Origin of the sequence: Blautia schinkii (assembly GCF_013304825.1) — a bacterium.
Taxonomy (GTDB): Bacteria; Bacillota; Clostridia; order Lachnospirales; family Lachnospiraceae; genus Blautia_A; species Blautia_A schinkii_B.
The window spans coordinates 1-104,584 of sequence record NZ_JAAWUO010000017.1 but is presented as its reverse complement, the minus strand read 5'-3'; the positions used below and the strand labels follow the sequence as shown (position 1 = coordinate 104,584).

At 45.0% G+C, this 104,584-nt stretch carries 83 protein-coding genes, 2 tRNA genes and 1 pseudogene; 16 read left to right on the top strand and 70 right to left on the bottom strand.

The window, feature by feature from the left end; all coding sequences use genetic code 11:
* The first annotated feature begins 65 nt into the window (after nucleotides 1-65).
* The 3 genes from HFM85_RS13240 (at nucleotide 66) to proC (ending at nucleotide 1,516) form a co-directional block, all read left to right on the top strand.
* The gene (locus HFM85_RS13240) at nucleotides 66-518 is read left to right on the top strand and encodes a CYTH domain-containing protein (RefSeq protein ID WP_173738607.1); all 453 of its coding nucleotides are present in this window, start codon (nucleotides 66-68) and stop codon (nucleotides 516-518) included.
* Nucleotides 519-575: 57 nt separating this feature from the next.
* Nucleotides 576-646: transfer RNA gene (locus tag HFM85_RS13235), tRNA-Gly, on the top strand.
* Nucleotides 647-721: 75 nt separating this feature from the next.
* Nucleotides 722-1,516, top strand: coding sequence for a pyrroline-5-carboxylate reductase (proC, locus tag HFM85_RS13230; RefSeq protein ID WP_173738606.1), 795 nt, complete (start codon nucleotides 722-724; stop codon nucleotides 1,514-1,516).
* 189 nt (nucleotides 1,517-1,705) lie between these two features.
* Here the strand turns inward: proC and HFM85_RS13225 are convergent, their stop codons facing one another.
* From HFM85_RS13225 to HFM85_RS13195, 7 genes are all read right to left on the bottom strand, one after another.
* The gene (locus tag HFM85_RS13225; RefSeq protein ID WP_173738605.1) at nucleotides 1,706-2,728 is read right to left on the bottom strand and encodes a threonine aldolase family protein; all 1,023 of its coding nucleotides are present in this window, start codon (nucleotides 2,726-2,728) and stop codon (nucleotides 1,706-1,708) included.
* A gap of 29 nt (nucleotides 2,729-2,757) precedes the next feature.
* Nucleotides 2,758-3,786 carry a LacI family DNA-binding transcriptional regulator gene (locus HFM85_RS13220; protein ID WP_173738604.1) on the bottom strand — a complete coding sequence of 343 codons (1,029 nt, stop codon included), beginning with the start codon at nucleotides 3,784-3,786 and terminating at the stop codon, nucleotides 2,758-2,760.
* Between the two features lie 100 nt (nucleotides 3,787-3,886).
* Nucleotides 3,887-5,413 (bottom strand): DUF5605 domain-containing protein, encoded by a 1,527-nt coding sequence (locus HFM85_RS13215; RefSeq protein ID WP_173738603.1) that lies wholly within the window; start codon nucleotides 5,411-5,413, stop codon nucleotides 3,887-3,889.
* Between the two features lie 71 nt (nucleotides 5,414-5,484).
* Nucleotides 5,485-6,324, bottom strand: a complete 840-nt coding sequence (locus HFM85_RS13210; RefSeq protein ID WP_119238694.1) for a carbohydrate ABC transporter permease — start codon at nucleotides 6,322-6,324, stop codon at nucleotides 5,485-5,487.
* Between the two features lie 12 nt (nucleotides 6,325-6,336).
* Nucleotides 6,337-7,209 (bottom strand): carbohydrate ABC transporter permease, encoded by an 873-nt coding sequence (locus HFM85_RS13205; RefSeq protein ID WP_119238693.1) that lies wholly within the window; start codon nucleotides 7,207-7,209, stop codon nucleotides 6,337-6,339.
* A gap of 73 nt (nucleotides 7,210-7,282) precedes the next feature.
* Nucleotides 7,283-8,521, bottom strand: a complete 1,239-nt coding sequence (locus tag HFM85_RS13200) for an ABC transporter substrate-binding protein (protein WP_173738602.1) — start codon at nucleotides 8,519-8,521, stop codon at nucleotides 7,283-7,285.
* A gap of 418 nt (nucleotides 8,522-8,939) precedes the next feature.
* The gene (locus HFM85_RS13195; RefSeq protein WP_173738601.1) at nucleotides 8,940-9,965 is read right to left on the bottom strand and encodes an ABC transporter substrate-binding protein; all 1,026 of its coding nucleotides are present in this window, start codon (nucleotides 9,963-9,965) and stop codon (nucleotides 8,940-8,942) included.
* A gap of 196 nt (nucleotides 9,966-10,161) precedes the next feature.
* Here HFM85_RS13195 and HFM85_RS13190 point away from each other — a divergent pair, with 196 nt between their 5' ends.
* Together HFM85_RS13190 and HFM85_RS13185 are read left to right on the top strand one after the other, a co-directional pair.
* Entirely contained in the window at nucleotides 10,162-11,520 is a 1,359-nt protein-coding gene (locus HFM85_RS13190) for a M20 family metallopeptidase (protein ID WP_173738600.1), read from the top strand.
* 20 nt (nucleotides 11,521-11,540) lie between these two features.
* Complete coding sequence (locus tag HFM85_RS13185) at nucleotides 11,541-11,954, top strand: C-GCAxxG-C-C family protein (protein ID WP_173738599.1); 414 nt, start codon at nucleotides 11,541-11,543, stop codon at nucleotides 11,952-11,954.
* A 73-nt stretch (nucleotides 11,955-12,027) separates the two neighbouring features.
* On the opposite strand, the gene HFM85_RS16445 is transcribed toward HFM85_RS13185, so the two are convergent.
* Both HFM85_RS16445 and HFM85_RS13180 read right to left on the bottom strand, forming a co-directional pair.
* Nucleotides 12,028-12,159, bottom strand: a complete 132-nt coding sequence (locus tag HFM85_RS16445; protein ID WP_274602648.1) for a hypothetical protein — start codon at nucleotides 12,157-12,159, stop codon at nucleotides 12,028-12,030.
* 115 nt (nucleotides 12,160-12,274) lie between these two features.
* The gene (locus HFM85_RS13180) at nucleotides 12,275-13,120 is read right to left on the bottom strand and encodes an AraC family transcriptional regulator (RefSeq protein WP_173738598.1); all 846 of its coding nucleotides are present in this window, start codon (nucleotides 13,118-13,120) and stop codon (nucleotides 12,275-12,277) included.
* 179 nt (nucleotides 13,121-13,299) lie between these two features.
* Between HFM85_RS13180 and HFM85_RS13175 the strand changes: the two genes are divergently transcribed.
* Complete coding sequence (locus HFM85_RS13175) at nucleotides 13,300-14,493, top strand: MFS transporter (protein ID WP_173738597.1); 1,194 nt, start codon at nucleotides 13,300-13,302, stop codon at nucleotides 14,491-14,493.
* Nucleotides 14,494-14,633: 140 nt separating this feature from the next.
* On the opposite strand, the gene HFM85_RS13170 is transcribed toward HFM85_RS13175, so the two are convergent.
* Complete coding sequence (locus HFM85_RS13170; RefSeq protein ID WP_173738596.1) at nucleotides 14,634-16,751, bottom strand: glycoside hydrolase family 36 protein; 2,118 nt, start codon at nucleotides 16,749-16,751, stop codon at nucleotides 14,634-14,636.
* A gap of 254 nt (nucleotides 16,752-17,005) precedes the next feature.
* Here HFM85_RS13170 and HFM85_RS13165 point away from each other — a divergent pair, with 254 nt between their 5' ends.
* A complete protein-coding gene (locus tag HFM85_RS13165; RefSeq protein ID WP_173738595.1) occupies nucleotides 17,006-17,953 on the top strand; it encodes an AraC family transcriptional regulator in 948 nt (315 codons plus the stop codon).
* Nucleotides 17,954-18,090: 137 nt separating this feature from the next.
* Here HFM85_RS13165 and HFM85_RS13160 read toward each other — a convergent pair whose 3' ends face one another.
* The 3 genes from HFM85_RS13160 to HFM85_RS13150 all read right to left on the bottom strand — a co-directional run bounded on the left by HFM85_RS13160 (nucleotide 18,091) and on the right by HFM85_RS13150 (nucleotide 21,184).
* Nucleotides 18,091-20,166, bottom strand: a complete 2,076-nt coding sequence (locus HFM85_RS13160) for a heavy metal translocating P-type ATPase (RefSeq protein WP_330594906.1) — start codon at nucleotides 20,164-20,166, stop codon at nucleotides 18,091-18,093.
* A gap of 14 nt (nucleotides 20,167-20,180) precedes the next feature.
* Complete coding sequence (locus HFM85_RS13155; protein ID WP_173738594.1) at nucleotides 20,181-20,522, bottom strand: DUF6110 family protein; 342 nt, start codon at nucleotides 20,520-20,522, stop codon at nucleotides 20,181-20,183.
* A 263-nt stretch (nucleotides 20,523-20,785) separates the two neighbouring features.
* Nucleotides 20,786-21,184, bottom strand: coding sequence for a transcriptional repressor (locus HFM85_RS13150; RefSeq protein ID WP_173738614.1), 399 nt, complete (start codon nucleotides 21,182-21,184; stop codon nucleotides 20,786-20,788).
* Nucleotides 21,185-21,580: 396 nt separating this feature from the next.
* Here HFM85_RS13150 and HFM85_RS13145 point away from each other — a divergent pair, with 396 nt between their 5' ends.
* Both HFM85_RS13145 and HFM85_RS13140 read left to right on the top strand, forming a co-directional pair.
* Nucleotides 21,581-22,696: an ABC transporter ATP-binding protein gene (locus HFM85_RS13145; protein ID WP_173738593.1), complete on the top strand. Its 1,116-nt coding sequence runs from the start codon at nucleotides 21,581-21,583 to the stop codon at nucleotides 22,694-22,696.
* 101 nt (nucleotides 22,697-22,797) lie between these two features.
* Nucleotides 22,798-23,883: a PucR family transcriptional regulator gene (locus tag HFM85_RS13140; protein ID WP_173738592.1), complete on the top strand. Its 1,086-nt coding sequence runs from the start codon at nucleotides 22,798-22,800 to the stop codon at nucleotides 23,881-23,883.
* Between the two features lie 10 nt (nucleotides 23,884-23,893).
* On the opposite strand, the gene HFM85_RS13135 is transcribed toward HFM85_RS13140, so the two are convergent.
* The 3 genes from HFM85_RS13135 to modA are packed head-to-tail and all read right to left on the bottom strand — an operon-like array spanning nucleotide 23,894 to nucleotide 26,600.
* Entirely contained in the window at nucleotides 23,894-24,943 is a 1,050-nt protein-coding gene (locus HFM85_RS13135; RefSeq protein WP_173738591.1) for a sulfate/molybdate ABC transporter ATP-binding protein, read from the bottom strand.
* Nucleotides 24,943-25,638 (bottom strand): molybdate ABC transporter permease subunit, encoded by a 696-nt coding sequence (gene modB / locus HFM85_RS13130; protein WP_173738590.1) that lies wholly within the window; start codon nucleotides 25,636-25,638, stop codon nucleotides 24,943-24,945. The genes HFM85_RS13135 and modB overlap by 1 nt, the downstream gene beginning before the upstream one ends.
* A 26-nt stretch (nucleotides 25,639-25,664) precedes the next feature.
* A complete protein-coding gene (gene modA / locus HFM85_RS13125) occupies nucleotides 25,665-26,600 on the bottom strand; it encodes a molybdate ABC transporter substrate-binding protein (RefSeq protein WP_173738589.1) in 936 nt (311 codons plus the stop codon).
* Nucleotides 26,601-26,784: 184 nt separating this feature from the next.
* On the opposite strand from modA, the gene HFM85_RS13120 reads away from it, so the two are divergent.
* The gene (locus HFM85_RS13120; RefSeq protein WP_118062004.1) at nucleotides 26,785-26,997 is read left to right on the top strand and encodes a TOBE domain-containing protein; all 213 of its coding nucleotides are present in this window, start codon (nucleotides 26,785-26,787) and stop codon (nucleotides 26,995-26,997) included.
* On the top strand, nucleotides 26,990-27,907 hold the full coding sequence (locus tag HFM85_RS13115) for a helix-turn-helix transcriptional regulator (RefSeq protein WP_173738588.1): 918 nt from the start codon (nucleotides 26,990-26,992) through the stop codon (nucleotides 27,905-27,907). Before HFM85_RS13120 ends, HFM85_RS13115 begins: the two co-directional genes overlap by 8 nt.
* A gap of 197 nt (nucleotides 27,908-28,104) precedes the next feature.
* Here HFM85_RS13115 and HFM85_RS13110 read toward each other — a convergent pair whose 3' ends face one another.
* The 5 genes from HFM85_RS13110 to HFM85_RS13090 all read right to left on the bottom strand — a co-directional run bounded on the left by HFM85_RS13110 (nucleotide 28,105) and on the right by HFM85_RS13090 (nucleotide 36,126).
* The gene (locus HFM85_RS13110) at nucleotides 28,105-29,691 is read right to left on the bottom strand and encodes a serine hydrolase (protein ID WP_173738587.1); all 1,587 of its coding nucleotides are present in this window, start codon (nucleotides 29,689-29,691) and stop codon (nucleotides 28,105-28,107) included.
* 77 nt (nucleotides 29,692-29,768) lie between these two features.
* A complete protein-coding gene (locus HFM85_RS13105) occupies nucleotides 29,769-30,668 on the bottom strand; it encodes an SPOR domain-containing protein (protein ID WP_173738586.1) in 900 nt (299 codons plus the stop codon).
* Nucleotides 30,669-30,692: 24 nt separating this feature from the next.
* Nucleotides 30,693-31,595, bottom strand: a complete 903-nt coding sequence (locus HFM85_RS13100) for an undecaprenyl-diphosphate phosphatase (RefSeq protein ID WP_173738585.1) — start codon at nucleotides 31,593-31,595, stop codon at nucleotides 30,693-30,695.
* Nucleotides 31,596-31,834: 239 nt separating this feature from the next.
* Nucleotides 31,835-35,050, bottom strand: coding sequence for a carbamoyl-phosphate synthase large subunit (gene carB, locus HFM85_RS13095; RefSeq protein WP_173738584.1), 3,216 nt, complete (start codon nucleotides 35,048-35,050; stop codon nucleotides 31,835-31,837).
* Nucleotides 35,050-36,126 carry a carbamoyl phosphate synthase small subunit gene (locus HFM85_RS13090; RefSeq protein WP_119239138.1) on the bottom strand — a complete coding sequence of 359 codons (1,077 nt, stop codon included), beginning with the start codon at nucleotides 36,124-36,126 and terminating at the stop codon, nucleotides 35,050-35,052. Before HFM85_RS13090 ends, carB begins: the two co-directional genes overlap by 1 nt.
* A 237-nt stretch (nucleotides 36,127-36,363) precedes the next feature.
* On the opposite strand from HFM85_RS13090, the gene HFM85_RS13085 reads away from it, so the two are divergent.
* Nucleotides 36,364-36,447 (top strand) — tRNA-Leu (locus HFM85_RS13085).
* Between the two features lie 156 nt (nucleotides 36,448-36,603).
* On the opposite strand, the gene HFM85_RS13080 is transcribed toward HFM85_RS13085, so the two are convergent.
* The 8 genes from HFM85_RS13080 to HFM85_RS13045 all read right to left on the bottom strand — a co-directional run bounded on the left by HFM85_RS13080 (nucleotide 36,604) and on the right by HFM85_RS13045 (nucleotide 47,442).
* Nucleotides 36,604-37,236 carry a zinc ribbon domain-containing protein gene (locus tag HFM85_RS13080; protein WP_173738583.1) on the bottom strand — a complete coding sequence of 211 codons (633 nt, stop codon included), beginning with the start codon at nucleotides 37,234-37,236 and terminating at the stop codon, nucleotides 36,604-36,606.
* Between the two features lie 50 nt (nucleotides 37,237-37,286).
* Nucleotides 37,287-38,678, bottom strand: coding sequence for an ATP-dependent Clp protease ATP-binding subunit ClpX (gene clpX / locus HFM85_RS13075; RefSeq protein ID WP_173738582.1), 1,392 nt, complete (start codon nucleotides 38,676-38,678; stop codon nucleotides 37,287-37,289).
* A 246-nt stretch (nucleotides 38,679-38,924) separates the two neighbouring features.
* Complete coding sequence (locus tag HFM85_RS13070; protein ID WP_243873891.1) at nucleotides 38,925-40,610, bottom strand: S1C family serine protease; 1,686 nt, start codon at nucleotides 40,608-40,610, stop codon at nucleotides 38,925-38,927.
* 124 nt (nucleotides 40,611-40,734) lie between these two features.
* Nucleotides 40,735-41,664 (bottom strand): glycosyltransferase family 2 protein, encoded by a 930-nt coding sequence (locus tag HFM85_RS13065; protein WP_173738581.1) that lies wholly within the window; start codon nucleotides 41,662-41,664, stop codon nucleotides 40,735-40,737.
* 71 nt (nucleotides 41,665-41,735) lie between these two features.
* A complete protein-coding gene (locus HFM85_RS13060) occupies nucleotides 41,736-43,091 on the bottom strand; it encodes an LCP family protein (RefSeq protein ID WP_173738580.1) in 1,356 nt (451 codons plus the stop codon).
* Between the two features lie 18 nt (nucleotides 43,092-43,109).
* Nucleotides 43,110-44,513, bottom strand: a complete 1,404-nt coding sequence (locus tag HFM85_RS13055) for an undecaprenyl-phosphate glucose phosphotransferase (RefSeq protein WP_173738579.1) — start codon at nucleotides 44,511-44,513, stop codon at nucleotides 43,110-43,112.
* A gap of 108 nt (nucleotides 44,514-44,621) precedes the next feature.
* Nucleotides 44,622-45,578 (bottom strand): glycosyltransferase family 2 protein, encoded by a 957-nt coding sequence (locus tag HFM85_RS13050; protein ID WP_173738578.1) that lies wholly within the window; start codon nucleotides 45,576-45,578, stop codon nucleotides 44,622-44,624.
* Nucleotides 45,579-45,582: 4 nt separating this feature from the next.
* Nucleotides 45,583-47,442: a glycosyltransferase family 2 protein gene (locus tag HFM85_RS13045; RefSeq protein ID WP_173738577.1), complete on the bottom strand. Its 1,860-nt coding sequence runs from the start codon at nucleotides 47,440-47,442 to the stop codon at nucleotides 45,583-45,585.
* A gap of 160 nt (nucleotides 47,443-47,602) precedes the next feature.
* Here HFM85_RS13045 and HFM85_RS13040 point away from each other — a divergent pair, with 160 nt between their 5' ends.
* The gene (locus tag HFM85_RS13040; protein ID WP_173738576.1) at nucleotides 47,603-48,856 is read left to right on the top strand and encodes a D-alanyl-D-alanine carboxypeptidase family protein; all 1,254 of its coding nucleotides are present in this window, start codon (nucleotides 47,603-47,605) and stop codon (nucleotides 48,854-48,856) included.
* Between the two features lie 111 nt (nucleotides 48,857-48,967).
* Here the strand turns inward: HFM85_RS13040 and HFM85_RS13035 are convergent, their stop codons facing one another.
* The 32 genes and pseudogenes from HFM85_RS13035 to gpr all read right to left on the bottom strand — a co-directional run bounded on the left by HFM85_RS13035 (nucleotide 48,968) and on the right by gpr (nucleotide 92,358).
* Nucleotides 48,968-51,448, bottom strand: coding sequence for a YfhO family protein (locus HFM85_RS13035; RefSeq protein ID WP_173738575.1), 2,481 nt, complete (start codon nucleotides 51,446-51,448; stop codon nucleotides 48,968-48,970).
* A 13-nt stretch (nucleotides 51,449-51,461) separates the two neighbouring features.
* Nucleotides 51,462-53,906: a glycosyltransferase family 2 protein gene (locus HFM85_RS13030; protein ID WP_173738574.1), complete on the bottom strand. Its 2,445-nt coding sequence runs from the start codon at nucleotides 53,904-53,906 to the stop codon at nucleotides 51,462-51,464.
* Nucleotides 53,899-56,412, bottom strand: a complete 2,514-nt coding sequence (locus HFM85_RS13025; protein WP_173738573.1) for a glycosyltransferase family 2 protein — start codon at nucleotides 56,410-56,412, stop codon at nucleotides 53,899-53,901. The genes HFM85_RS13030 and HFM85_RS13025 overlap by 8 nt, the downstream gene beginning before the upstream one ends.
* Nucleotides 56,413-56,445: 33 nt before the next feature.
* Nucleotides 56,446-58,638, bottom strand: a complete 2,193-nt coding sequence (locus HFM85_RS13020; protein ID WP_173738572.1) for a methyltransferase — start codon at nucleotides 58,636-58,638, stop codon at nucleotides 56,446-56,448.
* 2 nt (nucleotides 58,639-58,640) lie between these two features.
* The gene (locus HFM85_RS13015; RefSeq protein WP_330594904.1) at nucleotides 58,641-59,906 is read right to left on the bottom strand and encodes an ABC transporter ATP-binding protein; all 1,266 of its coding nucleotides are present in this window, start codon (nucleotides 59,904-59,906) and stop codon (nucleotides 58,641-58,643) included.
* A 23-nt stretch (nucleotides 59,907-59,929) separates the two neighbouring features.
* Entirely contained in the window at nucleotides 59,930-60,742 is an 813-nt protein-coding gene (locus HFM85_RS13010) for an ABC transporter permease (RefSeq protein ID WP_119239148.1), read from the bottom strand.
* 17 nt (nucleotides 60,743-60,759) lie between these two features.
* Entirely contained in the window at nucleotides 60,760-61,314 is a 555-nt protein-coding gene (gene rfbC, locus HFM85_RS13005) for a dTDP-4-dehydrorhamnose 3,5-epimerase (RefSeq protein WP_173738571.1), read from the bottom strand.
* 36 nt (nucleotides 61,315-61,350) lie between these two features.
* The gene (locus HFM85_RS13000; protein WP_173738570.1) at nucleotides 61,351-62,718 is read right to left on the bottom strand and encodes a D-alanyl-D-alanine carboxypeptidase family protein; all 1,368 of its coding nucleotides are present in this window, start codon (nucleotides 62,716-62,718) and stop codon (nucleotides 61,351-61,353) included.
* Between the two features lie 61 nt (nucleotides 62,719-62,779).
* Nucleotides 62,780-63,910 (bottom strand): dTDP-4-amino-4,6-dideoxygalactose transaminase, encoded by a 1,131-nt coding sequence (gene rffA / locus HFM85_RS12995; protein ID WP_173738569.1) that lies wholly within the window; start codon nucleotides 63,908-63,910, stop codon nucleotides 62,780-62,782.
* Nucleotides 63,903-64,853 carry a glycosyltransferase family 2 protein gene (locus tag HFM85_RS12990; protein WP_173738568.1) on the bottom strand — a complete coding sequence of 317 codons (951 nt, stop codon included), beginning with the start codon at nucleotides 64,851-64,853 and terminating at the stop codon, nucleotides 63,903-63,905. Before HFM85_RS12990 ends, rffA begins: the two co-directional genes overlap by 8 nt.
* 62 nt (nucleotides 64,854-64,915) lie before the next feature.
* Nucleotides 64,916-65,260, bottom strand: a complete 345-nt coding sequence (locus tag HFM85_RS12985) for a DMT family transporter (RefSeq protein ID WP_173738567.1) — start codon at nucleotides 65,258-65,260, stop codon at nucleotides 64,916-64,918.
* Nucleotides 65,257-65,553 (bottom strand): DMT family transporter, encoded by a 297-nt coding sequence (locus tag HFM85_RS12980; RefSeq protein ID WP_243251465.1) that lies wholly within the window; start codon nucleotides 65,551-65,553, stop codon nucleotides 65,257-65,259. Before HFM85_RS12980 ends, HFM85_RS12985 begins: the two co-directional genes overlap by 4 nt.
* 105 nt (nucleotides 65,554-65,658) lie before the next feature.
* Nucleotides 65,659-66,846: an ATP-grasp domain-containing protein gene (locus HFM85_RS12975; RefSeq protein ID WP_173738565.1), complete on the bottom strand. Its 1,188-nt coding sequence runs from the start codon at nucleotides 66,844-66,846 to the stop codon at nucleotides 65,659-65,661.
* Entirely contained in the window at nucleotides 66,843-68,951 is a 2,109-nt protein-coding gene (locus tag HFM85_RS12970) for a pyridoxal-phosphate dependent enzyme (RefSeq protein ID WP_173738564.1), read from the bottom strand. Before HFM85_RS12970 ends, HFM85_RS12975 begins: the two co-directional genes overlap by 4 nt.
* Nucleotides 68,948-70,501 (bottom strand): GH25 family lysozyme, encoded by a 1,554-nt coding sequence (locus tag HFM85_RS12965; RefSeq protein WP_173738563.1) that lies wholly within the window; start codon nucleotides 70,499-70,501, stop codon nucleotides 68,948-68,950. The genes HFM85_RS12970 and HFM85_RS12965 overlap by 4 nt, the downstream gene beginning before the upstream one ends.
* A gap of 173 nt (nucleotides 70,502-70,674) precedes the next feature.
* Nucleotides 70,675-73,401 (bottom strand): L,D-transpeptidase family protein, encoded by a 2,727-nt coding sequence (locus HFM85_RS16565; protein WP_173738562.1) that lies wholly within the window; start codon nucleotides 73,399-73,401, stop codon nucleotides 70,675-70,677.
* 53 nt (nucleotides 73,402-73,454) lie between these two features.
* A complete protein-coding gene (locus HFM85_RS12955) occupies nucleotides 73,455-73,718 on the bottom strand; it encodes an HPr family phosphocarrier protein (RefSeq protein WP_173738561.1) in 264 nt (87 codons plus the stop codon).
* A gap of 35 nt (nucleotides 73,719-73,753) precedes the next feature.
* Nucleotides 73,754-75,058 (bottom strand): CdaR family protein, encoded by a 1,305-nt coding sequence (locus tag HFM85_RS12950; protein WP_173738560.1) that lies wholly within the window; start codon nucleotides 75,056-75,058, stop codon nucleotides 73,754-73,756.
* Nucleotides 75,039-75,923, bottom strand: a complete 885-nt coding sequence (gene cdaA, locus HFM85_RS12945) for a diadenylate cyclase CdaA (protein ID WP_173738559.1) — start codon at nucleotides 75,921-75,923, stop codon at nucleotides 75,039-75,041. The genes HFM85_RS12950 and cdaA overlap by 20 nt, the downstream gene beginning before the upstream one ends.
* A gap of 50 nt (nucleotides 75,924-75,973) precedes the next feature.
* Nucleotides 75,974-77,092, bottom strand: a complete 1,119-nt coding sequence (locus HFM85_RS12940) for a hypothetical protein (RefSeq protein WP_173738558.1) — start codon at nucleotides 77,090-77,092, stop codon at nucleotides 75,974-75,976.
* The gene (locus HFM85_RS12935; RefSeq protein WP_173738557.1) at nucleotides 77,089-77,523 is read right to left on the bottom strand and encodes a hypothetical protein; all 435 of its coding nucleotides are present in this window, start codon (nucleotides 77,521-77,523) and stop codon (nucleotides 77,089-77,091) included. Before HFM85_RS12935 ends, HFM85_RS12940 begins: the two co-directional genes overlap by 4 nt.
* 124 nt (nucleotides 77,524-77,647) lie before the next feature.
* On the bottom strand, nucleotides 77,648-78,355 hold the full coding sequence (locus HFM85_RS12930) for a ComF family protein (protein ID WP_243251467.1): 708 nt from the start codon (nucleotides 78,353-78,355) through the stop codon (nucleotides 77,648-77,650).
* On the bottom strand, nucleotides 78,352-80,625 hold the full coding sequence (recD2, locus tag HFM85_RS12925) for an SF1B family DNA helicase RecD2 (RefSeq protein ID WP_173738556.1): 2,274 nt from the start codon (nucleotides 80,623-80,625) through the stop codon (nucleotides 78,352-78,354). Before recD2 ends, HFM85_RS12930 begins: the two co-directional genes overlap by 4 nt.
* Nucleotides 80,626-80,800: 175 nt before the next feature.
* Nucleotides 80,801-81,784: a rod shape-determining protein gene (gene mreB, locus HFM85_RS12920; protein ID WP_173738555.1), complete on the bottom strand. Its 984-nt coding sequence runs from the start codon at nucleotides 81,782-81,784 to the stop codon at nucleotides 80,801-80,803.
* Between the two features lie 160 nt (nucleotides 81,785-81,944).
* A complete protein-coding gene (gene uvrA / locus HFM85_RS12915; protein ID WP_173738554.1) occupies nucleotides 81,945-84,794 on the bottom strand; it encodes an excinuclease ABC subunit UvrA in 2,850 nt (949 codons plus the stop codon).
* Between the two features lie 193 nt (nucleotides 84,795-84,987).
* Complete coding sequence (locus HFM85_RS12910; RefSeq protein ID WP_173738553.1) at nucleotides 84,988-86,151, bottom strand: RNA-guided endonuclease InsQ/TnpB family protein; 1,164 nt, start codon at nucleotides 86,149-86,151, stop codon at nucleotides 84,988-84,990.
* Nucleotides 86,152-86,208: 57 nt separating this feature from the next.
* Nucleotides 86,209-86,409 (bottom strand): annotated as a pseudogene (locus HFM85_RS12905) (MerR family transcriptional regulator); the annotation flags it as partial.
* A 270-nt stretch (nucleotides 86,410-86,679) separates the two neighbouring features.
* On the bottom strand, nucleotides 86,680-87,819 hold the full coding sequence (gene hemW, locus HFM85_RS12900; protein WP_456298182.1) for a radical SAM family heme chaperone HemW: 1,140 nt from the start codon (nucleotides 87,817-87,819) through the stop codon (nucleotides 86,680-86,682).
* Nucleotides 87,806-88,273 carry a hypothetical protein gene (locus HFM85_RS12895; protein WP_173738552.1) on the bottom strand — a complete coding sequence of 156 codons (468 nt, stop codon included), beginning with the start codon at nucleotides 88,271-88,273 and terminating at the stop codon, nucleotides 87,806-87,808. The genes hemW and HFM85_RS12895 overlap by 14 nt, the downstream gene beginning before the upstream one ends.
* Before the next feature lie 11 nt (nucleotides 88,274-88,284).
* Nucleotides 88,285-90,093 (bottom strand): translation elongation factor 4, encoded by a 1,809-nt coding sequence (gene lepA / locus HFM85_RS12890; protein WP_173738551.1) that lies wholly within the window; start codon nucleotides 90,091-90,093, stop codon nucleotides 88,285-88,287.
* Nucleotides 90,094-90,187: 94 nt separating this feature from the next.
* Complete coding sequence (locus HFM85_RS12885) at nucleotides 90,188-91,405, bottom strand: stage II sporulation protein P (RefSeq protein WP_330594902.1); 1,218 nt, start codon at nucleotides 91,403-91,405, stop codon at nucleotides 90,188-90,190.
* A gap of 23 nt (nucleotides 91,406-91,428) precedes the next feature.
* A complete protein-coding gene (gene gpr, locus HFM85_RS12880; protein ID WP_173738550.1) occupies nucleotides 91,429-92,358 on the bottom strand; it encodes a GPR endopeptidase in 930 nt (309 codons plus the stop codon).
* A gap of 289 nt (nucleotides 92,359-92,647) precedes the next feature.
* Here gpr and rpsT point away from each other — a divergent pair, with 289 nt between their 5' ends.
* Both rpsT and HFM85_RS12870 read left to right on the top strand, forming a co-directional pair.
* Entirely contained in the window at nucleotides 92,648-92,911 is a 264-nt protein-coding gene (gene rpsT / locus HFM85_RS12875) for a 30S ribosomal protein S20 (RefSeq protein WP_021976748.1), read from the top strand.
* 113 nt (nucleotides 92,912-93,024) lie between these two features.
* Entirely contained in the window at nucleotides 93,025-93,597 is a 573-nt protein-coding gene (locus HFM85_RS12870) for a M48 family metallopeptidase (protein WP_173738549.1), read from the top strand.
* Nucleotides 93,598-93,600: 3 nt separating this feature from the next.
* Here HFM85_RS12870 and holA read toward each other — a convergent pair whose 3' ends face one another.
* A complete protein-coding gene (gene holA, locus HFM85_RS12865; protein WP_173738548.1) occupies nucleotides 93,601-94,596 on the bottom strand; it encodes a DNA polymerase III subunit delta in 996 nt (331 codons plus the stop codon).
* A gap of 171 nt (nucleotides 94,597-94,767) precedes the next feature.
* Between holA and HFM85_RS12860 the strand changes: the two genes are divergently transcribed.
* Complete coding sequence (locus HFM85_RS12860) at nucleotides 94,768-95,175, top strand: DUF6465 family protein (RefSeq protein ID WP_021651876.1); 408 nt, start codon at nucleotides 94,768-94,770, stop codon at nucleotides 95,173-95,175.
* 125 nt (nucleotides 95,176-95,300) lie between these two features.
* Here the strand turns inward: HFM85_RS12860 and glpK are convergent, their stop codons facing one another.
* The 8 genes from glpK to HFM85_RS12820 form a co-directional block, all read right to left on the bottom strand.
* Nucleotides 95,301-96,800 carry a glycerol kinase GlpK gene (glpK, locus tag HFM85_RS12855; protein ID WP_173738547.1) on the bottom strand — a complete coding sequence of 500 codons (1,500 nt, stop codon included), beginning with the start codon at nucleotides 96,798-96,800 and terminating at the stop codon, nucleotides 95,301-95,303.
* A gap of 51 nt (nucleotides 96,801-96,851) precedes the next feature.
* Nucleotides 96,852-97,427, bottom strand: a complete 576-nt coding sequence (locus HFM85_RS12850) for a glycerol-3-phosphate responsive antiterminator (protein WP_015527444.1) — start codon at nucleotides 97,425-97,427, stop codon at nucleotides 96,852-96,854.
* Nucleotides 97,428-97,640: 213 nt separating this feature from the next.
* A complete protein-coding gene (locus HFM85_RS12845) occupies nucleotides 97,641-98,759 on the bottom strand; it encodes an Ldh family oxidoreductase (protein WP_114002062.1) in 1,119 nt (372 codons plus the stop codon).
* Between the two features lie 223 nt (nucleotides 98,760-98,982).
* A complete protein-coding gene (locus tag HFM85_RS12840; protein WP_119239169.1) occupies nucleotides 98,983-99,714 on the bottom strand; it encodes a glycerophosphodiester phosphodiesterase in 732 nt (243 codons plus the stop codon).
* A 298-nt stretch (nucleotides 99,715-100,012) separates the two neighbouring features.
* Nucleotides 100,013-100,384, bottom strand: coding sequence for a DUF1667 domain-containing protein (locus tag HFM85_RS12835; RefSeq protein ID WP_173738546.1), 372 nt, complete (start codon nucleotides 100,382-100,384; stop codon nucleotides 100,013-100,015).
* Between the two features lie 5 nt (nucleotides 100,385-100,389).
* Nucleotides 100,390-101,676, bottom strand: a complete 1,287-nt coding sequence (locus tag HFM85_RS12830; RefSeq protein ID WP_173738608.1) for an NAD(P)/FAD-dependent oxidoreductase — start codon at nucleotides 101,674-101,676, stop codon at nucleotides 100,390-100,392.
* Nucleotides 101,677-101,683: 7 nt separating this feature from the next.
* Nucleotides 101,684-103,141, bottom strand: a complete 1,458-nt coding sequence (locus tag HFM85_RS12825) for an NAD(P)/FAD-dependent oxidoreductase (protein ID WP_173738545.1) — start codon at nucleotides 103,139-103,141, stop codon at nucleotides 101,684-101,686.
* A gap of 458 nt (nucleotides 103,142-103,599) precedes the next feature.
* Nucleotides 103,600-104,316, bottom strand: a complete 717-nt coding sequence (locus tag HFM85_RS12820; RefSeq protein ID WP_173738544.1) for an MgtC/SapB family protein — start codon at nucleotides 104,314-104,316, stop codon at nucleotides 103,600-103,602.
* Between the last annotated feature and the right edge of the window lie 268 nt (nucleotides 104,317-104,584).

Here is a 104,584-nt window from a genome sequence, read left to right as displayed (position 1 = left end):
TGAAGTAGGAATGAAACATAGAAGTTTATAACTTTTTATAAGTTTTCAGTAACGGTATCTGTTTTATGGAAATCGAACGTAAATTTCTGATCCCGAAAGAAAATCTGCCAGCCGGCCTGGCTTCCTATCCCTGCCACAGGATCGAACAGAGTTATCTCTGTACTTCACCTGTAGTCCGCATCCGCAGACAGGATGATGAATATTTTCTTACTTATAAATCAAAAGGCCTGATGAGCCGCGAAGAATATAATCTTCCTCTGACTGCCGATGCCTACGAACATCTCAAACCTAAAGCCGATGGTATCCTTATTACAAAAGACCGCTATGTAATTCCTGAAAAAGACGGGCTTTTTATTGAGCTGGATGTGTTCCACGGGGAATATGAGGGAGTTCTTCTTGCTGAGGTCGAATTTCCTACGGAAGAAGCAGCTAATGCTTATATTGCACCGGAGTGGTTTGGGGAGGATGTGACTTATTCTACGAAATACCATAACAGCACTATGAGCCAGGGGTGGTAATATCCCGCAAATCAGCTCTTGTATTTCTTATTTCCAGTGCTATAATTGGGATTGCAGGCAGATATAGTTCATCGGTAGAACATCAGCTTCCCAAGCTGAGGAGGCGGGTTCGACTCCCGTTATCTGCTTTCATTGCCAAGAGAGGCACGCTTTCGGGAGCGTGTCTTTTTTTATAAAACATAATTCTAAGGAGGATTTTTATTATGAAGATCGGTTTTATCGGATGTGGAAATATGGGTTCTGCAATGATCGGCGGTATTCTCCGCCAAGGGATTTTTTCAAAAGATGAGATCATTGTTTCCAACCTTACAGAAGAAGGCAGAGAACGCAGCGAAAAAAATCTCGGTGTTGTCACCACTCCGGATAACAACGAAGTGGTCAGATCTGCAAAAACTATTGTACTTGCAGTAAAACCCCAGTTCTACGAGGAAGTCTTAGATGAAGTCCACAACAGCCTCACAGCAGATCACACTATCATTGGAATTGCCCCGGGCAAGACCCTTGCATGGCTGGAAGAAAAAGCCGGACTTCCTCTGAAAGTTGTCCGTTTCATGCCAAATACTCCCGCACAGGTTGGTGAAGGCATGACTGCTGTATGCGCCAACGAGCGCGTTTCCAAAGAAGGACTCGATGAAATTCTCAAGATCACAGACAGCTTCGGATGCACAGAAGTGATCCCTGAACGTCTTATGGATGCTGCAGGCGCTGTAGGCGGCTGTGCACCGGCTTATGTATTTATGTTCATCGAAGCTATGGCAGATGCCGCCGTAAGTCAGGGAATGCCCCGTAAACAGGCTTACAAATTTGCTTCCCAGACAGTACTTGGCAGTGCAAAGATGGTTCTTGAGACAGGCAGACATCCTGGCGATCTGAAGGACATGGTCTGCTCCCCTGCCGGAACTACCATCGAAGGTGTACGCACACTGGAGAAAAACGGTTTCCGCAGTGCTGTATTTGAAGCTCTGACTGCTGCCGCTGAGAAGGGCAAAAAATTATAATTCCTCACAGACCAAAAAATAAAAACCCCGCAGGAATTTACAAAACAGATGATATAAATTATCTCTTCATCAGGCATACTGCCAAGGATATTATATCTGTACCTGATTTTGCAGATCCTGCAGGGAATTATTTTATACCAAATTTCCTGCAATTATTTCTACTTTATGATCTTCTCAGGATGATACGCACTACAGCAATTCGATCAGCGCATCAATATCTTCCATCTTCGTTCCCCAGCTTGTAGCAAAACGGATCACTGTATGATCCTCATCATATTTCTCCCAGAAATCAAACCGGACTTTTTTTGCAAGTTCTTCTTTTTTATTATTTTCCAGGATTATGAACTGCTGGTTTGTCGGAGAATCAATATAAAGCTGGTATCCTTTTTCCTGAAGAGCTTTTTTCAGCTTCATAGCAGTGTCAATGGCGTTTCGGCTGATCTTTGTATACAGATCATCTGTAAATAAAGTATCAAACTGGATTCCCAGAAGGCGCCCCTTGGCCAGAAGAGCTCCCTGCTGCTTCACCATAGTCATGAAATGTTTCGGAGCTTTTTTCGTAAAAACAACTGCCTCACCGCAGAGTGCTCCTACCTTGGTTCCACCGATGTAGAATACATCTGTATATCTGGCGATATCCTCAAGTGTTACATCTGTTTCCGGGCTTACCAGGCCATATCCAAGTCTTGCTCCGTCCAGGAACAGCGGAAGCTCATAATGTCTGCACACATTGAAGATTTCTTCCAGTTCTTTCTTTGTATAAAGCGTTCCGTATTCTGTAGGATGGGAAATATATACCATTCCCGGAAATACCATATGGTCATGACTTTCATCCCCGTAAAAAGTTTCGATATATTCGGTTATGCTCTCTGCTTTGATCTTTCCGTTCTCTGCAGGAAGTGCCAGAACCTTATGTCCGGTATACTCGATAGCACCGGCTTCATGGCAGTTTACATGACCAGTCTCAGCTGCCAGTACACCCTCGTATCTGTTCAGCACGGAACCGATAACTGTCGCATTGGTCTGAGTTCCTCCTACCAGAAAAAACACCTCTGCATCCGGACAGCCACATGCCTTGCGGACCTTTTCTTTTGCAGAATCACAGTATTTATCTGTGCCATAGCCGGAAAGCTTCTCCATGTTTGTCTCCACAAGTTTTTCAAGGATCGCCGGATGCGCTCCCTCGCAGTAATCGTTTACAAAAAATAACATTTTATTTTCTCCTCATCTGTATTTCCATTTTATTTGACCGTCTGCCCCGGAATGATCTTGCAGGTGGAAAACGATTTGAATTTACAGGAAATCGCCCCCTTCATCTCCTGTTCCAGGAAAAGCATGGCCACATGCGCACGTTCCAGATGCTCCATCCGAAGTGTGGTAAGAAGGATATCTCCCGTAAGATAATCCGGGATCTCATCTACTCCCAGAAGAGAAATGTCTTCCGGAACCGAAATCTTCTTCTGCCGTAACGCCCGCATCACGCCAATGGAAATCTGATAATTTTCCATGATAAAGGCATCCGGCAGTTCATGAGTCTCCAGATATTTCAGTGTTGCCTCACATACCTCACTGGTAGTTTCTCCCAGCGGGTAAATAGATTCTTTCTCCAGTGGCAGGCCATTCTTCCGAAGTCCTGCACGGAATCCTGCACGCCTCTGCTGGAAATTAAAGATATTCTGGGTATTGGCCATGTATTTGATATTCCGGCATCCTCTGGAAACCAGATAATCTACGCAATCCCTGATTCCCTCCACTCCACCGAAGGTAACACAATGATATTCATTTCCAAGATCATTGTCATAGATCACCATGGGCTTTCGGATTGCCCGGAACGGTGGAAACTGATCCGGCTGCATCTCCGTTGCATACAGGATCACGCCTGCCACATTTTCCTCATTAGCCTCACGCACTACACGCTCCACGTCTTCTTTTTTTGCGGAAGAAGCATAAGTCACGCTGATGATACAGCCCATTCTTCTGGCTTCCTGTTCAAATATTGTCAGGCTGTCCGGGCATACATCCAATTCAAAATCCTTGAGGAATCTGAGAGCATTATCAATAAAAAGTACCTTGATGATATTTTTATTCTCTAATTCCTGCTTATCTTTTTCTTCTTTTTGTCGTTCTGCTTCTCCTGAAACTTCTTCAATATAATCAAAAATCCTTCGTCGGGTTTTCTCACTGACTCCTGGTTTATTGTTTAAAACCAGGGATACCGTTGCTTTGGAAAGATTAAGATTTCTCGCTATATCTGCTGCCTTTATCTTCATTCTGATCCCTCTTGATTTAAACTTCTCCTTGATTCTAAACACTTTTGGTTTTCCTGTCAACATAAAGCAGGGAGCCGCCTTTCCGGCAGCTCCCCATAAATCACTTAACCTCGCGCACGCGCACAGCCATATACTCTCTTCCCGGCAGGTCGATCCGGAACTTGCCTTTAAAGATTCCTTTCTTCTCGATCGTCATGTTCCAGGTATCAATTACTTCTACCTCAAATTCTGTCTCATCATCAATATGATACTCGCGGAATGACGGACGCATGAAGCTGTAATAGAAAATATAATATTTAATATCCTGAAGACTGTTATCTACTGCTGCGCCAACCTCATCCCACTGATTTTCCAGTGGACGAAGACCTGGCGCCGGAGTTTCTTCCATAATTTTCTGGAGAAATTTAAATCTCTCAGGGCTTTCTCCGTGAAGCTTGCCGCCATGAGACCACCAGAGAATTCCCTCATCATTCATATAGGTTTCTCCGTGTCCCGGATATGCACCTCTGCAGAATGCTTCCCAGAAACGTCTTGTCATTTCCTTTCCGCTGATATTTCCCCAGCCGTGCTGGATATTTCCTTCATATGCGATCTCATCCAGAACTACCGGTTTCTTGTATCGGATACGCCACTCATTTACCATCTCAGAGGATTTGTAAAGATCCTGTCTCTGGATGCTGCAGTGAGTGATCCATGGTCTTGTGTAATCATAGAAGCTCTTGCAGTTATGGATGGAGCGAAGATGATTGTATACATCCTTTTCCTGGATGATGGATGCGTAACGCTCCCAGTCCTCAGTTGTCTTTTTCGGGAAAAGATCGTACTCATTCGCAAGAGACCACCATACGTTTCTGTATGCACTCACTCTGGCAATGAGATATTTCCAGTAAAGATCATCACACTCTGCACTCATCTCACTGAAGCCCCATCTGTCATATGGATGCATCACAATGATGTCAGCCTCAATACCCAGCTCCATCAGCTTCTTTACGCAGTCATCGATATGCTGGAAATGTTTCACATTAAATCTCTTGTAATCGAAGTTATTACCCTCTGCACAGCCAACATATTCCAGAAAATTCTCAGATGTCAGTACAGAACTGTCCATCGGAGTTCCTTCATATGGATAGCTGATCGGCTCATTCAGGTTGTAGTCATAATGTTTCGGGAATACGCAGAAACGGATCTTATTAAATGCACTGTCTGCCAGTGTCTCCAGTGTCTGTTTCTGAAGCTCCTCGCTCTGAAGCTCCCATACATAACATGTTGTTCCGATAGAATAATATGGTTTTCCATCTTCATATGCCATGTGATAAGTGTAGGATACGCGAACAGGTCCATGGTTGTCTTCTTGTGCAGGTGTTACATGGAATGCACCTGTGTACACCTCATCGGAAAAGCTTCCTTTGATCTCAAATGTATAATCTCCTTCAAAGGATGGCATGAAACGTACACGGTAAATTCCGTCTCCATCATAGAAACCATCTACGGTTTTTGTCTCTTCTTTGCCTTTAAAGGTTCCCTGAATTGCATAATCGGTAAACGGATTTCCCTCATGTCTGCCTGACATTTCTGCTTCAAAGGTTCCCCATTTTTCTACGGATTCTGTATATTTGCAAGTACTCATAAGTCGTCCTCTTTCTTTCTGTAGTCATCCAGGCGGCTGTTCACGATCCGCTGTGCTGCCTGCATCTGATATCATGATTTAACTGCTCCGGCCATACCTTCTACGAAATATCTCTGGAAGATCAGGTATACAACCATAACCGGTATAACAGAAACAAGTACACCTGCACACAGATAACCATAATCTGTTCCGTGCTCACCTACGAATGTCATAATACCAACTGGTACTGTCTTCATGGCATTGTCGTTGATGATAACGCTTGCCAGAAGATACTCATTCCATGTGGAAAGGAAATCTGTGATAAACAGTGTTGCGATCGCCGGTTTTGCGATCGGCAGGATGATCTTGTAAAAAAGCTGCCATTTATTACATCCGTCAATACATGCAGCCTCATCAATATCTTTCGGAATTCCCAGCATGAAACCTCTCATGATCAGGATACAGTAGGAAATACCAAATCCGATATATACATAGAATAATCCGAAGTATGTGTTCAGAAGATTCAGTTTGCTGTAGATAATATTAATCGGCACAAGTGCTGTCTGCATCGGAAGCATCATACCAATAAGGAAGAATACAAAAAGCCCCACACGATGTTTGATGTTCAGTCGTGTTAATGCAAAGGAAGCCATAGCTCCTACGAAGATACCAAGCGGCACTTTCAGGCAGGAAATAATCAGGTCATTTTTCATATAGTTGAAAAGATTTCCTTTTGTGATGGCATTTGTAAAGTTGTCCCATGCAATCTCAGCAGGAAGCTGGAACAGACTTAAACCGCTCATGAAATCTTTTTTATGTTTCAGTGCTGTTACAACAAGTGTGAAAATTGGCACGATCCAGATCAGCGCAAGAATGATCAGAAGCACATACAGCAGCACTTTTTTTGTGATTTTTTTACTTTTTCCGTCCATTGTCTGCACCTCCTACTTTTCTTTTGCTGTAAAGGAAATATACGGAATGATTACTACAAGCATCATAACTACCATGATACATGCAACCGCAGTTCCCATACCTACATTGTTATACTGGAATGTCTGTGAATACATATATGTAGCAAGAACTTGGGTGGAGTTGTTCGGGCCGCCGCCTGTAAGACCCTGTACAATATCGTAAACCTTCATAGCTGCTACGATCAGAGTTGCAAGAACCATAACGAATGTTTCTTTCATAAGCGGTACCGTAACACTGAAGAATTTACGGATCGGGCCTGCACCGTCAATTGTTGCTGCCTCAAGGACATCCGGTGATACTGACTGAAGTCCTGCCAGGAAAAGGATCATAGGCTGGCCGATTCCCTGCCACAGTGCTGCTGCAAAAATTGCATACAGGCTAACCTTCGGATCGGAGATCCATGTCTGTTTAAAATTAATTCCAAGTACTTTGAAAAACTGATTGATAAAGCCGATATTCGGGTTGTAGATCCATCTCCAGATGATCGCTACTGCGATCGGTGCGATAACACATGGAAAATAGAAGAATGCACGGAACACAGTACGTCCGCGGAACTGTTTATTAAGGATTACTGCAAATCCAAGAGAAACCGTCATCATAAGTACGATCGTCAGCACGATCCAGATCAGGTTATTCTTCAACGCGATCATAAATGTCGCATCATTTGTAAACAAATTGATATAGTTTGCCAGACCTACAAATTCCTTCTCCGCAACACCGTTCCATTTAAACAGACTGATAAACAGTGAATAAAATACAGGTATTACAATAACGGAAAGGTAGATCACTGCTGCCGGTATCAGAAACGCATATGCACCAAAATCAATTTTGCTTTTTTTCTTCATTCCGGATTACCTCCATTTTTCGTAAAAGAGCGGCCAAAGCCCGCGCTCTGGCCGCTCCGTTATGCTTTTATGATTATTTAGCCTGATATTCCTCGATTGCTTTCTGGATATTAGCAGCTGCATCTTCCGGTGTCATCTCGCCGTTTGCAACTGCATCCTGTGCATTAAAGAGAACATCTGCAACCTCTGTCGGGAATGCCTGGTCAGTGATCGTGAATGTACCGTTCTCATTAGATGTTTCAAGCATACCGTTTACGTTGACCTGCTCAGCCGGAGCTTCAGCGCCCTGTACAGGAAGCGGTACGTTATAGTACTCACCATACTCTGCAACATTCTCATCGCTCTGATAGTAATCCATGAACTTCACGCATGCATCAAGTTCTTCATCAGAAAGATTAGCATTGAACTGTGTCATCTCTGCGAAAGCAGACATACGGTTGTCATCACCTGACGGGAATGCAAATACACCATAATTGTTAGGATCAAGATCATTCTGGATGAACTGTCCGTCATACCACTGTCCCTGGAGATCCATTGCACACTCTCCTGTACCCATTGCCATGATGGTATCGTTCGGGTCAAGTGTAAGGAAACCATCCGGGAAGTATCCTGCGTCAACCCACTCTTTATATTTCTCAAAAGCCTGTACTACTGCATCACAGTTCCAGCTCTCCTCAAATGTGTTCAGCTTGTCATGAAGCTCAGCACCTGCATAGTGCTCAACAAGAAGCTCAAACCATCTCATTACATGCCATCCGTTAAGTCCGGCTGTATCCATTGGTGTAACTCCGTTATCTTTCAGAGTCTTAAGAGCTGCTTCGAAATCCTCGAATGTAGCAGGAACTTCGATTCCGTTATCCTCAAAGATCTGTTTATTATAGTAAACACCAAGTGCATTGTAGCTTGTCGGATATCCGGAAAGCTTGTTTTCAAATGTACAGAGATTTAAAGAAGCTTCTGTAAATTTGTCGTTCCATCCGTTATCTTTCGCATACTGCGTAAGATCATATGTCTTTCCATTCTCCTCATAGAAGCTTCCAAGACTGCCGCCCCAGTTAAACCACATACTTGGAAGTGTATCGGAAGAAGCTGCTACTTTGCAGGCATCCTTGATTCCATCTGTGTCATAGAAAGAAGCTGTTACTTTAATATCCGGGTTTGCTTCGTTGAATGCCTCTACGATCGGCTCAACTGCGTTCTGTCTTGTGTTCAGTGTCCAGAAAGAAACCTCTGTTGCTGCACTTACGGAAGAAGCCATTCCGAATACCATTGTTCCTGCAAGTACTGCTGCCATTACCTTTTTAAAATTCATCTCATTTCCTCCTTTAAACTTTTCGTAAATTTTGTTTAGTTCATTTCGTTTTTTGTTAAACTAAAGATAGCATATTGTTTAGTGTTTTTCAACTGTTTTTTACTATTTCTGCATTTATTATAATTTTTTATCCATTTTTTTGTGCATTTCGACATATTTTTATGCTTATCCGTTTAATGTAGCATATACTTTCTAGTCTTATATGTAAAAAACCGATTATGTATTGTTTAGTTTATAGATTTCATCTGTTTATTCTCTGCCATTTTCAGACTGTGTTTTTTTACATTTTCTGCTATTTTGTGACTTATATTTGCATCATCTTCCTTTTTTTCTGCTTTATATGCTAAAAATCCCTGTGGATATTTTATAGATCCACAGGGATTTCTTCTCTTTCTTTTAAACTTTTTAAACTTTTTTATTATTTATCTTTTGATGCCTTTTCTGCACTGGATGTCTGGACCAGATCTTCATAGTTCACCCGCTGAGACAGTTCTCCTGCATCTTCCAGGATATCCTGAAGAAGCTCAAAACTGTGTTTCTCAAAAATAAGATTTTCTTTCCAGGTATCCTGGTCGTAATAGCGTTTTACAATAGTAGTGATAGTTTCAATATCTGTTTCCTTGAACTGCGGTGCGATCACTTCTGCGATTTCCTCCGGCGTATGGCTCTGCACATAGTCCATCCCCTTCTGAAGTGCATCGGTAAATTTCTGGATGATCTCAGGATTTTCTTTCATGTAGCTTGCTTTTGCACTGTAGGATGTGTAAGGCACATATCCGGATGCTTCTCCAAGAGATGCCACCACATACCCCCCGCCTTCTTTTTCCAGGATCGTGGCTGACGGTTCGAACTCTACAGTATATGCAGCTGAATCATCACCGGTAAAAGCTGCCGCTGTGGAACCGAAATCGATACTCTGGTCAATAGTCAGATCCTTTTGCGGATCAATGCCGTTTTTCTTCAGAATATATTCAAATACCATTTCCGGCATGCCACCCTTACGACCGCCAAGAACCTTCTTCCCTTTCAGATCCTCCCATTTGAAATCAGGCATCTCTTCTCTCGCCACAAGGAAATTCCCTGCACGCTGGGTTAACTGTGCGAAATTCACGACAGGATCAGTTGCACCCTCCTGATAAGCATAGACAGATGCTTCTGCGCCCATAAATCCGATATCTGCCTCACCGGAGATTACAGCAGTCATCGTTTTATCTGCTCCAAATCCCGTCACCAGTGTCAGATCCAGACCTTCCTCAGCAAAATATCCCTCCTCGATCGCAACATACTGAGGTGCGTAGAAAATCGAATGCGCCACTTCATTTAAAGTGACTTTGCTCAATTTCTCCTCTTCCTTATCTTTCTTTGCTGCAAAGACTGTCATCGGCAACGCCGTCACTGCCAGCACAACTGCAGCTGCCAGTGCGATCCATTTTTTATTTTTCATACAGATACTCCTTTTTTGACTTCTGATTTTAGCATATGCCCAAAGGACCTGAAGGGTTCTGCCGAATGGATTGGTACGTCTTCAACAGGTAAAAATCTACTCTACCGTTCATTACGATCTGTGCTATAATAGAGCTCATAACATCAGCGTTCCCTCCTGTCACTTTCCGGAACGCTGTAAACAGGAGGAAATCAATATGGATATTAAAAAGGAAATCCACGCATTATCAGAAGAAATGCTCACAAATCTTGGCAGACTGGTTGCCATTGACTCCCAGCTCGGTACACCTTCCGAGGGAAAGCCATTCGGTGAGGGCCCTGCAAAAGCCCTGGAAGAAGGACTTAAGATTGCCGAAGAGCTTGGCTTTAAAACCGTAAACCTGGATAACTACTGTGGTTATGCCGAAATGGGTGAGGGCGATGAGATCGTCGGCATCGCCGGTCATCTGGATATCGTTCCTGTAGGTGGAGACTGGACCTACGATCCGTTCAGCCTTACCCGTGAAGGCGATCATGTATACGGCCGTGGAACCACTGATGACAAAGGCCCTATCCTGGAGGCGCTTTATGCCATGAAGCTTCTCCGCGACCACGGCGTGAAGCTGAACAAAAGAGTCCGCCTGATCATGGGCTGCAACGAGGAAACAGGTTCCAGATGTATGGCACACTACAATCAGGTAGCAGAAGAGCTTTCCTGCGGTTTCACACCGGATGCCAGCTTCCCGTGTATCCACGGTGAAAAAGGCCGTGCATTTATGATGGCCTATTCTAAAAATACCCGCATCATCTCTGCAAACGGCGGCTTTGTTGCAAATGCAATGTGCGACACCTGCACAACTGTGATTCCTGCAGATGCCGGCCTGAAAGAAAAACTGGAAGCAGCACTGTCCCAGAGTAAACTTCAGGAATACAAAGTAACAGAAGAAAACGGTGAGCTTACCATTTATGCCAAAGGTGTTCCTGCCCATGCCAGCACACCGGCACTTGGTGTCAATGCTGCAGGCGTAACTTTCGAATGCCTTGCAAAAGCCGGATTCGAGGATGATTTTGTAGAATTCTATAATTCTCATCTTGGAACTTCCTGCGACGGTTCTGGTATTGGCCTGAAATTTGCAGATGAATACGGCGACCTGACATTCTGCAACGGAATCGTCAAAACAGAAAACGGAGTGATCTCCTGCACCATCGACATCCGTGTTCCTGTAACACTTGGTGAGGCAGAACTCCGCAAAATGTGTGAGGGTAAACTGGAAGACAAAAACGGCCGCATTGAGATCGTTGAAGTTGGCGCACCGTTATTCTTCCCAAAAGAATCTCCTCTCGTAAACGCACTGTATAAAGCCTACACAGATGTAACAGGTGACACTGAACATAAACCGGTAGTCATCGGAGGCGGCACTTACGCAAAATCCCTCAAAAACATCATAGCCTTCGGACCTGAAAAAGAGGGAATTGACTACCGCATCCACGGAGCCGATGAATTTATCCTGGTCTCCGGTATGGAAGAAGCGGTACTGATCTATATGGAAGCGATCAAAAACCTACTTGCGATCTGAAATCAGGAGGATAAGAAATCATGAGTACAAAAGCTGAATACGCTACAAAATTACACGAGAATGGCTGTAATTGTGCACAGGCAGTTGCCTGTTCTTTCTGCCGGGAATTTGGCATTGATGAAAACGAGATGTTCCGTATTGCCGAGGGCTTCGGACTTGGAATGGGTGTTATGGAAATGTGCGGTGCTCTTTCCGGAATGGCTATGATCATCGGACTTTCCAACAGCCGCGGAAACACTGAAGAAGGTTCCAAAACCAAAGGTGACACTTACAAAAAGCTTCGCACCTATATCGGGAAATTCAAAGAAAAAAACGGCTCCTGTATCTGCCGTGAATTAAAAGGTGTGGAGACAGGCAAGGTTCTCTGCAGCTGCCCACAGTGTATCACAGATGCGGTTGCTCTTACAGAAGAATATCTTGCGGAAAACAAATAATCTCATAAAAGAAAACAGCAGAATTGTATGTTTCCAGTAATCCCGGGACATACAGCTCTGCTGTTTTCTTTTCTTATTCGATTTTCACTGTCAGATCCTTCAGCCATCTGTATTTCTTATAATTCAGGTACACAGCCGGGATCTTTACAAATTCATCCAAGCTGATGAGCTTTCTGGTAAATGCCGGGGCTCTTTTATTTTCCATTTATTTTTGCCCACGCCTCTTCATCAAACTTACGGTCCTTAAAGTAATATGGCTTGTCCGCATCTGTGATCTCTCAGATAAAACTTTTGTTCTGCCTCTTCTAACTCATCCCCGATCACACCGTCTTCCTGAATTTCGCCGGTGACACTCCAAACTGCTCCCGGAACAGATGATAAAAGTGGCTCACATTGGAAAATCCGCAGCACTCACAGATATCCAGGATCTCCCGGTCTGTCTGTGCCAGAAGATAAACTGCATATTTCAGACGCTCCTGGTTGATATACTGGGTAGGCGTTTTCCCACAGATTTGTTTCAGCAGCCTGCAGAGATGGCTTGGAGAGCAGGGAGCCAACTCGCACATTTTTTCGTAGCCTTCCTGGAGATTTTCAATCTTTGACATATTTAAGAGAAGCTCTGACAACCAGGAAGGCATCTGATTCCAGGGATCCTTTTCATCATAAGTGAAGAAATAATCCTCCAGAAGAAGTGCAATGACACACTGCGCATGATATCTTGCGTGCCGAGGATGGCTACTGTTTACCAACTTTCCCGCAGTATCCATTGCATCCAGAACCTTGCGGAAATTTTCCCCTTCCAGATGTACATAGGCAGGCATCTCACCATTTATCAGTTTATCCATCTTTTCCTCCTGCTCCAGAAACAGGGAAACATTCCGGAGCACCTGGGTAGAAAAGCCCAGATTCCGGACGCAGAAATTCTCCGAATGATAAAAGTTATAGCTGTGCATATCATTGGGGCGTATAAAAAACAGATCCCCCTTCCTTACTGTCTGCACAGAATCATTGATCATATGATAGGCCGTACCCTCTGAAATGATGAAAAGTTCATAATGATTATGAGTATGTATTGGCACATGCTTGTAAATATCCGAAATCGTATAGGAAAGTCCGGACTCTCTGTTCAGCGGATACTGTTCTTTTCCAAATACCGGTATTTCCATCTTCTCTTCTCCTCCCCACTTTCTGATATCAATATACTACAAAAATCTGACAGCTGTAAACAAGAAACATCGTGTAAATTGTGATATTCTTTTACCGCATTGAAGAAGATTTTTCATTGAAGATGATTTCTCTGATGCAGAAACTTACTCTTTATTTTTTTCAGGGAGGACTTATTATCATGTCATCATCCAAAACTCGATTTTTTAATCCGGCTGTTGTAGGTCTGATCATGCTCAGCTTTTTCCTTGGTACCAGTGAATATACGGTGATCGGTATCCTTCCGGAAATTGCGGACGGATTCGGGATTTCACTGACTCAGGCCGGAAACATTGTATCTCTGTTTGCCTTTGCCTATGGCCTGGGCACTCCGTTTCTGGCTGCCTATGTGGGAAAATACAACCGTTTTCGTATTACCATGCTGGGAATCTCACTGTTTGCGCTCTGCAATCTGATCTGTGCCATTGCTGTCAATTACATGGTATTTCTGGTGTTCCGTATTCTTACGGCTGTGGTTTCCGGCACTGTGGTCTCCATCTCCATGACTTATGCGGAAGATGTTGCTTCCATTCCGGAGCATATCCCTGGTGTGATCGCAGGTGTTTTTTCAGGCTTCAGTGTCGCTTCTGTTGTGGGTGTGCCTATCGCTTCCACCATCACTCAAGTTTTTGGCTGGCGTGCGGCTTTTATCACGATCTTCGTGGCAACCCTGGCTCTGCTGGCACTTCTGTTTGTGAAGCTGCCGCGACAGAACCGGCTGAAGGCCGGAAGTATTCTGGAACAGTTTAAGCTTTTTCTGGACAAAAGGATCTCCATTGGCTGTGCCATCGTTTTCCTGGCAGGTGCCTCCACCTACTGCTTCTATACCTATCTGACACCGATCTTTCAGCAGGAGCTTCATATTCCGGATTCCATGCTGAGTGTTGCGCTTCTGATCTTTGGTATTGCAGCGATCACCAGCAATGTAAGCTCCGGTCAGGTGGCAAACAAAACCGGCATCCGCCTGCTGCCTCTGATCTACGTCATCCAGACTGTATGCCTGCTGCTTCTGCCCATTGCCACCCATAATCTGGTAAGCGGAGGACTGGTACTTTTTATCCTCGGTGTTATGATGTATCTTCTGAACTCACCACTGCAGATGCATTTTCTGAAGATTGCCACCAGAGAGCATCCTGCCTGTGTAAACCTGGCATCTTCTCTGATCTCGGTTTTCTTTAACTTTGGTATTGCAGCCGGTTCTGCCATGGGTGGAGTGATCGTAAAATATGCCGGACTTCGTTTTGTAGGGATCGGAGGTGCAGTTCCAGGCATCGGAGCAATCATCTGTGCTGTGATCCTGCTTCAGATCATGAAGCCTGGTGCGGATATCCGGTAAGTAAAAATACAGCCAGAAAATTGTCCGGATCTTATATCCGATATTCCTGGCTGTATTTTATTTTCTCAATATTCTTCTGTTACTGATGTGGTTTTATTTTCATAGTCTTTCAATCCCATAATCAGAACTTTTCTGCATTCCTATTTCATCTCGATCCTAAACAGTCTGGCTGCTTTTTCCAGAGGCATCTTCACTACAAGATTTCCGTTTTCGATCTTATATTCGCACATCTCTTCCTTCGGATAGATCACAGATACTCTGCGGATCTGATCTGCATTTTCCAGCGGGATCACTGCTTCTGTTGTTCCTGGTGTCCATACAGAAAGATAGGTATTCTTCTCTGCTTTCACTCCGTAAGCAAGAACTTCAGATTTCAGAGTTCCAAAACCAAGTGGGAAAAACGGCACGCCGTCACAGACTTCCTCTCGGATCTCCTTATACAGGGAGATTCCCTCCTTCATACGGTTCATGGAATTTTCTCCCAGCTTCCATACCATACCGCTGATATATGGGCGGAGAAGCATACCATTTACTACATTGTAGATCACATGCTCTTCTTCATCCTCATACGGATATACCCACATACCTCCCTGCTCCGGAGTTACCGCACTGGCCACGTTGGCAGCGATATTGGCATTGTAGAGGTAATCCGTCTGATCACTGGTAGACTGCAGGCTTAAGATCTTCAGCATACCATAATCCATACGCTGTCCTCCGGAACCGCAATTCTCCACAACAAGCTCCGGATGATCCCGGAAGATCTCCTCATACCACCGGTGAAGGCATTCATAATGCTCACGGATGGCATCTGCACAGCTGTCACTGTTCAGGTCACTTCCGTATCCCATGGTTACGTTATAGTCCACTTTAAAGTACTCTACGCCGTAATCATTGATCAGCCTGTCTACTACATCACGGCAGTATTTCCGTACCTCCGGATTGCGGAAATCCAGCATATAGCGTTTATTGTCAATGTGGCGTTTTCCATGGCGGCAGACAAACCAGTCATCAGGAAGCTTGTTTGCCAGCTCGCATGCAACTCCCATAACCTCGATTTCCAGCCAGAGTCCCATTTTCAGGCCTTTACTATGTGCATGATCGCAGACTTCTTTCAGACCATTCGGGAATCTTCCGGATGCTTCTTTCCATTCCCCGACACGGTCCCACCAGAATCCGTCATCATACCATCCCGCATCCAGACAGTAATATTCACATCCGAGCTCTGCTGCCTTGTCAATAATGGAAAGCTCCCGCTCAGTTGTAGGGTCTCCCATCAGGCAGTTCATGTAATCATTAAATACCACGTTCAGCTTCTCATCGTCCGTATTAGGTCTGCGTACTTTTCTCCGATATCTGGTCAGTGCCGCTGCTGCCGGATTCAGGCCACCTTTTACAACAGCTGCCCCTGCCGGAACGGTTGTGAAGCTTTCTCCCGGTTTCAGATTCTTATACCAGCCGTGCTCCTGCTCTGTGGCACCGCTTAAGGCAAGATACAGATTTCCGCCCTGTGCAGAGCCATATTCGGCCAGCCACTGTCCGGAGCTTTCAATCTGGAAAATATACGTCTCCCCCGTTTCTCTGTCCTCGGCAATTCCCATGGGAAGATACTCACAGGTAGACCAGGTGCCCTTTCCACTGTAGCAATAACGGTTCAGTCCATATCCCTGATGATTGAAGCCATCTACGACCATGCCGTTTAAATTCAGTGTTTCTGCATCATATTTCTGCCACTGTGCCTCACAGCACCAGCTGTTAAACGGCACATAGATATCTGTTTTTTTATAATAAGGCTTCTTGCCGCCTCTGGAAATTCCCTGATATATAAAAGAAGAAACATAGGTCAGCCCCTGATCCTCGCTTCCCTCGTTGATGATCTCTGTCCAGGTCTGTACTGCCGGCACTCCGTCAAACAGGCGCATATGATATACTGCCTTCAGCTTTTCCGGGGAAACCATTACGATCTCCAGCTCTTTTCCGCCGTCCTGCGCCTTCAGCTCATGGTTCTCATAAACAAAATCCACAGAGGACTTATTGATGTTATTTTTGTAGGCATGCATGTTCAGGCTGCCTGTACCGCTTCTGTGTATCTCAACAGCCGGATAACAGATATCCTCCTTCGGCTCCATAACTGCTTTTTTTACTTCCTGTGATGAAAAATCTGCCAGCTCTACCACACCGTTTTCTCGGATACGGAACCGGATATCCAGGCCATTCTCATGTAATTCGATTATTTTCATGTTTTCATTTTTATAGCTCATAGAAAATACCCTCCGTTTTTCTGATTCTGATCACAGTATAGCATCTGTTTTTTTATAAGGTGACAGGTATCATCCCCTAAATGTAAAAATGCAATATATTGTCGTATTTATTTTTGCGTGATATACTGTTTACAGACAGCAAAGGGTACATTCAGGCGGGCAGGTTTTTTAACCGGATATCTGCATCTGTCTGACTCGAAATTTACAGCTGAAATATTTACATTCCGCTTCGCAGCATACTCAGGAGGTTTTTCATGTCAGATATTTTTCAAGACTCTTCCCGATATTTCCATGTTTCTGCTTTTTACGCTCTCTCCCTGCCTTATTATCACATGAAGCATCACACCCATTCCAGTTATGAAATTATGTATATCACCTCAGGCTCCTGCCGGGTTTTCTGCCTGGATGGCACACAGGACACGGAATTCCCACTGAAATCCGGACAGTTTATCTTTATCCGGCCGGATGTACCTCACAGGCTGGAGATCCCGGATGGTTTTCCATGCTCGATTCTGAATCTGGAATTTTCCCTTACTCCCGAAAAAAGCCCGGTTGCTCTGGAGCTTCTCCTGAAAAAGGATCCCGGATTTTCCCGGTTCTGGAATTTTACGGAGTCCTCCCAGGGCTTCTGCTCCGGCACGGATTCCCGAAGCTTAGGATACAGTCTGAAGGATCTGCTCACCTTTCTGCAGCACAGCTCCAATCAGATGAATGAGGAAGAATTTCTCTTCTTTCTTCTTTTCAGCCGCATGCTTACAGAGCTTGCATTCTGCGCCCGCTCCAGTCGGAGTGCCCAGGGAATCGTCTATCTGAAAAAAGCTCTCCGCTACATTGATGAGCATTATCTGGAAGACATTGATATTCCTGCCATCTCCGCATATGCAGGGATCAACAAATCCTACCTGCAGGCGCTCTTTACAGAAAAAAACGGCTGCACCATCAATACTTATATTAACCGCAAGCGTATGGAACAGGCAGCCTTTCTTCTGTGCAACAGTACTCTGCACATTACGGATATTGCCTTTTCTTCCGGCTACAACAGCCGGCAGCATTTTGCACATACCTTCGAAAAATTTTATCATATGAGCCCTTCCCGGTACCGAAGTCTCCATACACGACCGCTTCAGTCAGATACAAAAAAGAAGCGGTACCATATGGCCGATGGACTGAAGCTGGAAAGCGAACCCTTTCCTCAGGAATAAAACTTACCATCTTCAATACACCTTCCGGCTGATATCTGCGATCCACGTCTGATCAGCCGGAAAAAAAGAGACCAGGCACGAAGCTCTTATCTCTTCGATAACCTGGCCGGCTTTTTATATTATTTTGAAAAACTCTTCTATGGAAGCAGATTCTGCATACTCTTCAGACTGATCGCCAGTGTGGAGGTATTGTGCAGAAGTGCGGATGTAGTCGGCTGCAGAATTCCCGCAACACCGCAGGCGATCAGACCTGCGTTAAAAGTAACGATGAAACGGTAGTTACGTCTGATGCGTTTCATCAAAGCATTGCTGATTTCCTTGAGTACTACAAGCTCCTGAAGATCATCTGCGCCTACTGTAATATCTGCGATCTCACGTGCGATTTCTGCTCCGTCACTGATGGCAATACCAACATTGGCCGCGGAAAGTGCCGGTGAATCGTTGATTCCGTCACCTACCATAATAACCTTTCTTCCGGCTGCCTTCTCTTTCTCAATGAAGTTAGCCTTGTCTTCCGGAAGTACCTCGGAATAATATTCATCCACGCCTACACGTCTGGCAATGGCTGCTGCTGTACGCTCGCTGTCACCTGTCATCATAACGATCTTGGAGATTCCTGCTGCGCGCAATGCATCAACAGAAGCCTTCGCTTCCTCACGGAGCGGATCCTCGATGCAGATCACGGCTGCAAGGCGTCCATCGATTGCAAGATAAAGGTGGGAATACTCCTCCGGAATATTATCGAATTTCGCCTGTCCATCCTCCGGAATTACACACTTCTCATCTTCAAATACGAAGTGGTAACTTCCGATCACAGCTTTATGATCTTCAATTGTTGTGGAAATGCCGTGTGCTACGATATATTCAACCTTGGAGTGCATCTCCTCGTGGGCCAGCTGTTTCTTCCTGGCTGCGCTGACAACGGCCTTAGCCATGGAGTGGGGGAAATGTTCCTCCATACATGCTGCGATACGAAGCATCTCATCCGGATTGTTCTCCTCAAATGATACCACATCCACAACTGTCGGTTTCGCCTTGGTCAGTGTTCCTGTTTTATCAAATACAATAGTATCTGCCTCAGCAATAGCCTCCAGATATTTACCGCCCTTAACTGTTACCTTATGTGTACCAGCCTCACGGATCGCGGACAGTACGGAGATCGGCATTGCAAGCTTCAGAGCACACGAAAAATCTACCATGAGGATTGCAAGTGCCTTGGTAGCATTTCTGGTGAGGAGATATGTAAGTGCTGTTCCGCCAAGTGTATACGGTACCAGCTTGTCTGCCAGATGCTCTGCTTTGCCTTCAAGGGAAGATTTCAGCTTCTCTGATTCCTCGATCATGGTAACGATCTTATCGTAACGGCTGGAACCGCCTACTGTCTTCACACGGATCGTGATCTCGCCTTCCTCAACAACAGTGCCTGCATAAGCTACGCTGTCCGGCTTCTTGCATACAGGTACAGACTCTCCTGTAAGAGATGCCTGGTTAACCATAGCCTCTCCATCTGTAACAGTTCCGTCAAACGGGATAACGGTACCCATTCTTACTACTACTTCATCTCCCGGCTGGATCTCTCCGGACTCTACCAGGATCTCCTGCTCATCCTTCTTAAGCCATACCTTGCCCACGTTCAGGGACATGGTTCTGGCAAGATCGCCAACGGATTTCTTATGTGTCCATTCCTCCAGAAGCTCTCCGATTCCAAGCAGGAACATAATAGAGCCTGCTGTACCAAAGTCCTGACGGAATACAGATACGCCGATAGCAGTTGCATCCAGAACCGGCACCTCGATCTTGCGGTGAAGAAGTGTATCAATGCCCTTCCAGATATATTTCAGGGAAGTAGCTGTTGTATAGATCGCATTCAGCGGATATGGCAGAAAAAGCTTTCTTCCATAATGACAGATCACCTTGGATATCAGTTTCTCCTGATATTCTGAATTCAGGGCTCTTCCTGAGCTCTGCAGTACCTGTGACGGAACTTCCACATCCTGATAATGGAACGCCCGGATACCGGAAATGATCTCCGCTCTGCTCCCCTGATAGCATACTACTGCATCACAGGTTCTCTCATATACCTTGGCAGTAACCACTCCGTTAAGGTTCTCAAGGTAATATGCCAGTGTATCTGCCTGCTCATAGCTCATTCTCTTCTGATCAAGATGGATACGAATCCTGCCTCTTGTCTCATGTCTGATAAAAAATTTCACGGAAAATCGCCTCTTTACTCAGCTTTCTCTTCTGCTGCTTCTTCTGTTGCCTCTTCTTCTGTCTCTTTGAAAGCATCCTCACCTGCAGGCTCTTCTGCTGTCTCAACATCTTCTACAGCCTCTTCCGCTACTGCTCTCTCCTCATTGATTTCCTTAGCCTCAGCATAAATATCTTCAGCGTTCTCCTGAAGGTTTGTAGCTGTTTTCATGATGCAGTCTTTAGCTCTTAAAACGGCTGCTGTACATCCTGTGTAAAGCTTCTTCGCATCCTTGCTTGTAAGGATCTTGATTCCTGCTGTTCCGAAAAGAACACCTGCTGCAAAAAGTCCTGATTTTTTAAATTTGAAGTCTGCCATAATAATCTCCTCCTGATATGATTATTTCTTTACTGTTTTCCGGGAGCTCTTCTTAAATCTGCCCCGATATTTTTATCATTATATGGCACTTTTAAAAAAAAGTCCAGTGTTTTTTTGTGTGAATTTAAAACAATTCGATAAATTTTCAGTTATTTTCTTCTAACAGTTGTTTTTTACTAACAGTTGTTTCGAACTAATTTTTAGTCTTTCCAAACTGTTCTTACCTATTATATAGTTATACTATGTTTCCGGTGACAGTATTTCTATCCGATCTTATGTACCGGAAGCAGGGCAAGTGTTCTGATATTCTGCCCTGTGATATCTCCGCAAGCTTTCAGTCCGGCCAGGATCACCTCGTTAAGCTTCTGCCCGGACAAATGGCAGATCGTATCATCATCCAGCTCCACTGTGCAGGCTCCTTTTGTGCTGCAGGCCACACGGTACATGTTCTTTCTGCTGATAGCCCCTATGGACTCTAACGTATTGATCATACGGTATACAGTTGCCACGCCGATCTTCTGATCCAGGGCAAAGGCTCTGTAGTAGATTTCCTTACAGCAGGAGCACTCCCCCTCCAGGATAATGTCCAGAAGGATCATCCTCTGTCTGGTAATACGCAGCCCCCGTTCCTTCAGCTTCTCTATAATAAGATCCTTCTGCATCTGTGTGTGTCGGTAACATCCTGTTCTCTTCTCATCTTTCTCAGCTTCTGTATTCTGCAATCTGAACCCTCCTTTATTATTGAGAGAACTTTTCTTTTCCCTATTAAGTTAGTATACCTCAACTTCAGTTAGCTGTAAATAACTCTTTTGGATTTTTTTTCAAATATTGAGGATTTCGCCGTAATACGGTATACTATTTGGTGAACATGTCCATACGAAACCGTCGTTTTGACAAAATGACGAAAAATCCCCTCTCGTTTTTTCGTCAGAATGACAAGAAACTGCCGGAAACTTTGTACGATTCAGCTCTAGCTCTTTTTCTCCATTTTCGATATACTGTTAACCAGCAAAGGAAATTACGTAAAAACAATATATTAATTTTGGAGGGAAACAACAATGGCAAGTTTATCATTATCTCACATTAATAAAACTTATCCGAACGGCTTCCAGGCTGTTAAAGATTTCAACCTGGAGATCGAAGATAAAGAATTCATCATTTTCGTAGGACCGTCCGGATGTGGTAAATCTACAACACTTCGTATGATCGCAGGTCTTGAGGAGATCAGCGGTGGTACACTGAAGATCGGTGACAAGGTTATGAATGATGTAGAGCCTAAAGACCGTGATATCGCAATGGTATTCCAGAACTACGCTCTGTATCCTCATATGACAGTATATGATAACATGGCATTCGGACTTAAGCTTCGTAAAGTTCCGAAGGATCAGATCGATAAAGCTGTTCGTGAAGCAGCAAGAATCCTTGACCTTGACAAGCTTCTTGATCGTAAACCGAAGGCTCTTTCCGGTGGTCAGAGACAGCGAGTTGCTATGGGACGTGCTATCGTACGTAATCCTAAGGTATTCCTTATGGATGAGCCTCTTTCCAACCTGGATGCTAAACTTCGTGTACAGATGCGTATCGAGATCTCCAAGATCCATCAGAGACTGGGTGCTACAATCATCTATGTAACACATGACCAGACAGAGGCTATGACACTTGGTACCAGAATCGTTGTTATGAAAGACGGTATCGTTCAGCAGGTTGATACACCACAGAACCTGTATCAGAAACCGGGCAACCTTTTCGTTGCAGGATTCATGGGATCTCCGCAGATGAACTTCCTTGACTGCGTTATCTCCGAAAAAGGCGGCAACACAGTTGCTACAATCGGTAACGAGCATGAAGTTATCGTTCCTGCTGCCAAGGCTAAAGTTCTTAAAGACAAAGGCTACATCGGAAAGAAAGTTGTTCTTGGTATCCGTCCTGAGGATATCCATGATTCTCAGATGTTCCTTGAGACATCTCCAAGCAAACCAATGAACTCCGTAGTTAAAGTTTACGAGCTTCTTGGTGCCGAAGTATTCCTGTACTTTGATGTTGACGGAACTCAGATCACAGCACGAGTTGATCCTCGTACAACAGCTAAGACCGGCGATCCGATCAGATTCGCATTCGATATGGAGAAAGCTCACTTCTTCGACAAAGAGACAGAGCTCACAATCACAAACTAATTCTCACAGAATTAGAAAAACTGAATTTAACCCCGGGGGATATGATTTCCCGGGGTTTCTTTTTTGCTAAAAAGTTTTACTTGAGAAAGGATCCTGATTTTATGAAAATACAGCAAACGCTTCAAAAATCTCTGGAAGACTGGAACCGGATCAGTGGCCTGGATTTCTGTATCCTGGATGAGAACAACCAGATTTACATTACCACCTGTGATAAGAAACTTCCTTCTGTAGAAAAACTGACTCAGTTCCGGGAAGACGCAGCCCTCTGCGTCTCCAACCGCTCCTGCAGTCTCTATAAACTTGATAATGGCTCCGGCGATATGCTGCTGATCGTATGGGGTTCCGGCGATTCTGCTTCTACTATTGGAGAGCTTGCAGTCTGCCAGATTGAGAGCCTTCTCTCTGCCTACGCTGAAAAAACAGACAAGAATTCTTTTATGCAGAATCTTCTTCTTGACCGGTATTCCCAAGTGGAGGCTTTCAATAAAGCTGCCAAGCTGCATATTTCCCCTTCTGTCCGGCGTGCAGTATTCCTGGTTGAGACCAAGCAGCATAAGGATGAAAGTGCACTGGCCACTATCCGAAACATTTTTTCCGCCCGCACCCGGGATTTTATCACAGCCCTGGATGACTCCGGCATTATCGTTGTCCGCGAGCTGCAGAACACTGAGAGCTACGAGGAACTGGACGGCATTGCCTGCATGCTGGTGGATATGCTGAACACAGAGGCTATGACCTCCGCCTGGGTTTCCTACAGCAATGTTGCAGATGATATCATGGAACTTTCTGATGCTTACAAGGAAGCTCGTACAGCCCTGGAAGTAGGAAAGATCTTTTATGCAGAAAAAAACGTCTTCGGATACAATCAGCTTGGTATCGGCCGCCTGATCTATCAGCTACCCACACAGGTCTGCGAGATGTTTGTAAACGAGATTTTCGGAGATGAATCCCTGGAGTCCATTGATGACGAAACTTTGAATATTATCCGAACCTTCTTTGAGAATAACCTGAACCTCTCTGAGACTTCCAGACAGCTATATGTACACAGAAATACACTGGTGTACCGTTTTGAAAAGCTTCAGAAACGTTTTGGACTGGATGTCCGTACTTTTGAGGATGCCCTGGCCTTTAAGCTGGCTATGATGGTGTCGGATTATATTACATATTCCAGAAATCACGGCAAATAATGACTGTTCCTTACTTCAGCAGCATCAGATGCTCCGGCGGAAGATACAGATATTCCGGAAGATCCTGATCCGGATCTTCGGTAAAGCTGTTCTTAGGACGCATCCACCACAAGCCTTCGGAAGCTTTCTCTTCTTTATTGGCTATCATGTACTGATGCTCAAATGTTGTCTCCATGTACTCGCTCACCTGTACCGGCATGCAGTTCTCACCAGGTTCTGATGCCGGACGGAGCCAGTGACCACGGATTCCCACATGGGTAATGTCCTCTCCCACCTTCTCTGCTGTATGAAGCTTCAGTTTCCAGTCCTCTGCAAAAATCTCATACTCTCCAAGCTTCTTTATGGAGGAATAATTCTTGCAGCCTGTCAGTCTGGCCGCCTCCATCAGTCCCGGCTGTTCAAAAATGCTCTTTGTCTCGCCTGTCACAAGAATACGGCCCTTGTCCACAATGGAAAGTTCTTTGCAGAATTTGTACGCCTCATCTCTGCTGTGGGTTACAAGGATCATATCGCCCTTGTAATCCTGGAGAAAATCCTGCATTTCTCTCTGGAGCACATCTTTCAGATATCCGTCCAGCGCGGAAAAAGGCTCATCCAGGAGAATAGCTTCCGGTTCACCGATCATCATTCTGGCCAGTGCCACTCTCTGCTGCTGTCCACCGGAAAGCTGGGAAGGATACCGCTTTTCAAGGCCTTCCAGGTGATACCGCCGGATCAGGTCTGCCACTTCCTCCCGGATGGAAGCTTTTCCACCGCGATAACCGCAGCGGATATTCTGTTCCACAGTCATTGTGGGAAAAAGTGCATAATTCTGAAAGAGATAGCCGATTCGCCTCTTCTGCGGCTTCAAATCAATACCTGCCTCAGAATCAAAGACCGTTTTTCCGTTAATGACGATCTTTCCCTTATCCGGTGTCTCAATTCCCGCAATACAGCGAAGAGTCATGCTTTTGCCACTGCCGGATGCGCCAAGTAGCCCGATGGCTGCCGAGCTGCCCTCAAATTTTACTTTCAGGGAAAAATCCCGGAAATTTTTTTCGATATTTATGCTGACTGCCATCAGATCCACCTTCTTGTCTTCATTCCTCTTCCGGATACGATATTGATCAATGCCACGATCGCAAAAGATATCAGCACGATCACAACTACCCAAAAGCCTGCTGTTCCATAGTTCCCAGCTGCTGTTTCTGTCGCAATTGCAACGGAAACTGTTCTCGTTTTTCCCAGAATGTTTCCCGCAAGCATGGAGGTTGCTCCGTACTCACCAATAGCACGTGCAAAGGCCAGCACCGTTCCTGATGCGATTCCAGGTCCTGCTGCAGGCATTACCACCCGCCAGAAAATCTTATTATCACTCATTCCAAGAGTCTGTCCTGCATAGATCAGATTTATGTCCACCTGCTCAAAAGCTGCTCTTGCATTTCTGTACATTAACGGAAATGCGATCACAGCTGCCGCTACCACACAACCTTTCCAGGTCTGCACGATCTTGATATCAAAATTCTCAAGGAGAAAGCTTCCAAGAGGTCTCTTGAGACTGAAGATCAGAAGCAGGAAGAAGCCTGCTACAGTCGGCGGCAGTACAAGAGGAAGTGTTAGGATCCCATCCAGTACTGCTTTCGCACCCGGACGGAGCTTCATGATCTTTCTGGCGCAGAATACTCCCAGAAAAAAAGCGATCACTGTGGCAACCAGCCCTGTTTTTAAGGAGATCCAGAGTGGACTCCAGTTTATTTCTTTTAAAAACTCTGCCATATTTTATCCCAGTCCTGCGCGGATCATTATTTAGATGTGCTGTCTGCAGAATCTGCACTGTCCTTATCTGCTTCTGTGCTGTCTGTATCCTGAGAAGCAGACTCGTCAGCATCTTTATCTGTGTCATCAGCCTCATACGCAGTAAATCCATAGTCTTCAAATACCTTGATCGCTGCATCAGACTCTACATAGTCAAGGAATGCCTCTGCTGCCTTGGTGTCATCCTCAGAAGCCTCTTTATCCTCGATCAGTCCTACCGGATAAAGTACCGGTGTCTGAAGGCTGTCTGCCGGTGCCTCTGCAAGAATCTCTACCTTATCAGCAACTGATGCCGCATCTGTGGCATATACAACACCTATTTCATTACTTCCCTCACTGACTGCTGCCAGAACATCTGTTACATTCTTGCACTCGTTGATCTCCATCTCATTGACCTTGTCCATGATCCCAAGGTTTGTAAAAATCTCACGGGAGTACTGTCCAACCGGAACATCCTCTCCTGCAAGTGCCATATTCTCTGCATCTGTCACATTCTCAAAACCTGTTACCTTAGTCTCACCGTCTGTCGGTTTAATCAGAACAACTTTATTCTCAAGAAGGTCTGCGACGGTATCCTCTTTTGTCAGCTTCTCTTCGGTAAGAGCATCCATCTGCTTGTCTGCTGCTGAGAAGAAAAGATCACAACGTGCTCCTTCCTCGATCTGAGTCTGCAGTGTACCTGAGCTGTCTGCGCTGTAGTAAATGGTTACGTTCGGGTAAAGTTCATTGAAATCCTTCTGGATCTCTTCCATGGAGTTGCTGAGGCTGGCTGCGATAAATGCGTAAACCTCACCTTTCAGTTCCTTGTCACCTTTCAGTTCCTTGTCACCCTGCACTTCTGTGTCTGCTGCGAACACAGTTCCGGTCATAAGACCAGTGGTTAAAACTCCTGCTGTAATGGCTGCTAAGATTTTTTTCTTCATCTTTTTCTTCCTCTTTTGTTTTGTTTCGTTCGGTTTCATTCTGTTTTGAATGATTTCGTCTAATTTTACCGAAATAAAAATTTCTTGTCAAGCCATAAGGCATTGCTGTTTTCCACCGCCCATGCTATCATGAAAAAAAGCTTTACCCTCAACGATCAAAATAAAGAACAAGGAGAAGATATTTATGAAACTCAGTGCACGTAATCAGTTAAAAGGAAAAGTTATCAACATCAACAAGGGAGCTGTAAACTCCATCGTCTCTATTGATATCGGAGGTGGAAACATCATCACTGCAACCATCTCCTGCGCAGCTGTGGAGGAACTGGGACTGAAAGTTGGCTCTGATGCCTATGCTGTGATCAAGGCCACAAGCGTTATGGTGGGAATCGATGAATAAATTTTATACAGCACAGGAAGTCGCAGATAAATTAAAGATCAAAAAAACTACTGTCTACGAGCTGATCAAACGTGGAGAACTTTCCTCTTCAAAAATCGGCAAACAGCTGCGTGTCAGTGAAGAACAACTGAAAGCGTATCTGGACAGTACAGTGCAGTCCAGTATTTCACAGATCCATGACTATCAGCCGGAAAGTTCTCTTCTGAAAAGAGATTACCTGCTCCATTCCAGCGGACTGATCATCAGCGGGCAGTCTTCTCCTGCGCTGGATCTGCTTTTAAACCAGCTGCCTGCACAGCCCGGAAGCCTTCCGGTACTTCAGTCTCATCTGAACACCTACAACGGACTTTACTCCCTCTATTTTGAAAAGGTCCACATTGCCTGTGCAGCGGCTTCTTTTGAAGATATCCAGAGCCTTGTTCCCGGAATTCCGCTTACTGTTCTTCATTTCTACAGCTACGAGATCGGTTTTTATATAAAAAAAGGAAACCCCCGGAATATTCAGGGATTTCCTGATCTGCAGCGCGCAGATATTATTTTTGCCAACCGTGAAAAGGGCAGCAGCCGCAGAGTTTATCTGGACCGCCAGCTAAATAAGCTTGGGATTTCTCCGGAAAACATATCCGGATACCGCAATGAGCTGGTTTCTGACAGCTCCACTGCTGCCGCTGTTGCAGGCGGACAGGCAGATATCGCTCTGGGCGAAGCTTATACTGCCAGAACCTTTACAGATTTGGAATTTCTTCCTCTTGGAACAGAAACCATGTATCTTGTGATGGCATCTTCCAGCTTCAGCAGTCCTGGTTTCCAGGCTGTAGTCAACGCCTTATCCTCCGAATCTTTCCGACAGGCTCTATCTCTACAGACAGGATATGATACCTCACATACAGGAGAAGCTGCACATTTCTGAATGTGCAGCTTCTCCTGTATGTAAGTCTTTGTGTCAATCGGATATTCGCAATCCGCTTTCGCTACTTGCTCATAACCGAATAACTGCTCCGCAGTTTATCAGGAGGGGCTTGTACCCCTCCTGATACAAGTTAGTCCCACCCACTGCTTATTGCTCCTCGCAATTGAAGCAGGGGACTTACTTGATTCGGTTAAATATCAGTTCAGATAGTTGTATACCATGGAAGATATCCTCCGGATTCCATACTGAAGATGGCCTTCGGATGCTCCGCTTGAAAATACACACAGCACATAAGTCGTCTTTTTTCCATAAATAATGGCAATATCGTGCTGTACGGAGCTTGTCTCACCGGTCTTGTTGGCACATACTATACCTGCTGGAAGGCCGGCCGGGATCTTATATCTGACCTGCTGGTTCTTGAGCAGATTCAGCATTTCTTTAGAATACTGTTTTGATACACAGGTTCCACGATAGATATTTTCCAGAAGTTTTCCGCAGTCTTTGGCAGACGCCTGGTTTCTCTTTCCGTCACTTGTGATATAGGAACTTGACGGATGAAGAGTACAATGACATCCTGTATTTGTGTATCCATTCTTTTTCAGATACTTATTGACTGTCGCAGCACCTTTTACAAAACTGCCGCCACCTTGCCTTCTTACCAACTCGTTATAACATTCATTATCACTGACTGTGATCATATTCCACAGCAAACTGTTTATATTAGATGTCTTCTTTAGCTTTCCGCTCTTGATCTGATCGTAGGTTGAGGCCATTACAAAAGCCTTGATGGTACTGGCCGGATACATAGCCTGGTCATTAAGATTGATCACATTTCCTGTCTTTAAATCTTTTACATAGACTGACCAGTTTCCGCCGTAACCAGATGTGTAATTCTTAAGCTGAGCTTTAAATTCACTGAGCGCATATTCTGATTTTGTGCTTTTCTTTCCCTGATAGTCTACATATTTTCCATCGGGTGTTTTCATGTTTTTGGCTATGGTTCCGTTGGATTTCAGATAATATCCGTCTTTCCAGCAGCTGACTTCCATTTTTCCGGTTTTATCCACATAATATTTCCGACTTCTGTAAGTAATCCACCCGGCTTTTTGCGTCAGCCGGCCATTTCCACCGCCAAAATAATAATTACCGTTGTATTTCTTTCCGTTTACAGTGATGTTCATCTTATGGAAATGTGTGTAAAAACATATTCTTCCATAACCGCTGAAATAATAGTAGCCGCTTTTTAACGTGCGGCCGTCAAGCTTTCTGGCTTTTACATAGCGGATTCCTGCTGCCCGGCAGTTGAGTTTTCCCCGTTCTCCTGCATAGTAAACGCCTCCGAAAATTTTTCCATCCAGCTTCTGCTCTGCGATCTTTACAAAGCCCTTCTCTCCCGGCGAAAAACGTCCGTTTGAGTCAGAAACATAATATCCGTCAAATGTCACTCCCTGTACCGTAGTTTTCCTGAAATGATAAACTGCACGTTTCCGTATCAGCCTGCCGTTCTGATCGAATATGTAAATACCGGCATGCAGAAAATCTGTGGGGTTGACTGCAAGATACTGTAATCCTGTAAGTTTTTTCTTCTTTGAATCTCTCAGATACCAGTTCTCACCGGACTTGCAGAGATAACTTCCGCTTTTATCCCGGAATTCGATTTTTTTCTGTGTGGACGCTGCTTTAGTCTCCACCATATTTCCCGCTGAAACAATACAAAAAATTGCCGCAAACATAAACATATATGCAATAGCAGCAATTCTGATCTTCCTTTTTTCTTTCCCCATTTTATTTACTGCCTGCCGGAATCCCGGCAGGCTTTCCTCCTGTGTGCAGATCTCCGTATCAGATGATCCTGTTATTCTTATTCTTCTGACCAGTCTCCGTTATCGTCCCAGATAATGTCTCCGTCACCGCCATCACCGCTGTCATCGATCACATCATCGCCGCTTCCGCTGTTGCTGTCATCTACATAATTGCCGTCATCACTGCTGTCGCTTCCGCTGTTATCATAATTTCCGTCATCGCTGCTGTCACTGCTGTCGTCGCTATTGTCTTCACTATTATCATAGTTTCCGTCATCACTGTTGTCGTCATAACTTCCACCATCACTGTTATCATAGTCTGTATTGTCAGATGTGCTGTCTGTATCTGTGGATGTGTCTGTTACGCTTGAAGTATCTGTACTGTCTGTGGTATCTGTGCTGTCTGTCTCACTGTTATCTGTCTGGATATTTCCCAGTGTGCTCTTCTCTGATTTATCGCTGAGACTTGTGTATGTAAGATATGCTTCTCCGCTGTCGATCAGGAATTTCGCCTTCTCCATGTCTCCAAGCTCTACAGTATAGATCTCGTAAGCATTTCCATCTCCATCTACGATCTTCATATCATAGACTGCATTTGTTGCAGAATCCGGTGTATAATACATCTGTACCTGCTCTGCATCCTTGATGGTTGATTCTGCAGGAACGAGATTTTTTCCCCATTCCTCTCCACCGGCTGCACGGAGATAGATCTCACGGATCTCACCTTTCGTGCTGTTGGTAATATATACAAATTTCGCTGTGCTTGTCTTCACGCCGATCAGCTTCGGTGCCGGTGTTGAAGTCGGCAGCGGACTTGTTGTAGCCGGTGCTGCAGTAGGAACTGCTGTCGGAACCGGTGTCGGTGTTACCTCGGTGTCTGTTGATGCGGACTTGCCGCATCCGGCTGCTGTCAGTGCTGCAGCAGCGGTCAGTGCGATCATGATCTTTTTACATTTCATAATAATTACCTCCTGAATATTACTTTATGCAAGCAGTGTTTTTCCAATAAAGTATCCAAGTACCAGGATACCGAGAATGATCCTGTACCATCCGAATACCTTGAAATCATGTTTCTTAATATACCCCATCAGGAATTTAATTGCAAGGATGGATACCACAAAAGATACCACAACTCCTACAATAAGAATTACAAACTCCGTGGATGTGAATGCAAAACCGAATTTCACAAGCTTCAGAAGACTGGCTCCGAACATAACAGGAATTGCCAGGAAAAATGTGAACTCAGCTGCCACAGTACGTGATGTTCCTGCAAGAATACCTCCGATGATAGTAGATCCGGAACGGGAAGTTCCCGGGATCACGGAAAGTACCTGGAAGCATCCGATGATTAACGCTGTCTTAAAGGAAAGATCATCAAGTCTTGTGCAGGTTGGTCTGCGGCGTTTATTGTAATTCTCAATAACAATAAAGAGCACACCATAAACGATCAATGCAATGGCAACTACAACGTAGTTATAAAATTTCTTCTCAATAATATCATTAAATGGCAATGCAATGATAATAGTCGGCAGACATGCCACTAAAATCTTAAACCACAGGATCCATTTTTCCTTGTCGCAGTATTTCTCAACAAAGGTAAGTACTACTCTGGATACTGCCGGCTGTTTGCGAAGCGCTATTCTGGTCCGCTTGGGAATCGGCCTTATGTAAAAAGGCCACAGCTTGCTCCAGTACAAGACAACAACAGCCAGGATAGCACCCAGCTGAATAACAACCAGGAAAAATTCCATAAATGCCTCTGACACATTCAGCTTGATAAATTCATCTACCAGGATCATGTGTCCGGTACTGCTGATGGGAAGCCACTCTGTGATTCCCTCCACAATACCAAGAATTATAACCTTCAGCAACTCTATAAAGCTCATACAAACTCCTTTCTCTGCAGCACGTTTCTTTCTTACGTGATGAAATGAAGCTTCTCATTTCTCTCTGCTACATGCAATGAACGTATTCTTTTCATAATTTACGTTCATAATAAGATAAGGACCGAGCCGATGTATAAACGGCGGCCCCGTCCTTATCAGTATATTACATATTTGGTGATTCGTAAACTTTCGAATCTTTTATTTCGCAAAATTTACACAGTTTTTATATTTTGCATTAATTACCGATTATCGATGGTCGCAATATCTACCAGAGTCAAATGATTCAGGTCTGTATTCTCAAGACTGGTAACAAGTGCCTCTGCAGTATCAAGACTTGTCAGTACATTGACACCTGTCTCAATCGCATTTCGACGGATCACGAAACCATCCTTCTGATGCTCAACACCCTGCGGCGGTGTATCGATAACAACATCGATCTTGTGACCAAGGATCAGATCCATAAGGTTCGGAGACGGCTGCTCCAGTTTGTTAGTACGTGTTACCTTGATTCCGTTCTCAGTCAGTACGTTTGCAGTACCTCTTGTTGCAAAGATACGGTATCCCTGAGCTTCAAAACGTTTTGCGATCGGAATGATGTCTTTCTTATCCTCATCTTTTACAGTGATGATCATCTGTTTGTGCTTAGGAAGACGGATTCCGGCTCCGATGAAGGCTTTGTAAAGAGCCTCATTGAAGGTCTTTGCAATACCAAGGCACTCACCTGTGGATTTCATCTCTGGTCCGAGGCTGATATCTGCACCCCTGATCTTCTCGAAGGAGAATACCGGCATCTTGATCGCAAAATACTCTGCTTCTTTCTGAAGTCCCGGTGTATAGCCCAGCTCTTTGATCTTGCGGCCAAGGATGACTCTTGTTGCAAGAGGAACAATCGGGATTCCGGTTACCTTGCTGATGTACGGTACTGTACGGCTGGAACGCGGGTTAACCTCGATAACATATACATCCTCACCTACAACGATGAACTGGATATTGATCATACCGATAACATGAAGTGCCTGTGCAAGACGGCGTGTGTACTCGGCGATTGTTTCTTTTGCCTTCTGGCTGATAGTCTGTGCCGGATATACGGAAATACTGTCTCCGGAATGGATACCTGCGCGCTCAATGTGCTCCATGATTCCAGGGATCAGGATGTCCTCACCATCGCATACTGCATCGACCTCAATCTCTTTACCCATCAGGTACTTGTCAACAAGAATCGGATGCTCCTGTGCGATCTGGTTGATGATTCCGATATACTCCTCCACATCCTCATCGCTGACAGCAATACGCATTCCCTGACCTCCAAGTACATAGGACGGGCGGACAAGTACCGGATATCCCAGCTCATTGGCAGCTTTTTTAGCCTCTTCTGCTGTGAATACGGTGTGTCCCTTCGGTCTCGGGATCTGGCATTTCTCAAGAATGGCATCAAAGAGTTCTCTGTCCTCTGCAGCATCTACGTTCTCAGCAGATGTTCCAAGGATCTTAACACCCATCTTGATCAGTGCCTCTGTAAGCTTGATGGCTGTCTGTCCGCCGAACTGAACAACCGCTCCGTCCGGCTTCTCGATATTTACAACATTCTCAACATCTTCCGGTGTCAGTGGCTCGAAATACAGCTTATCTGCAATATCAAAGTCTGTACTTACTGTCTCCGGGTTGTTGTTGATGATGATAGTCTCATATCCTTCTTTTGCAAATGCCCATGTACAGTGTACAGAGCAGAAGTCGAACTCGATACCCTGACCAATACGGATCGGACCGGAACCAAGTACCAGGATTTTTTTCTTATCTTTTGTCTCAACAGCTTCATTCTCTGTCTGCTCATCACCGTATACAGAATAGTAATATGGTGTCTCTGCTGCAAACTCTGCTGCACAGGTATCTACCATCTTGTATGCTGCACGGATACCGTACTCTTTACGCAGGTCTTTGATCTCAGCTTCTGTCTTTCCTGTCAGATCTGCGATAATGTAATCCGGGAACTCCAGACGTTTTGCCTCCAGAAGAAGATCTTTGTCCAGCTTCTGAGTCTTCAGAGCCTGCTCCATCTCAACAAGGATAGCCAGCTTGTCGATGAACCAGATGTCTATCTTTGTGATATCATGAAGCTTCTCCTGGGAAATATTTCGTCTCAGGGCTTCCGCGATCTTCCAGATACGACGGTCATCTACAATATTCAGCTCGTCCAGCAGCTCCTCATCAGAAAGCTGTGAGAAATCATAGGACATCAGGCTGTCAACGTGCTGCTCCAGGGAACGGATGGCTTTCATTAAGGCACCCTCAAAATTATGGCAGATGCTCATAACCTCTCCTGTAGCTTTCATCTGTGTTGTCAGTGTACGTTTCGCTGTGATGAATTTATCAAATGGCAGACGCGGAATCTTAACAACACAGTAATCCAGCATCGGCTCAAAGCTTGCGTATGTTTTGCCAGTGATGGCGTTCGGAATCTCATCCAGTGTGTATCCAAGTGCGATCTTGGCTGCAACCTTAGCGATCGGATAACCGGTAGCCTTACTTGCAAGTGCAGAAGAACGGCTTACACGAGGGTTAACCTCGATTACACAGTACTCAAAGCTCTCCGGATGAAGAGCGTACTGTACGTTACATCCACCTGTGATGCCAAGCTCTGTGATGATATTAAGAGCAGATGTACGAAGCATCTGATACTCTTTATCTCCAAGTGTCTGGGAAGGAGCAACTACGATGGAGTCACCGGTATGGACACCAACAGGGTCAATGTTCTCCATATTGCAGACTGTGATGCAGTTTCCTGCACTGTCTCGCATTACCTCATACTCGATTTCTTTCCATCCGGCGATACATCTTTCTACAAGAACCTCACCTACACGGGAAAGACGGAGACCATTCTCAAGGATCTCACGAAGCTCCAGCTCATTGTGTGCGATACCGCCGCCACTTCCGCCAAGTGTGTATGCAGGACGGAGAACAACCGGATATCCGATAGTCTGGGTAAACTCAACACCGTCTTCTACAGTTGTAACGACCTTGGATGCTGCAACCGGCTCGCCGATCTTTTCCATGGTGTCCTTGAATTCCTGACGGTCCTCAGCTTTACGGATCGTTGCTGCTGTAGTACCGATAAGGCGTACATTATGCTCTTTCAGGAAGCCCTTCTCCTCAAGCTCCATGGCAAGGTTCAGTCCTGCCTGGCCGCCCAGTGTAGGAAGTACGCTGTCCGGTTTCTCTTTAATGATGAGCTGCTCTACGACCTCAACAGTCAGAGGCTCAATGTAAACTCTGTCTGCAATGTCTTTATCTGTCATGATGGTAGCAGGATTGGAGTTTAAAAGTACAACCTCCATGCCCTCTTCCTTAAGGGAGCGGCATGCCTGGGTTCCTGCATAGTCAAACTCTGCTGCCTGGCCGATTATGATCGGACCTGAGCCGATTACAAGTACTTTTTTTATGTCCTTATTCCTTGGCATTATTTCTCTCCTCCCATCATCTTCATGAATCTGTCAAACAGGTAACTGGAATCCTGTGGTCCCGGGCATGCTTCCGGATGGAACTGTACAGTAAAGATGTTCTTTCCATTGTATGCCATACCTTCGTTTGTTCCGTCGTTGACGTTTACAAATGCAGGATGTGCGATATTTTTCTCCTCAAGGCCTTCTGCGTCTACAACGTAGCCATGGTTCTGAGAAGAAATATAAACTCTTCCTGTCTCCAGGTCTTTAACCGGGTGGTTGCCGCCTCTGTGACCGTATTTCATCTTATGGGTGTCTCCGCCTGTTGCAAGAGCCATCAGCTGATGTCCAAGGCAGATGGCAAAGATCGGTACATCAGAGTCGTAGAGTTTTTTGATCTCTTTAATAATAGAAGTACATTCCTTCGGATCTCCAGGGCCGTTGCTGAGCATGATGCCGTCCGGATTGTCACCGAGGATCTCTTCTGCGGATGTCAGAGCCGGGTAAACAGTAACCTGGCATCCTCTCTCATTCAGTGAGCGTGCAATGTTTTTCTTGGCGCCCAGATCAAGAAGGGCAACCTTCGGTCCGTTCCCCTTAAGCACTTCCTTCTCGTGGCAGGAAACCTTCTCTACCACTTTTCCTGTTGTATATGCTTTCAATCTGGGGATGATTGTATCCAGGTCATAGTTCTCATCAACTGTGATCATTCCGTTCATGGTTCCCTTCTCACGAAGGATCTTAGTCAGTGCTCTGGTATCAATTCCTGCGATTCCCGGAATGTCGTTTTTGCTCAGAAAATGCTGAATAGTGTCTACGCTTCTGAAGTTGCTGGGAACTCGTGATAATTCGCGTACAATAAATCCGTCAATCCACGGCTTCCTTGATTCCTGGTCATCATAACAGATTCCGTAGTTTCCGATCAGCGGATATGTCATACACACCGCCTGTCCTGCGTAAGAAGGATCTGTCATTACTTCCAGATAACCGGTCATGGAAGTGTTAAAGACAATTTCACTGATGACTTCCCTTGCAGAACCAATGCTGGTTCCTGTAAATACATGGCCATCTTCCAATATCAGAAATGCTTTCATACAATCTCCCTTTCTTTGTTCTCTTATTTTATCCTAAATCTTCAAGATTGTATCACAGGAAGCGGCATTTTTCAACACCATACGCCAAAAAAATGTTTAAAACTAACTCAAAATATTTTTTTTGAATTTTTTCAATTTTTTTGAATTTTTCTATTGACATTATCCAATTCCTGAGTTATTATAAGTGAGCAGTCGACGAGCGGAGCAAACAAAGTGAAGCAAGCCGGTTGAAAAAATGCAGGAATGGCGGAATTGGCAGACGCGCAGGCTTCAGGTGCCTGTGGTCGCAAGATCGTGTGGGTTCAAGTCCCATTTCCTGCATTCTTTTTTATTTTATCCAAAATCAAAAAAACAGAAGTGACTGGCCAATCAGCACTTCTGTTTTTTTATTTATATTTCAGATCATAATCTTTTTCTTCCATATAAGACAGGGCTCTCCATTAAACGGAAAGCCCTGTCTTATATATCTTCTGCTTTTTATTCTTTTTTCAGCTCAGATGCTTCTGCTTCTACTGTTTCAGAAATTTTCTCCTCTGCTTCTATTATTTCTGCTTCAGCCACATCTTCTGCAGCGGCTTCTTCCACTGTCTCTTCGTCTGTTTCTTTATCCACAGCATCTTCTGTTCCATCTGCCGGCGCACAGTTCTCAGTGTCATCTGTCACCTCTGCCTCAGCTGCATTCTCAAGCTCCTCATCTGCGACTTCAATCACTTCTGAATTCTTCTCCTCGATCTCCGGCTCCGGGGTCGGACATGCCGCACCACAGTACGGGCAGAAGCTTGCCTCACGCATCACGGCCTTATGGCAAGCCAGACAGAATTTTTCTCCCTTACTGGCCGCAATAGCATCTCTGTAGTGATCGGCTTCCAGTATATGCTGGCTGATTTCCTCACAAATAGCACCTACTTCTCCGTCAACAGCTTCACCACGCTCATAACGTGCATAGATCATTCTTCCGATATCCATCATCAGCTTCTCTGTCATACGCTCCTGTGCAGAAAGCTTGTTGCGAATCTTCTGGATCTCATAAAGATTCTCAGCCTTTGTGCTGAATCCTTTCGCCTTACGTGTCAGTGTATTTCCCAAATCATCCCAGAAACTTTTTGCCATAATTGCCACGCTCCTTTTCTATATGCTTTATAACAGAAACAAAAATTCTCTTATCCTTCCAGTGCCGGAACTTCCTGGCCTCTCATCAGGATCTTAGGACCGCCGTTCCCCTGGATATATCCTTCTGTGATCACAACCTCACCGATATTGACATCCTTCGGGATCTCATACATGATATCCAGCATATACTCCTCAAGGATAGCCCGGAGTGCTCTGGCTCCTGTATGACGCTCCATTGCCTTACGTGCAATGGCATGCAGTGCACCATCCTCGAATTCCAGTTTCACCTCGTCAAGTGCCAGAAGTTTCTGATACTGTTTCAGGATCGCATTCTTAGGCTCTTTGAGAATTTTTACAAGCATATCCTCAGTAAGTCCGTTCAGTGTAAAGATAATCGGAAGTCGGCCGATAAACTCCGGGATCATTCCGAAAGCGCGGAGATCATCTACTGTTACCTTCTCCAGCACATGAGGATCATTATCGTATTTATCCTTCAGATCAGCATAAAATCCGATAGATGCCTGCTTGTTCAGTCTCTCCTTGATGATATTCTCAAGATCCGGGAACGCTCCTCCGCAGATAAACAGAATATTTCTTGTATTGACTGTCACCATAGGTACCATAGCATTCTTGCTGGTTGCACCTACCGGAACCTCAACTTCGCTTCCCTCCAGAAGTTTCAGAAGTCCCTGCTGAACAGCCTCTCCACTTACATCTCTCTGGTTGGTGTTCTTCTTCTTGGCGATCTTGTCGATCTCATCGATGAAGATGATCCCATGCTCTGCTTTCTCCACATCATTGTCTGCTGCAGCAAGAAGCTTGGAAACAACACTCTCAATATCATCACCGATATATCCTGCCTCTGTCAGGGATGTAGCATCTGCAATAGCAAGCGGTACCTGGAGAAGTTTCGCAAGCATCTTCACCAGATATGTCTTACCGCAGCCAGTCGGTCCGATCATAAGCATATTGGATTTCTCGATCTCAATATCGTCCATGGTATCTGTTGCTACTCTCTTATAATGATTATATACAGCTACAGACATTACCTTCTTGGCATATTCCTGACCGATCACATATTCATCCAGTGTGGCCTTGATCTTGTGCGGTGCCGGAATGTCCTTAAGATCGATCACCGGCTTCGGCGTCTCCGATTTCTTCTTGATCTTCTTCGCCTGATTTCCCGGATTCTGAAGGCTGCTCAGGTCGATCATGCTTACATTCGGCATGTTAAAAAGATCTGAGTAATTCATATTTCCATTGCTCATCTGAGTATTCATGGTATCAAAACTCTTCTGCATGCAGTCTGCACAGATATGTATATTATTGGGAAGATCGATCATCTTCCCTGCCTGGCTCTCCGGCCTGCGGCATAAAAAGCAGAATTTCTCGTATTTCTGCTCCTGGTCATTGTCTTTGTTGTTATCAAACTGATCTGCCATAATGTTTCCCTTTCTGGTTTTGTAGCGCGGGATACAGAGCATGACGGTACTTCATATTCCGCTCTTCTATATGCTCCAGCCCAAGTATCATACTGCACATTATAACACATAATTTCTATATATAAAAGCATTCATGATTTGGGTTCAGATTAAGTTTTTATAAAAAAATGGAGAGCCACATAATCACTCTGCAGCTCCCCATCTCTGATATTTCCCTTTATATTATTTTTAACTGATCCGCAAGCCTTAATTATCAGAAGCCGGCTTGCTTCCAAGAGTAACTTCTACAGTCTGCTCTTTGTATTCTCCGCTGTCTGCTCTTGCGATCACCACTTCGATAGTCTCGCCAGACTCATAATACTGCAGCTTGGAAACAAGATCATCCTTGCCACTTACTTTCTGACCGTCCAGTTTCACGATAATGTCACCTTTTTTGATTCCGGCCTTGTCTGCTGCGCCACCTTCTGTTACTTCTGTAAGGAAAGCTCCTGCAGGCATATTGTACATCTGGATCGCTTCTGTAGTAAGATCCGCAGCCTTGATTCCCATGTAGCCGACTTTTGAGGAATCTTCCACCTTATCACGTGTCTCACGGTTCATCAGTTCCTCCAGGATCGGCTCTGCCTTGGAGATCGGGATCGCATATCCCATTCCCTCTACCTGGCTGTCTGCATACTTGGCAGCGTTGATTCCGATCACTTCACCCTTCATGTTCAGAAGCGCACCACCGCTGTTGCCGGGATTAATGGCAGCATCTGTCTGGATCAGCCCGCTTGCTTCGCTGTCCTCTGTGCTGATATCTCTGTTCAGGGCACTTACCCAGCCTGAAGTAACAGATTGACCATAGCCAAGTGCATTACCAATGGCAACAACCTGCTCACCAACTACAAGATCATCAGAGCTTCCAAGCTGCGCGATCTTAATCTCCTTCATTGTTTCTTCCGGGATATCGGATTTCTCAACTGCGATCACCGCAAGGTCATTCTCTTCATCTGTCCCTTTGATTTTGGCAGAAACTGCATTCTCCACATCTGCATCACCTTCGGAGCCTGTGTTTCCTGAAAAACTGCTGTCACTGCTGCTGGCCATAGCCTGTGTCTCTTCTTCCGCACCAACTACATCGCTTCCCGCAAAACATACTGTAAGTGTAGTCGCACCGGATACGACATGATTGTTGGTAGCAATCAGAAGCTCATCATCATTTTCACCTACAATGATTCCGGAACCACTTCCAGCACTCTGATACTGACGTGTTCCATATCCGAAAAAGCTCGGGATTTCCTGAACACTGACAGATGTGATAGCTACGATCGATGACATAGTCGCCTGTGCAACTCCTGCTACTGTTCCGCTCTCTGCCACAATGTTCTTTACAGCAGAATCAGAAGAACTGCTGTCTGTACTGTCCTCTGTTTCTGTAAGTGTCTGGGTCTTTTCAACCTGCGTACTGCTGCTGTTACTATTAACGCCAAGCTTATCTGCTGCCATATTTACACCCTGGAAAACAACACCTGCCACCAGTCCGAAAATCACTGCAAGGGAAACTGCTGTGGCTGCTTTTCTGCCGAAGCCGCCATTTCCATTTCCATTGGATGTCCTGGTTTTCCGTGGTTTCTTCGGTGGAATGCTTCCTCCTGCATAGTTGCCCGCCTGGGGCTGATGTACCTGATAATGTGCATATTTCGGTGTATCCATTCCATTCTCATTGTTTACGGCTGTGTCAGAACTGTCTGTACTTTTTCTCTGATTTTCCTGTATCCTCCGTCCTGCCGAATATGGATGTGCCAGCGGTTTGTTATCTATATTATCAGTGCCAGTTTCTGCTGCACTGCCGGTATCTGCATTTCCATTGGTATCCAGAGCATTCTCTTCTGTCAGAACAGTTCGGCCCGTATCCTGTGGATCCTGTCCCCATTTGTTTTCTTCACTCATGATTCTGGTGCTCCTTTCTTGTTTTTTCGTCTCGTATCTTCTTTATGAATCCCAGTTTAACAGGGAATTGTGTTCAAACTGTGATATATCCTTAAAAAAACAGTGATCCTCCACATCTCTGCCATTACCGGTGTTTTTTCCAGTAATATGGACTCATGGTACAGGACAGAATCAGCTTCTCCGGAAGCTTCTGATATCTTTTTCCCAGAAAATATCCTGCGTATTTGGAAGCACTCTGAAAAAACAGGCCCGGGATCAGCCAGATGTGGCCTGTACGTACAAGATAAGCCATGCTTTTTTTTACCAGACGGATTCCTTCTCCCTCAGATGGAACACCTTCAAAAACCTCCGGATGCTCTGCCTGGGAAACGCCCAGATCAAAATTCCTGTGGAACTGCTGCGCGCAGGAATAGTTGTGGGAATGATATACTTTTGCATCTGCTGCATAGACAACCGCATAGCCTTTTTTTACCATCCACCCCGCATAGATCATATCTTCGTTAAAAATAGCTCTCTCCGGGAAGCCACCCAATTCGTCATAGATCCTGTGGTCATAAGCTGCACATACATTAGAACAGAAATAAGTTTTGATTCCCCTGGTCTGTACGTCTTTTTCTGTTTTTATGCAGGACTGAGCCGGATAATTAAAGGAACGGGTATATTTTTCCAGGAAGCGGCAGTCCTCTTTTGGAAGCTGTCTTGCATAAGCAGCACCTGCATTCTCATGATCCACAATGGCTGATACCAGATTCCCGATCAGTTCACGGTCAGCCGGAAGTGCATCCTGAGTCATAAACACAAGGATTTCTGCATCTGAAAGCTCTGCTGCCTTTCTCCTGGTTGCTCCATGATCGAATTCCTCTTTCATAAGATGATGAACCTCTACCAGCGGATAATCGATCTCCCACTGTTTTTTCCAGAACTTTTTCTCCGTATTCATAACAATGATCCTGTTAATAGGATATTTCTGTGCACTGAGACGTTCCAGAAGCTTTTCGAATTCTTCTCCCGGACGGTAAGCCGGAATAATCACATCGATTTTAACTGTACTCATATTTTTCTCCTATCCAGAAAGGACCACCCGATGCTGGATGGTCCTCTCTGCTTATTGATTATTTATTTAGTTTATTCGCCGTCTGTGAGGCTCTCCTCATCAACGGCATAATCATTTTCTCCGGAATAGTCCTCATCTGCGCCATTGTTGGAATAATCCGTGTCATATCCATCATCAGAATCATCGGCACTGTAATCTGTACCACCGCTGTAGTCTGTACCGCCGGAATAATCGATATCATTACTATAATCCGTATCAGTACCGGATGAATAATCCACAGAAGTATCTCCCTGCCAGGAATAGGAATCATCTGTAGTATCATTTGGAATATCTGTTACCGCAGGTGCAGTATCCTGTACCGCATCACCACCGCCGGCAATATTTATGATCTGTGCACTCTTATTCAGAACATCCTGTGTTGGTGAATAATTAGTATTTCCATACAGGAACTGATGCACTTTCAACACATTAGATTCCAGAGTGGCCGGTACGATAACACTTCCCTTAACTGTTGCAAATTTATAGTCTAACGGGAATCCGGTAGTCTCATCAATGCTGTAGCCGATCACTGTCGGGATCATCTTCAGGATCTCAGTCTTGGAAACAGAAGTTGTGACCATCGGGAATACCTGATCCATAATATCAAAGATAGTTGAAAGACCTGCTTTCTTTGCCTTGTCCACGATCATCTGGATCACTCTTCTCTGTCTCTCAGTACGTCCCATATCCAGACTTGCAGTATAACGTATACGGCAGTAGGAGGTAGCCTGTACGCCATTCAGGTGATAAGTGCCCACAGTCGCTTCCTCATCTTCCGGTTTCGGATCCGGAAGTTCCACAGGTGTATAGCTCTTGCCTGTCTCCTCGGAAGTTTCCACACAGTAATTGTTCATGTGGACGATCTCCGCATAGGAAAGTGGGATATCCAGCCCTCCAAGACAGTCTACCACAGTTACAAGTGCATCGAAATCAATGGCTACATAATCTGTGATATTCAGGTCAAGGTTGGTATTCAGCATGGAAACTGCCTGTGTAGGTCCGCCCAGTGCATATGCAGCGTTGGCCTTGGAGTAGGTATCATCTTTTACATTGAGAAGAGTATCTCGGTAAACGGACACCAGCTTGACAGCCTTCGTGTCATTATTGATGCTTGCAATGATGATGGTATCACTGTTCTCTGTGTTCAGCTTCTCATTCTTGCTTCTGTGATCCAGACCGAACAGTGCATATGTGGTATATCCTGTCATCTGCGGTGCCTGATCATTGGTTACGATATCCTGCTCTGCAAGATCTGTCTCCTTAATATCGATCTTATCCAGCTTGGCTGAGATCTGTCCATATACGTACAATCCTCCGATAAACAGAAGCAGTACGATTATTTCCAGGACGAACAGAACTTTTTTGCTCTTTTTCCGAGGTTTTGACATCTTTTTCTTTTCCCCTTTTTAGTATGCATTCTTGTTGATAAAGCCCTTGAATATGGTAAGAAACATGATCTTTATATCAAATCCTACTGACCAGTTCTCAATGTAATAAAGATCACATTCTATCCTCTTTCTTATAGAAGTATCTCCGCGGTAACCATTGACCTGTGCCCATCCGGTAAGTCCCGGACGAACCTGATGCTTGACCATATATCGCGGTATTTCCTCCCGAAACTTCTCTACAAAAAACGGTCTCTCCGGTCTCGGTCCTACAAGGCTCATCTCGCCTTTCAGGATATTAAAAAGCTGCGGAAGCTCATCAAGACTGGTATGCCGCATCAGCTTGCCGATTCCTGTAACTCTTGGATCGTTCTTGACAGTCCATGCTTTCTTCTCTTCAGATTCCTTCTGGATCTCCATAGAACGGAACTTGTACATCCTGAAAGTCTGATTATGAAGCCCTACACGTTCCTGTTTGTAGATCAGCGGTCCCGGTGAGGTCAGCTTGATCAGAATGCACAGGATCAGCATAACCGGAGACGAAACGATAATAGCCACGATCGCGCCTACAATATCCATCGCCCTCTTGATCATTGCATTAAACGTGTTGCTTAAGGGCACATACCGGATATTGATCACCGGAAGCCCGAGAATGTCTTCTGTATATGGTTTGGTCGGAATAATATTATTATAATCCGGAATAAATTTCGTATGCACTCCTGACTTTTCGCATAAGCTAACGATCTCTTCCAGACGATAATACTCACTTAATCCCAGGGTAATAGCTATCTCATCCAGCCGACTGGACGGGAGGATAATCATAAGGTTGGCAATCCTTCCGATCACCTTGATTCCCTTGTAGGTCGTACCTGCCGGTACATTATCATCCAGTATTCCCCTGATCACGTATCCCCATTGCGGATTCTGCAGGATCCTGTCTACATATTCCTCAGCAGCACGGCTGTATCCAACCAGCAGCACCTGTTTCTGGTTCATTCCTTTCTTTCGCATGTCTCTCAGAATATAAAAAATAAACATACGCACGCCCCACTCAAGGACAATGTTGATAAAGCAGAAAGAAACCAGTGTAAGACGGGAATAATCCAGCTCTTTAAAATTATAAAGCGCAAACATGATAATAAGGAGCCCTAACGCATTCGCCTTCACAATTCCGGCGAGCACGAGACGACGCCCCTGCATCCGCATCGGTGTATAAAGGTCAAAAGCCTGATACAGAAGCAGATAGCCCGGAATAATGAATATCAGCATAAACATATATTCCTGAACAGTTTTGGACTGTACCGCGGAATGCTCAAAAATTCCCTGGAAACGAATCAGCCATGCCAGTGCATAGGAGGCCGCGACCACAAATACATCGATCAGCATATGGAGACGACTGAAATTTTTCTGGTTATCTTTAATCAATTTCCGCCACCTCATTTAAGTTCATTGCCTTTATCTTATAATAGATGAAACCCAAAAGCAACAAAATCTTCCCTGTGAAATATAAAAATTCTGTAAAAATATGGTGTTTTAACCGGCAAAACGCCTAAAAATGTTGATCCAGAGTTCAAACTGGAGCCCGATATAGCGAGGCAGATTCCTCATGGAAAACCTTACTTTTTTGTTTTTCCGGCTGATCTGAAAGCCGTTCTTGATGCCTGCCAGGTACTCACGGCCGAATCCCTTTGAAGTAAAAAACAGGATTTTTGCCCCGAATCCCACAATGAAAAACGGCAGATTCAGTATGATCTGAAGGAACGGCATGTTCTTGTATATCAGGTAAATATTATTTCTGGAGGAATAGCGTATCTTGAACTGGTTATATCTGGAACCGCTTGTTCCGCTTCCTACATGATAAACTTTTGCTTTTGGTGCATACCAGTTCTCATATCCGTGGATACGTGCCCGGTATCCGATATCCAGATCTTCCAGATATGCAAAATGCTCCTCATCAAAATCGCCGATCCTGTCAATATACTTCTTTCTGTATATTGCAGCACCTGCACAGGTGGAAAAAATCTTCTGTTCTTTATCATAATTGCTGATATCCTTACCTTTTCCTCTGGCATAGGCCCAGCCAAGTGCGCAGTAATAATTGCCTGCATCATCCATCTTATCTCTGTCATGAAGCTGGATCATTTTTGCCTGGCAGGAAAAAGCCTTCCTGTGTCTTCGAAGAGCCGCCACCATCTCCTCAATGAAATCGGTTTCCGCCTCTGTATCGTTGTTCAGAAGCAGTACATAAGGAGATCTCGCTGCATGGATCCCTTCATTAACTGCCCTGCTGAAACCATAGTTCTCCGGAAGCTGGATCATATGCACCCAGGGATATTCCGCTGCCACAAAAGCACAGCTTCCGTCTGTAGATCCGTTATCTACCAGTATTACTTCAAAATTACTGATCGTCTGTCTTTCCAGGCTGGAAAGAACACCGTCCAGATATGCCATACCATTAAAATTAGGTATAACTACCGAAACTTCCTGCATTGATTCATCCCTTCTTCTTTCCCATTCCCGGAAGTGGTTTCAGGGAATAATTCCATTTTGTAAGGGAAAGATTTTTGTTGTAGTAAGGATCTCCATTCCTGAGGATATCCAGCCAGTGACAGCGCATATACTCGATCTCCGTCTGAAAACGACGGACTTTCTCATCGCTGTCTTCCGTACCTCTTGATTTCGACTCGTAATGGTACAGTTTCACATATGGATCGTAAACGATCAGATGGCCGTGGCTTCTCACTTTCAGACAGAGATCCACGTCATTAAATGCAACTGCAAGTTCCTCGGTAAAACCACCTGCCTCCAGGAAAACGGATTTCTTCATCATCATGCATGCAGCTGTCACACAGCTCATATCCTGCAGGATCGATGCCTTATGAAGATATCCTGTTCTCTCTGCCGGCATGTTTACAAACATATTTCCGGCAATCCCGCCCATACCAACAACACAGCCTGCATGCTGGATGGTATTGTCCGGGTAAATCAGCTTCGCACCAACTGCTCCCACTTCCTTACGCTGGCATACGCCGAGCATTTCTGTAAGCCAGTCCGGATCAATGATCTTCACGTCATTATTCAAAAAAAGAAGATAATCACCTTTTGCATTACGGACACCGAAGTTATTGATAGCTGAATAGTTAAATTCTTTTTTCCAGCGGATCAGATGAACCTTTGGATCTCTGGAAAGCTGTCTGTAGTAATTGAAGATCTCATCGGAGCTGCTGTTGTTCTCCACGATGATGATCTCGTAATTCTTATAGGAAGTTTTTGAAAAGATGGATTCCACACATTCCTTAAGTGTTTCTTTCTCCTCACGGTTCGGGATGATAATGGACACCAGTGGTTCGCCCTGCACCGGATATTTCACGCGGTAAAATCCAAAATCCGGAGTGTGCTCCACAGTTCCCTTCGTCCCTGTTCTGTCAAGATTACCCTCAATGGCTCGTCTTCCTGCTTCGAATGCATACATCTTACTTGCCGGGTTATCTGCTGTGGAAGATTTATGGGTACGCCAGTGATACAGGATTTCCGGCACATGGATCACTTCTCTTGCCTGTTCCACACAGCGGAAGATAAAATCATAATCCTGGGCTCCGTCAAATTCCCTGCGGAATCCACCGGCCTTCTCAACTACATTTCGTCTTACCACCAGAAAATGACAGATATAATTGTTGGATCTAAGAAGATCCAGGTTGAAATCCGGTTTCAGATGAGGCTGGAAATGTTCGGTAAGATCTGTTGTCACCTTATCCTCATCTGTGTACACAATGTCTGCTTCCGGATGTTTCTCCAGGGCTGATACGATCTCATAGAGTGCATTTGGTGCAAGCAGGTCATCGTGATCCAGAAGTCCCACGAAATCCCCCTTCGCCATAGCAAAAGCTGCGTTGGTATTCTCAGCAATGCCAAGATTCTCCTTCAGATCCTGATACCTGATGCGGCTGTCCATCTCTGCATAGGATCTCAGCACAGTTTCCATATCTTTATCTTCCGGGCTTCCGTTGGCCAGACACAGTTCCCAGTTCTCATAGGTCTGTGCAAGAAGTGAATCCAACATCTGTCTTAAAAAGCGCTCCGGTGTCAGATACGCCGGCACTACAATGCTGATAAGCGGGCCGTCCTTAAATTTATGTCTGCGCTGTTTTTCCAGGGCTTCCTCTGTTGGCTGATATGCTTCATACCACGGTCCGTATGGAACTTCCTCGGGTTCGAATCTCTCATGAAGACGGATCCAGAACTCTTTCAGGCCGTAATGCTTCAGATATCTCAGCCCTTTCTGTACTGTATAGGGTGAAAGCTTTTTTACAAGTCTGTCCCATTGAATTTTTCCTGTGGAATCATCTTTACTCATATATTTTCTCCGTATTACTCAATTTGATAGATGTATTTTAACATTGTAGCATTTTTTTTGCAAGAAAGAGAGAAAATGTGTTATACTTGCTTAGAATATGATTGCTGGTCACAGAGTGAACAGCAACCTTTATCATACCTAAACAGGAGTACCATACATTATGAAAAAATCAAGATTAACCGCAGCTCTTCTGGCATTTGGAATTTCTGCTTCCATGATATTCCAGACACCTGTATATGCTGCCGAAGATACAGCAGTCACTGCTGCCGCAGCATCCACGATCACAACCAATTCCATAAGCGGGTGGCCTCAGGGCCCGGATATCACATCCGCAGCCGCTGTAGTTATGGAAGATACCACCAATACCATCCTCTACGCAAAAGATATGGATCAGTCACTTTCTCCTGCAGGTGCAGTGAAAATTATGACCTGTCTTCTGGCTCTTGAAAACAGTCAGCTTACTGACCAGGTGACAATGACAGAAACTGGTGTTTCCGGTGTTACAGACGGAGGTGCACATATCTCCTCACAGCTTGGAGAAGTTTTTACCATGGAGCAGTGCCTGTATGCTATTATGCTGGCCTCTGCCAATGATATCGCACTTCAGATCGCAGAACAGATCGGAGGATCTGTAGAAGCATTTGTGGAGAAGATGAACTCCCGTGCACAGGAACTGGGCTGTACCAACACGGTATTTACCAATCCGACCGGTCTTCCGGATGATAACCAGCATACTACTGCTCATGATCTTGCACTGATCATGCAGGCAGCTATTAATACTGACGGTTTCCGTGATATCGCAAGTGCGACCTCTTATACAATACCTGCTACCAATGTTTCCGGAGGAGCCCGCAACCTTACCAGCAGTTTTTCCCTGACCAACCAGACTGCATCTGCTTATTACAGCGGATGTATCGGCGGCCGTGAGAGTACAACAACAGCTTCCGGAAGCGTTCTTGTCACAGCAGCAGAGCGAAACAGCACAACTCTTATCTGTGTTGTTATGAACGGAGCCACCGGACAGACTGCCAACGAAGCCACCACGCTTATGGATTATGGTTTTGGCAACTTCCAGCTTCTGGATCTGGGCCAGGAAGATTTTCATATTCTTTCCGGCGGACAGGTGATGATTCCTTCCGGTGCAACATCTGATGATCTCACCACAGAAGATACAGAATCAGACGGACAGATCAGCCGTACCTATTCTTTTGGCGGCACACAGGTTGGAACTGCAGTCATCGAAAACACTGTTGAAGATTCCGCAACGGCAGATAGCCAGGAGAACGATACGAATATGGAAGCAGCCAGAGTTTCTCAGAACGCTTCCCCGGTTCCTTATTTTATCATCGGCGGAGTCGGCGTTCTTCTCCTTGTACTTCTTCTCCTGAAAATGATCAAGGTTATTAAATCCTGATTGAATTGGCGGCCACTCTACAAAATATAAAAAGGGGATGCGAAAAACTCAATCGAGTTTTTTACATCCCCCTTTTTATATTTTAAAAATCTTCAGCCCTTCTTCTGCATCCTATCTGACAGCAGTTTTTCTCTTTCTCCCGTATCCTGTAAAAGCCACAAGCCCAAGATACACAATCCAGCACACGCCGCCTGCTATCATTCCGGATCTCAGTCCCGGAACCTGGTAGGTAAGCTCGATCTGATGCTCCCCTTCTGCAACTTTAAATGCAAGGAATCCGATATCACCTTTAAGGATTTCAGTCTCCTCACCGTCAACAGTTACAGTCCAGCCCTTTTCGTAAGGAATCATGCACATTACATATCCATCGGCCTTTGCATCCACGGTTCCTGTCACGTGAGAATCTTTTTCCGGCGCATTCAGTGTTACCTCTGAATTCTCCTGCGCTTCTGATACAGCATCAAGCTCACTGATATCCCCTATCTCTTTTCCACCTTCCACAGCTATGGCATTCTCAAGAAGAGTCTCCCTGTTTTTCTCTCTTACATCCTTCTGGCAAAGCTTCTTCAGGCTTTCTTCTGAGATCGTATTCTCATAAAATCTGGCAACACTGCCTTCCTCTTTATTACGGTAGAGACAAATTTTCCCAAACCGGCTGATCAGCTCATATTTACTGCTGTCCAGTTCCGGATTCTTTGACATAAGGTAACGAACTCCCATAAAAGCTCCGAACACATTGTCATCTGCCATCTGCCAGAATGTGTAACGGTTCCTGTCCAGATAACAGAATTCCGGATAACAGGTCTTTACAAATTCTTTTATATTTCCGTTCATAACAGAGTTATAGGTACTGATTCCTCTGTAATTCTGCGCAAGGGAGTCCATGGAAATCGTTCCTGCCGAATAATCCTTCTCAACTCTGTAGAATTCCGGATCTGTCTCTTTTAAATAAGCCAGCGTATCCTGCACATCCTGACTGTAAAGCTCTCTGTAATAAGCCTGAGGCCTGGCAAACATGGCCCCAGCTGCCGTTTCCTCATCCTCAGCCTGCTGCCGCTCATTAAATGCCACAGTCTGGGCATCCATCTGTTCTTCCGGTGTATCTGTTTTTTTCAGGCAGATCCTGTCTGTGTAGGTGATCCCGCCTTCTGAGATCACATTTATTCCCAGCATCAGGATCAGACATCCGGTTATCGCTCTGCGTACAGACTGTTTCCGGCAGAATCCCAGAGTCAGAACGCAGAGTACCATCACACTTCCGGTCACTGCAAGAAGCACTGCATTTATCCTGTATTCCCTGAAAATACTGTCCTCATATCCCGCCATGTACGCACGGATCATCAACACCTCCGTGATCACAAGTCCGACAATACTGATCTTTCCCTCAGCTTTAAGATAATCCCACATCCACGCAAATACCATAAGAAAAACTGCGATCAGAATGTATGTATAGCGGTTGGTGGCCGGTGTTGTAAACGCATTGAACACGATTCCTCCACCTGGAAAGATCAGGCAGGCCAGAATCAGGACTGCCGCTGTATAAACTGCAGCTTTTACCCGTCTCTTCGCATCACTTCTCCAGAACAGGAGCAGAAACTGAATAAGAAAGATCACCGCAAGCGTAGAACAGAACAGCACCGGTGCCTCATAATAATTCTTATATCCTGTATACCTGGAATTTCCCATAGTCTGCAGGTTCTGCAAATTCGTTGAAAACGGCCGGATTAGAAGTGACTCATAATAGGATATTTTTTTATACGGATAAAAACATTTCTTCAGAAATTCCCAAAGCCCGCCTCTGGCCGGTGCAACTCTGGACGAATTCATAATATTCGCAGCCATTGGAAGAAATACTCCAAGACTCATTCCGATTCCCAGAACCATCTGGGCACAGCCGCTGAAAAACCTGCGTAATCCTGTCTTAAAATCTTCTGCAGCCATCACAAGCCGGAAGATCAGGTAGAAGCCGGCACCGATCAGCGTCATATAGGAAAGATAGACACTGTATATCCCGCTTAAGAACACTGTCACCGGAAAAAGTGCACATCCTTTTTCCCTGCGGATAAATTTCTCCTCAAAAAGAAGGATCAAGGGCAGATAGACCACCACCATACCGAACTGGTAATGCTGCCCCCACACAAGGAGATATCCGTTCAGTCCATAGACAAAAGAGGCCAAAAATCTGGACTGTCTGCTGTACTTAAACTCTGAGAGGAACCAGTAGAAAATCCAGCCTGCAGCCATGATCTTCAATATCTGCAGAACAACCAGATAATACAGCATATGTGCAGGTCCTAAAACTACTCCTATCAGACAGATCAGGATCAGAGACAGATCCGCCTGCAGCATGGTAAAAAGATTCGTTCCGATTCCATTGGTAAAATCCCAGAATGAAAAATTCCCGTCACGGAGATGGTTCACGATATCAGCATAGTACATTGTGTACTGCTGCCAGGTATCCCCTCCAACATCGTCAAAAACCAGCACTGAATCACCAAACAGATACTGACGGAAAATAAACAGGCAACTGAAAAACAAAGCTGCCAGAAGCAGCAGCCTTGTCTTTGATTCTTTTGTTATATATTTTTTCATGAGCCCTGTCCTCCTAGATCCGCTTCAGAGAAAAGTCCTGGCTTTTCAGTGTCAGATTCGGGTTGTAATAGGGATCACCGTTTTTCAGGATATCCGGCCATTTTTTCTCAAAGATGGAGATCTCACGGTTGAAACGTGCCACCTTCTCCGGTGTATCCTCCAGACCTCTTGATTTGGATTCATAGTGATAAAGCTCTGCATACGGATTGTACACGATCAGGTATCCTGCTTTTCTCAGCTTCATGCAGAAATCAATATCATTAAATGCAACTGCAAGATCCTCAGAAAGTCCACCCACCTTCTCAAAGGCACTGCGCTTCACCATCATGCAGGCTGCTGTGACAGCACTGTAATCCTGGGCACAGATAATACGGTGGCAGTATCCTGTCGTTCCTCTTGGCTGCATCACAAAGCAATGCCCTGCAATTCCGCCAAAGCCGATCACAACACCTGCATGCTGGATCGTGTCATCCTCATAATACAGTCTGGCTCCTACTGCACCTACATCGCTGCGCATGCAGTACCCAAGAAGCTCTTCCAGACAGTCCGGATTGATAATCTCCGTATCGTTATTGAGGAGCAGGAGATACTCTCCTTTTGCAAAAGAAGCTCCATAGTTGTTGATGGCAGAATAGTTGAATACTCCATCCCAGTAAACTACATGGGCTCTTTCATTTTCCTTCTCGAGCTTCTTATAATATTCAAAGGTGGCAGGATCTGTACTGTTATTTTCCACAATTACATACTCGTAATTTTTGTAAGCAGATTTCCGGTCAATGGAATCCATACAGCGTTTCAGATCATCAATGTGATCTTTGTTGGGAATGATAATGGAAATCAGCGGATCATAGTCCCGCACAAATTTCGTTCTGTAAAGGCCAAGGAACTCTCCGTCCAGAACCTCTGCATTCACGCCGATTCTGTTGTAATGCTCCTGCACAGCTCTTCGTCCTGCGTCAAAAGCATAGGTCTTGCTCTCCGGATTCTCAGCTGTGGAATCCTCGTGGCATCTCCAGTGGTACAAAATCTTGGGCACATGATAGATTTCTTCATCCTTCACAGCTTCCACACAGCGAAAAACAAAATCATAATCCTGGGCTCCGTCGAACTCTTTGCGCAGCATTCCAACTTTATCAACTACCTTGCGGGATACCACAAAAAGATGGCAGATATAGTTTACTGTGCAAAGAAGATCCGGATTGTAATCCGGTTTAAAATGCGGCTGGAAGAATTTGTGTCCGTCCATGGACATTTTATCTTCGTCAGAATAGATCACCAGTGTCTCCGGCTTCTCGTTGAGAGCCTTCACACATTCAAACAGTGCATGAGGTGTCAGCTCATCGTCATGGTCTGCAAATGCAATAAAATCCCCGGTCGCTGCTTCTATGGCACTATTTGTATTCTCGGAGATCTGCAGTGCACAGTCGTGGGAGATCACTTTGATCCGTTTATCTTTGGCAGAAATTTCTTTCAGGATTCCTGCGATCGGAGAATTATCCCCGCTTCCGTCAGAAAGACACAGCTCCCAGTTGGTATATGTCTGCTGCTGAATGGACTCCACCAGCCTGCGCAGATATTTCTCCGGTGTTTTGTACAGCGGTACAACAATGGATATCTTCGGGCTGTAGCTGAATTTTGTTCTTCTCTGCTTCTCCAGTTCTGCCTTGCCCGGAAGATGGCGGGTGATCCACTTCTGATATGGGATCTCTCTTGTGGAAACTGTGCGGATCTTGGATACCACTTTTCCGGCAAGAGCTGCACCTCCCTGGGATTTCCAGTAACGGATTCCTTTTTTTACATACTTATCAGCTTTTTTTGCAAGAATATCGAGTTTTCGAAGTGGAACAACTTTTACTGTTTTTCTGTCTCCTGCGTAGAATACCACATAGAGACATTTACCGGAAACACCTGTCACCTCCGTGAAAAATCCTGTTTTCTCCGGATGCTCGATCTCATCGTAAAGCTGATCTACATCCACACGGTCTGTTCTCTGGATGTCTGCTGCCAGCTGTTCTTTATTCTCGTCATAAATGCGGATGGTCACAGGACTTTTTGCGATAGCCCAGCCTCTTAAGCGCACCATTCCCTGCTGTACTTTTTCTTCCTCAAAATACACCTGTGGCTTGTCCCGCTTTTTTTCAAGCTCTGCAGCTGTGATGGAAAACCACACGGTTCGCTTCCCTTCAGATGCTGCATAGATCACCAGCTTACGGTACTCATCCAGCTGATCCGGCATCTCTATCGTCATGGTGATCTGCTCACCGCGCATAAGATCCGGATCTTTAAAACGCTCCATGGCACTTACGATCTCAAGCTTCTCCACTTTCACCGGGAGCTTCTGACTGTCCAGGCAGACTTCCACTTTCGCTTCTTTCGGCCAGCTTCCCTGTACAATATATTTATTTCTGTCCAGCAGATGAAATCTTTCTCTTGTTACTTCAAATATTTCCTCAGGCATGATACTCCCCATTTCTTTCTTCTTTTCGCAGAGAACAGTCCCCTTCTTTCAGGGACAGATTCGGACTGTAATACGGATCGCCTTTCAGCAGGTCTCTTCCCCATTTGCGCTTAAAGCATTTCACTTCTTTTCCGAAACGCAGCTGTTTCTCCGGTGTATCCTCCAGTCCTCTTGACTTGGATTCATAATGATAAAGCTCTGCATAAGGAGTAAATACGATCTTTTCTCCCATACTACGAACCTGCATGCACAGATCGATATCGTTAAATGCCACACGAAGCTCCTCGTCAAAACCGCCTACATCGCAAAATACAGATGCTTTCATCATCATGCAGGCCGCTGTTACAGCACTGATCTCCTGCACGGAAACCAAGCGTCCCATATATCCGATCTCATCCCGGTTAGCCTTGCACATGATATGTCCGGCAATTCCGCCAAGTCCCAGCACAACACCTGCATGCTGGATGGTATCATCCGGATAGTACAGCTTTGCACCAACCATTCCCACGCCCTTCTGCTGGCAGATTTGAAGCATCTCCTCCATCCAGGACGGGGTGATGATCTCCACATCATTGTTCAGGAACAGAAGGTACTCACCTCTGGATTCCCTTACAGCAAAATTGTTGATGGCAGAATAGTTAAATTCTTTTTTCCAGGTTAGTACTCTCACATTGTCGTATCTTCTCTGCAGTTCCTCATAATATACGAAGGTATCTTTCTGCTCGCTGTTATTCTCAACCACAAGGATCTCATAATTCTTCCAGGTAGACTTCTCCTCAATGGAAGTTATGCAGAGATCCAGATCATCGATATGATCCTTGTTGGGAATGATAATGGAGATCATAGGCTCACCGTCAATGGCTACATGGCTTCTGTACCAGCCCGGACGGTCTGTCATCTCCACCTCTGCCTTAATTCCCAGTCTCCTGTAATGATCCTCCACTGCACGCTTCCCTGCCTCAAAAGCATACCGCTTGCTCTCCGGGTTAGCTGCCGTGGAATTCATATGGCTTCTCCAGTGGTACAGAACTCGCGGGATATGAACGATCCGTTCTGCCTGCTCACAGCACCGTAAGATCAGGTCAAAATCCTGTGCTCCATCATACTCCGGCCGGAACGTACCGGTCTGTTCCAGAAGACTTCTCTTAAATGTAAAAATATGACAGATATAATTATTCTCGCGAAGACGGAACAAATTATAGTCCGGCTTGAAATTCGGCTCAAAATAATGTTTGCCATCCATGCTGACTTTATCTTCGTCTGTGTAGATCACATCTGCCTTCTGTTCTGTAATGGCCTTCGCAATGTGGAACAGCGCGTCCGGTGTAAGAACATCATCATGATCACAGAGCAGGATATACTCTCCTGCTGCCAGCTTCATGGCTGCATTGGTATTCTCTGAGATTCCCTTGTTCTCTTTCAGCTTTTTATAAGTAATGCGGTTTTCTTTTCTGTATTTTTTATTGAGAAAAGCTCGTGTTTCCGAACCCTCACTGCCGTCTGCAAGACACAGCTGCCAGTTTGTGTAAGTCTGGGCTCTCACAGAATCGATCAGCTCTTTCAGATATTCCTTGGGCGTGTTATAAAGAGGAATCACAATACTGATCAGAGGTTTTTCTTTAAATACAGTCTTCTTCTGTCTCAGAAGCTCTTTTCTGCCGGCTGCATGAGATTTCAGCCATTCCTCATAATCTACGGAAACACTGTCCGGCTGATGGGTTGCCACATAACGCAGGAATTCTTTCAGGCCTTTTTCTTTAATATAGGCTCTGTTTGCATCCTTATTCTCTATGGAAAACAGGTTCATCCTCTGGTAAAAAACGGATTTTTCTTTTTTCAGTTTCCAGACATCCACCAGATATTTCTTCTGCGTCTTCGGTCCTTTAAAGCAGACCAGGAGCTCCTTGTTTCCGGTTTCTTCCAGGTCCACCTGAATGGAAAAACCGATCTCACGGCTTCCGGAAGCTGTAATTCCACGCTCTTCTTCCACATCCGGACGTCTTCCCCGGTTTATGGTGCATTTCACCGGTTTCCCTGCGCGGTCTTCCACAAAAATCTCATCGGATCCCTGCTGATCCAGTACCCATCCTTCTACAAGAAGTGTATTTTTTCCCAGGATCTGCTCTTTATCAATACGATATTCCATCATGCAGTCCATGCAGAAAGCTTTCAGTTCTTTCCCTGTGGAGGAAAAGATCACTTCTTTCTCACTTCCATCAGAAAGAAATACTTCCAGCCTTGTATATTTCTCTGCCAGAGTCAGGATCTCCGGAATCTTCAGGGTGAATCCTGCATCCCAGACTTCTCCAAGTTCGGACAGACTTCTGGCAACATCAGCTCTGTCAAACCTTACCGGCTGCGAAATGGAAATCTCCTCTCCATCTCCCTGCAGGAAAAAAGTAAGCGCGGGATTTCCCTGCTCTGTAGCCCATCCGGTCAGGATCAGCGTATGAGCATTCCTGTCATTGTATTTTTTTTCATCAACATTCCAAAGTATTTTTGCCATAGTCATATCCCTCTTGTGAACAGCAGCACTCTGTCATATTTTTTTGAATTTACGGTATGCACGCCATAAACGGCTGTGTTTCATAACCTCAAGCATTTTTTCATTTCCATCAATCTCAGCGCAGATCTGACGGAGCTTCCGCTCTTTGTTCTGATATTTCTGCCAGAATTTCTGCCCTGCTTTTTTCTCATCTGTAAATTCCAGATCGATCTCTATAAATTCTGCATTTTCCGGAATTTCCTCAATGATGATCTGAGGATCCTCACCTCCGAAATAGTAAGTATCTCCACCCAGGCTGCATCCTTCTGTAAAAAACTTCACAGGTGTTCCGTCTGACCAGCTCATCCTGCGGATATGCAGGCCGCTTCTCAGTTCACCCGGATCAAGTCTCAGCTTTCTGGTGTGAGCAGGAAGCATTACTTTGGCATAGACCTTTTTGTTCTTTATCGGATATTTTCCGGAATCTGCTTCATTGAAGTCTCTGCCTGCATCCCAAAATACCTGCAAACTCTGAGAAGCTTCCAGTTTCTTCACCTCATAAAACTGCACAGCATCCGCCTTGCCCGGTGAAATCCTTTCATAGAGGTTCAGCATGGCATTGTGGCTGCCAAGCATGTATTTCTGGAAATTCTTCTCCATCTCAGCATAAGCTTGGCATTCTTTCTCTGTGAGGCAGGCTTTTTCATAGAAGCCTCGGCTCTTCAGATTTTCACGTTTTCCATCACTTTCCAGATAATAGTGGATCATGCGGTACACAAGGAAATTGGACGGTACCGGGAAAAAGAATGTCCACTCGTAATCGATGACAGTAGCTTTTTCGCCTTCGAGTATTACATTTGCAGGAACAAAATCAATGTTGGAAAGTGGTGCAGCTTTCAGGTTCTCCGGCAGCTCTGCATCGCCGAATACTTTCACGAATCCCTCTGTTTTCTGAAAATCTTCCTTCTCATGAATCTGTTTCACTTTATTTATATAGGAAAAAAGCAGTTCTTCTGCCTGGTCGTTTTTTCCTTCTTCCAGAAGAGTATCCAGCCTTTCTTCCAGAGTCATGCCTGTAAGATATTCAAATTCTGCGGCTTCAGGCTGTGCCTTGCAGCGATTTACCCGGATTCCTGCAGCTGCATAAAGTCTGCCAAGCTCTTCGCAGATTTTCTCCAGACCATTTACATGGCTTTCTGCCTCTTTTGTTTCCGGAACTTTCTTTACGACACGGCTGCCGTTTCCTGTGTGATCGATCTCTGTGCGGATGTCAAATTTCCTGTCCCTCTCATTGGAAAACTTGGCATAGATGGTTTCCATCTCAGGCTGTTCCTTACCGATCATAAGCAGGAAAGAATTGGCAAATTCCTGATACAGATCATTATCAAGAAGTGTATCATATACCGGTGATTCCTGGAAAAGCTGCAGCCGGAAGCGGTCAAAATTATATTCTGTCCGGTTCAGCTCGCCTTTTTTCGGAAGATATTTCTCAGAATATACAGTCATCGGGAACTTGTAATCCGGAAACGGATAGTACCAGGATGCCTTCAGGTTCCCGGCCTGTTTCAGGATCTGACGAAATTCTTTTCTTGTAAAAGTCTTGACACCATTTGTCCTTGGATAGCCTTCCAGCCCCTCGAAGAGAGTTCCGAAATGATCCTCTGTGCATCCGGCCCAGTATTTCAGGCCCAGACGGTTCTCAATAGCAAGAATGATCCTTCCGTCCGGTTTCAGATGTCTGGAAATGATCTTCAGAAAATCCACATATGGATCTTCGCTCTGAATATAAGCCTCCCCGTACTCGAACACTCCGATCAGGGTAATATAATCGTATTTCTCTGTGAGATTTTTCTCGATCTCCTGGAAATTTCCCACCAGGATCTTAAGATTCTCCTGGTTTCTGTGGCGGTAGGCATTGATACGGCTGCGCTTCATGGAAAGATCAATACTTGTCACCTCTCCTGCATTACGGCACAGCGCACCTGTGACAGCACCGCATCCTGCACCCACTTCCAGAACTTTCTCGTCTCCCTTAAAAGGAACCCAGCTTAAGATATTCTCCCTGATATGGGAAAAATGATACAGGATCGGCCAGCTCTCCTTTTCTGCGATCACACGGTTAAATTCTTCCGGTGCGTAATCTCTGGCAATGGATAACATCTCATCCTCAATAGCACCGTCACTATATAAGTCTTTACCCGGATAATACGTGGTATCCAGGAATACCTTTCCGATTTTTTCTCCCATACTTAATCCTCACACTGTATTTCTACTTTGGAATTCATATCATAAAAGCCCACTGTATTCTTCGCGGAAACTACTGTGATGTTGCAGGCATCATAGAGTCTGTGGAACACAGTAAAATCACCGTCTTTATAGCCGGTACATCCGAAAGAAAGCAGATACTCCCCGCCCTGGAGGTTCATCTCCTGGGTAAAAGTAGCTGTACACACATCACCTTTTCCTGATTTCTCTACCTGTACTTTCTCAAACATGGTGTTGGTTCCTGTGATCTCCGTCCCTTTTATATTCTTAAAGGTATAAGCCATAATGGGCTCCTGGATATCCTCGTTGAAACGGACTTTCATGCAGATCCGGAAACTGCTGCCTTTCTCAATGGTATTGGAGCGGACTCCCTTATCATCCACCACCTCGAAATCAATGATCTCAGCCATACGGTTTCCGTACTCCAGCATGTTCGGGTTGGCCTGAAAATTGCCTTCGCCCTTCTCCTCTTTTGAAGGAGTTCCTGATTCTTCCTGCTGCTTTACAGGATCCTGCCCTACCAGAAGCTGCTTGTAAAGATCTACCATCTGCTTCGGAGAGCCTTCATCCATCTTCACACCTTTATTCAGAAGAATAACCCTGTCGCAGTATTTTGACACACTACTCAGGTCATGACTTACGAACAGTATGGTCTTTCCCTGTTTCTTGAACTCTTCGAATTTATGATAGCATTTTGCCTGAAAAAATACATCACCTACTGACAGTGCCTCGTCAACAACAAGGATCTCCGGGTCAATATTGATAGCAACAGCAAAAGCCAGACGCACGAACATACCGCTGGAATATGTTTTTACAGGCTGGTGTATAAAATCTCCAATATCTGCAAAATCCAGGATATCATCAAGTCTGGCATCAATCTCTTCCTTAGAAAATCCGATCATGGTTCCGTTAAGATATACATTTTCAAGACCGGAATATTCCATATTAAATCCTGCGCCCAGCTCCAGAAGTGCGGAGATACGGCCATTAACCTTTACCTCTCCTTCTGTCGGAGTCAGCACGCCGGTAATGATCTTTAAGATGGTGGATTTACCGGAACCATTGGTTCCGATAATTCCCACACACTCGCCTTCCTGAATGTCGAAATTCACATCATGAAGTGCGTAATGCTCACGATAGAGCTTCTTCTTAGTAAGCCCAAGTGCCTCTTTCAAGCGGTCAGAGGGCTTGTCATAAAGCTTATACATCTTGGTGAGATGGCTCACCTGTATTACATTTTTATTATCCACGTTCTTTCTTTCCTCCACATTCTCTACAGTACATCTGCAAAATGAATGCGCAGACGTTTAAATACCCAGCTGCCAAACAGGAAGCACAGGATCGTAAATACCCAGAAATAGACCGTCCATCCTGCATGCTCAAAGAACCAGGACTTCATAAGGAAGGTATCTCTGTATCCTGAGACCACATAATATAACGGATTCAGCTTCAGGATTTTCTGAAGTGTCTCATGTCCCTGAAGTGAAGTCTCGGCGATCCACATGATCGGTGTAAGCCAGATTCCAACCTGAAGTGCAATGTTGATGATCTGAGTCAGATCACGGAAAAAGATCACGATCGCACTGGTTGCATAGCTTAATCCCAGAACAAGGATAAACACGCAGATGCTGTAGTAGATCAGCTGAAAATAATACACATCCGGGAATTTTCCATATGCCGCATACAGGATAATGGTAAACAGCACAAAGAAACAATGTACAAACAATGCGGAAATAATCTTGACAACAGGCAGCACACTGATATTGAATACTACCTTTTTGACCAGATAATTATATTCCAGCATAGAGTTGGTTCCTCCGATCAGGGCATCCTGAAAAAAGAACCATGGCACAATACCTGCTACCAGATACAGAACAAACGGTACTCCAAGATCTCCTGTACCGGAACGAAATCCCACAGAGAATACAAACCAGTATACCAGGATCGTGATCACAGGCTGGATAAAAGCCCACACGATTCCCAGGTAGGAGCCTGCATATCTTGTCTTGAAATCATTTTTTGCCAGCTTGAATATCAGTCTTCTGTTTTTATAAATGTCCGTTGGTAAAGAAAAAATCGTTTTCAAATCTCATGCTCTCCTAATTATTTACGGTACTCTTTAAAGCTTCCCCATTTTGTATCCTTGTCAGAGAAGCTTAATTCCATTCCCTCCGGGATCGGCCACTCAACTCCGATATCAGGGTCATTCCAGATAAGTCCGCCCTCATCATTTGGATGATAGAAGTCAGAGCATTTGTAAACGAACTCCGCATGCTCGGAAAGTACAAGGAAACCATGCGCAAATCCCTTCGGGATAAAGAACTGCTTCTTGTTCTCAGCGGAAAGTACAACACCGAACCACTGTCCGTATGTTTTGGAACCTTCACGAAGGTCAACAGCTACGTCAAATACTTCACCGTTTACAACACGTACAAGTTTGTCCTGCGGGAAGTTGATCTGGAAATGAAGTCCGCGGAGAACTCCTTTGTGGGAACTGGACTGGTTATCCTGAACAAACTCCACGTCAATTCCAGCTTCTCTGAAATCGTTGTAATTGTAGGTCTCCATAAAATATCCTCTGGCATCACCAAATACTGTTGGCTCTACAACTTTCAGTCCTTCAATATCTCCGCACTGTGTAACTTTGATTTTTCCCATTTTTTTATTCTCCTTTTTCTAATTTATTTAACTTTCCTATCTTCTGTGTTTTCTTTCTTTTCTTCCAAGAGCAGCAAGAAGTGCGATCAGTATGAGAACCATTACCGCCATAGCCATAAGAAGGATCTTGCGGAGAGCCGGTATTCCTTTTGTTTCGCCTTCTTCCCCTGCAGTTGTGCTCCGGGTGTCCTGAGTGTTTTTGCTGTTCCTGCTCACTTCACCGGATGAAGTGCCGGAATCACCGGTATTGTCAGTCCCGGCAGACTCGTCTGAAGTATTACCGGTTGTTCCAGAAGCTGCTGTCTGTCCTGCGGTTTCCGAAACAGCTGCTTCCGGTGTTGGCGTAGCTGCCGGCTCATCCACAGTGGAATTTCCCACCTGATGATCCCCCACATAATAGACAGTATCGACTTTTCCATTATTATTCTCAGATTTCGTTGTCAGTGTATTCACATCCATTCCATTCGGAAGGATCACACTTCCGCCATCTACTGCAGTTTTCGTAAAATTCCGGAATCCGTAATCAAATAATGCCTTGGAATCCAGACAGCAGGTGGAAAGCTCAACTCCGTGCATGACCACAGCAATATACGTTGTGCCATTCTGTTCCACAGCTGTTACCAGAGTATGGGCAGCAAGATTGGTAAAGCCTGTTTTTCCACCGATACAGCCCTGATAATAGATATCACTCTCTGGAGCAAACATCGGATGATGTGTGTGAAAAACACGCTTATCACTGGTCATGTTGGTAGGCTTGATGGTATAATCCGCGTCGCCGATCACGCTTCGGAAAGCTTCATTCTTCAGTCCCTCCCGGAAGATCAATGCCATATCTTTAGCAGAAGAATAATGGTTTTCGTCCGGAAGTCCGCTGGAATTGGTAAAATGTGTATTCGTGCATCCGATCTGGGCTGCACGCTGGTTCATCATATCAATAAAATTCTGCTCAGTTCCACCTACGTGCTCTGCGATCTGGGCAGCTGCATCATTGGCGGACTGGATGATCAGGGCATGCAGACAATCCTGCATGGTCATGACCTCGCCTATTTTTGAATTGATGTTGCTGGAATCTGCAGTTACATTACGCACACCTGTCTCTGTAAATGTCACCTGCTCATCCATAGAGGAATTTTCCACAGCAACAAGAAGTGTCATGATCTTGGTGATACTGGCAGGATAACGCTGCTGATCCCCGCCTTTGTCAAAAAGCACAGCTCCTGTATCTGCATCCATAAGGATTCCCGTATCACTTGCAATATCTGCTGCCTGGGGCCATCCCTGGATCTTATTGGTATCCACCTCATATTTGGTATTAAGGTCAACTGCCGCCATTACCTGCACCGGCAGCATCAGGGACATATACAAAGCAGTCAGAAGCGTAAACAGTTTTTTAACTTTTCTCATAATTTCTTCCCTTCTCTTTTATGCCATCAACCGGATATTCATGATTCAGTAAAATATTCGATCAAAATCCATCGAAGGAAGCAATCGCATCCACAACTCTCTTTGCATCCTCCATATCCAGATTGTAGTACATTGGAAGACGCATCAGCCGCTCGCTTTCTTTTGTGGTATAAACATCCTCACCGGAAAATCTTCCGAACTTCTGTCCGGCCGGTGCGGAATGAAGAGGTACATAATGAAATACGCAGCTGATATCTTTCTGACGGAGATATTTGATAAGTCTTGTCCTTACATCCATATCATGCACTTTTATATAGTACATATGCGCATTATGGGTACATTCTTCCGGAACATAAGGCTGCTGGATCTTCCCCTCATCAGCAAGGAACTTCAGGTTCCGGTTATAAAAATTATAAATCTCCATTCTCTTGTCGCTGATCTTCTGGTGCTCCTCCAGCTGCGCATAAAGATATGCAGCATTCAGCTCACTCGGAAGATAAGAAGAGCCGTAATCCATCCAGCGGTATTTATCTACCTGCCCGCGGAAAAACTTGCTGCGGTCTGTGCCTTTTTCTCTGAGGATTTCCGCTTTCTCCTGGTAAATATCCTCATTGAAAAGAACTGCGCCGCCCTCTCCCATTGTATAATTCTTCGTCTCATGGAAGCTGTAGCAGCCAAAATCTCCTATGGTTCCAAGTGCCTTGCCTTTATAATAAGCATCAACGCCCTGGGCCGCATCCTCCACAACCTTTAGGTTATGGCGTCTCGCAATATCCATAATAGTATCCATCTCACAGGCAACCCCTGCATAATGAACCGGAACGATCACCCTGGTCCTCTCTGTGACAGCCTGCTCGATCAGTTTTTCATTGATATTCATGGTATCCGGACGGATATCCACAAACACGATCTTCGCTCCCCGGAGCACAAAAGCATCTGCAGTGGATACAAATGTGTAGGACGGCATGATCACCTCATCTCCCGGCTGGATCTCCGTGAGATATGCAGCCATCTCAAGTGCATGGGTGCAGGAAGTGGTCAGCATCACATGCCCCGCATGGAAACGCTCTTCCATCCATCGGGAGCACTTTTTGGTATATTCGCCGTCACCGCAGAGCATTCCTCTGTGTATGGCATCTTCAATATACGAAAGCTCCTTCCCCACAAATGCGGGTCTGTTAAAATCAATCATCTGCTACCTCATTATCTTTTGCTTGAATGTTTCTTGTTTCCCGCACAACATACTGCGGTGTCTTATTGATATTCAGGATCAGTTTTCCGATATATTCGCCAATGATTCCCAGCATCAGGAAGCAGATGCCAAAAAGCACCAGCATGGCACACATCAGGGAAGACCATCCGATGGCGATTGTCGGATCCAGCAGCTTTCGGATCAGCACAACAATAGCTCCGATAAAACCGGCTGCTGAAAAGATCGTTCCAAAAAAAGTCGCTGCTCTCAGTGGGATCACCGTAAAATTCAGGCAGGACATAAAGAGCTTCAGCCCTCTCCTGAAATTATAATTGGAAGTTCCCACCTCTCTCGCAAAATGTTCCACCTCAATATTTGCAATATTATGCGTAGTACGGAAAAACAGTACCTGCAGGAAAATATTGTAGCCATCATATTTCACAACTTCATCCCGCACATATTTGCGGCAGCACCAGAAGCTGCTCATCTGGATATCCTTCGGGCGATCCAGAAGATGCCACAGAAGATATCTGCTGATGGCTCCTGTGATATTCTTCATCATGGAAAATTTTCGCTGTTTAAATACACCGAATACGATATCATATCCTTCTTCGATCTTCGCAAGGAACTGCGGGATCTGTGACGGATGATTCTGCATATCATCATCCATTCCCACGATCAGCTCACCCTCTGCCTGGGACATTGCCGCCATGATCGCATTGTGCTGTCCGAAATTTTTGGCAAGGTTGATTCCCTTTACATTTGGGTGTTTATCGGAAAGTGCTTCGATAGCCTTCCAGGTTCCATCCCTGGAATAATCGTTTACAAGCACAAATTCGCATTCGTATTTATCAAGTTTCTCAAATTCCTCTATGGCAAGCTCTACAACCTCACCAATGGTATGTTCGGAATTGTAACATGGTATAACAATTGATACCAGCATTCTCTTTCTCCTCACAACAGACTGTCAGCCGCTTCTGTCTGACAGCCCGTATAGTTCTTTTTCTACAGTGAAAACACAATGATCCCCGCAAGGATCAGTGCGATTCCTACCAATTTTCTTTTGCTCAGTCTTTCCTTCAGAAAAATATACCCCATCACAGCCACAAAAATGTATCCTGTAGATTCCAGGATCGGCTGCATGGAAAGGGGAACTTTTTTCAGTGCCAGCATGGTCAGGATCACGGAACAGAAAAACATCCCGTAAGAAAAAATGACCAGCGGGTTTAAGTATTCCCTGAGATGATTCTCATAGGTTCTGTCTGCTGCTTTCTTCAGAAGTATCTGAGATACCGAAGAAATAAACACAGAAACAAGAAGCAGACATATGGCTCCAGTCAGTTTACTCATACGCGCTTCCCTCCGTTTTCTTCTCTGTCACCGCTTGTTACAAAATAAATCCCTGCAAAAATAATACAGGCTCCCAAAAGCATATTCCAGGTAATCTTCTCATCAAAGATAAGTTGCCCCCAGATAATCCCCCAGATCAGTGTTACCGGCTTATTGGCATAAGCTACTGTCAGAGGCATCCTCTTCAGGATCTGCTGCCAGATGATCGCATATCCAAACATGATCACAAACACCAGCCCAAACCAGAAGATAAACTGCAGGGAAAAAATATTGTCTGTGTATCTGGATGCCATTTTTGAACAGACACCACTCAGTGAACTGCACAAAAGACTTATGTGCAACAGCAGAAAAAGACCTTTTTTTATATTTCCATGGTTACTCATGTTATTCTCTCACAATCATGATATAAATTCAATGTTTATTTTCGACAAAACATCTGCCAGATTTCGCCGGCAGTCGTCCAGATTTCTGCCTTTCAGTATTACCTGACCGATCCTGTCCCGTCCATTTTCGTACTTACGGATTTCCTCTCCTGGCTCCACATTAAAGGAAAGATCCACGATATTCTCTGTCCGCACGTTGTCATTATGAATCTGTTTCAGGATTCCGGATCTGTCCGAAGTCAGGATGTGGGACAAATTGGCTGTGCATGGAGATGTTTTTTCAAAAAGGCTCTCCGGGTTCATATCCAGTGCCAGTCTCACCATGGCTTCATAATAATCGGTATCATAATACAGGCTTACAGCCTCCGGAAGACAATTTCCTCCGGCTCGTCCGGTGATCTCAATGACATAGATTTTCCCGTCCTTCTCCATCATATCGCAGTTTACCGGACAGTTATCCATTCCAAGAGCCTGAACAGCAAGTTCCAGCTGATGCTCCACTTCGCGGCCAAGAGTGTCCATTTTCTCATATGGAACAGAATGGCCTATAGGAGTCGGAACATAGCTCTGATAATTTTCAATATTATTCGGAAGGCAGAAAAGAAATTTCCCATTGGAGATCATGGCCTCACAGCCAAGCATCTGTCCCTGAATGAACTCTTCCACCAGACAATAGTCTCTTCTTGTAGCTGCCATGGTATCCGGATAGTGAGCATAAGCTTCCTCACGGGTCTCGCATCGGAAAAGCCCTCTGCTTCCCATCTGATCCACAGCTTTCAGGATCACCGGAAATTCCAGCTGGTCAAGTGCAGCTTCCAGTTCTTCTCTGTTATTGATACAGATATGCTTCGCACAGCGGACACCGCCTTTTACAAAAGATTCCTTCATATAATATTTGTCACTGCATAAGAAACCTGCCTGTGCTGACAGACCTTTCAGCCCCATATATTCACACACATATCCGATGGAACGGATTCCTGCATCCAGACAGCAGGTTGTGATTCCGTCAATGTTGTGTTCGCGGGCAGACTTCAGAACTGCCTCCGGATCAGAAATGTCTGTATAAGAACATTCATCTGCAATGTCAAAGCATGGCCATTCTCCGGGCGTGCTCACTGCTACGGTAGCTATCCCCAGCTTCTTCGCCATTTTATAAAGGGGAAGCTGTGAATAGCTTGCCCCCAGTATCATCAGTTTTTTCATGCTCGTTCATCCTCCAGAAAATCAAAAAACAGCGGCAATCCACCTGTGTGCAGGAAGAGGATATTTTTTCCCCGGATATTTTTCTCACGGATGTATTCCATCATACCGTGAAACGCCTTTCCTGTATAGGTCATGTCCAGATACACGCCATCTGTCTCGTATACCTTGCGGATCGTTTCTGCTACCGGTTCCGACCAGGCTCCATATCCGCCTTCCATATATCCATCTGTAAAAAAGATCTCTTTTTCCCAGCCTTCCGGTAGCTCCATGGAAAATCTCTCTGCATATTCAAGAAGATTATTGCGGATCACTTCTTTTCCGCGTTTTTCATTACGTGAAACGGAAATGCCTGCAATATTACAGTCCGAACCGTTCTTAATTTTACCTGCCATCAGACCGGATTGTGTTGCATTGGTACTGGATGCCAGAAAAATATAATCCAGCTTCACGCCGGAGTTTTTTTCCCAGGAAAGGATCTCCTCGTATGCTTCCTCATAAGCCTTCATTGGCGGCCATTCATTGCCCTGGCCGAATTCGTTTCCGTAAATATAATATGGACGAAAGCCTTTCTCAGTGAGCTCTGCCATAGCGCGGCGCACAGCATCTGCGATGTCTTTTTTGCCGCAGGGGATCTCATGAACGTTCATCCTGCGAATAATCCGGCTGTTTCCATTTTCTTTTGATTCCCTGATATCTTCAGTATTGTGGATCATGTAGCACGGCATGGAAAGTTCGTTACAGAGACTTGCCAGGATCCGACAGAGATTGGAATGATAATTGCCGTAGATCACCATGCTGTCATAACCATCTGCCTGCATGTTTTCCACATATTTTCTGGCAAAACGTACCTTGTTTCCACCAAATGAGAATGGTAAAAGATCATCTCTTTTCATATAGAAACTATTCTGCCCATCACTGATACGAAGCTTCTGTACCGGAGTTTCAAATATCTGGATTGGATTCTCCAACGGTCCTCTGTGAAGGATGTGGTTCATCTCCTCCATGGTTTCTGTCTGCAGAATATAAAATCCAGGCCTGCTTCCGCTGTCTGTGATCTGGCAGTGCTCCACATCTCCCTCCAGAACTGTCCCTCGGATAGCTTCCGGATGATTATTCCGAATCCAGTAAAGCTTCTCCAGATCTTTCTGATCCATAATAAAACGCACTGCCGAGATATGATGTTCTGCATCTTTTTTTATCTTTGGCGGATTTCCGGCTGCCACATCTACTACCATGCCAACAAAATCCTGTTCTGTGGAAAGCGGCACCAGATCCGATCCGATACAGTCTCCGCCCATACGGGAACCGATCTCAATAATCCGCACATTTCCCTCTTCATCAATACGAAGCTCGCTGTGTCCGGCTCCATTCTCAATTTTCAGTGCGGTCAGTGCCCTGAATACCGTTTCTTTTACTTTTTCCTGTAGTTCTCTGGTGAGGGGTGCAGGTTCCAGATGGCCCACTTCTATATAATGAGGCTCTCCTGTTGTATATTTCTTTGTGATGGCAAGCAGTGTGTGTGTTCCCTGATAACTGATGGTCTCCACACTGTACTCTGCTCCCTGAATATATTCTTCCACAATAGCTTTCTTTTCAAAAGACTGTTCAACAGCCTGGCTGATCGCTTCTTTCAGCCCTTCCGGTGATTCTACTTTTGTGATGGCACGGCTTCCGGATCGGTCTGTAGGCTTTACGATCACAGGGTAAAATGGAGGCATTACCTCATCATCTTTTCCTACAGCTGCAAAAAACGGAACTGAAAGTCCCGCTTTCTGAAAAGCCTTTCTCATGGCAAATTTATTGGTGGAATTGATGATACATTCACGACTATTTCCCGGAAGCCCCAATTTCTCTGCCAGATACTGAACTGTGATATTAGCCAGATCAGATCCTATGGTCGTTACTGCATCTGGCCGGATCTTTCTGCATATATTTAAAATTTCTTCTTTTTCTGTGATACTGATCTCATAGAACCGGTCTGCATCTGCCGCCCCTGTTGCACCTTCTCGCCAGGCAAAAACATGGGTCTCATAACCCATGTCTTTTGCTTTGCAGATCAGCGGTCTCTGAAAATCATTGGCACCGATGATTACTATCTTTTTCATTTTTTACCTTTTTTCTTTGCAGCAGCCTGTGCTGGTGTTAAATAAACTCCGTTCTTGTCAAATGTACATCTTTTGCCATTGATCTTTACTGTACAGTCTTTATACATGATACCTGTATCTTCGTCAAAGCAGTACTTCTTATCTTTCAGTATAAGCCAGCTTCTGCACATCTTTCCGTCGGATGTGAAATAATAGGTATGCTTCTCACCATTTCCACTCCAGGTGTAAAATACATCCCTGACCATGACTCCATTGCTTCCAAAATAGTATACATCGTCATTGCTGTTGGTGTATCTCACATTCTTCAGCATGTAGCCTTTCCTTGCATGGAAATAATAATATTTACCGGCTACACTTCTCATCTTTTTCAGACTGTTGCCGTTTTTGTCAAAATAATATCTCTTACCGCCTACAGTTAACCACCTGCTTTTGATGATCACTCCGTTTTTATCCACATAACGGATCACATTATTGGAATCTGTGATCAGTTTGCTCTTACGCATTCCCAGTGTCTTATCAACGTAGTAAGTTTTGTCATTAACTGTCACCCAGCCGGTCTTTTTGACACCATTGAGATAATAAAATTTCTTTCCGTTCTCTGTTACCCAGCCTGTTTTTCCATTGGAAGTGTCCGGCTTGGCAGATGCCTTATAAGTACTGGCTGTATATTTTCTCGGGGTGATGATCTTTGTATAATCTACATAACCAAAATCGATATCTACTGTGGACCAGATTGGAATTCCTGCTATCAGTTTCTTGGTTGTATTCAGATATCCGCCTCCATCGCCGTCTGTTGCCTGCCAGATAGAGTATTTATAATCGTTCCTGGATGGTGCAAGGATTCTGTCACCGTAGCTAGCCAGCCATACATCGTAACCTGTCAGCTTGCTCCAGTCTATCTTGTTGTTATACCAGTCCAAATTGCAGTAGATCATTGGATAATAGCCGGCTTTTTTCACCTCGTTGCAGAAAGCCTTGGCAAGATTGGCGATCTGTGTTGAGGAAAGACTTCGCATTTTACTGTATTCGATGTCGTATACAACCGGATAAGAAACCTTGTAACCGTTCATTTTCTTAACAGCAAGCTGTGCTTCCTTCATAGCCTGCTGTGTTGTTGTAGCAAGACTGTAAACATAAGTTCCTACCGGCATTCCAACCTTCTCTGCCTGCTTCATATTATAGTCATATTTCTTATCCATATAATTCAGGCCGTAGGAAATCCGCACAAAAGCAAAATCTACATTATCGTTCTTTACCTTGGCCCAGTCGATAGTATCCTGCCATTCAGAGACATCAATTCCTCTTGTGATCGCTCCTGTCAGTTTCTGACCACTTCCGTTGTAGCAGACGCCATTGATCTTTTTCCACGCTTTGGAACTGGCTCTGGAATTCTGCGTTGCCTTTCCGGCTGGCACTTTTTCTTCCTGAGCCACTGCCTCACTGCGGTCTACTCCACCACCTCCCATAGCCATTGCTGTAGTCCCCATTGTTCCGATACCTAACATTGCCGCCATGCATCCTGCTGCCAGCCATTTCTTCCAATTTCGCATTTAATTTCTTTCCTTCCCTGAATCTACTTATTTGTTCCTGCCTGCTCATCATTATACAGATAGGAAAATGGAAAGTAAAGCTATATATGGAAAAAGACCGGTGCCAGCCACTCAGGCTGAACACCGATCTTTTAAATCTTTATGCTGCTATCTTCCTATGTTTTTTAACAAGATCACGGAACTGCCGGATCTGTTGGGTCAAAGTTCCCGGAACCACGTAATGGTGTAATTGGTTTACGTCCTAACGGGCCTTTGAATGTTTCATTCTTGTTGTATTTACCATCAAAAATACGAATGGTAGCTCCATTGCAGTTGTAATATACCCATTTTGCATCTGCAACACAGACACGGATACATCCATGAGATGCCGGATTACCAAGTTTCATATATTCTCCAACTGAAAGATTATAAACACTTCTTGTTGCACCAGCTACAGAATGAACAAAAATTCCTCCCTGTCCACATCCTTCAACGTGAGTTCCATACTGTCCCCAGGACGGTCCCATCAATGGCTGCCATCTCAAATTGCTTCTCAATGTATAAGTACCAGTCCATGTAGGTGTTCCGGAAAGTCCAACAGAAACCCTGATCGTCTTAACCGGAATTGTCTTGCTGGAATTGGTATATACAGTCATAACTCCATTAATTCTGTCAACTTCCACATAATATGGTCCTTTGTAAATAGAAGATATATCATTACGACGATATCCATTCTTATCAAAGTAATAGAGTTTACCATCAATCCAGCAGCTTGTATTTTTCACATAATCTTTTCCAGTACTTGGATTAATATATTTTACTTTATTGTTGTAATCACTGATAACTACCCATCCCGTAGTAAAACGGCCCTGATTATCAAGACGGCCATTAACTTTACCACGTTTAATCGCCTGATTCGTTAATACTTTATAATCTTTAAGATAATACCAGTATTTACCTACTTTCTGCCAGCCGCTCTTCTTAAGAACACCTTTACTGTCTGCATAGTACCAGTTATTCTTGTAACGGATCAATGTATTCTTGTACATCCATCCTCTGTGTGTTGTGGAGTTAGATGTAGCAAAGAAATATTTCTTATTATTGATCGTTGTAATGCCGCTTGCTACTTTACCTGAGCTTGTAAAGTAATAGCTCTTCTGGGAAGATTTGGCTGTAAGCATCTTATTCTGATAGTGGTTGCCATTATTATCGAAATAGAACCATCCCAGAAACTGTCCGCTTGTACCGGTGACTTTCTGCCAGCCGGTCTTCTCAGCAACTCTTCCTGCTGTACTGCCAAAATAATAGTACTTATTGGACGCTCCTGCACATTTATGCCAGCTGTTCTTCCAGGTAGTTCTCTTTCCGTCACTGCCAAAGTAGTATCTGTTGTGGTTGTACTTAACCAGTTTGCTTTTGATCACATGTCCCTTGGAATTAGTAACATAATAAGCATTGTTCTGAGCTTTTGCCATGGTGTTTTTAAGGACATATCCACCGGAGCTCAGGAGGAACGTATTGGTCTTGGACATTACTTTTGATACATATGTACCGTGTTTCATGACCTGTCCGATCGTAGCTGCTTTCGGGCTGCAGTAGATGAATCTTTTCACACCTTTGCTGTTTACATAATACATCCATCCGCCGTGGAAAAGTTTTCCGGGAATTCCGTCTGTATCTTTTGCCGGCTTGAAGTAATACTCGAATGTATCAGAACCAGCTGCAAGCTTCTTAATTCCTGTATATGGTGTACCATTTGTCTTCAGTGTATAGTAATCACTTCCGATTTTCTGGAGCTTACCGGAGATCTTCAGATCTGTCACAGAAGTAAAATTGCCTGACGCATTGTAATAACGGAATGTGCTTCCTGTCCACAGCCAGTATTTCTTCTGCTGCTGTCCCATATTGGATGTCCATGGTGTGACAGCCTTGCCCTGGCTGTCGGAATACAGAGTTGCCTTGTTGCTCTCCAGGAAATACCACTCTACAGATGTTGTTCCTGTATATCCGGCTGTTCCCGGTTCCCGTGTCATACGTCCTGTTACCAGATATCCATCCTCATTAAAGAGATAATATCCTGTATGTCCGTTGGTCTTGATCTTAAGAAGTCCATCCTGAGCTGTAAAAAACTCATCCTCTACAGTTGCAGTATCTGCGCCGGACGGAACATCTGAGTCCGCCTGTACCGCTTCCCCATTATCCAGAGATACATCCTCTGCAGTTTCTGCCGCATCGCCCGTCTGAGCTTCTGAGTCATTTACAATCTGAGCTTCTGTCTCATCCTGAACTGCTGTATCAGCAGATACGCTGTCAGTCTGCTCATCTGCCTGGTCCTCTGATGTCTGATCCTCTGTTGTCTGATCCTCTGTTGTTTTCGCTTCCGGCACCTTGTCCTCCGATACTTTTTCCTTACGGAGTCTGTACCCCAGCTCATCAGATACCCAGTCACAGATTCTGGCCTCAACAACACCATTTACAACAGATGCCCCTGTAGAGGCTGCTTCCGCAGCATCTCCGCTGTTTACCGCATCCTGGGAATCTGCCGATGTAATCTGTAATTCATCTGCATCTCCTGCATTAAAATCCTCTGCCGGATCAACTTCTTCCGGTGTTTCTGTGGCATCCGGTGTCTCTGTGATATCCGGTGTCTCTGTTACATCCGGTGTCTCGTCTGCTGTGTCTGCAGGTGTTTCAGTTACATTCGGGATAACAACATCTACGGTATCCCCATCTTCTGAAACATCTGTCTGAGGCTGCTGAACAGTCTCTTCTTCGTCACTGAAACTGTCCGCCGCTGAATCTGAGTTTGTCTCAGCTGCAACTTGTACGTCTGGAGTGCTTAAAGCCGCTGCTCCGGCTTCCAGCGTTCCGCCCATACACATCGTAAGGCTGAGCACGATTGCCACAACTCTTCTTTTCACAATAATTCCTCCTGCCTGTGCCGCCATAAATGGTTGATATATTTGTTACGGTTTCATTCGCCCAGTCCGCTCTTGATAAGATCTGCAAGAGAATCGATTGCCTCCTGCTCATCCTCACCGTCGCAGATCAGTGTGATCTCATCTCCACTCTTCACACAGGCTCCAAGAACGCTCAACACGCTCTTCGCATTTGCTGTGCCTCCATCATACTGAAATGATACTGAAGATTTATATTTGATCGCCTCGCCGCACAAAAGTCCGGCAGGGCGGAGATGAAGCCCTGACGGGTTCCTGACCGTTACCTTATAACTTAACATTTCCGCTTTCTCCTATCCTGTTCCTCATCCATTATTTACTGACCGTTTTCTGTCTCCGCGTTGGAAACCTTGGAAACCTTGATCTCTGCTGTTACATCCTCCAGAAGTGTATAGCCGTTTGGAAGACTGACCTTGATCGGCACTTCATAACTGCCCTCTTCCCAGTCATCCATGGAAAGGGATGCACTGACAGCTCTTAGGTTAAAGCCTGACAGATCACCATTTTGAGCTTTTACTTTCAGTTCTACATCTGCCACCTCAAATGCCATCTGCAGGTCATCCGGCAGCCCCTTAACCTTGATATCCTCTGTTGGAAAGCTGTATATCTTGCTGCCATCCGGCAGGATATTCACAGTGATCCACAGATCCGCACTGGATCCTGATGTCAGTTTCAGTCCATCAGGCAGAAGTTCTGCCAGATTTATTTTCTTTTCTACGTCATTACTCTTTCCGGAAATATCCACATTCTCATTATCCAGATAAATAGTATTTCCCTGAAGCTTCAGATTGTTCAGTGCTTCATCACTGCCAGCCACACTGAAGGTCTCCGGAACAGTCGTAACGCTGTCCACAACATATCCTTCAGCCGGTTCGCCGGTATATCCTGCACTGATCCGTATATCAGAACGTACTTTCCAGAGTTTCGCTGTGACATTAACCTTTCCGTTGTTGTCAAATTTCAGATAACTCATGGAATTGGAAGAAAGCGTATCCTGATTCTTGTCTGTAATAGTCATCTCTGCATTGGAAATGGTGGTATCCTGGGCGATACCATCTACCTTTGAACTTACGTCTACGCTCACACTATCTATCTTAGCAACAAGTGATTCCGGACCTGTAATTCTGACTTTTTCCGGATTCGCAGTAAGGGACGCGATCTCCATTCCCTGTGCAGCCTTGCTGTCACCGCTGCTTACATTGATCGCAAATTCTTTGGTAACTTTCTTTTCCAGATGGACACTTAAATTCTGAGGTGAAACACGGATATTCTCCGGAAGGATTCCTGAGCAGGTTGCTGTAATAGGAATCATTACAGGATCTGTATCTGTAGATTCTGCCTGCTGCAGATCTGCAACTGCCTTGATATCACTGGAAGTAAGGCGGTTCACTGTCTTTCGTTCACCAGTGATATAAACTCTGACAGTGTTCTCACTGTCATCCTGCATGACCATCTCGCCAAGCTGATCAACATACGCTTCGTTGATAATCTGCACATCTGAAATCACGAAACCTTTCGTAACAATAGGGTTATCCACGTTTACTACGATCAGCCAGACCAGGATTCCCACAACAACTGACATGATCTTCAAAGGGATGTTCTTAGTCAGATTTTTCTTCATGTTTCACTCTCCCTTTCAGCAGATTCCTCAGTTTTCCATTCTCAACTACTTTCTTGTTCTGGGCTGAAACAAGAACTTCCCGAAGCTGCCTGCTGTCAAGTCCTCTGGAAAGTTCGCCGCCCTGTGCAACAGAAACCTGTCCTGTTTCCTCTGAAACAATGATCGTAAGGGAATCTGTGGCTTCACTGATTCCAACACCTGCTCTGTGTCTCGTTCCAAGCTGCTTGCTCAGCTCCATATTATCAGAAAGCGGCAAATAGCATGTGGCAGCTACCACCCTGTTTCCCCTAACGATCACTGCACCATCATGCAGCGGTGTGTTATGTTCAAAAATATTGATCAGAAGCTGACTGGTAAGAATACCGTCAATGTTGATTCCCGTACGCACATATTCATCCAGACGGATCTCTTTCTCAATAACGATCAGAGCACCGGTTTTCACCTCACCCATATCAAAACAAGCTTTAACCAGTTCATTGATGGTCTTGTCATTGAAGCGTTCCTGTACTTCTCTGCCTGTATCAAAAGGAATGATGGTGGAAACAATCTTCTTCTGTCCTAGCTGCTCCAGCGCACGCCGAAGCTCGGGCTGGAAGATTACGATCACACCGATCACAAGGACATTGGCCAGGTTCCGGAATATCCACAGGATCGTATTCATCTTAAATATATAGGCAACCAGGATAAATGCGAGGACTACCAGAATACCCTTCAGAAGCGTATAAGCCCGTGTAAACTTGATCCAGGCCATAAACTGATATACAAAAAAGGAAATCAGTCCAATTTCAATAATGTCTATCACGCCAATTCCGGGCAATGTGATCTTTCCGATATATCCGCCAAGAATTGCAAGAATATTCTGCATAATTTCCTCCTTTCCTCCTGATCCGCTTAATTAACCGTCTGTCCCACAGATCAAAGATCCTTCAGTGACTCTTCAAGCTGTTTTTCAAAATCAATCTTATCTACTTCCTGAGGTGTTTCACTTATTGTATTTTCAAAAGTATTATCCAGTATTTCTGCCGGTTTCTGTTCTTTCTTTTCTTTCTTGTAAGAGATATTTTCTTTCTTATAAGATACCGGAATATCTTCTTTCCTTTTTTCTTCTGCAGGCTCTGCATTGATCTTCTTGATACTTCTTTCGGAAGTTGCAACAACTGCCTTCGGCACAGCCTTCACATAGTAGTAATATTCATCATCCTCATATTCCAGCCGCTCTGTTCTGCTGTAATCCCCTCCGAATACAAAGAATTCCATTACCGAACCAATCAGTACGGAAACCACCGCTGAAATGATCATCGGTACCATGGATACGGTTACATCAAAGCAGAAATCTCCTGCAAGGATAACCAGAATATAAGTTACGCCGCCAACAATAATGGCAATTCTCCACGCATAATCAAAAGAGCGTGTTCTCAGAAGATTCACAAGAAGAACCACAGCCACAAAAGCGATCACAGTAATCCACATAGCCCAGTTCTGCACAAGGCCATCAGAAAGAAGCTTAAGCTTCGCTGCGATCTCAGTATCCGGATCACTCAGTGCTGCTGACTGCGCATGCACAAAACGGATAAAATAGTAGATCACAACTCCGCATCCCGCCGGAAGCGAAGAAAGCGCACTGCCTAACAATCCTGCTCCGATCGGAAGAAGTGCCGGAACACTGAAGCCGAAAGAAAGCGGTGTCAGGATCAGTGCCAGATTCTGTGATCCACTGAATCTTAAAAACAGAATCATCATAAACAGGATCAGAACCAGCATAAATCCTGCAACTTCAATGCTCACTGCATAACAGTGTCCGATCATCATCGCAAATCCCACAAACATCATCACAGACACAGGAAGAATGGAACATACCAGTGCCAGGATCAGAATCACAAAAATATTATCCAGCTGCTTCATATATCCCATATTGCTGTTGATCCAGAGGAAATAGACAAATGCCAGGACAAATTTCAGAACCGGCAGTATATATACTTCATATTGTCCGTAAAATTTCTTGATATTCTGTTTGATCTCGAGTAAAGCTGTCATTTTTTATTTCCTCCTGCATTTCTCCGGACAGGCATTCTCTTCTCTTCCCGTCCGTAGATTTTTTCCAGTTTGGTAAGATCCTGATAGTATTCCCGGACACTCTTCTTGGCACGGTAATACTTCACAGAATACTGGATGTAGGTCAGTACTGAATACACGATAAGCACGATCAGATAACCGACTACGATATAAATTCCCACAGCAACCAGATTAATCTTATTCACGTTGTCCATAAGATATTCACTGAAATATGCCGCTACTCCGGCAAGTCCCAGTACATAACCAATCGTCACCAGAAAGAAATTCTTGATCAGTGCAAGACCAATATAGTCACTCCGGTAAAATCTGCTCACCGGAAGATACTTCCTGCCCTCACCATGCTCATACATGGCCAGTCGGTTCATGACCTTCACCTTTTCTTCATTTACCATAAATTACTCCTCATAAGCTTTCTTATATTGCACTTTTTACTTTTTTACGCAGTAATCCCATTTAACTGCAATCAAATTTATTGTAGCATATATCCCTACCTATGAAAAGCATTTTTTGGCTCTTTTACTGCCTTCCTGCGCATACTGTGAGAAAATAAACAGCCTGCGCTCCGGCTTCAAAAAGGCACATGGACATAGCATCCATAGTACTTCCCGTTGTGTATACATCGTCTGTTATCAGCACAGGGATTCCTTCCAGTTCCCGTGTCACTTCGTATGCTTTCCGAAGATTATTCCGCCTCTGGGCTGCGTCCAGTTTCTTCTGTGATTTTGTGTTGCGGATTTTAAGTACCAGACTGTCATCCCAGGGGATTCCTGTAATTATGCTCAGTTTCTCTGCAAGATATGCCGACTGGTTAAATCCGCGCATACGTTTTTTCGCAGGATGAAGCGGCACCGGCACAATAAGCTGAGGCTTCCAGCGTTCCAGACATTTTTTTCCATAAATACTCATGGCTTTTGCGTAAAAATCTCCATATTCCCGGCATCCGTAATACTTAAAACGTACCAGAGACTGCCGCCATACCTCTCCATAGGGGAAAATACTTCTTCCTTCTGTAAAATAATGACCGTTCACTCTGCAGACCGGGCAATATTCTTCCTCCAGCTTCACCGGTTTCCCGCATTTCATGCACAGTGCACCGGAAAAGGGGTGGAGCTTCTCTGCACACTTCCCGCAGAGAAGCTGTTTTCTGTCTTTCAACACCTCATGACACAGAGGACATTTCTTCGGATAAAGCATATCCAGTAAAAATTCAGCAGTTTTTCTCAAGAAAATCCTTTCTCCCCGACGGCACTCTCCTGATCGTCTGCTTCATTCATCTCCCGTATTCTCACGTCCAGAGAGCTGTATCTCTGCTGCTGTTTCTCATTGCGGATCATCTCTGCAAAAGTATTCTCACTGCCCACCACAGTAACGCATTTCCTTGCCCTGGTAACGGCTGTGTAGAGAAGATTCCGGTTCATCAGCATCCTCGGACCGGAAAGCAGCGGCAGAATCACTGCCGGATATTCGGATCCCTGAGACTTATGTATGGTAACAGCATAGGCAAGTTCCAGCTCCTCCAGCTGCTTGAAAGAATACTCTGCACGGCGGCCATCTTCAAACTGTACAGTGGCTGTCTCCGCAAATTCATTGATTTCTTCCATAATGCCGGTATCTCCGTTAAAAACACCTACACCTTTATCAACCGGTATCTTATATCTTCCAAGGATCTCCCACTCCAGCTGGTAATTGTTCTTCACCTGCATGACCTTATCACCCTCGCGGAAAAGCCTCTGTCCGATTTCTTTCTCTTTCTTTTTATCATCCGGCGGGTTGAGATATCTCTGCAGGATCTGATTCAGTCGTTCCACCCCCAGAAGTCCCTTACGCATAGGCGTCAGAACCTGAATTTCATATGGCTTCGCCTCTACATAACGCGGCAGTTTCTCCTGAATCAGAGCAATTACCACACGAATGATGATATCTGCATCATATCTTTTCAAAAAAAAGAAATCCCGGCTCTTATTGTTGATCGTTACCTGCTCACCGCGATTGATCTTATGTGCATTCACAACAATATCGCTCTCGGAAGCCTGGCGGAATATCTTCTTCAATTCCACAACAGAAAAACATCCGCTTCGGATAATATCACGCAACACATTTCCCGGTCCTACACTCGGAAGCTGATTCTCATCACCTACCAGGATCAGCCTGGTTCCTGCTGTCACAGCCAGAAGCAGAGAATGTATCAGCGCAATATCTACCATGGACATCTCATCAATGATGATCACATCCGCCTCCAGCGGATTCTCTGAATTTCTGTCAAAATGAACTGCACGGCCTTCCTGCTCTCCCTCCGGCATTCCATTCAGCTCCAGAAGACGATGGATCGTCTGCGCTTCATAGCCTGTAGCTTCTGTCATTCTCTTGGCTGCACGGCCGGTAGGAGCTGCCAGACGAAGTTCAGCCCCTTCTTCCTCAAAATAACGGATAATGGCATTAATCGTAGTTGTCTTACCGGTTCCGGGTCCTCCTGTAAGAATAAACAGTCCATGCTGGGCTGCTGCCATGATCGCCTGTCTCTGCATTTCATCCAGCTCTGTACCTGTTTCTTTCTCGATCCTGATGATCCGCTTCGCCATCATCTGCTCATCCTCCGGACAGAGAATATTCAGCTCATTCAGCATTCTCGCTGTATTCAGTTCCAGATAATAATAGCGTGTAGGATAAACAACCTCACCTTCTTCTGTCTCTTTCATGATCAGTTTCCGGTCTACCACCATATCCATGAGATGCTTTTCCATATAAGAAGGATCCACCCCCAGAAGCTGCGATGCCCTGGAAAAAAGTACCTCTTTCGGAAGATAGATATGGCCTTCCCCGGAAGCCTGTAAGAGAGTATACAACATACCACTTCTGATCCTGTAATCTGAATCTGTATGTATTCCGATTCTGGATGCGATCTCATCTGCAATCTTAAAACCCACTCCGCTGATATCCTCAGCCAGACGATAAGGATTCTCCTGAAGAACATTGTATAACGTCTGCCCGTACTTCTGATAAATCTTTGCTCCCAGATTCAGAGAGATCCCGTATTTCTGCAAAAAGACCATGGCACGGCGCATATCTGCCTTCTCCGTCATCTGTTCTGCGATCTCCATTGCTTTTTTCTGGCTGATCCCTTTGATCTCTGCCAGACGTTCCGGTTCTTCCTCCACAATCCTTATGGTATCATCTCCGAAACGTCGTACAATCCTTGCAGCAAGTGCCGCACCGATTCCCTTAACAGCGCCGGAGCCCAGATAACGTTCCATCGCAAGAGCATCTTCCGGCATTTTCTCCGTGTAAGAAGAAATCTGAAACTGTCTGCCATAAACCGGGTGTGTTGTATAATTTCCCACTGCTTCTATGGACGCACCCTGGGTAAGAGCCGGAAAATTTCCCACGCAGGTCAGTTCCGAATCATCCTCCGTTCCCTTCATCACCATGACGGTATATCCATTATCTTCATTTCGAAAGATCACATGATCTATATATCCTGTAACTGTTTCACTCATCTTATTCTCCATCTGTCATATCAGATAATAATGCAAAAGGCACTGCATCTGCAGCGCCTTATCTTATATGAACTCTATCCGTGAACATTTCGCTCTGCTATACGTTCATAAATGCAATCACTTCTCTTATCTGTAGTAAAACGGGCTGTAGCGCAGACATTACGATTCCGCTCTGTTACATCCTCGACATAATCTCCGCATATTTACCTGTTCCGGCGGCTACTACCAGCATGGCATCCTGAACAGTCAGTGTACTAACACCTGTCTTCTGTTCGATCAGTGCGTCCATTCCATGAAGCATGGCTCCGCCGCCTGTAAGCACAATTCCTCTATCCATAATATCTGCGGCCAGTTCCGGCGGTGTCTTCTCAAGAACGCCATGTACTGCCTCTACGATCTGTCCGGTGCACTCACGAAGTGCCGTACGGATCTCTTCAGAAGTCAGCGTTGCCACTTTGGGAAGTCCTGTAATGATATTCCTTCCCTTCACTTCCATAGTCCGAAGATCTGCTTCTTCACTTGCTGTTCCAATCTCGATCTTGATCTTCTCCGCAGCATCCTCTCCAATAAAAAGGCTGTGCTTCTCTCTCACGTAATTCATGATCGCGTGATTGAAGTTATCTCCTGCAACCTTGATGGATGCGGAAACTACCACTCCTCCAACGGATATCACCGCCACATCTGTGGTACCGGCTCCAATATCTACGATCAGATTACCAAATGGCTTGGTGATATCCACACCTGCTCCAATAGCTGCCGCAATAGGTTCCTCTACAAGAAAGACCTCCCTGGCTCCTGACTGATAAGCAGCTTCTTCCATTGCCTTACGTTCTATCTCTGTAATTCCGCTTGGAACACTGATGCTGACCCTCGGTTTGCGGAACGCTCTCCGCCCCATAGCCTGAGAAATAAAATACTTCAGCATCTTCTCCATAACATTATAATCTACGATCACACCTCTTCGTATCGGCCAGATCACCTCCATATTGGAAGTAAGATGACTTGCCATCTGTCTGGCTTCTTCTCCGATTGCCCTGATCTTCTCTGTATCTTTATCATAAACGACCACAGAAGGTTCTCTCAAAACAATCCCCTTGCCTGTGGAAAACACCAGACTGTTTCTGGTTCCCAGATCGATTCCGATATCTTTTGCCGGCATATATCCTCCCGCCTGCACCAGCAGACTCTGTCTGTGGTACGCACTTTCTGACTTGTTCTGTTTTATACTAAAGTTCTCGCACTTCATTATATACAAAACAGCACAAATTGAAAAGGACTTTTCCCGGTTATTTCTTTGATCTTTCCGATTCTATTCCTTTCTATTCCTGATTCAGATATTTCTTAACATACCTGCCGGTATAGGAAACTGGGCTTGCAGCAACCTCCTCCGGCGTACCCTTGGCGATCACGGTTCCGCCTCCGTCTCCGCCCTCAGGGCCAATATCAATGATATAGTCTGCTGTCTTGATCACATCCAGATTGTGTTCAATCACAACAACTGTATTGCCGCCTTCAGACAGGCGGCGCAGAATCTCGATCAGCTTGTGGACATCTGCAAAATGAAGTCCGGTCGTAGGCTCATCCAGAATGTAAATCGTCCTTCCTGTGCTACGCTTGCTCAGCTCCGCAGCAAGCTTGATACGCTGGGCCTCTCCTCCGGAAAGCGTGGTGGACGGCTGTCCCAGACGGATATAGGAAAGTCCTACATCGTATAAAGTCTCAATCTTTCGCTTGATAGACGGAACGTTCTCAAAAAATGTCAGTGCCTCTTCCACTGTCATATTGAGCACATCGTAAATACTCTTATCTTTATATTTCACCTCAAGGGTCTCTCTGTTATAACGTTTGCCTTTACATACCTCACATGGCACATAGACATCCGGAAGGAAGTGCATCTCGATCTTGATGATTCCATCTCCGCTGCAGGCCTCACATCTTCCGCCCTTCACATTGAAACTGAAACGTCCCTTCTTATATCCCCTGGCCTTGGCATCTGCTGTCGCTGCAAAAAGATCACGGATCTGGTCAAATACTCCTGTGTAAGTAGCCGGGTTGGAACGGGGAGTTCTTCCAATCGGAGATTGGTCAATATTGATCACCTTGTCCAGCTGGTCAATTCCCAGGATATCATCATGCTTACCGGGGATCACTCTTGCCCTGTTCAGATCTCTTGCAAGTCTCTTATACAGAATCTCATTGATCAGCGAACTCTTACCGGAACCGGAAACACCTGTGATGCAGGTCATCACTCCCAGCGGAATATCCACATCAATATGCTTCAGATTATTCTCTGAGGCTCCTTTGATGGTCAGGAATCCTGTTGGCTCTTTACGCACTTCCGGTACCGGGATCCTCAGACGTCCGCTTAAGTACGCACCTGTCACAGAGCTCTCATTCTTCATCAGATCCTCTGCCGTACCCATGGCAACCAGCTGTCCGCCATGCTCTCCCGCTCCCGGACCGATATCGATCACGCAATCTGCTGCGCGCATAGTGTCCTCATCATGCTCTACTACGATCAGGCTGTTGCCAAGATCACGAAGACGCATCAGTGCACCAAGCAGCTTGTCATTATCTCTCTGGTGAAGTCCGATACTCGGCTCATCCAGGATATAGGCAACCCCAACAAGACCGGAACCGATCTGTGTGGCAAGACGGATTCTCTGGGCCTCTCCACCGGAAAGCGTTCCTGTAGCTCTTCCAAGGGAAAGATATTCCAGACCGACCTCTGAAAGAAACCCCACTCTTGCGCGGATCTCCCTGAGGATCTGCTTACCAATCAGCTCCTGCTGCTCGGAAAGCTTCATCTCCTTTAAGAATCCCATCAGCTTCTCCACCGGCATATTAGTCACTTCATAAATATTCTTATCGGCCACTGTAACGGCCAGGGACTCCTTCTTCAGTCGCTGTCCCTTACATGTATTACATGGAGTGATCCGCATAAAGCTCTCATATTCCTGCTTCATAGACTCAGAACCGGTCTCACGGTATCTCTGTTCCACATTACGGATCAGGCCAGGAAAAGCCACATCATAAACACCCTCTCCACGCTGTCCCTTATAGTAAACCTTCACAGAATGACCACCTGTACCATTGATCAGAATATCCTGTATCTTCTCAGGATATTCACAGAATGGTGTATCCAGTGAAAAATCATACTCTCTTGCCAGTGCATCCAGGATCGCTCTTGAAAAACTTCCCTGCGTAGTACAGGACTGCCATCCAATAACAGCGATAGCACCCTCATTAATACTCAGCTTCTTATCCGGAATCATAAGATCAATATCAAACTCCATCTTATAACCAAGTCCCAGACACTGCGGGCAGGCTCCAAATGGATTATTGAAAGAAAAGCTGCGCGGCTCGATCTCATCAATACTGATGCCGCAGTCCGGGCAGGAAAAACTCTGACTGAAATTCAGCAGCTTCCCATCCATGGTATCTACAACAAGAAGCCCGTCAGCCAGCTCCAGAACTGTCTCAATAGAATCAGAAAGACGCTTCTCGATTCCCGGCTTCACGATCAGCCGGTCCACAACGATCTCAATATTATGCTTGATATTCTTATCCAGCTTAATCTCTTCGGAAAGCTCATAAAGACTTCCATCGATCTGCACCCTCACATAGCCGCTCCTTCTGGCCTGATCCAGAAGCCTGGCATGAGTTCCCTTACGCCCGCGGACTACAGGTGCAAGAAGCTGGATCTTCTGACGTTCCGGAAGTGTCATGATCTGGTCTACCATCTGATCTACCGTCTGCCTGCGGATCTCACGGCCGCACTTCGGACAATGAGGGATTCCCACACGGGCATATAAAAGTCGGAAATAGTCATAAATCTCCGTTACTGTTCCCACTGTAGAACGTGGATTCCGGTTGGTTGACTTCTGATCAATGGAGATTGCAGGAGGAAGTCCCTCAATGCTCTCCACATCCGGCTTCTCCATCTGGCCAAGGAACTGCCTCGCATAGGAAGAAAGAGATTCCATATACCGTCTCTGTCCTTCTGCATAAATGGTATCAAAAGCCAGGGAAGACTTACCGGAGCCACTAAGTCCGGTAAGAACTACAAACTGGTCTCTGGGAATATCCACACTGAGATTCTTCAGGTTATTCTCATTGGCTCCCCTTATTCTGATAAAATGTTTCTTATCTTTTATCTCTGCTGACATTCGTGCCTGCCACTCAAAATATGTGTAAATATACTCACATCGAGATAACGTAGACTCTCACGAGTTCTACTTACTGCTTCACCGTGTATGTTTTTGATTGACCGAAATCATATCTACTCACAAGTTCCTGTACACTCCACAGTCGTAAATTCCCGAAAATAGCCTTCGGTACATACTCACGTTTGCATTTTAGTTATGCAACTTCGTAAGTTATTGCATCTCTCAAATTAAGTGCAGCATTGAAATCTCTGTCTTCGACATAACCGCAACTGCATTTGAATATTCTATCTGAAAGCTTTAAATCTTTTTTGATAGCGCCACAGCAGTGACAGGTTTTAGATGATGGATACCATCTGTCTACTACTCGAAGTTCGATCCCATTTTCATTGCATTTAATTTGAAGCTTTGTTCTAAATTTATAAAACTTTTGTGATGCAACTGCTTTTGAAAGATGTCGATTCTTCATCATACCCTTTACATTTAAGTCCTCAATCGTTATATAAGATGGCTTGGTTTTCACTATCTCAGCGACTGTCTTGTTAATGTAATCAGTACGGATATTATCTATCTTATGATGAAGTTTCTGTACCTTGAGTTTTTGTTTTTGTATATTCGCCCTTTGAGTGACTTCTCCTTTCTTTAGATTTTCATACTTACGGAAGAGACATCTCTGTTCCCGGATAAGTTGTTTCTCAAGCTTTTTCAGTCTTGCTGACTTGTTGATGTTCTTATAAGTCTTACCATTAGAAACAATGGCAAAATCCCTTAATCCTAGGTCTATGCCAATTCCTGCATTGGAATTATCAGCAATCTTGTTATTGGAAATTTCTACAAGGACTGAAACATAGTATCTGTCAGCTTTCATTGAGACCGTGCCGCTTTTAATCACATATCCGTCTTTAGTTGTTGGAATATATCCTTTTTCTTTGATACGGACCCAACCAAGTGACGGAATATTGATTCTATGCCTTTCGCAACGACAATCCTTTGGATTATTCTTTACAAAATACATCTTTACATCAGATCTGCCTTTCTTTTTGAACTTAGGAAAAGCACTCTCGTGATTGAAAAATCTTGTAAAAGCAGTTTGTCCATTATTTACTGACTGTGTTACTGCTTTTGAATAAGCTTCCTTGATCCACGAATACTCTGGATGCTCAGAAAGATATTCATTGTTAAGCCAGACTCTAAACCTGTTACTACTCATAAACTTTTCACCGTTGTCGTAAAGTTCTTTATTATGAGCAAGATAGAAATTATAAATGAATCTACAGGTTCCTATCGTCTTATGAATCTTGACTTTCTGTTCCTCTGACGGATTTATTTCCGTCTTGAAGCTCTTTAGCAATTTCCACATCCCTTTCTATTTGTTTTTTATACTTACGAAGTCCGTACAATCTGCAAGAGAACACAATACCCTGGCATAAATAACTACCTGACGTTGGTCATCTTCAGTATTTATTCCTTTGAATTGCAGATATTGGTCATAAGTGTAATAACGTCTATCAGTTGGAGTTCGGTTTGCTTTTAGAGTTCCTTCTCTATCCCAACGCTGTAATGTTTTTACAGATACACCTAACAGTTCAGCAAAATCTTTTGGCTTGTAATTTGTAATATTTGATGTGTTCATAACAATTTACTCCTTTGAGTATATTTAAACACATTTAATCATGTTGGTTAATAAATTTGATTACTTAAGATAACCTCCTAATCTGTATCTCCATGTTCAAACGGATATTCTTAATCTGACCCACCGCATAAATCTTTATAAAACGGATATTTGCATTCCGCTCTGCAGTTCGGTTACATCTTTTTTACAGTATACAATCAGAACATCCGTTCGTCAAGTTGGAACTTTCGACAAATCAGTCATTCGCAGTGAACCTCACAGCAGAAAATCCGCCATTATCCCATTACTCACATGAATTCCTTTTCTTGTAAGATATATCCTGCTCTCTTTTTTCTCCAGCATTCCGATAGACAGATATTTTTCCAGCACATCCCCGTAAATACTTTCTATTTTTTTACCGAAATATTCCTCAAATACATCCATTGACACGCCTTCCGTCATACGCAGACCCAGGAACATGAACTCAGCCATCTCATCTGCCTCGCCAAGACGCTCCATATCACAGCGGATCTTCTCCGGCTGTCCGCTGTTTTTAATATATTCTTCCATATTATCTGTATTGGAAAAACGTATATGATCCACGAGTGAAGATGCCCCAAGTCCCAGACCCAGATAATCTGTTCTCTGCCAATAGCCCTTATTATGCCGGCACTCCAGACCTTTTTTTGCATAATTGGAGATCTCATACTGATGAAATCCGTACTCCCCGAGGATCGCTGCCGTATCCTCATACATCCGGTATTCTGTATCCTCATCCGGAAGCTTCAGGTCCCGTTCCCAGAAAGGTGTCCCTTCCTCCACGATCAGGCTGTAGGCAGAAATATGCTCTGGCCCAAGAGCTGCCACTGTGCGTAGATTTTTTTCCCAGCCTTCATATGTCTGATCCGGGATCGCGCTCATCAGGTCAATATTGATATTGGAAAATCCCGCCTCCCTTGCCAGGGAAAAACTCTCCAGAAACTCTTCCCATGTATGAATCCGTCCCAGGATCTTCAGTTCCCGGTTCTGCGGTGACTGCAGACCTAGACTAAGCCGGTTAACTCCATGTTCCAGATAGTCTTCCAGCTTCTCTTTATACAAAGTCCCCGGATTCGCTTCGATTGTGATCTCAGCATCCGGGGCCATAAAAACCTTATTTCTGATCTGATCCAGAACCGCCCCGATCAGGGCAGGATCCGGCACGGAAGGCGTTCCTCCGCCAATAAAAACTGTAGTGATCTCTCTGTCCGGAAAATCAGGGACAGACGCCACTTCCCGCTGAAGGGCCTGGAAATATTCTGCCTGGCGTTCTTTTCCCGCAGGACCTGAGAGAAAATCACAGTAATCACATTTTTTCACGCAGAAAGGGACATGAATATAGAGTTCCAGAGGCTTTTTTGCCTTATTCTCCATCATAGTCTCCTTCCCCTGTATCATCATAGCTGCTGTTGTCGCCGTTTTCATCGGAATATCCGGAATCACCGCTATTATCCGATCCATCGCCACTGTCAGAACCATCTGTACTATCTCCATCGGATGTATCTGCACCTGATGTATCCGATTCAGAATCACCGGTGCTTCCATCTGAAGCCGCTGCTGCCGGAGTCGGTGTCACTGCTGCCGAACCCAGTTCTGCCCCTCCATTCTCTGCCAGATATTCATTCACCATAGTCAGATTTCCATTCGTTGTCACTGCATCCGGATCCACAGTTTTCGGATCCGGTGTTGCTGTAGGTTCCGGAGCTGTGCTGATCTTGATCACACTGTCAACTGCATCTGTTTTTTTTCTGGAACCGCATCCGGTAAGCAGAACGGCTGACATAGCCAGAAGTCCTGCCACCAGAAACAGTTTATTTGCATTTTTTTTCAAAAAGTCATCTCCTATTTATCGTCCAGCTTCAGCACACTCATAAAGGCCTTCTGCGGGATTTCCACGTTACCTACCTGACGCATACGCTTCTTACCTTCCTTCTGTTTCTCAAGAAGTTTCTTCTTACGGGAAATATCGCCGCCGTAACATTTGGCAAGAACGTCTTTACGCATGGCACGTACTGTCTCTCTGGCAATAACCTTGCTTCCGATTGCTGCCTGGATCGGAATCTCAAAAAGCTGCCTCGGGATCTCGTCTTTCAGCTTCTCGCACATCTTTCTGCCGCGCTCATAAGCTGTATCTGCATGTACGATAAAGGAAAGTGCATCCACCTCTTCCTTATTAACAAGGATATCCAGCTTCACAAGCTCGCTTCTCTCATATCCGTCCAGCTCATAATCCAGGGAGGCATATCCTCTGGATCGTGATTTCAGGGCATCAAAGAAATCGTAAATGATCTCGTTAAGTGGCAGTCTGTATTTCAGAAGAGCACGTGTTTCTTCCATATATTCCATGCCTTCATACTGACCACGTCTCTCCTGACAGAGATCCATGATCGCACCGATAAACTCTGTTGTCACCATGATCTCAGCCTTGACCATGGGCTCCTCCATGTATTCGATTTCAGAAGGATCGGGAAGGTTGGTCGGGTTGGTCAGTTCGATGATCTCACCGTTTGTCTTGTAAACTTTGTAAATAACACTCGGTGCGGTAGTTACAAGATCCAGATTGTACTCTCTCTCCAGACGTTCCTGGATGATCTCCAGATGAAGAAGTCCAAGAAAACCGCAGCGGAAACCAAATCCCAGGGCAACAGATGTCTCAGGCTCGTAATAAAGAGAAGCATCATTAAGCTGCAGTTTCTCCAGCGCGTCACGGAGATCGCCGTACTTGGCACCGTCAGCCGGGTAAAGTCCGCAGTAAACCATCGGATTTACCTTCTTATATCCTGGCAGTGCTTCTGCACACGGATTATCTGCATCTGTCACAGTATCGCCAACACGGGTATCACGGACATTCTTGATACTGGCTGTGATATATCCAACCATACCAGCTGTCAGCTCATCACACGGAATAAACTGGCCTGCACCAAAATATCCCACTTCAACAACCTCTGTGGTAAATCCGGTAGCCATCATGTGGATCTTCGTACCCTTCTTCACACAGCCATCTTTAATTCGGCAGAATACGATAACACCTTTATACGGATCATAAACAGAGTCAAAGATCAGTGCTTTCAACGGTGCGTTCACATCGCCATGCGGTGCCGGAACTTTATTTACGATCTGTTCCAGAACCTGATCTACATTCAATCCTGTTTTCGCTGAAATCTGCGGTGCATCCTGTGCCTCTATTCCGATCACATCCTCGATCTCATTAATTACACGCTCAGGATCTGCACTTGGAAGATCGATTTTATTGATAACCGGTACTACATCCAGGTCATGATCCAGTGCCATATATACGTTGGCAAGCGTCTGGGCCTCTATACCCTGTGCAGCATCTACAACAAGAATCGCACCGTCACAGGCTGCAAGGCTTCGGGAAACCTCATAGTTAAAGTCTACATGTCCCGGAGTATCGATCAGGTTAAAAATGTACTCATTTCCGTCTTTGGCCTTGTATACAATACGAACAGCCTGGGACTTGATGGTAATTCCACGCTCTCTCTCAAGTTCCATGTTATCCAGAACCTGCGCCTGCATTTCTCTTTCTGTGAGAAGTCCTGTCATCTCGATGATACGATCTGCAAGCGTGGATTTTCCGTGGTCAATATGTGCAATGATACAAAAATTTCGAATTTTACTCTGGTCTATCATTCAGGAAGTCCTCCTTATGTTTCTTTCATGCAAAGCTCCTGCATTCATCATGCAAAAGCATATTTTTCCATACTGCTCCTTATCATAGCACATTTTATCCTTCTTTGTCACTGCCTTTCAGCACTCTGTTTAAGATATCTGCAAAAGGTTCCATTGCATTTCGGACTTCCTCCACAGTATTTGTCTGCGCACCGGCTTCCAGAAGCAGCGCCCTTGGTCTTAAATGGAGGTTGTAACGAAGACCTGCCAGATAAATTCCTCTGTAAAACTGCGGATAATACTGCGCTGCCTGGTATTCCAGCTGGAAAGAAAATGCCAGATTATCTTCTATGTAAGGGTTTGGAAGATAACTCACTGCCCCCTGATTGACCGTATAGCTCAGCCCGTTATAAAAAAGAATCTGAGCTGTTTGTTTTCCATTGATCTCCGTTACCAGATGACGGTCGTCCGGCACTCCATCCCTGTGAAGATCAATAACTACCTCCACTGTGGGATTTTCCTCCAGAACTTTTTCTATGGAAGAGCGCGCATAGTCGTAGGCCTTGCTCCGATCCAGCTCCCCACCCATGATATCGAACGCATCCGTTACATGAATCACCTTGTAGCCGTAATTTTTTTCCAGAATATCTGTGAGATAATTTCCCACTCCCACTATGGTATCTTCCGTTTCACCTTCCCTTGAATCGGAAAAAGTCTCCTGGGAATGGGTGTGGTAGATCAGAATCTGGGGTACAGATGAATCCTGTTTAATGGACATATCTTCTTCCAGGAATCTTGTCCCGCTGATCTGCCCGGCATTGGTTTCCGTATTGGAATCCAGGATAAAAAAATGGTTCATCACATAATCAAAATCAGCCAGTTTCGCCTGAGATAAATCGATCTGAGGATGAGGCAGTGCCACGGTTTCTTGCTCTTCCTGCTCTTCTTTCTCTTCTTTCTCTTCTTTCTCTTCCACACCACTCTTGCTTTCATCCACAATTTTGTCCTTCTCGGCCCGCGTCTCTTCTTGTCCCTCATCCCGACTGTCCGCAGCATCTTTCTCCGCCTCTGCCATCAGAAGTTCCTCCTGCTCTCTCCGGTTCTCGGCTGCTACTTCTTCCCCCAGATGCTCTGCATTTTTTTCCTGCAAAAGCATCTCCGTTTCCAGGTCTCTGCCGTTTTCCTCCTGCAAAGCCTTCTTTTCCAGAAAGCAGTACAGCGGCAGAGACCTGTAAACCTCTCCATGCCTGAAAAAATCTCCCGGAAGCGCGGCTACCACACAAAGAAAGATCAGGCTCAAAACCACGCAGAATGCCCTCTGGATATTCGTCACTAACGATCACCTCTTATGGTATTTTATGACATGTCCTCTCTGATTAGACTATCAGAAAATGCCAGGTTCAGTCCCTCTGAAATCGTAAAGCTCAAATACTTGACAGTCTCATCCACATCCTTTGGAGTCACAAACATGGTATAAAGCTTTGGAGAAATCATTTCTTCCAGAAATTCCTTCTGTTCCTCTTCCTCCAGTGCATCCAGAAGATTTGCCATGGAATCATGAACGATGGTAGCTGCATCTACCACTGTAGGCACCCCGATTCCTATTACCCTTACGGACAGATTCTCTTCGTTTAAGCCCTCTCTGTGATTTCCCACACCGGATCCCGGACTGATCCCTGTATCTGTAATCTGGATAGTCCGGTTCAGCCTCGCCGTACTTCTGGCAGCCAGCGCATCAATCGCAATCACCACATCCGGTTTTGTCTCTGCTACAACCCCCTGGACAATCTCCAGTGTCTCCATTCCAGTCTGCGCCATCACACCTGGAACAATTCCGCTGATCTGGTGCATTTTCATATGAGAACAGGATTTCAGACCATACTCCCGGATCACATGCCTTGTCATATGAATATTTTCCACTGCCCGGGGACCAAGGGAATCTGCTGTGATGTCCTGATTTCCCAGTCCTACCACAAGTACAGACTGCTGCTGACTGAAATCAATCAGTTCTTTTAAGTGATGCGCTACCTCCTCTGAAATCTCCCTGTGATAATCCTCATCCGGCACGGAAAGATCCGGAGCCTCGATGGTAATATACGTTCCCTGGGGCTTTCCCATAGTCTTCGCACCATTTTCCGTTGTGATCCGAACAACCGTAGTCCGCACATCTTTCTCCTTGTCGTACTTTTCCCGAACCTCCACTCCATGAACTTCCACGTTTTCCTCTTTGAAACGCTCTGTTGCCTCAAGTGCCAGATCCGTCCTGATCCTGTTCCTTCCTGCCATAAGCTCTCCTCTTCTCCTGATAAATTTCAATCGTCCGCTATCTATCCGCGAACATTACTGTATTTCTGTCTTATTCTTCCCTCGTTTTCCCATAAATATGTATCATTTCTCATATCACCCACAGCATTTGGTGTTTTTTTGTCATATTTTTGAGATTTCCGTAAAAAACATCTTGACATTTCCGCACACGTATAATAATATATATAAGCATGTTTCATAGGAGCGCCCGTGTCTGTTCCTGTGAATGTAATTTTTTATATTATATTTTTAGGAATCGGAGGTGTACGAATTGGCTAACATTAAATCCGCAAAGAAGAGAATCTTAGTTAACAGAACTAAGGCTGCAAGAAACAAAGCAATCCGTTCTGCAGTTAAGACTTCCATTAAGAAAGTTGAGACAGCAGTTGAGAATAAGGATAAGGCAGCTGCAGAGGTTGCTCTTAAGGACGCAATCTCCACAATCAGCAAAGCTACATCCAAGGGCGTTTACCACAAAAATAACTGCGCCAGAAAAATTTCCCGTCTTTCCAAAGCTGTCAACAGCATTGCGTAATAGACAACGGAATATTTTAGTTATAAGCTTATAAGTAAAAGGAAAGACAGTCGAACCGTCAGCGACTGTCTTTTTTGTATATAGATTTCTGCATTGACCCAAAGGAGTTTTTTATGATATCCCATCCCTTTCCCTACCACATTATCCGCAGCAGCCGGAAAACCCTGGCGATCCAGGTCAGCGTTTCCGGTCAGGTAACTGTCCGCGCTCCACACACAATGCCAGATTCCACCATCCATCGTTTTCTCTCACAGAAAGAAAGCTGGATCCTGGAGCATCTCTCACACGCTGCCACTGAGCCGGCACAGCCCCAGGCTGAAAACCCGCCTCTTTCGGAATTCCGCCGCAGTTATTATATGGAATCCGCCAGAAAAATATTCAAAAGAAAAACCGCAGCCTACGCCAGAAAAATGGGCGTAACCTACGGCCGTATCACGATCCGGGAACAAAAAACCCGCTGGGGAAGCTGCACCAGCGAAGGAAACCTGAACTTCAACTGGCGGCTGATCTTCGCCCCGGAAAAAGTCCTGGATTATGTTGTAGTACACGAACTTTCCCACAGAAAAGAAATGAATCATTCCCCTGCCTTTTATGCAGTGGTGGCATCTGTGATGCCGGAGTATAAAGCCTGCGAAAAATGGCTCAGGGACAACGGAGCGACCCTGTGGCAGAACCCGTCTCCGTAAAACTCAGGCTCTCACTGCTCTCGCCGAGCTGTACTTCACGATCAGAAGCTCCACGCTGAGCACATCTCCAAGTGTACCTGTCTTTACCGCCTCTTCCGCATCCACAAAATCCCGCACAGCATTCTCCAGCTCTTCCACAGTGTAGGATCTGGCACAGGATGCCAGGTTCCGCACAACAAAAGAGGGTACTCCCAGTTTGGAAGCGATCTCGGTTTGAGAAAGACCCTCCTGTGACATTTTCTTGGTCAGGCAGATCTGACGAAACTGTTTCGCCAAAAGAAACAATATCCGCATCGGCGGTTCCCGAAGAGTCAGAAGGTCATAGTACAGATCCAGGGCCCGCTTCTGGTTCTTCTCCGTCACCGCACGCACCATATCAAAGATCTTATTGGTTGTCTGCGTGGTACAGACAGCCTGGATATCTGCAGCCGTCACAACATCTCTTCCGACCGTATAGGAGATCAGCTTTTCCAGCTCCATCCTTATATTTCCCATATCTGTTCCCGTCATGGTCAGCAGAAGCTCCACATCTCTCTGGGTGATCCTGCGGCCATTTTTTCCAAGGATTCCTGCTGCCCACCGCATAAGAGTCTTTTCATCCTGCTGTTTAAATTCCCCGATGCTGCCGCAGGCTTTTATCGCCTTGTACATACGGCTTCTCTTATCTACTTCAGACTCGCAGAACACCAGATACAGATAATCAGGCAGAGCTTTCATATAATCTGCCAGTTCCTCACATTTGTTCTTAAAGAATCCCGTATCCTCAAGAAGGACTACTCTTCGCTCTGCAAAAAAGGGCATGGTATCACAAAGACTCAAAAGCTCCCGGACATCGATCCCCTTCCCCTCATATCTGGTAAAATTCATGGTATCATCGTCCGGGTTCAGAGCCTTCACCAGATTTCTTTTATATTGCTGTTTCAGATAGGCTTCCTCACCGTAAAGGAGATATGCCTGCTTAAATTTTCCTGTTTTAATATCTTCCTGAATATTCTTCAATCTCTGTACCCCTGTCTGATTTTCTCTGTAATCCAGTTTATACGACAACTGCCGGAAATGCAACACCCAAGCAAAAATTTGACTTTCCACCGGATTCATGATACTGTAAACAGGTACATATTCCGGCAGATCCGTTCTGTCAGCGAAATATGCGGAAGGGAGTGTTCCATTATGGAAAAAAGAAGAAACAGCAGAACAAGCAACCTGAAGAGCGCAACCACCAAGGCCAAAGCTACCGTGAAATCAACTGTAGAAAAGATTGAAAAAACACCTGCAGCTGAAAAAACCGTTAAAGCAGTCAAAAAGGCAACAGAGACTGTAGCAGCCAAGGCACCAGAAGTAGTAGAAGAAGTCAAAAACACTGTAAAAAATCATAAGATCAGCGGCATCACACTTGAAATTTTTGAGACATCCATCACAGTTGCAGACCTTGAAGCAGCTGTTAAGAAAGATGCAGAAGCAAAGGGCCTGAAAGGCAAAGAGCTCCACATCTATGTAAATGCAGAAGAAAGAGCAGCTTACTACACTGCTGACGGAGAAGGTTCCGACGATTACAGGATCGATCTGGCCACTCTGTAAGCTCCGGCGGATCTGTTCCGCGATCGCTTACTATGCCGGTCTGTCTGTGACATTCCGGAAACGCAAAAAGCCATGCACAGGACATTTTCATCCGGTCCCGCTGCATGACTTTTCTTTTTTATCTTTTACCGGATCTTTTTGATCCAGTCTCTGGAGCAGCCTACTGCAGCTCTCCAGCCTTTTACCATGGCATTTCGCTTCTCGTCATCGATCTCCGTGCGGAAAATACGTTCCACATCACGGCTTTCCAGTACTGCCTCCTTGCTTTCCCAGAATCCCACAGCAAGACCTGCAAGATATGCGGCACCAAGAGCAGTTGTCTCAATACATTCCGGACGTTCTACAGCCACATTACTGATATTGGCCTGAATCTGCAGGAGAAGGTTGTTTGCACTTGCTCCGCCGTCCACACGAAGAACTGCAAGGTCACTTCCTGCATCTTCCTTCATAACCTCCAGCACATCATTGACCTGATATGCAAGTGATTCCAAAGTTGCACGCACAATATGATACTTATTTACGCCACGGGTCAGACCCACGATAGTTCCACGTGCATACTGATCCCAGTAAGGAGCACCAAGCCCTGTAAATGCAGGTACTACATAGCAGCCGTTGGCATCCGGCACTTTTCCTGCAAAATACTCAGTATCGGATGCAGAATCTACAAGATGAAGCTCATCACGGAGCCACTGGATCGCAGCACCAGCCACAAATACAGAGCCTTCAAGAACATATGTAACCTTGCCGTTCAGCCCCCATCCGATGGTTGTAACAAGACCATTCCTGGAAAATACCGGCTTGTCACCTGCATTCATCAGAAGGAAGCCGCCGGTTCCGTACGTATTCTTAGTCTCACCTTTCTCAAAACAGGCCTGTCCGAACAACGCCGCCTGCTGATCTCCTGCGGCACCAGCCACAGGAATCTTTCCGCCGAAAAATGACGGATCTGTTTCCCCGTAGATCTCACTGGATTCTTTCACCTGAGGAAGCATACATTTCGGGATATCAAGTTCTTCAAGGATCTCATCATCCCATTCCAGAGTATTGATATTGAACATCATGGTTCTGGACGCATTGGAATAATCTGTCACATGGACAGCTCCCTTGGTCAGTTTCCAGATCAGCCATGTCTCTACCGTGCCAAAAAGCAGCTCTCCGTTCTCTGCTCTTTCTCTTGCACCTTCTACATTATCCAGTATCCATTTTACCTTTGTTGCAGAAAAATAAGCATCAATAACAAGACCTGTTTTCTGACGGAATTTCTCCTCCAGACCTTTTGCTTTCAGGCTGTCACAGTACTCAGAAGTTCTTCTGCACTGCCATACGATTGCGTGATACACAGGCTGCCCCGTATTCTTATTCCACACAATGGTAGTTTCTCTCTGATTTGTAATACCAATCGCTGCAATATCTTCCGCCGTCGCCTCGATCTGATTCATTGCCTCTCTGGCAACAGAAAGCTGTGTGGACCAGATCTCACCTGCATCATGCTCCACCCATCCCGGTTTTGGAAAATGCTGGATAAACTCCTTCTGCGCCACACTGCGGATCCTTCCGTTTTCATCAAAAAGAATACAGCGGTTGCTGGTGGTTCCGGAATCCAGCGCCATAACATATTTTGCCATATAAAAATCCTCCAATACACTTCTTAGCTGCAGTTCAATACCTCTGCAGCCTCATAATTCCCATACCTTCTGATTTGTAGTGGAAACCGCTGCTGCCCCCGCACCCAGGGCTCCCATCACATCCTCCTTATCGGAGATCAAACCACCTGCGATCACAGGCACCTTGCTTGTTTTACATATCTGTTTAAGAATCTTCGGCATCAGTCCCGGCAGAACCTCCACCACATCCGGCAGCTGCTCATGCTGATTTCCCAGATTCTCAATATTCTTGATCGCCATGGAATCAATAAGGAAAAAGCGCAGAACTGTATACATTCCAAGCTTCTTCGCCCTGTTGATCATGGATGCTTTTGTTGAAATGATCCCATCTGCGTGGATATTTTTGCAAATATAATCCACAGAAACCTCTTTTGAGCTTAAACCTGTGATCAGGTCTATATGTGCCATCGCGATCTTCCCCGCCTGGTGGATCCGCTCCACAATTCCCCCAATAGAACGGATATCTCCATACAGGATAAAGATCACGGTAAGCTCCTCTCTGCCCAGACAGTTCTGAAGTCCCTGTTCATCCTTTACAGCCGCTATGATCGGGTTCGCCTCGATCGCGTCCAGAAATTCTTTGTTCATCTTCTCTCTTCCTCCGCAATGTTCACACAATATCATCCTATCTCCGCGCATTGTTTGAAGATATTATTCTTATTGTATCAGTTTATTGCTTCAAAGACCAGACACATTTGCCAAATATATCTGTTTTATTTCCGGCTGTATTACAATTCTCAGACAATCTTCTTCTCTGGCAAAAGAAGGGAAGCCCCTATGGACTTCCCTTCTGCAGATACATCATTTCTCAAACGGGAATTTGAACTGTGTAAGTCCGAATTCATCGCGAAGTCCGATAAACTCTTTCTGAACTGCCTCTGTCACCGGAACTCCCTTATCCTTACGATACATCCATACATCATATTCCTTCTCGCCTGCTGTGTAGATACGTTCCTGTCCAGGAGCCTTCTCGGAGCCTCTCAGGTCTCTCAGGATATCACCGCATGTTTTCTTGAATGCCTCTGCACCCATAAATGCCTCTGTATCGATAGCAATAAAGAAATGTCCAAGATGATATGGACGAATCTTTCCTTCCTCATCCTTACCATCCAGAGCTTTCAGGAAGAGACCGGACTGAAGAGCTGCGGAAAGGATCTCAACAACAGTAGAGTATCCGTATCCCTTATATCCTCCGGTTGTCTCACCAAATCCACCGAGAGGAGCAAGTGCTGCCTGCTGGCTTCTGATCTTCTTAAGGATCTCCGCACTGTCTGTAAGCTCCTCTCCTTCTCTGGAAATAACAAGACCCTTAGGAGTATCATGGTTGATACGTGCGTAGTATTCGATCTTGCCATTCTGGATAACAGATGTTGCACAGTCCAGTGTAAATGGGAACGGCTCATCTGTAGGCATACTAAATGTTAATGGGTTGGTTCCAAGCATATTTTCAACACCAAATGTCGGTGCAACGGATGGTCTTGCGTTGGTACCGCTGATACCGATCATATTCTCTTTTGCTGCGAGACCTGTCCAATATCCTGCGATTCCATAATGGGAAGAGTTACGGACTGCAACCATACCCATGCCGTATTTATGTGCTTTTTCAATACACATGTCCATAGCCTTCTTGCTGGCTACCATTCCCATACCATCGTTAGCATCAAGAACTGCAGTTGTTGGTGTCTCTTTAAGAATATCGATCTTTGTTACAGGATTTAAGATTCCGGATTTGATACGGTCGATATAGATCGGTTTGAAACGGTTGCAGCCATGGCTCTCAATTCCACGTCTGTCACTTTCCAGAAGTACGTCAGAGCAAAGTCTTGCATCCTCCGTCGGAACTCCCATTTTCTCAAATACTGCAGTCATAAAATCGTCTGCAAGCTGCCAGGAAATAAAAGGTCTTGTTTCTTTCTCCATTGTAAAAACCCCTCCATATACATTATTATAGTTTTTTTATTTTACTTATATAGATCTGCAGCAGGACCCCCTCCTGCCGGAGATGTAAACACAACCTGCAGTAAAGCGGACATTCGCAATCCGCTTCGCTACTTGCTCATGAACGCAGTCGCTTCGCGATCTGCGTTCAAATTCAGCCTGCCTCCTGTATGTACCTCACAGAAAGTGTCTTTACATCGCAGTGTCAATCCTCATCTGCCACTGCTCTTCCTCTGTCCGGATAATTGGTGATAATGGAGTTTACTCCCCATTTCTTCATCCTTCTCATATCCTCTTCCTCATTTACAGTCCAGACATTTACCCCAATGCCGTTCTGTGAACAGCTGCGTACATGCTCTTCTTCCAGATATTTCAGATTCGGATGATAATACTGAACATCACAATTTCTCGCATAAACGCCTGCATTGTCCACATATTTATCTACCAGAAAACCACCTGCAATGGTTTCATCGCTCTGTCTGCACAGTACGATGGAAGCATTATTAAAGGAAGAAAGAATTATCCGATCCTCCAGTCCGTATTCACAGATCATGTCGATCACTTTCTCTTCCATACCACCATAATAATAAACACTGTTCTTCAGCTCAATGTTGGTGATCAGATCTTCTTCCTCAGCCATCCATTCCAAATACTCTCTCAGAGTCGGGATCTGAAGTCTGCCGAATTTTCCGGCAAATTTATCCGGATAGCTGCAATCCAGTTTACACAGTTCATCATATGTAAGATCATAGATATATCCGCTTCCATCTGTGGTACGGTCAACCTTCTCATCGTGCATGATCACCGGAACCAGATCCTTGGTCAGCTGTACATCAAGTTCAATTCCCTCGCATCCAGCCTCCACAGCTTTCTGAAACGCCAGCATTGTATTCTCCGGATATTCTCCGCTGAAACCACGATGTCCAAATACTTTCATTCTAATCATCCTCCATTCAATGCATTACATCGTTGTTAGCATTTTTGCTAATTCATATTTCTGATTATATCATAGTATTTATTTATTTTCAACATTTTTCGTCTGTTTTTTTATGTTTTTTTGTTGCTTTTTAATTAATTATTCTTTTTCTTCTTATTATTTTTTGTGCATTTTGTATATTTTATTTCGTGGCAAACAAAGCGATAAAAACGCCTTTTCAGGTTTATTTTATTCGCTTTGTCTGCCTGAGGGCTGACATATTATAAGCATACAGATCGCCATATATATCCTTTGCAGATCACTGTATGATCTGCTTCACATTTCCTGTAGCCACGATATCCACGCCTGTACCTGCTACATTCTCCAGGATCACATCTCCGATCTGAACCGGTGCTTCCATACATACGTCCCTCAGTGCATCCACACAGTCAAAAATCTTTCCTTTTGGAATATCCTGTGCCGTCTTTACTGACACCACCGGCATGTTTCCATTCTTCACACGCACGGTCGTTGTCACGATCCTGGTTGGATCTGTCACTTCCTTCACTGCATATTCCGCACCTTTTTTACAGGTATTTCCTGTGACGGAAACGATCTCTTTTCCATTCATTTCCACCAGAAGGGCGCATCCCATGGGGCATCCGATACAAGTAAGATTCCTTTTTTCCATTTTTATCACTCCTCCACCTGGATCACAAGTTCATGTTTATCCTGTTTCTGTTTTCCTTCCAGAATGGAAAGAAGCTGCTCTTTTTTCAGTTTGATCTGTTCCATCTCTCCGGGCGCTGCCACCTGTTTCTTTCTGGAAAAGATCCGTTCTCCATCCAGATATGCCCGGATGTAACAATTTTTATATACATTTCCCACACGGAAGCGGACCAGCTGCTCCTCCGCCATATGACAGATACGGATCTCAGATGGCACTGTGTAGCGGACTCCGTTTTGGGGAGAAAGTGTGATCTTTATCTCTTCCGGTATTCTTTCCTCTCCATTGTTGTTTATATAGAGAGCCGCATTTCTTCCTGCATTGCCTGCTTCCTCTGACACAAAATCTACCAGATCGTGAACATGAAGAACATTTCCGCAAGCAAAAATACCTTCTACATTTGTCTCCAGACTTTCGTTTACTACCGGTCCGGAAGTCACATTGCTCAGCTTCACACCTGCCTGGCCGGAAAGCTCATTCTCCGGGATCAGTCCAACAGAAAGAAGAAGCGTATCGCATTCAAAAAATTCCTCTGTACCAGGAATCGGACGTCTGTTTTCATCTACCTCTGCAAGAGTGATTCCTTCCACACGCTCTTTTCCTTTTATGTCAACCACTGTATGGCTAAGCTTCAACGGGATCCCGAAATCATCCAGGCACTGCACGATATTTCGCTTCAGGCCTCCGGAATATGGCATCAGCTCTGCCACAGCCTTAACCTCTGCCCCTTCCAGTGTCATACGTCTGGCCATGATCAGTCCGATATCACCGGATCCCAGGATCACTACTTTTTTCCCCGGCATAAATCCTTCCATGTTTACAAGGCGCTGTGCTGTTCCTGCTGAATAAATGCCTGCCGGTCGATATCCCGGAATGTTCAGTGCGCCTCGCGGTCTCTCTCTGCAGCCCATGGCAAGGATCACAGCTTTTGCCCGGATCTGATACATTCCCTCCTGGCAGCTCATGGCAGTGATCACCTTATCCTGGCTGATATCCATGACCATGGTGTTCAGCCGGTACTCGATCTGCTGCTCTTTTACCATCCGGATAAAACGTGCCGCATATTCCGGTCCTGTCAGCTCCTCCTGAAATGTATGAAGGCCAAATCCATTATGGATACACTGATTCAGGATCCCGCCCAGTTCCTTATCACGTTCCAGGATCAGGATACTCTCTGCTCCCTCTTTCTTTGCAGCCAGGGCTGCTGCCAGTCCTGCAGGGCCTCCGCCTATGATCACGATATCTCTCTTCACCATAATCTTATCATTCATGGTTCTCGCCCTCCTCTGCAATTTTCTTGTTGGTTCCTTCGATCAGTCTGGAAGCTCCGCCTGTTTTTGTGATCTCCTCCATGGAAATGCCAAGCTCTCGGCTGAGGATCTCCATTGTTCTGGGAGAACAGAAGCCTGACTGACATCTTCCCATTCCTGCTCTTGTACGACGTTTTACTCCATCCAGGGATTTCGCTCCAAGAGGTCTTCGGATCGCATCCAGGATCTCTCCCTCAGAGATCATCTCACATCTACAGATGATATTTCCATATTCCGGTGATCTTTTGATCAGCTCATTTCTTTCTTCCAGAGAAAGCTCTGACGGATCCAGGATCCCTTTTCTCACCGGATCAAAATCCGGATTTACTTCCGGATGTAATTTTTCTTTTACTATGTCAGCAACCATACAGCCAATGGCCGGTGAGCTGGTAAGTCCCGGGGATGCGATTCCTGCACAATCGATAAATCCGGGAGCATCCTCCACCTCTCCTATCACAAAATCCATACCGTCCTCGATAGCTCGAAGCCCTGCAAAGCTTGTGATCACCTTCCGCAGTGGAATATCCTTTACTGTTTTGCGGGATTTGGCACTTACTTCCTCCATCCCCTCTGATGTAGTCGCTGTTTCCTCCCGATCCTCCAGATCCGTAGCTGTAGGCCCGATCAGAATGTTTCCATGGACAGTCTGTGTTACCAGAACTCCTTTTCCGCTCTTGTTCGGAAGCGCAAAGATCGTATGATTCACATGTGTTCCTGCACTTTTATCAAGAAGCATATACTCACCCCTACGAGGAGTGATATGCAGTTTTTTCTCACTTACCATATTATGAAAAACATCCGCATAGACCCCGGCAGCATTGACGATACAGCCTGTCTCAAAATCACCCTTTGAGGTTTCCACAACAAAACCTTTTTCCTGTTTTCGGATGTGCTTTACTTCTGTGTCAAATTTAAATTCCACGCCATTGTTATATGCATTCTCTGCCATTGCAATGTTCAGCTCAAAGGGACAGACAATTCCGGATGTCGGTGCATACAGCGCTGCCAGCACCTGATCAGACAGATTCGGCTCCATGGCAAGTGCTTCTTCTCTGTCAAGGATCCTCAGTCCCTCTACTCCGTTTTTCATTCCTCTTTCACGCAGCTTATGCAGCATGGCGATTCCATTCTCAGTCGTACAGACAGTCAATGAACCAGTCTGTTTAAAAGGAAAATCCAGTTCCTTCGAAAGCTGTCCCATCATATTGCTGCCCTTCACATTCAGTTCCGCCATAAGGCTTCCCGGTTCTGCATCATAACCGGAATGAGCGATTCCGCTGTTTGCCTTGGAAGTTCCACAGCATACATCCTCTTCTCGCTCCAGAACGCAGATTTTCAGCCGATATCTTGAAAGCTCTCTCGCCGCTGCCGCTCCGGAAACTCCTGCTCCGATAATGATCACATCATACATAGATCTGTTTCTCCTTTCCTGTTTGCGGATCTTCTGAACTGTCCCCGGCTTTCTCTGCGCCGGAAACAGCAGAATATCCGTTGCAACACAAGCATTGCCGTCCGCAGGTAAATATCCTGCGAGGAGTACTGCTTACGAACAGCAATCTTTCAAGCGAATATGCCATTATTTTTATGCCGTAACCCTTGTAACCCTTGTAATCCTTTTGAAACATTAACACTTGTGCATAAAAATAGCCGGCACAAAAACACATTTATCCATGTGTCTTCATGCCGGTCTCTGTTCTCAATGGCATTCTCTGTATTCAGCAAGCTGAATCAGATTCCTTCTTCACTTTGTGTTTATTATATCAGACTATTTTCCATATTTCAAGTACATTTTTTTGTGAAATATATCGTTTTTTCTTTAACATACTCTTAACTTCATCAAAAACATGATAAGTTTCATTGTATTCCCGATCATATTTCCTCTACAGAAATAACCCCTTCCTGCTGCCTTACTTCGCGAAATACAGTATGACGTGCTTTCCATTTGGCAGCCTCCATTGTTGCCTGAATCACCACGCTCTGTGTTTTGGATCTCTTTTTGATGATAACTACATTGGAGATCATGATGTCCTCTTCCCGAAGCTTCTTTATGACCATACTCATCTTGTCTTCATTTTCAAACTCCATATATACGTCATAGGTATTGGAATGCTCTTCCACATAAACCTCTATATATTTCGCATATTTGAACACCAGAATAAGTCCCAGCGTGGTAAAGATCGCACCGCTGTAAAAGCCGATCCCCACAGCCAGTCCGATACATGCGGATGTCCAGAGGCTGGCTGCCGTTGTAAGACCTGAAACATGTCTCTGCCCGGTCACGATAATCGTTCCCACGCCAAGAAAACCAATCCCGCTGACAACCTGTGCGCCAAGTCGTGCAGTATCTCCGATCCCTGCCCCATTAGAATATACATGGATAAAATCGCCCGTCATCATAACCAGGGTTGCCCCCATACAGACGATCATGTGTGTTTTCACACCTGCCACACGCTTCTTCATTCCACGGTCAATACCGATCAGACATCCAAGAAACATCGCAAGGATCAGCCGAAACAGCGTCGATCCCATATTTAAAGTGTGCAAATAATCCGATATCGCATTACATGCTCCGAAAATTCCGCCCATAAATTTGCCCCTTTCCTGTTGTATCATTATTTTCTGCCGGTGATAACGCCAATAGCGTATCCTTCCATTTTGCCCTGCACAAACGCCGCAGACCACACTCCCGCCATTCGAAAGCTGTCTAGTCAACCGGACTCACTCCATCCGTCTCACTACGCAGTTTTTCATATGATCCTGTGCCCCGGATATACATTATCTGTAGTCTCACAGCATGTAAGTCAAGACCACCCGCTTAGCGGGTGGCTTGCTCTGTCCCTATAAGGGACTATTC

Excerpts from the sequence above, each read along its gene's own strand:
- HFM85_RS13240 (WP_173738607.1), top strand. The coding sequence starts at position 66 with ATGGAAATCGAACGTAAATTTCTGATCCCGAAAGAAAATCTGCCAGCC.
- proC (WP_173738606.1), top strand. The coding sequence starts at position 722 with ATGAAGATCGGTTTTATCGGATGTGGAAATATGGGTTCTGCAATGATC.
- HFM85_RS13225 (WP_173738605.1), bottom strand. The coding sequence starts at position 2,728 with ATGTTATTTTTTGTAAACGATTACTGCGAGGGAGCGCATCCGGCGATC.
- HFM85_RS13220 (WP_173738604.1), bottom strand. The coding sequence starts at position 3,786 with ATGAAGATAAAGGCAGCAGATATAGCGAGAAATCTTAATCTTTCCAAA.
- HFM85_RS13215 (WP_173738603.1), bottom strand. The coding sequence starts at position 5,413 with ATGAGTACTTGCAAATATACAGAATCCGTAGAAAAATGGGGAACCTTT.
- HFM85_RS13210 (WP_119238694.1), bottom strand. The coding sequence starts at position 6,324 with ATGGACGGAAAAAGTAAAAAAATCACAAAAAAAGTGCTGCTGTATGTG.
- HFM85_RS13205 (WP_119238693.1), bottom strand. The coding sequence starts at position 7,209 with ATGAAGAAAAAAAGCAAAATTGATTTTGGTGCATATGCGTTTCTGATA.
- HFM85_RS13200 (WP_173738602.1), bottom strand. The coding sequence starts at position 8,521 with ATGAATTTTAAAAAGGTAATGGCAGCAGTACTTGCAGGAACAATGGTA.
- HFM85_RS13195 (WP_173738601.1), bottom strand. The coding sequence starts at position 9,965 with ATGAAAAATAAAAAATGGATCGCACTGGCAGCTGCAGTTGTGCTGGCA.
- HFM85_RS13190 (WP_173738600.1), top strand. The coding sequence starts at position 10,162 with ATGGATATTAAAAAGGAAATCCACGCATTATCAGAAGAAATGCTCACA.
- HFM85_RS13185 (WP_173738599.1), top strand. The coding sequence starts at position 11,541 with ATGAGTACAAAAGCTGAATACGCTACAAAATTACACGAGAATGGCTGT.
- HFM85_RS16445 (WP_274602648.1), bottom strand. The coding sequence starts at position 12,159 with ATGGAAAATAAAAGAGCCCCGGCATTTACCAGAAAGCTCATCAGCTTG.
- HFM85_RS13180 (WP_173738598.1), bottom strand. The coding sequence starts at position 13,120 with ATGGAAATACCGGTATTTGGAAAAGAACAGTATCCGCTGAACAGAGAG.
- HFM85_RS13175 (WP_173738597.1), top strand. The coding sequence starts at position 13,300 with ATGTCATCATCCAAAACTCGATTTTTTAATCCGGCTGTTGTAGGTCTG.
- HFM85_RS13170 (WP_173738596.1), bottom strand. The coding sequence starts at position 16,751 with ATGAGCTATAAAAATGAAAACATGAAAATAATCGAATTACATGAGAAT.
- HFM85_RS13165 (WP_173738595.1), top strand. The coding sequence starts at position 17,006 with ATGTCAGATATTTTTCAAGACTCTTCCCGATATTTCCATGTTTCTGCT.
- HFM85_RS13155 (WP_173738594.1), bottom strand. The coding sequence starts at position 20,522 with ATGGCAGACTTCAAATTTAAAAAATCAGGACTTTTTGCAGCAGGTGTT.
- HFM85_RS13150 (WP_173738614.1), bottom strand. The coding sequence starts at position 21,184 with ATGCAGAAGGATCTTATTATAGAGAAGCTGAAGGAACGGGGGCTGCGT.
- HFM85_RS13145 (WP_173738593.1), top strand. The coding sequence starts at position 21,581 with ATGGCAAGTTTATCATTATCTCACATTAATAAAACTTATCCGAACGGC.
- HFM85_RS13140 (WP_173738592.1), top strand. The coding sequence starts at position 22,798 with ATGAAAATACAGCAAACGCTTCAAAAATCTCTGGAAGACTGGAACCGG.
- HFM85_RS13135 (WP_173738591.1), bottom strand. The coding sequence starts at position 24,943 with ATGGCAGTCAGCATAAATATCGAAAAAAATTTCCGGGATTTTTCCCTG.
- modB (WP_173738590.1), bottom strand. The coding sequence starts at position 25,638 with ATGGCAGAGTTTTTAAAAGAAATAAACTGGAGTCCACTCTGGATCTCC.
- modA (WP_173738589.1), bottom strand. The coding sequence starts at position 26,600 with ATGAAGAAAAAAATCTTAGCAGCCATTACAGCAGGAGTTTTAACCACT.
- HFM85_RS13120 (WP_118062004.1), top strand. The coding sequence starts at position 26,785 with ATGAAACTCAGTGCACGTAATCAGTTAAAAGGAAAAGTTATCAACATC.
- HFM85_RS13115 (WP_173738588.1), top strand. The coding sequence starts at position 26,990 with ATGAATAAATTTTATACAGCACAGGAAGTCGCAGATAAATTAAAGATC.
- HFM85_RS13110 (WP_173738587.1), bottom strand. The coding sequence starts at position 29,691 with ATGGGGAAAGAAAAAAGGAAGATCAGAATTGCTGCTATTGCATATATG.
- HFM85_RS13105 (WP_173738586.1), bottom strand. The coding sequence starts at position 30,668 with ATGAAATGTAAAAAGATCATGATCGCACTGACCGCTGCTGCAGCACTG.
- HFM85_RS13100 (WP_173738585.1), bottom strand. The coding sequence starts at position 31,595 with ATGAGCTTTATAGAGTTGCTGAAGGTTATAATTCTTGGTATTGTGGAG.
- carB (WP_173738584.1), bottom strand. The coding sequence starts at position 35,050 with ATGCCAAGGAATAAGGACATAAAAAAAGTACTTGTAATCGGCTCAGGT.
- HFM85_RS13090 (WP_119239138.1), bottom strand. The coding sequence starts at position 36,126 with ATGAAAGCATTTCTGATATTGGAAGATGGCCATGTATTTACAGGAACC.
- HFM85_RS13080 (WP_173738583.1), bottom strand. The coding sequence starts at position 37,236 with ATGGCAAAAAGTTTCTGGGATGATTTGGGAAATACACTGACACGTAAG.
- clpX (WP_173738582.1), bottom strand. The coding sequence starts at position 38,678 with ATGGCAGATCAGTTTGATAACAACAAAGACAATGACCAGGAGCAGAAA.
- HFM85_RS13070 (WP_243873891.1), bottom strand. The coding sequence starts at position 40,610 with ATGAGTGAAGAAAACAAATGGGGACAGGATCCACAGGATACGGGCCGA.
- HFM85_RS13065 (WP_173738581.1), bottom strand. The coding sequence starts at position 41,664 with ATGAGTACAGTTAAAATCGATGTGATTATTCCGGCTTACCGTCCGGGA.
- HFM85_RS13060 (WP_173738580.1), bottom strand. The coding sequence starts at position 43,091 with ATGTCAAAACCTCGGAAAAAGAGCAAAAAAGTTCTGTTCGTCCTGGAA.
- HFM85_RS13050 (WP_173738578.1), bottom strand. The coding sequence starts at position 45,578 with ATGCAGGAAGTTTCGGTAGTTATACCTAATTTTAATGGTATGGCATAT.
- HFM85_RS13045 (WP_173738577.1), bottom strand. The coding sequence starts at position 47,442 with ATGAGTAAAGATGATTCCACAGGAAAAATTCAATGGGACAGACTTGTA.
- HFM85_RS13040 (WP_173738576.1), top strand. The coding sequence starts at position 47,603 with ATGAAAAAATCAAGATTAACCGCAGCTCTTCTGGCATTTGGAATTTCT.
- HFM85_RS13035 (WP_173738575.1), bottom strand. The coding sequence starts at position 51,448 with ATGAAAAAATATATAACAAAAGAATCAAAGACAAGGCTGCTGCTTCTG.
- HFM85_RS13030 (WP_173738574.1), bottom strand. The coding sequence starts at position 53,906 with ATGCCTGAGGAAATATTTGAAGTAACAAGAGAAAGATTTCATCTGCTG.
- HFM85_RS13025 (WP_173738573.1), bottom strand. The coding sequence starts at position 56,412 with ATGGCAAAAATACTTTGGAATGTTGATGAAAAAAAATACAATGACAGG.
- HFM85_RS13020 (WP_173738572.1), bottom strand. The coding sequence starts at position 58,638 with ATGGGAGAAAAAATCGGAAAGGTATTCCTGGATACCACGTATTATCCG.
- rfbC (WP_173738571.1), bottom strand. The coding sequence starts at position 61,314 with ATGGGAAAAATCAAAGTTACACAGTGCGGAGATATTGAAGGACTGAAA.
- HFM85_RS13000 (WP_173738570.1), bottom strand. The coding sequence starts at position 62,718 with ATGAGAAAAGTTAAAAAACTGTTTACGCTTCTGACTGCTTTGTATATG.
- rffA (WP_173738569.1), bottom strand. The coding sequence starts at position 63,910 with ATGATTGATTTTAACAGACCCGCATTTGTGGGGAAGGAGCTTTCGTAT.
- HFM85_RS12990 (WP_173738568.1), bottom strand. The coding sequence starts at position 64,853 with ATGCTGGTATCAATTGTTATACCATGTTACAATTCCGAACATACCATT.
- HFM85_RS12985 (WP_173738567.1), bottom strand. The coding sequence starts at position 65,260 with ATGAGTAAACTGACTGGAGCCATATGTCTGCTTCTTGTTTCTGTGTTT.
- HFM85_RS12980 (WP_243251465.1), bottom strand. The coding sequence starts at position 65,553 with ATGGCATCCAGATACACAGACAATATTTTTTCCCTGCAGTTTATCTTC.
- HFM85_RS12975 (WP_173738565.1), bottom strand. The coding sequence starts at position 66,846 with ATGAAAAAACTGATGATACTGGGGGCAAGCTATTCACAGCTTCCCCTT.
- HFM85_RS12970 (WP_173738564.1), bottom strand. The coding sequence starts at position 68,951 with ATGAAAAAGATAGTAATCATCGGTGCCAATGATTTTCAGAGACCGCTG.
- HFM85_RS12965 (WP_173738563.1), bottom strand. The coding sequence starts at position 70,501 with ATGCGAAATTGGAAGAAATGGCTGGCAGCAGGATGCATGGCGGCAATG.
- HFM85_RS12955 (WP_173738561.1), bottom strand. The coding sequence starts at position 73,718 with ATGTTAAGTTATAAGGTAACGGTCAGGAACCCGTCAGGGCTTCATCTC.
- HFM85_RS12950 (WP_173738560.1), bottom strand. The coding sequence starts at position 75,058 with ATGAAGAAAAATCTGACTAAGAACATCCCTTTGAAGATCATGTCAGTT.
- cdaA (WP_173738559.1), bottom strand. The coding sequence starts at position 75,923 with ATGCAGAATATTCTTGCAATTCTTGGCGGATATATCGGAAAGATCACA.
- HFM85_RS12940 (WP_173738558.1), bottom strand. The coding sequence starts at position 77,092 with ATGACAGCTTTACTCGAGATCAAACAGAATATCAAGAAATTTTACGGA.
- HFM85_RS12935 (WP_173738557.1), bottom strand. The coding sequence starts at position 77,523 with ATGGTAAATGAAGAAAAGGTGAAGGTCATGAACCGACTGGCCATGTAT.
- recD2 (WP_173738556.1), bottom strand. The coding sequence starts at position 80,625 with ATGAGTGAAACAGTTACAGGATATATAGATCATGTGATCTTTCGAAAT.
- mreB (WP_173738555.1), bottom strand. The coding sequence starts at position 81,784 with ATGCCGGCAAAAGATATCGGAATCGATCTGGGAACCAGAAACAGTCTG.
- uvrA (WP_173738554.1), bottom strand. The coding sequence starts at position 84,794 with ATGTCAGCAGAGATAAAAGATAAGAAACATTTTATCAGAATAAGGGGA.
- HFM85_RS12910 (WP_173738553.1), bottom strand. The coding sequence starts at position 86,151 with ATGTGGAAATTGCTAAAGAGCTTCAAGACGGAAATAAATCCGTCAGAG.
- hemW (WP_456298182.1), bottom strand. The coding sequence starts at position 87,819 with ATGATGGAGAATAAGGCAAAAAAGCCTCTGGAACTCTATATTCATGTC.
- lepA (WP_173738551.1), bottom strand. The coding sequence starts at position 90,093 with ATGATAGACCAGAGTAAAATTCGAAATTTTTGTATCATTGCACATATT.
- gpr (WP_173738550.1), bottom strand. The coding sequence starts at position 92,358 with ATGGCAGGAAGGAACAGGATCAGGACGGATCTGGCACTTGAGGCAACA.
- HFM85_RS12870 (WP_173738549.1), top strand. The coding sequence starts at position 93,025 with ATGATATCCCATCCCTTTCCCTACCACATTATCCGCAGCAGCCGGAAA.
- HFM85_RS12860 (WP_021651876.1), top strand. The coding sequence starts at position 94,768 with ATGGAAAAAAGAAGAAACAGCAGAACAAGCAACCTGAAGAGCGCAACC.
- glpK (WP_173738547.1), bottom strand. The coding sequence starts at position 96,800 with ATGGCAAAATATGTTATGGCGCTGGATTCCGGAACCACCAGCAACCGC.
- HFM85_RS12850 (WP_015527444.1), bottom strand. The coding sequence starts at position 97,427 with ATGAACAAAGAATTTCTGGACGCGATCGAGGCGAACCCGATCATAGCG.
- HFM85_RS12845 (WP_114002062.1), bottom strand. The coding sequence starts at position 98,759 with ATGGAGAAAGAAACAAGACCTTTTATTTCCTGGCAGCTTGCAGACGAT.
- HFM85_RS12840 (WP_119239169.1), bottom strand. The coding sequence starts at position 99,714 with ATGAAAGTATTTGGACATCGTGGTTTCAGCGGAGAATATCCGGAGAAT.
- HFM85_RS12835 (WP_173738546.1), bottom strand. The coding sequence starts at position 100,384 with ATGGAAAAAAGGAATCTTACTTGTATCGGATGCCCCATGGGATGCGCC.
- HFM85_RS12830 (WP_173738608.1), bottom strand. The coding sequence starts at position 101,676 with ATGGTGAAGAGAGATATCGTGATCATAGGCGGAGGCCCTGCAGGACTG.
- HFM85_RS12825 (WP_173738545.1), bottom strand. The coding sequence starts at position 103,141 with ATGTATGATGTGATCATTATCGGAGCAGGAGTTTCCGGAGCGGCAGCG.
- HFM85_RS12820 (WP_173738544.1), bottom strand. The coding sequence starts at position 104,316 with ATGGGCGGAATTTTCGGAGCATGTAATGCGATATCGGATTATTTGCAC.